111 protein-coding genes, 2 tRNA genes, 1 pseudogene and 1 riboswitch (2 of these 115 cut by a window edge) are annotated in these 109,898 nt (G+C 66.1%); of the genes and pseudogenes, 54 read left to right on the top strand and 60 right to left on the bottom strand.

What is annotated here, in order from left to right:
• Positions 1-1,115, top strand: the 3' portion of a protein-coding gene (locus tag ACXAD2_RS13540; protein ID WP_475170921.1) for a methyl-accepting chemotaxis protein. The gene continues 769 nt to the left of window position 1, outside the view; only the last 1,115 of its 1,884 coding nucleotides appear in the window; its start codon lies off the left edge, out of view; its stop codon occupies positions 1,113-1,115.
• A 149-nt stretch (positions 1,116-1,264) separates the two neighbouring features.
• Here the strand turns inward: ACXAD2_RS13540 and aroC are convergent, their stop codons facing one another.
• The gene (gene aroC / locus ACXAD2_RS13535) at positions 1,265-2,365 is read right to left on the bottom strand and encodes a chorismate synthase (RefSeq protein ID WP_475170919.1); all 1,101 of its coding nucleotides are present in this window, start codon (positions 2,363-2,365) and stop codon (positions 1,265-1,267) included.
• A gap of 179 nt (positions 2,366-2,544) precedes the next feature.
• Positions 2,545-2,654, top strand: a riboswitch (TPP riboswitch).
• A gap of 51 nt (positions 2,655-2,705) precedes the next feature.
• Between aroC and ACXAD2_RS13530 the strand changes: the two genes are divergently transcribed.
• From ACXAD2_RS13530 to ACXAD2_RS13520, 3 genes are read left to right on the top strand one after another with little or no spacing between them, the layout of a single operon-like run.
• Positions 2,706-3,686, top strand: a complete 981-nt coding sequence (locus ACXAD2_RS13530) for a thiamine ABC transporter substrate-binding protein (protein WP_475170917.1) — start codon at positions 2,706-2,708, stop codon at positions 3,684-3,686.
• Positions 3,662-5,191 (top strand): thiamine/thiamine pyrophosphate ABC transporter permease ThiP, encoded by a 1,530-nt coding sequence (locus ACXAD2_RS13525; RefSeq protein ID WP_475170914.1) that lies wholly within the window; start codon positions 3,662-3,664, stop codon positions 5,189-5,191. Before ACXAD2_RS13530 ends, ACXAD2_RS13525 begins: the two co-directional genes overlap by 25 nt.
• Complete coding sequence (locus ACXAD2_RS13520; RefSeq protein ID WP_475170913.1) at positions 5,178-5,876, top strand: thiamine ABC transporter ATP-binding protein; 699 nt, start codon at positions 5,178-5,180, stop codon at positions 5,874-5,876. Before ACXAD2_RS13525 ends, ACXAD2_RS13520 begins: the two co-directional genes overlap by 14 nt.
• 80 nt (positions 5,877-5,956) lie before the next feature.
• Here ACXAD2_RS13520 and ACXAD2_RS13515 read toward each other — a convergent pair whose 3' ends face one another.
• The 3 genes from ACXAD2_RS13515 to petA are packed head-to-tail and all read right to left on the bottom strand — an operon-like array spanning position 5,957 to position 8,696.
• Entirely contained in the window at positions 5,957-6,745 is a 789-nt protein-coding gene (locus ACXAD2_RS13515) for a cytochrome c1 (RefSeq protein ID WP_475170910.1), read from the bottom strand.
• 19 nt (positions 6,746-6,764) lie between these two features.
• Entirely contained in the window at positions 6,765-8,108 is a 1,344-nt protein-coding gene (gene petB, locus ACXAD2_RS13510) for a cytochrome b (protein ID WP_475170908.1), read from the bottom strand.
• A 12-nt stretch (positions 8,109-8,120) separates the two neighbouring features.
• Entirely contained in the window at positions 8,121-8,696 is a 576-nt protein-coding gene (gene petA, locus ACXAD2_RS13505; protein ID WP_224906442.1) for a ubiquinol-cytochrome c reductase iron-sulfur subunit, read from the bottom strand.
• Between the two features lie 227 nt (positions 8,697-8,923).
• Here petA and ACXAD2_RS13500 point away from each other — a divergent pair, with 227 nt between their 5' ends.
• Positions 8,924-9,586: an outer membrane protein gene (locus ACXAD2_RS13500; protein WP_475170903.1), complete on the top strand. Its 663-nt coding sequence runs from the start codon at positions 8,924-8,926 to the stop codon at positions 9,584-9,586.
• 88 nt (positions 9,587-9,674) lie between these two features.
• Here the strand turns inward: ACXAD2_RS13500 and ACXAD2_RS13495 are convergent, their stop codons facing one another.
• The 6 genes from ACXAD2_RS13495 to ACXAD2_RS13470 form a co-directional block, all read right to left on the bottom strand.
• Entirely contained in the window at positions 9,675-9,968 is a 294-nt protein-coding gene (locus tag ACXAD2_RS13495; RefSeq protein WP_164184636.1) for an alkylphosphonate utilization protein, read from the bottom strand.
• Positions 9,969-9,992: 24 nt separating this feature from the next.
• Positions 9,993-10,763 (bottom strand): CDP-diacylglycerol--serine O-phosphatidyltransferase, encoded by a 771-nt coding sequence (gene pssA, locus ACXAD2_RS13490; protein ID WP_224906440.1) that lies wholly within the window; start codon positions 10,761-10,763, stop codon positions 9,993-9,995.
• Positions 10,756-11,430, bottom strand: coding sequence for a phosphatidylserine decarboxylase (locus ACXAD2_RS13485; protein ID WP_475170900.1), 675 nt, complete (start codon positions 11,428-11,430; stop codon positions 10,756-10,758). Before ACXAD2_RS13485 ends, pssA begins: the two co-directional genes overlap by 8 nt.
• A 131-nt stretch (positions 11,431-11,561) precedes the next feature.
• Positions 11,562-12,176 (bottom strand): glutathione S-transferase, encoded by a 615-nt coding sequence (locus ACXAD2_RS13480; protein ID WP_475170897.1) that lies wholly within the window; start codon positions 12,174-12,176, stop codon positions 11,562-11,564.
• Positions 12,177-12,375: 199 nt separating this feature from the next.
• Entirely contained in the window at positions 12,376-14,022 is a 1,647-nt protein-coding gene (gene groL, locus ACXAD2_RS13475; RefSeq protein WP_066102441.1) for a chaperonin GroEL, read from the bottom strand.
• Between the two features lie 69 nt (positions 14,023-14,091).
• Complete coding sequence (locus ACXAD2_RS13470; protein ID WP_066102444.1) at positions 14,092-14,385, bottom strand: co-chaperone GroES; 294 nt, start codon at positions 14,383-14,385, stop codon at positions 14,092-14,094.
• Between the two features lie 299 nt (positions 14,386-14,684).
• Here ACXAD2_RS13470 and ACXAD2_RS13465 point away from each other — a divergent pair, with 299 nt between their 5' ends.
• A complete protein-coding gene (locus ACXAD2_RS13465) occupies positions 14,685-15,650 on the top strand; it encodes a DMT family transporter (RefSeq protein ID WP_475170893.1) in 966 nt (321 codons plus the stop codon).
• A 22-nt stretch (positions 15,651-15,672) separates the two neighbouring features.
• Here ACXAD2_RS13465 and ACXAD2_RS13460 read toward each other — a convergent pair whose 3' ends face one another.
• The gene (locus ACXAD2_RS13460) at positions 15,673-16,350 is read right to left on the bottom strand and encodes a DUF2161 domain-containing phosphodiesterase (protein ID WP_475170889.1); all 678 of its coding nucleotides are present in this window, start codon (positions 16,348-16,350) and stop codon (positions 15,673-15,675) included.
• 88 nt (positions 16,351-16,438) lie between these two features.
• Between ACXAD2_RS13460 and ACXAD2_RS13455 the strand changes: the two genes are divergently transcribed.
• Positions 16,439-17,428, top strand: coding sequence for a TraB/GumN family protein (locus ACXAD2_RS13455; RefSeq protein WP_475170887.1), 990 nt, complete (start codon positions 16,439-16,441; stop codon positions 17,426-17,428).
• Here the strand turns inward: ACXAD2_RS13455 and ACXAD2_RS13450 are convergent.
• The 8 genes from ACXAD2_RS13450 to ACXAD2_RS13415 all read right to left on the bottom strand — a co-directional run bounded on the left by ACXAD2_RS13450 (position 17,425) and on the right by ACXAD2_RS13415 (position 25,995).
• Positions 17,425-19,446 (bottom strand): M3 family metallopeptidase, encoded by a 2,022-nt coding sequence (locus ACXAD2_RS13450; RefSeq protein WP_475170885.1) that lies wholly within the window; start codon positions 19,444-19,446, stop codon positions 17,425-17,427. The genes ACXAD2_RS13455 and ACXAD2_RS13450 overlap by 4 nt on opposite strands.
• A gap of 174 nt (positions 19,447-19,620) precedes the next feature.
• The gene (locus ACXAD2_RS13445) at positions 19,621-20,406 is read right to left on the bottom strand and encodes an amino acid ABC transporter permease (protein WP_475170882.1); all 786 of its coding nucleotides are present in this window, start codon (positions 20,404-20,406) and stop codon (positions 19,621-19,623) included.
• A gap of 16 nt (positions 20,407-20,422) precedes the next feature.
• Positions 20,423-21,241: a transporter substrate-binding domain-containing protein gene (locus tag ACXAD2_RS13440; protein WP_475170880.1), complete on the bottom strand. Its 819-nt coding sequence runs from the start codon at positions 21,239-21,241 to the stop codon at positions 20,423-20,425.
• Positions 21,242-21,328: 87 nt separating this feature from the next.
• Positions 21,329-22,384 carry a HesA/MoeB/ThiF family protein gene (locus tag ACXAD2_RS13435; RefSeq protein ID WP_475170876.1) on the bottom strand — a complete coding sequence of 352 codons (1,056 nt, stop codon included), beginning with the start codon at positions 22,382-22,384 and terminating at the stop codon, positions 21,329-21,331.
• A complete protein-coding gene (gene dut / locus ACXAD2_RS13430) occupies positions 22,384-22,821 on the bottom strand; it encodes a dUTP diphosphatase (RefSeq protein ID WP_203595459.1) in 438 nt (145 codons plus the stop codon). Before dut ends, ACXAD2_RS13435 begins: the two co-directional genes overlap by 1 nt.
• Before the next feature lie 140 nt (positions 22,822-22,961).
• A complete protein-coding gene (gene coaBC / locus ACXAD2_RS13425; RefSeq protein WP_475170870.1) occupies positions 22,962-24,158 on the bottom strand; it encodes a bifunctional phosphopantothenoylcysteine decarboxylase/phosphopantothenate--cysteine ligase CoaBC in 1,197 nt (398 codons plus the stop codon).
• Positions 24,159-24,268: 110 nt separating this feature from the next.
• Positions 24,269-25,117: a ChaN family lipoprotein gene (locus ACXAD2_RS13420; RefSeq protein WP_475170864.1), complete on the bottom strand. Its 849-nt coding sequence runs from the start codon at positions 25,115-25,117 to the stop codon at positions 24,269-24,271.
• The gene (locus ACXAD2_RS13415; RefSeq protein WP_066102465.1) at positions 25,114-25,995 is read right to left on the bottom strand and encodes an RNA polymerase factor sigma-32; all 882 of its coding nucleotides are present in this window, start codon (positions 25,993-25,995) and stop codon (positions 25,114-25,116) included. Before ACXAD2_RS13415 ends, ACXAD2_RS13420 begins: the two co-directional genes overlap by 4 nt.
• Positions 25,996-26,445: 450 nt before the next feature.
• Between ACXAD2_RS13415 and ACXAD2_RS13410 the strand changes: the two genes are divergently transcribed.
• Positions 26,446-27,960 carry a YifB family Mg chelatase-like AAA ATPase gene (locus ACXAD2_RS13410; protein ID WP_475170860.1) on the top strand — a complete coding sequence of 505 codons (1,515 nt, stop codon included), beginning with the start codon at positions 26,446-26,448 and terminating at the stop codon, positions 27,958-27,960.
• Here ACXAD2_RS13410 and ACXAD2_RS13405 read toward each other — a convergent pair.
• From ACXAD2_RS13405 to rsmI, 4 genes are all read right to left on the bottom strand, one after another.
• Entirely contained in the window at positions 27,930-28,829 is a 900-nt protein-coding gene (locus tag ACXAD2_RS13405; RefSeq protein WP_475170858.1) for an alpha/beta hydrolase fold domain-containing protein, read from the bottom strand. The two genes, ACXAD2_RS13410 and ACXAD2_RS13405, sit on opposite strands and share 31 nt — an antisense overlap.
• A gap of 55 nt (positions 28,830-28,884) precedes the next feature.
• Positions 28,885-29,820 (bottom strand): glutathione synthase, encoded by a 936-nt coding sequence (gene gshB / locus ACXAD2_RS13400; protein ID WP_066102474.1) that lies wholly within the window; start codon positions 29,818-29,820, stop codon positions 28,885-28,887.
• Between the two features lie 160 nt (positions 29,821-29,980).
• Positions 29,981-30,430, bottom strand: coding sequence for a YraN family protein (locus ACXAD2_RS13395; RefSeq protein WP_475170850.1), 450 nt, complete (start codon positions 30,428-30,430; stop codon positions 29,981-29,983).
• A gap of 88 nt (positions 30,431-30,518) precedes the next feature.
• On the bottom strand, positions 30,519-31,382 hold the full coding sequence (rsmI, locus tag ACXAD2_RS13390; RefSeq protein WP_475170846.1) for a 16S rRNA (cytidine(1402)-2'-O)-methyltransferase: 864 nt from the start codon (positions 31,380-31,382) through the stop codon (positions 30,519-30,521).
• A 90-nt stretch (positions 31,383-31,472) separates the two neighbouring features.
• Between rsmI and ACXAD2_RS13385 the strand changes: the two genes are divergently transcribed.
• Together ACXAD2_RS13385 and ACXAD2_RS13380 are read left to right on the top strand one after the other, a co-directional pair.
• Positions 31,473-32,663: a penicillin-binding protein activator gene (locus ACXAD2_RS13385; RefSeq protein ID WP_475170843.1), complete on the top strand. Its 1,191-nt coding sequence runs from the start codon at positions 31,473-31,475 to the stop codon at positions 32,661-32,663.
• Positions 32,623-35,445, top strand: a complete 2,823-nt coding sequence (locus tag ACXAD2_RS13380; protein WP_475170840.1) for a [protein-PII] uridylyltransferase — start codon at positions 32,623-32,625, stop codon at positions 35,443-35,445. The genes ACXAD2_RS13385 and ACXAD2_RS13380 overlap by 41 nt, the downstream gene beginning before the upstream one ends.
• Before the next feature lie 272 nt (positions 35,446-35,717).
• Here ACXAD2_RS13380 and ACXAD2_RS13375 read toward each other — a convergent pair whose 3' ends face one another.
• Both ACXAD2_RS13375 and ACXAD2_RS13370 read right to left on the bottom strand, forming a co-directional pair.
• On the bottom strand, positions 35,718-35,924 hold the full coding sequence (locus ACXAD2_RS13375; protein WP_475170832.1) for a cold-shock protein: 207 nt from the start codon (positions 35,922-35,924) through the stop codon (positions 35,718-35,720).
• Positions 35,925-36,003: 79 nt separating this feature from the next.
• Positions 36,004-36,138: a hypothetical protein gene (locus ACXAD2_RS13370; RefSeq protein ID WP_475170828.1), complete on the bottom strand. Its 135-nt coding sequence runs from the start codon at positions 36,136-36,138 to the stop codon at positions 36,004-36,006.
• Between the two features lie 315 nt (positions 36,139-36,453).
• Here ACXAD2_RS13370 and ACXAD2_RS13365 point away from each other — a divergent pair, with 315 nt between their 5' ends.
• On the top strand, positions 36,454-37,758 hold the full coding sequence (locus ACXAD2_RS13365; protein ID WP_475170826.1) for a DEAD/DEAH box helicase: 1,305 nt from the start codon (positions 36,454-36,456) through the stop codon (positions 37,756-37,758).
• Between the two features lie 98 nt (positions 37,759-37,856).
• Here ACXAD2_RS13365 and ACXAD2_RS13360 read toward each other — a convergent pair whose 3' ends face one another.
• Positions 37,857-39,728, bottom strand: coding sequence for an amidohydrolase (locus ACXAD2_RS13360; protein WP_475170823.1), 1,872 nt, complete (start codon positions 39,726-39,728; stop codon positions 37,857-37,859).
• Between the two features lie 135 nt (positions 39,729-39,863).
• On the bottom strand, positions 39,864-41,297 hold the full coding sequence (locus tag ACXAD2_RS13355; RefSeq protein WP_475170821.1) for a TrkH family potassium uptake protein: 1,434 nt from the start codon (positions 41,295-41,297) through the stop codon (positions 39,864-39,866).
• 257 nt (positions 41,298-41,554) lie between these two features.
• Here ACXAD2_RS13355 and murJ point away from each other — a divergent pair, with 257 nt between their 5' ends.
• Positions 41,555-43,099, top strand: coding sequence for a murein biosynthesis integral membrane protein MurJ (murJ, locus tag ACXAD2_RS13350; protein WP_475170818.1), 1,545 nt, complete (start codon positions 41,555-41,557; stop codon positions 43,097-43,099).
• 3 nt (positions 43,100-43,102) lie between these two features.
• The gene (locus tag ACXAD2_RS13345; RefSeq protein WP_475170816.1) at positions 43,103-44,593 is read left to right on the top strand and encodes a phospholipase D family protein; all 1,491 of its coding nucleotides are present in this window, start codon (positions 43,103-43,105) and stop codon (positions 44,591-44,593) included.
• Here the strand turns inward: ACXAD2_RS13345 and ACXAD2_RS13340 are convergent, their stop codons facing one another.
• Positions 44,594-45,280 (bottom strand): rhomboid family intramembrane serine protease, encoded by a 687-nt coding sequence (locus tag ACXAD2_RS13340; RefSeq protein ID WP_066102505.1) that lies wholly within the window; start codon positions 45,278-45,280, stop codon positions 44,594-44,596.
• A gap of 75 nt (positions 45,281-45,355) precedes the next feature.
• On the opposite strand from ACXAD2_RS13340, the gene trpS reads away from it, so the two are divergent.
• Positions 45,356-46,396: a tryptophan--tRNA ligase gene (gene trpS / locus ACXAD2_RS13335; protein WP_475170811.1), complete on the top strand. Its 1,041-nt coding sequence runs from the start codon at positions 45,356-45,358 to the stop codon at positions 46,394-46,396.
• A gap of 148 nt (positions 46,397-46,544) precedes the next feature.
• Entirely contained in the window at positions 46,545-47,456 is a 912-nt protein-coding gene (locus ACXAD2_RS13330) for a homocysteine S-methyltransferase family protein (protein ID WP_475170809.1), read from the top strand.
• On the opposite strand, the gene ACXAD2_RS13325 is transcribed toward ACXAD2_RS13330, so the two are convergent.
• The 4 genes from ACXAD2_RS13325 to ruvC all read right to left on the bottom strand — a co-directional run bounded on the left by ACXAD2_RS13325 (position 47,448) and on the right by ruvC (position 50,384).
• The gene (locus ACXAD2_RS13325; protein ID WP_475170807.1) at positions 47,448-48,071 is read right to left on the bottom strand and encodes a hypothetical protein; all 624 of its coding nucleotides are present in this window, start codon (positions 48,069-48,071) and stop codon (positions 47,448-47,450) included. The two genes, ACXAD2_RS13330 and ACXAD2_RS13325, sit on opposite strands and share 9 nt — an antisense overlap.
• A gap of 115 nt (positions 48,072-48,186) precedes the next feature.
• Positions 48,187-49,221: a Holliday junction branch migration DNA helicase RuvB gene (gene ruvB / locus ACXAD2_RS13320; RefSeq protein WP_164183459.1), complete on the bottom strand. Its 1,035-nt coding sequence runs from the start codon at positions 49,219-49,221 to the stop codon at positions 48,187-48,189.
• Between the two features lie 3 nt (positions 49,222-49,224).
• On the bottom strand, positions 49,225-49,899 hold the full coding sequence (gene ruvA, locus ACXAD2_RS13315) for a Holliday junction branch migration protein RuvA (RefSeq protein WP_475170803.1): 675 nt from the start codon (positions 49,897-49,899) through the stop codon (positions 49,225-49,227).
• Positions 49,896-50,384, bottom strand: a complete 489-nt coding sequence (ruvC, locus tag ACXAD2_RS13310) for a crossover junction endodeoxyribonuclease RuvC (RefSeq protein ID WP_066102525.1) — start codon at positions 50,382-50,384, stop codon at positions 49,896-49,898. Before ruvC ends, ruvA begins: the two co-directional genes overlap by 4 nt.
• Before the next feature lie 331 nt (positions 50,385-50,715).
• Here ruvC and ACXAD2_RS13305 point away from each other — a divergent pair, with 331 nt between their 5' ends.
• The gene (locus tag ACXAD2_RS13305; protein WP_066102528.1) at positions 50,716-50,979 is read left to right on the top strand and encodes a DUF1127 domain-containing protein; all 264 of its coding nucleotides are present in this window, start codon (positions 50,716-50,718) and stop codon (positions 50,977-50,979) included.
• A gap of 110 nt (positions 50,980-51,089) precedes the next feature.
• Here the strand turns inward: ACXAD2_RS13305 and ACXAD2_RS13300 are convergent, their stop codons facing one another.
• From ACXAD2_RS13300 to ACXAD2_RS13285, 4 genes are all read right to left on the bottom strand, one after another.
• Entirely contained in the window at positions 51,090-51,434 is a 345-nt protein-coding gene (locus ACXAD2_RS13300; protein WP_475170799.1) for a hypothetical protein, read from the bottom strand.
• A gap of 97 nt (positions 51,435-51,531) precedes the next feature.
• On the bottom strand, positions 51,532-52,407 hold the full coding sequence (locus ACXAD2_RS13295) for a 50S ribosomal protein L11 methyltransferase (protein ID WP_475170797.1): 876 nt from the start codon (positions 52,405-52,407) through the stop codon (positions 51,532-51,534).
• 94 nt (positions 52,408-52,501) lie between these two features.
• On the bottom strand, positions 52,502-53,737 hold the full coding sequence (locus tag ACXAD2_RS13290) for an MFS transporter (RefSeq protein WP_224906390.1): 1,236 nt from the start codon (positions 53,735-53,737) through the stop codon (positions 52,502-52,504).
• A gap of 54 nt (positions 53,738-53,791) precedes the next feature.
• Positions 53,792-54,217 carry a cupin domain-containing protein gene (locus tag ACXAD2_RS13285; protein ID WP_475170792.1) on the bottom strand — a complete coding sequence of 142 codons (426 nt, stop codon included), beginning with the start codon at positions 54,215-54,217 and terminating at the stop codon, positions 53,792-53,794.
• A gap of 184 nt (positions 54,218-54,401) precedes the next feature.
• Between ACXAD2_RS13285 and ACXAD2_RS13280 the strand changes: the two genes are divergently transcribed.
• Positions 54,402-55,463 (top strand): YeeE/YedE family protein, encoded by a 1,062-nt coding sequence (locus ACXAD2_RS13280; protein ID WP_475170788.1) that lies wholly within the window; start codon positions 54,402-54,404, stop codon positions 55,461-55,463.
• An 8-nt stretch (positions 55,464-55,471) separates the two neighbouring features.
• Here the strand turns inward: ACXAD2_RS13280 and hemF are convergent, their stop codons facing one another.
• Genes hemF through clpS form a run of 4 tightly spaced genes read right to left on the bottom strand, consistent with a single transcriptional unit; the run spans position 55,472 to position 58,554 of the window.
• A complete protein-coding gene (hemF, locus tag ACXAD2_RS13275) occupies positions 55,472-56,362 on the bottom strand; it encodes an oxygen-dependent coproporphyrinogen oxidase (RefSeq protein WP_475170786.1) in 891 nt (296 codons plus the stop codon).
• Between the two features lie 19 nt (positions 56,363-56,381).
• Positions 56,382-57,185 carry an SDR family NAD(P)-dependent oxidoreductase gene (locus ACXAD2_RS13270; protein ID WP_475170782.1) on the bottom strand — a complete coding sequence of 268 codons (804 nt, stop codon included), beginning with the start codon at positions 57,183-57,185 and terminating at the stop codon, positions 56,382-56,384.
• A 37-nt stretch (positions 57,186-57,222) separates the two neighbouring features.
• Positions 57,223-58,203 carry a class I SAM-dependent methyltransferase gene (locus ACXAD2_RS13265; protein WP_475170777.1) on the bottom strand — a complete coding sequence of 327 codons (981 nt, stop codon included), beginning with the start codon at positions 58,201-58,203 and terminating at the stop codon, positions 57,223-57,225.
• Between the two features lie 24 nt (positions 58,204-58,227).
• Positions 58,228-58,554, bottom strand: a complete 327-nt coding sequence (gene clpS / locus ACXAD2_RS13260; protein WP_193789514.1) for an ATP-dependent Clp protease adapter ClpS — start codon at positions 58,552-58,554, stop codon at positions 58,228-58,230.
• A gap of 141 nt (positions 58,555-58,695) precedes the next feature.
• Between clpS and ACXAD2_RS13255 the strand changes: the two genes are divergently transcribed.
• Together ACXAD2_RS13255 and ACXAD2_RS13250 are read left to right on the top strand one after the other, a co-directional pair.
• On the top strand, positions 58,696-59,394 hold the full coding sequence (locus ACXAD2_RS13255; protein ID WP_475170771.1) for an HAD family hydrolase: 699 nt from the start codon (positions 58,696-58,698) through the stop codon (positions 59,392-59,394).
• A 221-nt stretch (positions 59,395-59,615) separates the two neighbouring features.
• Positions 59,616-61,175, top strand: a complete 1,560-nt coding sequence (locus ACXAD2_RS13250) for a D-alanyl-D-alanine carboxypeptidase family protein (protein ID WP_475170767.1) — start codon at positions 59,616-59,618, stop codon at positions 61,173-61,175.
• 210 nt (positions 61,176-61,385) lie between these two features.
• On the opposite strand, the gene rpsU is transcribed toward ACXAD2_RS13250, so the two are convergent.
• A complete protein-coding gene (rpsU, locus tag ACXAD2_RS13245; RefSeq protein WP_007818122.1) occupies positions 61,386-61,592 on the bottom strand; it encodes a 30S ribosomal protein S21 in 207 nt (68 codons plus the stop codon).
• Between the two features lie 116 nt (positions 61,593-61,708).
• On the opposite strand from rpsU, the gene ACXAD2_RS13240 reads away from it, so the two are divergent.
• Both ACXAD2_RS13240 and ACXAD2_RS13235 read left to right on the top strand, forming a co-directional pair.
• Entirely contained in the window at positions 61,709-62,392 is a 684-nt protein-coding gene (locus ACXAD2_RS13240; RefSeq protein WP_066102561.1) for a COQ9 family protein, read from the top strand.
• A gap of 41 nt (positions 62,393-62,433) precedes the next feature.
• On the top strand, positions 62,434-63,417 hold the full coding sequence (locus ACXAD2_RS13235) for an NAD(P)H-quinone oxidoreductase (RefSeq protein WP_475170757.1): 984 nt from the start codon (positions 62,434-62,436) through the stop codon (positions 63,415-63,417).
• 268 nt (positions 63,418-63,685) lie between these two features.
• Here ACXAD2_RS13235 and ACXAD2_RS13230 read toward each other — a convergent pair whose 3' ends face one another.
• Positions 63,686-64,552, bottom strand: coding sequence for a DUF2189 domain-containing protein (locus ACXAD2_RS13230; protein ID WP_475170753.1), 867 nt, complete (start codon positions 64,550-64,552; stop codon positions 63,686-63,688).
• Positions 64,553-64,770: 218 nt separating this feature from the next.
• Here ACXAD2_RS13230 and ACXAD2_RS13225 point away from each other — a divergent pair, with 218 nt between their 5' ends.
• Entirely contained in the window at positions 64,771-65,757 is a 987-nt protein-coding gene (locus ACXAD2_RS13225; RefSeq protein WP_475170747.1) for a quinone oxidoreductase family protein, read from the top strand.
• 123 nt (positions 65,758-65,880) lie between these two features.
• On the opposite strand, the gene ACXAD2_RS13220 is transcribed toward ACXAD2_RS13225, so the two are convergent.
• Positions 65,881-66,309, bottom strand: coding sequence for an FKBP-type peptidyl-prolyl cis-trans isomerase (locus ACXAD2_RS13220; RefSeq protein WP_066102574.1), 429 nt, complete (start codon positions 66,307-66,309; stop codon positions 65,881-65,883).
• 224 nt (positions 66,310-66,533) lie between these two features.
• Here ACXAD2_RS13220 and ACXAD2_RS13215 point away from each other — a divergent pair, with 224 nt between their 5' ends.
• Positions 66,534-67,250, top strand: a complete 717-nt coding sequence (locus ACXAD2_RS13215; protein WP_475170742.1) for a haloacid dehalogenase type II — start codon at positions 66,534-66,536, stop codon at positions 67,248-67,250.
• Positions 67,250-68,077 (top strand): alpha/beta fold hydrolase, encoded by an 828-nt coding sequence (locus ACXAD2_RS13210; protein ID WP_475170737.1) that lies wholly within the window; start codon positions 67,250-67,252, stop codon positions 68,075-68,077. Before ACXAD2_RS13215 ends, ACXAD2_RS13210 begins: the two co-directional genes overlap by 1 nt.
• Before the next feature lie 12 nt (positions 68,078-68,089).
• Here ACXAD2_RS13210 and truB read toward each other — a convergent pair whose 3' ends face one another.
• Positions 68,090-68,995 carry a tRNA pseudouridine(55) synthase TruB gene (truB, locus tag ACXAD2_RS13205; RefSeq protein ID WP_475170732.1) on the bottom strand — a complete coding sequence of 302 codons (906 nt, stop codon included), beginning with the start codon at positions 68,993-68,995 and terminating at the stop codon, positions 68,090-68,092.
• A 231-nt stretch (positions 68,996-69,226) separates the two neighbouring features.
• On the opposite strand from truB, the gene pcaD reads away from it, so the two are divergent.
• From pcaD to ACXAD2_RS13185, 4 genes and pseudogenes are all read left to right on the top strand, one after another.
• A complete protein-coding gene (pcaD, locus tag ACXAD2_RS13200) occupies positions 69,227-70,027 on the top strand; it encodes a 3-oxoadipate enol-lactonase (RefSeq protein WP_475170726.1) in 801 nt (266 codons plus the stop codon).
• Positions 70,027-70,746 (top strand): alpha/beta fold hydrolase, encoded by a 720-nt coding sequence (locus ACXAD2_RS13195; protein WP_475170719.1) that lies wholly within the window; start codon positions 70,027-70,029, stop codon positions 70,744-70,746. Before pcaD ends, ACXAD2_RS13195 begins: the two co-directional genes overlap by 1 nt.
• Before the next feature lie 3 nt (positions 70,747-70,749).
• On the top strand, positions 70,750-71,580 hold the full coding sequence (locus tag ACXAD2_RS13190) for a lyase family protein (protein WP_475170713.1): 831 nt from the start codon (positions 70,750-70,752) through the stop codon (positions 71,578-71,580).
• Between the two features lie 194 nt (positions 71,581-71,774).
• Positions 71,775-72,066, top strand: a pseudogene (locus ACXAD2_RS13185) (metalloregulator ArsR/SmtB family transcription factor).
• Positions 72,067-72,088: 22 nt separating this feature from the next.
• On the opposite strand, the gene ACXAD2_RS13180 reads toward ACXAD2_RS13185, so the two are convergent.
• From ACXAD2_RS13180 to ACXAD2_RS13170, 3 genes are all read right to left on the bottom strand, one after another.
• Entirely contained in the window at positions 72,089-73,984 is a 1,896-nt protein-coding gene (locus tag ACXAD2_RS13180; RefSeq protein ID WP_475170710.1) for an acyl-CoA synthetase, read from the bottom strand.
• 147 nt (positions 73,985-74,131) lie between these two features.
• On the bottom strand, positions 74,132-75,931 hold the full coding sequence (locus ACXAD2_RS13175) for an ABC transporter transmembrane domain-containing protein (protein ID WP_475170706.1): 1,800 nt from the start codon (positions 75,929-75,931) through the stop codon (positions 74,132-74,134).
• Positions 75,932-76,057: 126 nt separating this feature from the next.
• Positions 76,058-76,131: transfer RNA gene (locus ACXAD2_RS13170), tRNA-Gly, on the bottom strand.
• Positions 76,132-76,271: 140 nt separating this feature from the next.
• On the opposite strand from ACXAD2_RS13170, the gene ACXAD2_RS13165 reads away from it, so the two are divergent.
• Positions 76,272-76,676 carry a DUF2177 family protein gene (locus ACXAD2_RS13165; RefSeq protein ID WP_066102599.1) on the top strand — a complete coding sequence of 135 codons (405 nt, stop codon included), beginning with the start codon at positions 76,272-76,274 and terminating at the stop codon, positions 76,674-76,676.
• A gap of 38 nt (positions 76,677-76,714) precedes the next feature.
• Here the strand turns inward: ACXAD2_RS13165 and ACXAD2_RS13160 are convergent, their stop codons facing one another.
• The 3 genes from ACXAD2_RS13160 to ACXAD2_RS13150 are packed head-to-tail and all read right to left on the bottom strand — an operon-like array spanning position 76,715 to position 78,891.
• Positions 76,715-77,452: an SDR family NAD(P)-dependent oxidoreductase gene (locus ACXAD2_RS13160; protein WP_475170702.1), complete on the bottom strand. Its 738-nt coding sequence runs from the start codon at positions 77,450-77,452 to the stop codon at positions 76,715-76,717.
• Between the two features lie 12 nt (positions 77,453-77,464).
• Positions 77,465-78,100, bottom strand: a complete 636-nt coding sequence (locus ACXAD2_RS13155) for a ChrR family anti-sigma-E factor (protein WP_475170699.1) — start codon at positions 78,098-78,100, stop codon at positions 77,465-77,467.
• Positions 78,097-78,891, bottom strand: coding sequence for a sigma-70 family RNA polymerase sigma factor (locus ACXAD2_RS13150; RefSeq protein ID WP_475170696.1), 795 nt, complete (start codon positions 78,889-78,891; stop codon positions 78,097-78,099). Before ACXAD2_RS13150 ends, ACXAD2_RS13155 begins: the two co-directional genes overlap by 4 nt.
• 90 nt (positions 78,892-78,981) lie before the next feature.
• Here ACXAD2_RS13150 and ACXAD2_RS13145 point away from each other — a divergent pair, with 90 nt between their 5' ends.
• From ACXAD2_RS13145 to ACXAD2_RS13130, 4 genes are all read left to right on the top strand, one after another.
• Entirely contained in the window at positions 78,982-80,274 is a 1,293-nt protein-coding gene (locus tag ACXAD2_RS13145; RefSeq protein WP_475170694.1) for an NAD(P)/FAD-dependent oxidoreductase, read from the top strand.
• Positions 80,271-81,047: a DUF1365 domain-containing protein gene (locus ACXAD2_RS13140; RefSeq protein WP_475170693.1), complete on the top strand. Its 777-nt coding sequence runs from the start codon at positions 80,271-80,273 to the stop codon at positions 81,045-81,047. The genes ACXAD2_RS13145 and ACXAD2_RS13140 overlap by 4 nt, the downstream gene beginning before the upstream one ends.
• A complete protein-coding gene (locus ACXAD2_RS13135) occupies positions 81,044-82,219 on the top strand; it encodes a class I SAM-dependent methyltransferase (RefSeq protein WP_475170690.1) in 1,176 nt (391 codons plus the stop codon). Before ACXAD2_RS13140 ends, ACXAD2_RS13135 begins: the two co-directional genes overlap by 4 nt.
• Positions 82,220-82,366: 147 nt before the next feature.
• Complete coding sequence (locus ACXAD2_RS13130) at positions 82,367-82,717, top strand: cupredoxin domain-containing protein (protein WP_475170687.1); 351 nt, start codon at positions 82,367-82,369, stop codon at positions 82,715-82,717.
• An 18-nt stretch (positions 82,718-82,735) separates the two neighbouring features.
• Here ACXAD2_RS13130 and ACXAD2_RS13125 read toward each other — a convergent pair whose 3' ends face one another.
• From ACXAD2_RS13125 to ACXAD2_RS13115, 3 genes are read right to left on the bottom strand one after another with little or no spacing between them, the layout of a single operon-like run.
• Positions 82,736-83,395: an SOS response-associated peptidase gene (locus tag ACXAD2_RS13125; RefSeq protein WP_475170685.1), complete on the bottom strand. Its 660-nt coding sequence runs from the start codon at positions 83,393-83,395 to the stop codon at positions 82,736-82,738.
• 40 nt (positions 83,396-83,435) lie between these two features.
• Positions 83,436-83,981 (bottom strand): rRNA large subunit pseudouridine synthase E, encoded by a 546-nt coding sequence (locus ACXAD2_RS13120; RefSeq protein WP_475170682.1) that lies wholly within the window; start codon positions 83,979-83,981, stop codon positions 83,436-83,438.
• Positions 83,981-84,436: a nucleoside deaminase gene (locus ACXAD2_RS13115; protein WP_475170678.1), complete on the bottom strand. Its 456-nt coding sequence runs from the start codon at positions 84,434-84,436 to the stop codon at positions 83,981-83,983. Before ACXAD2_RS13115 ends, ACXAD2_RS13120 begins: the two co-directional genes overlap by 1 nt.
• 342 nt (positions 84,437-84,778) lie before the next feature.
• Between ACXAD2_RS13115 and ACXAD2_RS13110 the strand changes: the two genes are divergently transcribed.
• From ACXAD2_RS13110 to ACXAD2_RS13080, 7 genes are all read left to right on the top strand, one after another.
• The gene (locus tag ACXAD2_RS13110; RefSeq protein ID WP_475170673.1) at positions 84,779-85,717 is read left to right on the top strand and encodes a pseudouridine synthase; all 939 of its coding nucleotides are present in this window, start codon (positions 84,779-84,781) and stop codon (positions 85,715-85,717) included.
• A 132-nt stretch (positions 85,718-85,849) separates the two neighbouring features.
• Complete coding sequence (locus ACXAD2_RS13105) at positions 85,850-86,044, top strand: hypothetical protein (protein ID WP_066102622.1); 195 nt, start codon at positions 85,850-85,852, stop codon at positions 86,042-86,044.
• A gap of 88 nt (positions 86,045-86,132) precedes the next feature.
• Positions 86,133-86,966, top strand: coding sequence for a hypothetical protein (locus tag ACXAD2_RS13100; RefSeq protein ID WP_066102625.1), 834 nt, complete (start codon positions 86,133-86,135; stop codon positions 86,964-86,966).
• Between the two features lie 233 nt (positions 86,967-87,199).
• A complete protein-coding gene (locus tag ACXAD2_RS13095; protein ID WP_475170667.1) occupies positions 87,200-88,099 on the top strand; it encodes a 5-bromo-4-chloroindolyl phosphate hydrolysis family protein in 900 nt (299 codons plus the stop codon).
• Between the two features lie 23 nt (positions 88,100-88,122).
• Complete coding sequence (locus tag ACXAD2_RS13090) at positions 88,123-89,325, top strand: toxic anion resistance protein (protein WP_475170663.1); 1,203 nt, start codon at positions 88,123-88,125, stop codon at positions 89,323-89,325.
• Between the two features lie 4 nt (positions 89,326-89,329).
• Positions 89,330-90,307 carry a DUF2927 domain-containing protein gene (locus ACXAD2_RS13085; RefSeq protein WP_224906343.1) on the top strand — a complete coding sequence of 326 codons (978 nt, stop codon included), beginning with the start codon at positions 89,330-89,332 and terminating at the stop codon, positions 90,305-90,307.
• Positions 90,308-90,337: 30 nt separating this feature from the next.
• Positions 90,338-91,459 (top strand): SPFH domain-containing protein, encoded by a 1,122-nt coding sequence (locus ACXAD2_RS13080; RefSeq protein WP_475170655.1) that lies wholly within the window; start codon positions 90,338-90,340, stop codon positions 91,457-91,459.
• Here ACXAD2_RS13080 and ACXAD2_RS13075 read toward each other — a convergent pair.
• Positions 91,425-92,048: a hypothetical protein gene (locus ACXAD2_RS13075; protein ID WP_475170650.1), complete on the bottom strand. Its 624-nt coding sequence runs from the start codon at positions 92,046-92,048 to the stop codon at positions 91,425-91,427. The genes ACXAD2_RS13080 and ACXAD2_RS13075 overlap by 35 nt on opposite strands.
• A gap of 200 nt (positions 92,049-92,248) precedes the next feature.
• Between ACXAD2_RS13075 and ACXAD2_RS13070 the strand changes: the two genes are divergently transcribed.
• The 3 genes from ACXAD2_RS13070 to dtd all read left to right on the top strand — a co-directional run bounded on the left by ACXAD2_RS13070 (position 92,249) and on the right by dtd (position 94,789).
• Positions 92,249-93,367, top strand: coding sequence for a TFIIB-type zinc ribbon-containing protein (locus ACXAD2_RS13070; protein ID WP_475170646.1), 1,119 nt, complete (start codon positions 92,249-92,251; stop codon positions 93,365-93,367).
• 70 nt (positions 93,368-93,437) lie between these two features.
• The gene (locus ACXAD2_RS13065) at positions 93,438-94,349 is read left to right on the top strand and encodes a carbohydrate kinase family protein (protein ID WP_475170641.1); all 912 of its coding nucleotides are present in this window, start codon (positions 93,438-93,440) and stop codon (positions 94,347-94,349) included.
• A complete protein-coding gene (gene dtd / locus ACXAD2_RS13060; RefSeq protein WP_475170637.1) occupies positions 94,346-94,789 on the top strand; it encodes a D-aminoacyl-tRNA deacylase in 444 nt (147 codons plus the stop codon). Before ACXAD2_RS13065 ends, dtd begins: the two co-directional genes overlap by 4 nt.
• A 9-nt stretch (positions 94,790-94,798) precedes the next feature.
• On the opposite strand, the gene ACXAD2_RS13055 is transcribed toward dtd, so the two are convergent.
• From ACXAD2_RS13055 to ACXAD2_RS13030, 6 genes are all read right to left on the bottom strand, one after another.
• The gene (locus tag ACXAD2_RS13055; protein ID WP_475170630.1) at positions 94,799-96,091 is read right to left on the bottom strand and encodes a hypothetical protein; all 1,293 of its coding nucleotides are present in this window, start codon (positions 96,089-96,091) and stop codon (positions 94,799-94,801) included.
• A gap of 420 nt (positions 96,092-96,511) precedes the next feature.
• Positions 96,512-97,060, bottom strand: a complete 549-nt coding sequence (locus tag ACXAD2_RS13050) for an NUDIX hydrolase (RefSeq protein WP_475174865.1) — start codon at positions 97,058-97,060, stop codon at positions 96,512-96,514.
• Between the two features lie 100 nt (positions 97,061-97,160).
• Positions 97,161-97,237: transfer RNA gene (locus tag ACXAD2_RS13045), tRNA-Arg, on the bottom strand.
• A 66-nt stretch (positions 97,238-97,303) separates the two neighbouring features.
• Positions 97,304-98,686 carry a sensor histidine kinase gene (locus ACXAD2_RS13040; protein ID WP_164184414.1) on the bottom strand — a complete coding sequence of 461 codons (1,383 nt, stop codon included), beginning with the start codon at positions 98,684-98,686 and terminating at the stop codon, positions 97,304-97,306.
• 29 nt (positions 98,687-98,715) lie between these two features.
• Positions 98,716-100,134: a dihydrolipoyl dehydrogenase family protein gene (locus tag ACXAD2_RS13035; protein ID WP_475170627.1), complete on the bottom strand. Its 1,419-nt coding sequence runs from the start codon at positions 100,132-100,134 to the stop codon at positions 98,716-98,718.
• 5 nt (positions 100,135-100,139) lie between these two features.
• Entirely contained in the window at positions 100,140-100,880 is a 741-nt protein-coding gene (locus ACXAD2_RS13030; protein ID WP_475170622.1) for a TVP38/TMEM64 family protein, read from the bottom strand.
• A 350-nt stretch (positions 100,881-101,230) separates the two neighbouring features.
• Between ACXAD2_RS13030 and rpmH the strand changes: the two genes are divergently transcribed.
• The 11 genes from rpmH to ACXAD2_RS12975 form a co-directional block, all read left to right on the top strand.
• Positions 101,231-101,365 (top strand): 50S ribosomal protein L34, encoded by a 135-nt coding sequence (gene rpmH, locus ACXAD2_RS13025; protein WP_066102660.1) that lies wholly within the window; start codon positions 101,231-101,233, stop codon positions 101,363-101,365.
• A gap of 121 nt (positions 101,366-101,486) precedes the next feature.
• Positions 101,487-101,900 (top strand): ribonuclease P protein component, encoded by a 414-nt coding sequence (gene rnpA / locus ACXAD2_RS13020; protein WP_475170617.1) that lies wholly within the window; start codon positions 101,487-101,489, stop codon positions 101,898-101,900.
• Positions 101,897-102,118, top strand: coding sequence for a membrane protein insertion efficiency factor YidD (gene yidD, locus ACXAD2_RS13015; RefSeq protein WP_066102662.1), 222 nt, complete (start codon positions 101,897-101,899; stop codon positions 102,116-102,118). Before rnpA ends, yidD begins: the two co-directional genes overlap by 4 nt.
• A gap of 8 nt (positions 102,119-102,126) precedes the next feature.
• Positions 102,127-103,017 carry a tRNA 2-thiocytidine(32) synthetase TtcA gene (ttcA, locus tag ACXAD2_RS13010; protein ID WP_066102664.1) on the top strand — a complete coding sequence of 297 codons (891 nt, stop codon included), beginning with the start codon at positions 102,127-102,129 and terminating at the stop codon, positions 103,015-103,017.
• A 61-nt stretch (positions 103,018-103,078) separates the two neighbouring features.
• Positions 103,079-104,626, top strand: a complete 1,548-nt coding sequence (locus ACXAD2_RS13005) for a putative bifunctional diguanylate cyclase/phosphodiesterase (protein WP_475170605.1) — start codon at positions 103,079-103,081, stop codon at positions 104,624-104,626.
• 223 nt (positions 104,627-104,849) lie between these two features.
• On the top strand, positions 104,850-106,679 hold the full coding sequence (yidC, locus tag ACXAD2_RS13000) for a membrane protein insertase YidC (protein WP_475170600.1): 1,830 nt from the start codon (positions 104,850-104,852) through the stop codon (positions 106,677-106,679).
• A 66-nt stretch (positions 106,680-106,745) separates the two neighbouring features.
• Complete coding sequence (locus ACXAD2_RS12995) at positions 106,746-107,420, top strand: MOSC domain-containing protein (RefSeq protein WP_475170598.1); 675 nt, start codon at positions 106,746-106,748, stop codon at positions 107,418-107,420.
• On the top strand, positions 107,417-108,073 hold the full coding sequence (gene yihA / locus ACXAD2_RS12990; RefSeq protein WP_164184421.1) for a ribosome biogenesis GTP-binding protein YihA/YsxC: 657 nt from the start codon (positions 107,417-107,419) through the stop codon (positions 108,071-108,073). Before ACXAD2_RS12995 ends, yihA begins: the two co-directional genes overlap by 4 nt.
• Positions 108,074-108,155: 82 nt before the next feature.
• Entirely contained in the window at positions 108,156-109,049 is an 894-nt protein-coding gene (argB, locus tag ACXAD2_RS12985; RefSeq protein WP_066102678.1) for an acetylglutamate kinase, read from the top strand.
• A complete protein-coding gene (locus ACXAD2_RS12980) occupies positions 109,046-109,726 on the top strand; it encodes a ferredoxin (RefSeq protein ID WP_475170589.1) in 681 nt (226 codons plus the stop codon). Before argB ends, ACXAD2_RS12980 begins: the two co-directional genes overlap by 4 nt.
• Positions 109,723-109,898 carry the start of a SixA phosphatase family protein gene (locus tag ACXAD2_RS12975; protein WP_475170585.1) on the top strand. It continues 313 nt past the right edge of the window, so 176 of the gene's 489 nt are visible here — the first part of the coding sequence; the start codon lies at positions 109,723-109,725; its stop codon lies off the right edge, out of view. The genes ACXAD2_RS12980 and ACXAD2_RS12975 overlap by 4 nt, the downstream gene beginning before the upstream one ends.

Raw genomic sequence — 109,898 nt, 5'->3', positions numbered from 1 at the left:
GCCTGCAGCAGGCCGAAGCCGACCGTGCCGAGGAACAGGCCGCCAACGACCAGAGGCTCGCGCTTTTCAGCGCCCTTGGTGACGCCATGGGCGGGCTGACCCGCGGCGAGACGGACCATAGGCTCGACGCGACCGACTGGCGTCTCTTGGGCGACAGCGCCGTGCGCCTGTGCGAGAATTTCAATGCGCTTGCACAGGGCATCAGCAGCCTTGTCGCCTCGCTGCGCGCCTCCACCGACACGGTCCAGCGCAACTCTCAGGAACTCTCTTCCATGTCGCGGGAAATGTCCCGTCGATCCGAGGTACAGGCCGCCACGCTCGAGGAGTCCGCCGCCGCACTAGAGCAGCTCTCGTCCAGCGTACGCGCCGCCGCAGAGCGTGCCGAAGATGCCGACCGCCGCGTGGGCGAAGGACGCCGCCGCGCCGAGGAAGGCGGCGCCGTAATGGAAAAGGCGCTGACGGCCATGGGCTCCATCGCCGCCTCTTCCGACCAGATCACCCAGATCATCGGTGTGATCGACGACATCGCCTTCCAGACCAATCTTCTGGCGCTCAACGCGGGCGTCGAAGCGGCCCGTGCCGGAGAGTCGGGCAAAGGCTTCTCGGTCGTCGCCTCAGAGGTCCGCTCTCTGGCACAGCGCGCCTCGGAGTTGGCGAGAGAGATCAAAGCGCTGGTGTCCAACAGCTCGCAGCAGGTGAAGGATGGCGGGCAATTGGTGGAACAGACGGGCACCGCGCTCTCGGACATCGTGCGCAATGTCAGCGAGGTTTCTGATCTGGTCGCCGAGATTGCCACCGCCGCCAAGGAGCAAGCGGCAGGACTTCAGGAAATCAACGTGGGCGTGGCCGAACTGGACAAGGTCACGCAACAGAACGCCGCGATGGTCGGCGAGACCAGCACCGCAAGCGACCAACTCAGCAGCGAAGCGGAACGCCTCTCCACGCAGCTCAATCGCTTTATGGGCGTCGAAGCTGCGGAAACTCAAGATGTCACACCAGTGGCCGCGCCCATCGAAAGCTTCGAGCCTGCGCCGCCTTCGGTTCCGGCTGCCCAATCCCAGCCCGCGCCGAAGCGCGCCGTCGCGGGCGATGACGTAAGCTGGGAAGAGTTCTAACGCGGGGGCTTCTTGCGCGTCTCCGCGGCCCGGGCTGAGCAGCTCTGACGCCCCCGTCCCTCAACTGCGTGGCCCGCCTGACACCACAGGCAAAAGCGACTGCGCCAGAGGCAGTGGCAGTGGCAGAGGCGGAGGCGGAGGCGCCCAGATCAGCCGATCTGACCGCGATTGGTGCCGATCTGACCACGGTGCAGCAAGAGGTGATCAAGGATGACACAGGCCATCATCGCCTCGCCTACCGGCACCGCGCGAATGCCGACGCAGGGATCGTGGCGGCCCTTGGTGACGATGTCGGTTTCCTCGCCGTCCACCGTCAGCGTCTTGCGCGGCGTCAGGATCGAAGACGTCGGCTTCACCGCGAAACGCACCACCACGTCCTGGCCGGTGGAAATCCCGCCCAGCACGCCGCCCGCGTGGTTCGAACTGTATACCGGCCCATCCGGCCCCATGGTGATCTCGTCGGCATTGGCAGAGCCGGTCAGCGCCGCCGCAGCCATGCCTTCGCCGATTTCCACACCCTTCACCGCGTTGATCGACATCATCGCCGCCGCCAGATCAGTGTCGAGCTTGCCGTAAATCGGCGCGCCCAGCCCCGCGGGGACGCCGCGCGCGACCACCTCGATCACCGCGCCGACGCTGTCGCCGGACTTGCGCAGGCCGTCGAGATAATCCGCCCAGCCCTCGGCGGTTTCGGCATCGGGGCACCAGAACGGGTTGCGGGCGATCTCGTCCCAGTCAAAGCGCGAGCGGTCGATCGCCTGCGGGCCCATCTGCACCATGTAGCCAGTGATCGACACGCTCGGCGCCAGCTCGGCCAGCGCCGCCCGCGCCAGACCGCCCGCAGCCACCCGCGCCGCCGTCTCGCGCGCCGAAGAACGCCCGCCGCCGCGGTAATCGCGGATGCCGTACTTCTGGTGATAGGTGATGTCGGCGTGCCCGGGGCGGAACTTGGCCGCGATCTCGGAGTAATCCTTGGACCGCTGGTCGGTGTTCTCGATCATCAGCTGCACCGGCGTGCCCGTGGTCTGCCCTTCGAAGACGCCGGAGAGGATTTTCACCGCGTCGGGCTCGCGCCGCTGGGTGGTGTATTTGTTCTGGCCCGGCTTGCGCAGGTCCATCCAGTGCTGAAGCGCGGCCTCGTCGATCTTCACACCCGGCGGGCAGCCATCCACCGTCGCGCCAAGCGCCGGGCCATGGCTTTCGCCCCATGTGGTCACACGGAAGAGATGGCCGAAAGTGTTGAGGCTCATGGGGATGTCTCCTGTGTCGGGCCGCGGGGTCTGCTCGCCAAGCCTGTTAGGCCAGCGCGGCCCCTGTCTCAAGGAATTTCCGCAACAAACAGCGACACGGGACGACACCGGACGACACTGGACGACGCGGGGCACCGCGCGCAATTCCCTTGTCAGAGGCCCCGCCCCCGGCTAGGTCTTGCGCTACCTCGGGGTGCCGCGCGATCCGCGCCGGCTGAGATGCGACCCACGCGAACCCGTTGAACCTGACCCGGTTAACACCGGCGGAGGGAAGGTCACGGCCCAAGGCCCCGCGCGCCCCGGCCCATCTTGCCCTCTCGCCGCAAATTTGGAGGATGCCATGAAGGCCATCAGTTTTGCAGCGGGATGTCTCTTTGCCAGCACGGCGCTGGCGCAAGAGCCCGTTCTGACCGTCTACGCAGGCGATTACGTCGTCTCGGAATGGGGCCCCGGCCCAAAGATCGAAGAGATGTTCGAAGCGCGCTGCGGCTGCGATCTGCAGTTCAAACCCGGCGACCTGCTGCCGCGTCTGCTGCTCGAAGGTGATCAGACCGAGGCCGATGTGGTCTTTGGCCTCAACACCGATGTGACCAAGAAGGCCCGCGAAAGCGGCCTCTTCGCGCCGCATGGCGTGGACCTCTCGCCGCTCACCCTGCCGATCGACTGGACCGACGACACCTTCCTTCCCTACAACTACGGCGAGACGGCCTTCATCTACGACACCACCCGCCTGTCCGAGCCGCCCACCAGCTTTGCCGAGCTGCTCGACGCGCCGGATGATCTGAAGATCGTCATTCAGGACCCGCGCAGTTCGATCTCGGGCCTCGCGATGGCGCTCTGGGCCCAAGCGGTGTTTGGCGATGGGGCCGAGGACGCATGGCGCAAGCTGGCGCCGAAGATCCTCACCGTCACCAAGGGCTGGTCGGAAAGCTACGGCCTTTTCACCGATGGCGAGGCCGACATGGTGCTGAGCTACACCACCTCGCCCGCCTATCACATCATCGCCGAGGACGATCACACCAAGAAGGCGCTGATCTTCCCCGAGGGCAATTATTTCATGGTCGAACTGGCCGCAAAGGTCGCCACCACCGATCAGCCGGAGCTGGCGCAGGACTTCATGGATTTCATCCTGACGCCCGAGTTCCAGCAGATGATCGCGACCGGCAACTGGTCCTTCCCCGCCGCCCTGCCGCATGAGGACTGGCCCGAAGGGTTCAAGGAGCTCGAACTGCCAAGCAAGGTGCTGTTCTACTCCGAGGACGAGGCCGCCGCGCTGCGGGATGAGGCGATCGAGGCATGGCGTCGCGGCCTCTCGCAATAATCGCGGCGCTTGCCGCGGGCGGGCTGGTGCTGGCACTGGTGCTGGGCCCGGTCGCGGCGGTGCTGGCGCGGGCTGGTGGCTGGGGCAGCCTTGGCCCCGGCGACTGGCAGGCGTTGCGCTTCACACTCTGGCAGGCCTGTCTTTCGGCACTGTTCTCGGTCGCGCTGGCGATCCCGGTTGCCCGCGCGCTGGCACGACGGCGCTTTCCGGGGCGCGGGCTGCTGATCTCGCTTCTGGGTGCGCCGTTCATCCTGCCGACGATCGTGGCGGTGCTGGGGCTGCTGGCGGTCTTCGGCCAGAACGGCATGGTCAACGCGGCGCTGCGGGCGGTCGGACTGCCCGGCTTCAGCATCTACGGCCTGCATGGCGTTGTGCTGGCGCATGTGTTCTTCAACCTGCCGTTGGCGACCCGGCTGCTGCTGCAGGGCTGGCTGGCGATCCCCGCCGAACGCTTTCGCCTCGCCGCCTCGCTGGGGCTCTCGCCATGGGCGATGCTGCGCACCCTCGAGGCGCCCATGGTGCTGCGCATCGCGCCCGGGGCCTTCGCGGTGATCTTCGTGATCTGCCTGTCGAGCTTTGCGGTGGCGCTGACGCTGGGCGGCGGCCCGCGCGCCACCACCGTCGAGCTGGCGATCTATCAGGCGGTGCGCTTTGATTTCGACCTCGGCCGCGCGGCGCTGCTCTCGGTGATCCAGCTGGCGCTGGCACTGGCGGCGGGGCTGGTGGCGCTGCGGCTTGGCACCGGCGGCGGCTTTGGTGCGGGACTCGACAGGATGGTGACCCGCTGGGACGGGCGTGCGGGGCTCTCCCGGGCGGCGGACATCGCGTGGATCGCCCTCGCCGCGCTCTTCCTGCTGACGCCGCTCGGCATGGTGGTGGCGCGCGGCCTGCCCGGGCTGCTGCAACTGGGCGCCAGCAGCTGGGAGGCAGCGTGGAATTCACTGACCGTGGCGCTGGCCTCGACGCTCCTGTGCCTGCTCTGGGCGCTGCCGCTATCCACTCGCTGGGGCGAGTGGCTGGGGCTCGTGGGCATCGCCGTCTCGCCGCTGGTGCTGGGCACCGGCCTCTTCCTGATCGTCCGCCCCTTCGCCAACCCGCTGTCGCTGGCACTGCCCGTCACCACCTTGGTGAACGCGCTGGTCGCCCTGCCCTTCGCGCTGCGCATCCTGCGGCCAGAAGCCGAAGCTGTGCGTACCGACTACGCACGGCTGGCGCAGGCGCTGGGGCTGACCCCGCTCGCGTGGCTGCGCCTTGTGCTGCTGCCGCGGCTCCGCCGACCGCTGGGCTTTGCCGCCGGGCTCACCGCCGCGCTGTCGATCGGCGATCTCGGCGTCATCGCCCTGTTCGCCGATCCCGACCGCGCGACGCTGCCGCTGCAGGTCTACCGACTAATGGGCTCTTACCAGATGCAAGCGGCAGCGGGCGCGGCGCTGTTGCTGCTGCTTTTCAGCTTCGGGGCCTTCTGGCTCTGCGACCGGGGAGGCCGCGCCAATGCTGACACTTGAGGCCCTGCGCTACACCGAGGGCGACTACAACCTTTCGGCCGACCTGTCGCTGCCGCCCGCACGGCGCGTGGCAATCATCGGCCCCTCGGGCGCGGGCAAGTCGACGCTGCTTGACCTGATTGCCGGGTTCCTCGCGCCCAAGGCGGGCCGCCTGCTCTGGCAGGGCCAGGACATCACCGCCTCGCCGCCCGACAAGCGCCCCGTGGCCATGCTCTTTCAAGAGAACAACCTCTTCCCGCACCTGAGCCTCGCGCGCAATCTGGGGCTGGCGCTGCGCCCCGGCGGCGGGCGGCTGACCGCAGACGAGCGCCGCAAGGTCGACGAAGCGCTGGAGCGCGTCGGCCTCGGCGGGCTCGCGGCGCGCAAGCCCGGCGCGCTGTCAGGCGGGCAGCAGAGCCGTGCCGCGCTGGCGCGCGTGCTGCTTCAGGCGCGGCCGATCCTCGCGCTGGACGAGCCCTTCGCCGCGCTCGGGCCCGCGCTGAAGGCGCAGATGCTGGATCTGGTGCAGGAGGTGGCGGGCGAGCTGGGCGCGCTGGTGCTGCTGGTCAGCCACGACCCGCAGGACGCCCGCCGCTTCGCCGAAGAGACGGTGTTCGTGGCGGATGGCGTGGCGCATCCTCCGGTGCAAACGGACGAATTGTTCGACGCCCCGCCAGAGGCGCTGCGGGCCTATCTCGGGCTTTAGCGCAGCGCGAGCCGAGCGAGTGCCCCAAAGCAAAAGGCCCCGCCAGCCAGCGGAGCCTTTCCATTCACATCAAGCGAAGATCACTCCGCCTTGTGCTTGAGCGGGCGCCAGATGCGCTTGTTGGTCAGATAGAGCAGCACCGACAGCAGCGTCAGGAAGATCACCCCGGCAAAGCCCGCCTGCTTGCGCGCCATCATCTTCGGCTCGGCGGTCCACATCAGGAAGGCCGCAACGTCCTGCGCCTCGTGATGCAGCTCGTTCGAGTGACCATCGGCAAACTCCACATCCTCGCCCACCAACGGCGGGGCCATGGCGATCCAGCCGGTCGAGAAGGCGGTGTTCTCGTAGAAGGTGGTGCCGGCCTCGACCTTCTCCTCGCCGGTGTAGCCGGTGAGCAGCGAGGCGATGTATTCGGCGCCGCCCATGCCGTTGAAGAGCTGCGACAGGCCGGTGCCGTACGGGCCGTGGAAGCCTGCACGCGCCTTGGCCATCAGCGACAGGTCGGGGGCGCCGACGCCATCGTTGACCGGGAAGTGGTCGGTGGGAATTGCCGGACGGTAGTCGTCCAGCTCTTCGTCGAACACTTCGAAGTTCTGCGCCGCATAGGCACGCACCTGATCTTCGGGCAGGCCGGGGCCACCCTCGTCGCCCAGAGTGCGCAGCGGCACGTAGCGCAGGCCGTGACAGGCCGAGCAGACCTCTGTGTAGACCTGCAGACCGCGCTGCAGCTGGGCCTGATCATAGGCGCCGAAGGGACCTTCGAAGGAGAACGAGAAGTCCTCGACGTGTCCACCCTCACCGGCAGCAAAGGCGCTGCCGGATGCCAGACCTAGGGCCGTGACGGCGGAAAGGGCAAGTTTCTTGAACATGACTCTTGGGTCCTTTCTCTTACTCGGCCGGGGCGGACGAAGTCGCGCCCTTGTCCGAGGACTTGCCGTAATGCGCCTCGAAGTCTTCCTCGATGGTCGCGGGCTGCGGCAGCGGCTTCTCGATCACGCCCAGAAGCGGCAGGATCACGAAGAAATAGCCGAACCAATAAGCCGCCCCGATCAGCGAGAAGCTGGCGTAGGGCTCTTCCGCGGGCATGGCGCCAAGCCACATCAGCGCGATGAAGTCGATCACCAGCAGCCAGAACCACCACTTAAACTGCGGGCGGTACTTGCCCGAGCGCACCGAGGAGGTGTCGAGCCAGGGGGCCAGCGCCATCGCGATGATCGCACCGAACATCGCCAGCACGCCGAAGAACTTCGCATCGACGATACCGCCGGTGATGAAGGAGGCGATCTGAACGACCCAGACTTCCGAGGTGAAGGCACGCAGGATCGCGTAGAACGGCAGGAAGTACCATTCCGGCACGATGTGCGCGGGCGTCGCCAGCGGGTTGGCCTCGATGTAGTTGTCGGGGTGGCCAAGGTAGTTCGGCATGAAGCCGACGATGGCGAAGAACACGGCAAGGATCACCGCCAGAGCGAAGAGGTCCTTGATCACGTAATACGGCCAGAACGGCACGGTGTCCTTCTCGGCATCCGCCTTCGAGGTGCGGCGAACCTCAACACCCGTGGGGTTGTTGTTGCCGGTGGTGTGGAAGGCCCAGATGTGCACCGCCACCAGCGCCGCGATGACGAAGGGCAGCAGGTAGTGCAGCGAGAAGAAGCGGTTCAGCGTGGCGTTGTCGACCGCCGGTCCACCCAGAAGCCAAGTCTGGATCGCCTCGCCGATGAAGGGGATCGCGCCGAACAGGCCGGTGATCACCGTCGCGCCCCAGAAGGACATCTGTCCCCACGGCAGCACGTAGCCCATGAAGGCGGTGCCCATCATCGCGAGGTAGATCAGCATGCCGATGATCCAGGTGATCTCGCGCGGGGCCTTGTACGAGCCGTAGTAGAGCCCGCGGAAGATATGCGCATAGACCGCCACAAAGAACAGCGACGCGCCGTTCATGTGCAGGTAGCGCAGCATGTAGCCGCCGTTCACGTCGCGCATGATATGCTCGATCGACGCGAAGGCCATGTCCACATGCGGCGTGTAATGCATCACCAGCACGATGCCGGTGATGATCTGCAGCGCCAGACAGAAGGTCAGGATGATCCCCCAGATCCACATCCAGTTCAAATTCTTGGGTGTGGGGATCATGATGGTGTCGTAAAGCAGACCGACGATGGGCAGGCGCTTGTGCACCCAGCGTTCGCCGCCGGTCTTCGGTTCGTAGTGATCGTGCGGAATTCCAGACATGAGCGCCTCCCCTTAGCCCAGCAGGATCGTGGTTTCTTCCACGAAGGAAGCCACGGGAACGTGAAGGTTCTGCGGCGCCGGGCCCTTGCGAATGCGTCCGGCCGTGTCGTAGTGCGAACCATGGCAGGGGCAGAACCAGCCTCCGACGCCGCCCGCAGTATACTCGCCCGCATTGCCCAGAGGCACACATCCCAGATGCGTACACACGCCCATCATGACCAGCCACTCCCCTGCCTCGTCAAGGGTGCGGTTCTCGTCAGTGGCGTCTGCACCGGCGGCGATATTCTCGTTCCTGGCTTCGGCATCGACGAGTTGGTCCATGGTGACCGAGCGGGCTTCCTCAATTTCCGCTTCGGTCCGGCGCCGGATGAACACCGGTTTGCCGAGCCATTTGACCGTAAGCTGACTGCCGGACTCCACCCCGGACACGTCAACACGGATGGTGCTCAACGCACGGACGTCCGCCGACGGGTTCATCTGGTTGACCAGCGGCCAGACGGCCGCGCCAGTGGCGACTACGCCGGCACCGCCGGTGGCATAGAAGAGAAAATCTCTTCTGGTGCCTTCGTGATCTTCTGCTTGTGACACGGGGTCTTCTCCATTCCTCAGAGGCCGGTTTCGCGGCCGGCCGACACGCAGATAAGGCCGCGCAAGAACGCAGCATTTCCATAGGCTGTATTATCGGCCCGCCCATCGTCCGTAAAGCAAACATAACAGTCACATCCATCAGAGTGCCGATGTGTCGCGGTTGAAACCCTGCCACAGCGGAAGATATTAGCCAGTTAAGAGATGTTCCCCAAAATGGAGGCAAGGCCATGAAAGCCCTGATTCTGCCCACCACGCTGCTTGGTCTCGGCCTCGCCGCACCCGCCTTCGCGCAAGACTTCGAAGCCTCGGTCTATACCGGCTGGCAAACCGCGCCGCACAGCCGCATCACCGGCGAGTATCCCGGCACCGGTGCCGATTTCGACGAGCTGATCGGCTGGGAAGGCAAATCCTTCGAGATGCCCCCCTACTGGGGTCTGCGCGGCACTTGGTGGCAAAACGACACCTTTGGCTGGGCGCTCGAATTCACCCACGCCAAGGTCTATGCCAATGAGGACGACCGCGACGATGCCGGCTTCTCGACGCTGGAGTTCACCGACGGCATCAACATCCTGACCGTCAACGCGATGCGCCGCTGGCCCGAGCAGTGGGGCAAGCTGACCCCCTTCGCCGGTGCAGGTCTTGGTGTTGCGGTGCCGCACGTCGAAGTGGCCACCACCGGTGGCACGGATGATACCTTCGAGTATCAGTACACCGGCCCCGCCGCGCGCCTGCTTGCTGGCGTGAGCTATCCGATCAACGACACATGGTCGGTCTACGGCGAGTATCAGTTCACCTACTCGTGGAACGAGGCCGATCTCGACGAGGGCGGCACGCTGAAGACCGACATCAAGACCAATGCGCTGAACGTCGGCCTGTCGATGAAGTTCTGATCGGCGCCATGCCATCGCGGAAACGACAAAGCGCTCCCCTCGGGGAGCGCTTTTGCTTTGGGGTGGCACCGGGGCCGGAAGAGCCGCATTAGCGCTTCTTCACGAACTCGGTGCGCAGGACCAGACCCTTGATCGTGTCGTGGCGACAGTCGATCTCTTCGGGATTTTCGGTGAGCCGGATCGAACGGATCACCGTGCCCTGCTTCAGCGTCTGCCCCGCGCCCTTCACCTTCAAGTCCTTGACCAGCACCACCTGATCGCCATCGGCCAGCAGGTTGCCCGCGGCGTCACGCACCTCGACCACCGCAGCCGCAGCCACCTCGGAGGCGGGCTTCCACTCGCCGCTGGCCTCGTCATAGACCCACTCTTCGTCTGTGGCCATCTTGGCCTCCCTGCTCAGTCCCGCTCAGTCGGGCGCGCTGCCGCGCATACGTTTCTTCGGAAGCATGATCACCACCGCCACCAGATAGGCCGCACAGAAGAGCGCGAGAGTGATCCATGCGTAGGTCAGCACCGCGGCGCCGACAAATGCCACACCGACCAGCACGTATTTGACGTTCTGGCGCGAGATGCGCGTGGTCTTGAACGACCACGTGGGCACGCGGCTGATCATCGCCAGCCCGGCCAGCACCAGCCAGCCCGCCAGCACCAGATCGGGGAACATCGGCCCGGCACCGAGCCCGAAGCTCAGATACATCGGCAGCATCGCCAGAAGCGCCCCCGCCGGAGAGGGCACGCCGGTGAAATAAGCGTTGTCGTGATCCTTGTCCTCGGACTTGCGCATCACGTTGAACCGCGCAAGGCGCACCACCGCGCAAACCGCAAACACCAGCACCGCGATCCAGCCGAAGCTGCGGCTGTCTTCCAGCGCCCAAGTGTACAGCAGCATCCCCGGCGCCACGCCGAAGTTGAGGAAATCGGCGAGGCTGTCGAGTTCGGCGCCCATGCCGCTCTCCGACTTCAGCGCCCGCGCCAAACGTCCGTCCAGCCCGTCGAGCACCGCCGCCAGTAGGATCAGCTGCACCGCCAGTTCGTAAGACCCCTGCAGACCGAAGCGGATCGCGGTGAGACCGGCGCAGATGGCCACCACGGTCAGCACGTTCGGCAGCAGTTGGATCAGCGTCACCTTCTCGGCGGCGCGGACCTTCGGATCCTCTGTCGGCTTCTGATCATTCATTCAGGGGCTCCCCAAGGTCGGCAATGACGCTCTCGCCCGCGATCATGGTCTGGCCGATGGCAACCTGCGGCTCCACCCCCTCGGGCAGATAGACGTCCAGACGCGAGCCGAAGCGAATAAGACCAAACCGATCGCCACGGTTCAGCCGGTCGCCTTCCTTCACCCACCACATGATACGCCGCGCCACAAGCCCGGCGATCTGCACCACGGCGATCTCGCGCCCGTCTTCAAGGCGGATGCGCAGCGCATTGCGCTCGTTGTCCACCGAGGCTTTGTCGAGCGAGGCGTTGAGGAACTTGCCGGGGCGATAAGCCACCGAGACGATCTCGCCCGTCGCCGGGGTGCGGTTCACATGGCAGTTGAACACCGACATGAAGACCGACACGCGGGTCAGCGGCACGTCGGGCATGCCCAGCTCGGCCGGCGGCACGGCGGGCTCGATCAGCGACACCACGCCATCGGCGGGCGAGACCAGCAGGCCGGGGCGCTGCGGCACCACGCGCTCGGGGTCGCGGAAGAAGTAATAGCACCAGACGGTGAGGCCGACGCCGATCCAGCCCAGCGGGTCCCAGATCAGGAAAAGCACCACGGTGATCGCGGCAAAGATGCCGACGAACTTGCGTCCCTCGGGGTGCATCGGTTTGATGAACGTGTCGCGCATCCGCATGGGGAGGCTCCCTCTTGGCTGGGATTTCGGGGGTGCAGGCAGCTAAGCGCAAGCGCGCCCGCGTGCAAGCCCTTTGGCAACCCAAGCCCTTTGGCAGCCACCGGGCGCACGGTCAGGCGAGGCTGGCGCGGTCAGGCCTCGGCGGCCATCGGGTCGGTCGCCTGCATGGCGGACCGCTGGGAAAACGCGTCATACCATTCGGCCAGCGCCTCGCGCCCGACGCGCCACTTGCGGGCGTCATGGCGGAAATCGAGATACCCCAGCGCGCAGGCGACCGAGATATGCCCCATGTCCACGCGCCCGGCGAGATGGCTCATCCAGCGCGTATTGAGCGCGTCGAGCGCGCGGCTCACCTTGCTCCACTGGCCTTCGATCCATTCCATCGACACCTGCTCACGCGGGCGGAAGCGTTCCTCGTAGATGATCAGCACGGCGGCATCCATGATCCCGTCGCCAGTGGCCTCAAGCGTCAGCGTGTCCCAGATGCGGCTTTCAGGATAAAGCCCGGCCTCGGCGCGGGCATCGAGAAAGCGGCAGATCACCCGGCTGTCGTAAAGCGTCGGCCCGTCGGCACGCACCAGAGCGGGGATCTTGCCCACCGGGTTGGCCGAGACCAGCGCGGGATCAGGCGTCAGCGGAGAGGCGGTGACCTGCACCATCTCGACATCCTCGTACTGGCCGGTTTCATGCAGCGTCACCAGCACCTTACGGACAAAGGGGGACGGTCCGGCCTGCAGCAGTTTCATCGCAGATCTCCTTGCGCGGTTCTCGACCCGGAGCCTAGCGCGCTGGCCGCGAAAGGAAAATGGCGAAGGCGGCGATGCGCCGAAATGCCCACCGCCCTTGGCCGAGACGCCCCATCGCCAAGGGCGCATCAAACGCAAAACGGGGAGCCGAAGCCCCCCGCCTGCTGCCCGAAGGCAGACGTCCAAATGGACCGGCAGATTACATCATGCCGCCCATGCCGCCCATGCCGCCCATGTCGGGCATGCCGCCGGCCGGCGCATCTTTTTGCGGCTTGTCCGCCACCATCGCTTCGGTGGTGATCAGCAGGCCAGCAACCGAAGCTGCATCTTCCAGTGCGGTACGCACGACCTTCGCGGGGTCGATCACGCCGAACGAGAACATGTCGCCATATTCGTCGGTCTGAGCGTTGTAGCCGAACTTCAGGTCTTCCGATTCACGCACTTTGCCTGCGACGACCGAGCCGTCGACACCGGCGTTCTCGGCGATCTGGCGCAGCGGAGCTTCCAGAGCCTTACGCACGATGGCGATACCGGCGTTCTGGTCGGAGTTCTCGCCAACCAGACCTTCGAGGGTCTTGGCGCCCTGCACCAGAGCGGTGCCGCCGCCGACGACGATGCCTTCCTGCACGGCTGCGCGGGTGGCGTTCAGAGCGTCGTCCACACGGTCCTTGCGCTCTTTCACTTCCACTTCGGTCATACCGCCGACGCGGATGACAGCAACACCGCCTGCCAGTTTGGCAACGCGTTCCTGCAGCTTCTCGCGGTCGTAGTCCGAGGTGGTTTCCTCGATCTGGGTGCGGATCTGAGCGACGCGCGCTTCGATCTCGGCTTTCTCACCGTGGCCGTCGACGATGGTGGTCTCGTCTTTGGTGATGTTCACGGTCTTGGCGGTGCCAAGCATGTCCATGGTCACCGACTCGAGCTTCATGCCGAGGTCTTCCGAGATCACCTGGCCGCCGGTCAGGATCGCGATGTCCTGCAGCATGGCCTTGCGACGGTCGCCGAAGCCCGGTGCTTTCACGGCTGCGATCTTCAGGCCGCCGCGCAGCTTGTTGACCACGAGGGTCGCCAGCGCTTCGCCTTCGACGTCTTCAGCAATGATCAGCAGCGGCTTCTGCGACTGGATCACCTGCTCGAGCAGCGGAACCAGCGGCTGCAGCGACGAGAGTTTCTTCTCGTGCAGCAGGATCATGCAGTCGTCGAGCTCCGCGATCATCTTGTCGGCGTTGGTCACGAAGTACGGCGACAGGTAGCCGCGGTCGAACTGCATGCCTTCAACGACGGTGGTCTCGGTCTCGAGGCCTTTGTTCTCTTCGACGGTGATGACACCCTCGTTGCCGACCTTCTGCATCGCGTCTGCGATCTGACGGCCGATTTCGGCTTCGCCGTTCGCCGAGATGGTGCCGACCTGAGCAACTTCGTTGCTGTCGTTGACCGGGCGTGCAGCTGCCTTGATGGCTTCGACGACTTTGGCGGTTGCCAGGTCGATGCCGCGCTTGAGGTCCATCGGGTTCATGCCAGCGGAGACGGCTTTGACGCCCTCTTTCACGATGGCCTGAGCCAGAACGGTCGCGGTGGTGGTGCCGTCACCGGCTTCGTCGTTGGTGCGGGAAGCGACTTCCTTCACCATCTGCGCGCCCATGTTCTCGAACTTGTCTTCCAGTTCGATTTCCTTGGCCACGGACACACCGTCTTTGGTGATGCGCGGTGCGCCGAACGACTTGTCGAGCACAACGTTGCGGCCTTTCGGGCCGAGGGTCACCTTCACCGCGTCGGCGAGGATGTTCACGCCTTTCAGCATGCGCGAGCGGGCGTCGGTATCGAACTTCACGTCCTTTGCAGACATCTGCGAGTTCTCCTAAATCTGTATTGAGGTCAGGCGTATCGGGCCCGCAGGCCCGGAGCGATCAGCGGATCAGGCCGCCTCGGTGATGCCGAGGATGTCCGATTCCTTCATGATCAGCAGCTCTTCGCCGTCGATCGACACTTCGGTGCCGGACCATTTGCCGAACAGCACGCGGTCGCCGGATTTCACGGCCATCGCGATGAGCTCGCCGGAATCCTTGCGGGCGCCTTCGCCGCAGGCAACGATCACGCCCTCAGCGGGCTTCTCTTTTGCGCTGTCGGGGATGATCAGACCGCCCTTGGTCTTTTCGTCGCTCTCAACGCGGCGAACCAGCACGCGGTCGTGAAGCGGTTTGAATGCCATCTTCGAGTCTCCATAGCTCAAAGGTTGTCCCTGTAGGCCCCCGCTGATAGCCAGACGGCGTCTGACCCGAGAGCCATTAGCACTCACCCTTGTGGAGTGCTAACGACGCATAGCTAGGCAGGCCCACGTTTTGAGTCAACACTCCCGTCCGAGAAAATTTCATGACACCCGGCAGAGCGTATCGACCCGCGCCCGAGACATGTGCACGGCCCGGCGCCCTCGCAAGGCAAGCCACGCAGGCCATGGCATATCTCCGCCGAATGTGGTGACCTGACTGAGATCACAGAATCGAGACCCACATGGCCATTCCCTACGCGCCGATCTCGGCGCCCTCCCCGCTGCAGCAGCCGCCGCACGACAATACCCGTGGCTTCCTGTTCATGGCGCTTGGCTTTTTCGGCTTCGGCATCACCGACATGCTGGCCAAATTGCTGACCGAACATCTGCCGCTGATGCAGGTGATCTGGTTCCGGCAGTCGGGCCTGTTCATCGGGGTCATGGTCCTGCTGATGATGCGCGGCAGCCATATCCTGCGCACGCCGCACCCGGTCCTGCAGATGCTCCGAGGCGTGATCGCTCTGAGCTCGGCCGCCTGTTTCATCATGTCGCTGCGGTTTGTCGGACTGGCCGATGCCACCGCGGTGACCTTCACCGCGCCGTTCATCGTCACCGTCTTCGGCGCGCTCCTGCTCAAAGAGCCGGTGGGGCCGCGCCGCTGGGCCGCGGTGATCACGGGCTTCATCGGGGTGCTGGTGGTGATCCGACCGGGCATGGGCGTCTTTCACCCGGCCATCGGCTTTGCCTTCATCGCGGCGCTCTTCTTTGCCGCCCGGCAGCTTCTGTCGCGTTACCTCAGCGGTGCGGACAGCATCGCCACGACGGTCAGCTACACCTCCCTCACCTCGTTCCTGCTGTGCTCGGTGCCGCTGGTCTTCATCTGGCAGACCCCGCCCAGCCTTGGCGTCTGGGCCATGTGCCTGATCATCGCCGCGACGGCGGGCCTTGGCGAGTTCCTGATCATCCGCGGGCTCGACGTCGGTCAGGCCGTGGTGATGGCCCCGGTGCAATACACGATGATCATCTGGAGCACGCTCTACGGCTTCCTCGTCTTCGCCGATCTGCCCGATCTTTGGACCTTCGTCGGCTGCGGGATCATCATCGCCTCGGGTCTCTACACGCTCTACCGAGAGCGCGTGCTGGCCAAGCGCGCGAAACGCGCCGCCGCCGCACAGGCAGAACTGCAAGCCACGCCAAGCGAGGCCTAAGCAGACGGCCCGAGGAGAGGCGTCACTCCGCCGCCTCGTCCTCCCAACTGCCCGCCCAATGCACCAGCCCCTCGCGTCCCGCGTCGGTCAGATCGTAGACCCCCACGCGCACGCGGGTGAACCAGCCATAGTGATTGTCGGCCATCAGCCGCGTCGCCACTTTGACCCCGGTCGCCGCCGCCACATCCCTGCCGCGGCTCTCGCCCGCCTCGATCAGGAACGCCGCACAGCGCAGCGCGTCCTGCCGGTAGCCGGTGACGATGCCATGCCGCGTGGCACCGCCGTCGTTGGGGTCGCCGGTGATCCGCCGGAACTCGCGCAGCAGCTTGGCCTGCCCTGCCTTGCTCTTGCGCGGCGCATAGGGGCCCGGATCGCAATGCACCTCGGCGCGCCCGTCCTTGACGGTGATGAACCCCAGCCCGAGCCGGCGGCACATGGCCAGATTGTCCTTCAGCGCCCGCCGCGCCGTGCGCCCGCCGGGTTTTGGCACCGCGATATAGACCAGATCGGACAGCCGCAGCCGCGCCAGCGCCTGATGAAAAAGGGCCAGCGTGATCTTCAGCTTCAGTTCGACGATCACCGGCGCTTCGTCACCGCGCACCGCCACGAGGTCGGCCGCGCCCACCTCGCCCTTCACCTCATAGCCCTGCCGGACCAAAAGCGCCTTTACCGGCGCATAGAGTTCACTTTCCCGCAACATGGCCGCCACCATCGCCCCGCCGCTTGCCGCTGGCAAGCCGCTGCCCTAGCCTGCCCCGGTTCCGCGTTCCCCGTGAGGTAGCCCCCGCATGTTCCGTCCGCTCATTGCCCTGCTCCTGATGCTCGCGCCCGCCGCGCTCCATGCCGCCTGCGAAGGCAGCGATCTGCGCGGCACGCTCACCGAGGCCGAACAGGCCGAGCGCAGCCGGATGCTGGCCGAGATCCCTTTCCCGGCGGGGAACCATTGGCGCGCCACGCGCGGCGATGAGGTGATCCATCTGATCGGCACCATGCATCTTGGCGATCAGCGTCTCGACGGGCCGGTGGAGCGCCTCGCGCCGCTGGTCGAGAGCGCCGGAACGCTGCTGCTGGAGATGACCCGCGCCGATGAGACCCAGCTGCAGCAGGCGCTGGCGGCAGATCCGGGGATGCTGACGCTCAAAGACAGCAGCCTGCCCGACCTTCTGCCCGAAGAGACATGGCAGGCGCTGGCCGAGGCGGCGCGCGACCGCGGCATCCCGGCGATCCTCGCCGCGAAATTCCAGCCTTGGTACCTGTCGATGATGCTCGCCACGCCGCCCTGTGCCATGGCGCAGCTGCAGGGCAAGACCGGGCTCGACAAGCGGCTCGAGGATCTGGCCGAGGGTGCGGGCGTGCCGACCCGCGCGCTCGAAAGCTATGACACGGTGTTCCGCCTGTTCAACGCCGAGCCGATCGAGGAACAGCTCGAAATGCTGCGCACCGGCATCCTCGACACGAAAACCGCCGAAGACCAGTTCGCCACCATGTTCGCCGCCTATTTCGAAGAGGCCCATGCCGACACGCTGGTGATCTCGCGGCTGATCGCCCGCCGGGCCCTGCCCGAGGCCCCCGCCGAGGTCGACAAGATGATGGATGAAACCGAGGCGCAGCTGCTGGTCGCCCGCAACCAGGCGTGGATCCCGGTGCTGCTGGAGGCTGCCGAGCAGAGCGAGGAGCCGGTGGTGGCCGCCTTCGGCGCCGCGCATCTGGGCGGCTCCGAAGGGGTTCTGAACCTGCTGGCGGATGAGGGGTTCACCCTCACCCGCGAGGCCTTCTAGGCCGCCAGCCCGCGCCCTTTGAGCAGCGCCTCGACCCCGGGCATGCGCCCGCGGAACGCCGTGTAAAGCTCTTCCGCCTCGACCGAGCCGCCCTTCGACAGGATGAACTCTTCGAGCTTCGCGGCGGTCTTGGGATCGAAGGCGCCGCCCGCTTCCTCGAAAGCGGCAAAAGCGTCGGCGTCCATCACCTCGGACCACATGTAGCTATAATAGCCCGAGGAATAGCCGTCGCCCGCGAAGACATGGGCGAAATGCGGCGTGGCATGGCGCATGGTGATCGCCGAGGGCATGCCGATGTTTTCCAGCACCTGCGCCTGTTTCGCCATGGGATCATCGGCGGCCTTGCCGGAATGGAACTCCAGATCGACCAGCGCCGAGGCGACATATTCCACCGTCTGGAAGCCCATGTCGAAGGTCGCCGCCGCCAGCACCTTGTCGAGCAGCGCCTTGGGCATCGCCTCTCCGGTCTCGGCATGGGTGGCAAACTCGGCCAGCACCTCCGGCACCTCCAGCCAGTGCTCGTAAAGCTGGCTCGGCAGTTCCACGAAGTCGCGCGCCACCGAGGTGCCCGAGACCGAGCCGAACTCCACATCCGACAGCATCTGGTGCAGCGCGTGGCCGAACTCGTGGAACAGCGTGCGCGCGTCATCGTAGGAGAGCAGCGCCGGCTTGCCCTTGGATGGCTTGGCGAAGTTGCAGACGTTGATCACGATGGGCGCTTTCGTGACCGGCCGCTTGGCTTGGCTTTGCATCGCCGAACACCACGCGCCCGACCGTTTCGAAGCGCGGGCGAAGTAATCCCCGATGAACACCGCCAGATGCTCGCCATTCCGCGTGACCTCCCACGCCCGGCAGTCGGGGTGGTAAAGCGGCTGATCCAGCGCGCGGAACTCCAGCCCGAACAGGCGGTTGGCGCAGGTGAAGGCCGCCTCGATCATCCGCTCCAGCTGCAGGTAGGGCTTCAGTTCCGCCTCATCGAGATCATGCAGCGCGCGGCGCCGCCTCTCGGCATAGTAGCGCCAGTCCCACGCCCGGAAATCATCGTTGATCCCATCCTCGCGCAGCATCTCTTCCATCTGCGCCTGATCGGCCATCGCCGCGGCGCGGGCGGGCTGCCAGACCTGCATCAAGAGTTCGCGCACCCGCTCGGGGCTGCCCGCCATCTCGGTCTCGAGCTTGTAGGAGGCGAAATCGGGATAGCCCAGCAGCGCCGCGCGCTCTTCGCGCAGTTTCAGCACCTCGGCGGCGATGCCACGGTTGTCGGTCGCCCCGCCGTTCTCGCCGCGCGAGGTCCAAGCCCGCCACGCTGTCTCGCGCAGGTCGCGCCGGGGCGAGAACTGCAGGAACGGCACGATGAGCGAGCGCGACAGCGTGATCACCGGCCCGTCATGCCCGCCCGCCTCGCCTGCCGACCGCGCGCCATCGACGACAAACTCGGGCAGCCCTTCGAGGTCTTCCTCGGTGAGCGGCATCACCCAGTCGGCCTCGTCCTTCAGCAGGTTCTGGGTGAACTCGGTGCCGAGCACCGCAAGCCGCGACTTCACCTCTTTCATCCGCTCCGCCTCGGCCCCGGTGAGTGCGGCCCCGGCGCGCACGAACCCGCGGTGGGTGAGCATCAGCACCCGCGCTTCCTCGTCCGTGAGCCCCAGCGTATCGCGCTGCGCCCAGAGGTCCCGCACCCGGCCAAACAGCGCCGCATTCGAGTAGATCGCCGAGCTATGCGCCGCCAACTTGGGCGAGAACTCCCGCTGCAGCGCCTGCCGCGCCGCGTTGCTGTCCGCGCCCGCCACCGAGAAGAACACCGACAGCACCTTGTCGAGCGCCTCGCCCGCGCCCTCCATCGCCTCGATGGTATTGGCAAAGCTGGGTGCCTCGGCATTGTCGGCGATCGCCTCGATCTCGGAAAGATGCGCCGCCAGTGCCTCGTCAAAGGCCGGGGCGAAATCCGCGTCGGAGATACGGTCGAAGGGGGCGAGGCCGAAGGGCGTGTGCCATTCGGCAAGCAACGGGTTGGTCATATGCAGACTCCTTTTGCAGCGAAGCTATGACCTTCGCCCGCCGCCTTCAATGGGGCTGGCGGATGCCTCCGGCGGGAGTATTTTCGGAAAGATGAAAACGGGGCACCGCGCGCGCCTTCGTCTAGATCAAAATATCCCCGCCGGAGGCTCCGGCACGTGTCACCGGCGCCGCGCTCAGGGCCGTTCGCGCAGCCGCGCCTCGAGGTGCCGCAGCAGCAGCGACAGGGAAATGGTCAGCGTCAGATAGATCAGCGCCACCACATTGTAGGTCTCGAAATAGCGAAAGTTGCCCGCCGCGGTGACTTTGCCCAGTTGCGTCACGTCCAGAACCCCCAGCACCGAGACCAGCGAGCTGTCCTTGACCATGGCGACAAAATCATTGCCCAGCGGCGGCAGGATGGTGCGGATCGCCTGCGGCAGCACGATCAGCCGGAACACCTGAAAGCGGCTCAGCCCGAGCGCCTCGGCGGCCTCGATCTGCCCTTCGTCCACCGACAGCAGCCCGGCGCGGAACACCTCGGCGATGAAGGCCGAATAGCCTATGGTCAGCGCAAGGATCGCCCGCCAGAGCAACGAGAAATCTCGCACCCGGATCGGCTCGATCCCGAGCTGCCCCGCCAGCCAGTTCCAGCCCGCCACCAACCCCGGCGCCAGCACGAAAGCAACGTAGAGCAGCAGCACGAGGATCGGGATGCCGCGCAGGATTTCCGTGTAGAACCGCGCGATCTGCCGCAGCACAAGGCTGCCCGAGAGCGACATCAGCGCTACGCCCATGCCGATCAGCGAGGCCAGCGCAAAGCCCACCAGCGTGACGAACAGGGTGATCTGCACGCCCTTCAGCAGCGTTTGCAGCACCTGCGCCTGCCCCTCGCTGGTCAGCACCGCGCCATAGGCCAGCATGCCCAGCACCCCGGTGGCCAGCAGCCACCAGGGAAAGTCTTTCTTCGCCTGCGGTTTCATGCAGCGCGGGCCGGGCTCATTCGCCCATCTTGTAGTCGAGGAACCATGTCTTGTTCAGCGCCTCCAGCGTGCCATCGGCGCGCATCGCCTCAATGGCCGCATTCACCGGCGCCACGAGGTCCGAGCCCTTGGGGAAGATGAAGCCGAAATCCTCGGTCCCGAGCTTCTCGCCGACGATCTTCAGCGCGCCCTCCGAGGGGGCCACATAGCCCTCACCCGCGGTGCCATCGGTCAGCACCAGATCGATATCGCCCACGCGCAGCGCCTGCACGCTGGCGCCGAAGGTTTCGAAAAGGGTGATGCGCGGGGTCTGCTCATCGCCATCAAGCACATCGTAGACGCCGACGTAGAAGGGCGTGGTGCCCGGCTGCGCGCCCATCAGCAGGTCTTCATTGGCAGCAAAGGAGGCGGCATCGTCAAAGCGATCCTCGTCGCCGCGCACCAGCATGACCATTTCCGAGCGCATGTAGGCTTCGGAGAAATCCACCATCTCGGCGCGGTCCTCGCGGATGGTGATGCCGGTCATGCCGATGTCGAACTGCCCCTCGCTCACCGCCGGGATCATCGCATCCCAAGAGATGTTCTCATATGCGACGCTCATGTTCAGCCGCGTGGCGATCTCGGCCATGGCGTCATATTCCCAGCCGATCGCTTCGCCGCTTTTGGGGTCGACGAATTGCAGCGGCGGATAGGCGTTCTCGGTGACCACCACCACCTCGCGGCCCTGAAGATCGGGCAGGTCCTGCGCCAGAAGCGGCGTGGCGGCAAGCAGCGCAGCGGCAAGCGCCGAGGCAAACGCAGGGGCAAGCGCAGGGACGGCATGGGTCTTAAGCATCGGGAAACCTCTCGGGAATTTGGTGTGGCGCCAGTATGGCGCGCGCCCTGCCCTTGGCAAGACCGGCGCGCCGCGCCCGCCGTGGGGTCAGCTGCCGCCGCCGCAGACCGGGCAATCGCTGCGCGGCTTCACGGCGATCTTGCGGGTCTCGCCCCAGAGCGCGTCATAGATCAGCATCTCGCCGCGCAGGGGCTGTCCGGCCCCGGCCAGCAGCTTCACCGTCTCTACCGCCATCATCGCGCCGATGACGCCCGGCAGCGGCCCCAGAACCCCGGCCTGCGCGCAGGAGGGCGCCAGCCCCGGCGCCGCGGCCACCGGAAAGACGCATTGATAACAGGGCGCGCCATGGGCCGGATCGAAGACCGAGATCTGCCCCTCCCATTGGCTGAGCGCGCCCGAGACCAGCGGCTTGCCCTGCGCCGCCGCCACGCGGTTCACCAAATAGCGCGTGTCCGTGTCGTCGGTGCCATCGAGGATCAGATCGTAGTCGGCAATGAGATCCTCGGCGATGCCGGGATCCATGCGGCGGTGATAGGGTTTCACCGTCACATGCGGGTTCTGCGCCTCCATCGCCGCCTGCGCGGAGAACACCTTGGGCATGCCGATGCGCGCGTCGGTGTGGATCACCTGCCGTTGCAGGTTGGCGTTCTCGACAAGATCATCGTCGATCACTCCGATCGTGCCCACACCCGCCGCCGCGAGATACTGCAGTGCCGGCGCCCCGAGCCCGCCGGCGCCGACCACCAGCACTTTGGCCTCGCGCAGTTTCTTCTGCCCCGGCCCGCCCAGTTCGCGCAGCACGATATGGCGGGCATAGCGCTCGAGCTCGGTGTCCGACATGCGACCGGGCTTGGCGGGCACCTCGGCGGCCCGCGCCGCCTCGCCCGCCTGCGCCCGCGCCTTCACCCGGCGCAGCACCAGCGCATAGACCAGTCCCAGCGCCACGAAACCGCCAAGGATCAGCCAGAGCGCCGGGCTGCCGCCAGTCAGCTGCCGCAGACCGTGGCCCTCGGGCAGGGCAACCTGGATCATCAACACGATCACATAGAGCAGCCCCAGCATGTAGAGCCGCGCCGTTTTGGAGGCGCCGAGCAGATACCCGAGCCCCCAGATCGCCGCGCCGATGCCCAGCACCAGCAGCATCAGCGCGTGCCTGTCGAGCCGAAGCCGCCCTCGCCGCGCACCGTCTCCGGCAGGCTTTCGACCAGCTCAAAAGCGCTCTGCACCACCGGGGCCACGATCATCTGCGCGATGCGCTCGCCATGGGCCACGGTAAAGCTCTCCTGCCCGGCGTTCATCACGATCACCCCAAGCGGGCCGCGATAGTCGCTGTCGATGGTGCCCGGCGTGTTCGGCAGGGTGATGCCATGCTTCAGCGCCAGACCCGAGCGCGGGCGGATCTGCACCTCAAAGCCCTCGGGGATCGCCATGCGCAGCCCCGTTGGAATGAGCGCGCGCGCGCCCGGTGCCAGCACGACCTCGCCCCGGTCGGGGAAATTCGCCCGCAGGTCCGCGCCCGCCGCCCCGGAGCTGGCATAGTGCGGCAGCCCCAGTTCCCGGTCCGCGCCCTCGTCCCACATCATCGCCACAGAAACCACGGCTCATCCTTTCCTTGTCGCGGCGCTGCCCGCTCCCGGGCCAGCACCTTCATTGTTCCCAAAATACGCAAATCTGCCGCCTCCGGCCCGCGCTCAGGCCCGCGCTCAGGCCAGTCTTCAGCTCAGCCCGCCAGCGCCCCGGCAATTCGCTCTGCCAGCCGCGCCGCCACCTCCCGCTTGCCCATGCGCGGCCAATCCTCGGCGCTATCTTCGGAAATCAGCACCACGGCGTTCTCGCTGCCGCCCATGATGCCGGTCGCCGGAGAGACGTCATTCGCGACGATCCAGTCACAGCCCTTGCGGGCGCGTTTGGCGGTGGCATTCGCGATCACGTCGTCGGTCTCGGCGGCGAAGCCCACCACCAGCCCGGGCCGTCCCTCGGTCATCTGCGAGACCTCGGCGAGGATGTCGGGGTTTTCGGCGAACTCCAGCGCGGGCAGTTTGCCCGCCTGTTTCTTGATCTTCGAGTTGGTCTCCGTCGCCATGCGCCAGTCGGCCACGGCGGCGGCAAAGATCGCGGCATCGGCGGGGAGCGCAGCCAGCACCGCCGCCCGCATTTCGCGCGCGGTCTCCACTTCGATCACTTCGACGCCCGCGGGGCGCGGCGCATCGGCGGGACCGGTGACAAAGACCACCTCGGCCCCGAGATCACGCAGCGCCTCGGCAATCGCCGTCCCCTGCGCGCCCGAGGAACGGTTGGCGATGTAGCGCACTGGGTCGATCGGCTCATGGGTGGGGCCGGAGGTGACCAGCACCCGGCGTCCCTTCAGCGGGCCATCCGACAGCGCCGCGTCAATCGCCGCGAGGATTTCCATCGGCTCGGCCAGCCGCCCCGGTCCGAACTCGCCGCAGGCCATGTCGCCATCATTGGGGCCGACCACGCGCGCCCCGTCGCCCTGCAGCAGCCCAAGATTGCGCTGCGTGGCGGGATGCTGCCACATGCGCACATTCATCGCGGGCGCGATCAGCACCGGCGTGTCGGTGGCCAGCAGCAGCGTCGAGGCAAGATCGCCGGCCATGCCCTGCGCCATCTTCGCCATAAGGTCCGCCGTCGCCGGAGAGACCACCACCAGATCGGCCACGCGGCTGAGCTGGATATGGCCCATCTCGGCTTCCTTGGTAAGGTCGAAGAGATCGCGGTGGACCTCCTCCCCCGCCAGCGCCGAGACCGAGAGCGGCGTGACGAACTCTTCCGCCGCCCGCGTCATCACCGGCGTCACCGAGGCGCCGCGCTCGCGCAGGCGCCGGATCAGTTCCAGCGACTTATAGGCCGCGATACCGCCGCCGATGATCAGAAGTATCCGCTTGCCGGAAAGCATGCTGCCGCGCCCCTCGCCCATCGGGGCCGCCTGCCCCGCTTTCGGCCCCAAGTGTTAGAGGCCGCGCCGGGAAAACTCAATCCGCCCGCGCCACCTCATCACAACGCGGCTCAGTTGCTCTGCGGCATCTGGAAGTCTTTGCAGGGATCGTCGCGCTCTGCCGGGGCCGCGTCCTCGACAAGATCGAAGCTGCCATCGGGCGCATGCGTGCCCTCGGCATCGCCAGAGGTTTCCCCCTGTCCAAGCGCAGCCACCGTGACCTCGCCCGCCGCGCGCTCCACCAGCGCCGGGGCACCCCAGTCGCGGCGCGCGTGACCATTGCCGGTGATCACCACCACCGGGCCGCCAAGGTCGGCATAGGCACTGAGCGCGGTCTCGGCCAGCCGCGCATCACGCAGACGCTGGATGTCGACCATCATCGGCAGCATCTCGATCGGCAGGGCGTCGCAATGGGCGGCCATCTGCATCTGCTGCCGTGCCGCCTGCTCGTCCCGCTCAAGCGGCTCGTCGAGCCCATAAAAGCCCGCACTCGGCCCGAACACCTCGGCCAGATCGCGCTCCCGCACCGCGCGCGCTTCCTCGCGCGGCAGTTCCGCGCCAAAGACCGCCGCCTCGGGCGCCGCCGCAAAGATCGGGTAGTACATGGAAAAATCCGGCCAGCCGCTGTCGTTCCACGCCAGAGCCGATTGCAGCGCCGCTTCGTCGCGCATCAAATCGGGCGTCACCTGCGCGGCCTGTTCCGCGGTCAGCATCTCGAACACCAGAGCCACCGCCTGGATCTCTGCAACCAGTTCGGCCTGACGCGCATGGTGGGCCGGGTTGTCGTGAATTTCACCCAGAAATACGACGTCCGCCCCGGTGAGGGCGGACAGGTCGCCCGTCCCGGGCGTCTCCTGCGCCAAGAGCGGCGCAGGCAATGAAAGGGCCAGTAAGGCCGGGAGGGTTAAGGCTCGCATCATGCGAGGAAGTGTTGCACCTCTTGCGATTGCCCTTCAAGCGACTTGCGCATCTTCGCGAAGGCCGCAGCCTCAAGCTGGCGCACCCGCTCTTTCGACAAACCCAGTTCCTGACCAAGGCTTTCCAGCGTCCGGCTCTCGTCACGCAGCTTGCGCTCGCGGACGATGAACCTTTCGCGATCATTCAGCGAAGTAAGCGCCGACACCAGCCATTCGCGCAGTTGCGCATTGTCGAGCTTGCCTTCGACGAGCATCGAGCTTTGCTCGCCCTCGTCTTCCAGCGTGTCGATCCACTCGCGGCCATCCTCATCGGTGCTTTGCGTGGCGTTGAGCGAGTAGTCAGACCCCGACAGGCGGCCTTCCATCATCTCGACGTCATGCAGCGGCACGCCGATCTCGGTGGCGATCATCTCGCGCAGCTTCACGCGATCCACCGCTTCGCCGCGCGCGGTCGCCTCGCGCTCGAGCCGGGCCTGAACGCGGCGCATGTTGAAGAACAGCGATTTTTGGGAAGAGGTGGAGCCGGTGCGCACCATCGACCAGTTGCGCATCACGTAGTCTTGGATCGAGGCCTTGATCCACCAGACCGCGTAAGTCGAGAAACGGACGCCGCGGTCGGGGTCAAACTTGTCGGCGGCTTTCATCAGGCCAAGGCCCGCTTCCTGAACCAGATCGTTCATCGGCGCGCCGTAGCGCTTGAATTTCGCCGCCATCGAGATCGCGAGCCGCATATAGGCGTTGATCAACCGGTGCAGGGCCTGCTCGTCGCGCTGGTCTCGCCAAGCATAGGCGAGCCGCAATTCCGTCTCGGCATCAAGCAGTTCCGCTTTCATAGCGCGACGCGAGAGAGTTTGGTCGTTAAAGCTGGTGTCCAATGCCATGAGAGGCCCCCGTTGGGTTCGGCCGGCGGCGCCAGCCTTCCGTTTCTCTTTGGTGTAGTAACGTCGCGTCCCGGCATTTGGTTTCCGAGAAAATTGCACGAGCGAAGATCCGCACCTCCGAACCACCGGATTCAGCGGGTCAGGGACGTCACACGGGGGCGCTGCGTCCTTTGGCCCCGCGATGACGCAAGGGCAAGAAGCAGCCCATCAAAGCATTGGAATCGCGCGCGAACCCCAAGGCTTCATAGGTATGGGCGGGGGCTGTTTCCTCCGCCGTTCCATTGCACTTAGCTGGGTCGCAGAAAAAATCACGGGGCGGGCGGGTTTCCACCGCCAAACCGGCGATCCTCCGCGCGGGAGCGCTCCAGAAGTGATCGTGCTTAACCAAACCTAAACATCTGATCCGACAAGCTCTCCGTATCAGCGAGCGGCCAGCGAGGGGGGGATGCCATGGCGGCCTGCGCCTATACCGTCGCCTTCGACGGGGTCGAGGCGCGCACCGTCGAGGTTCAATGCGCGGTCACCCCCGGCGTGCCGGGGTTTGCCATCGTCGGCCTGCCGGATAAGGCCGTGTCCGAGGCGCGCGAGCGGATCCGCGCGGCGCTGCAGGCGCTCGCCATCGCTCTGCCGTCCAAACGCATCACCGTGAACCTCTCGCCTGCCGATCTGCCGAAAGAGGGCTCGCATTTCGATCTGCCCATCGCGCTCGGTCTGCTCGCCGCGCTCGAGGTGATCCCTGCCGATGAGCTCGCCACCGCTGTCGCCCTCGGCGAGCTCAGCCTCGATGGCGCGCTGGTCGCCGTGCCGGGGGCGCTGCCCGCCGCCCTGACCGCCGCCGCAGAGCAACGCAGCCTGCTCTGCCCGGCAGCCTGCGGCCCCGAGGCTGCTTGGGTGGAGGCCTGCCGCGTGCTTGCCGCCGCCAGCCTCTCGGAAGCGATCCGCCATTTCACCGGCGCCGGTCCGCTGGAGCCCGCACGCCCCGGCGCTGCCGAAACCGCCGCCCCCGGCCCAGACCTGCGCGACGTCAGCGGGCAGGAGCGGGCCAAACGCGGGCTCGAAATCGCGGCCGCCGGGCGTCACCACCTGCTGTTCACCGGCCCGCCCGGTACTGGAAAATCCATGCTCGCGCGACGCCTGCCCGGCCTGATGCCGCCGCTCAGCGCCACCGAAGCGCTCGAGACCGCGATGATCCGCTCGCTGGCCGGGGAGCTTTCAGAGGGACGGCTTTCGATGGTGCGTCCGTTCCAGCAGCCGCATCACACCGCCTCGATGGCCGCGCTCACCGGCGGCGGACGTGGCGCGCGCCCCGGGCAAATCAGCCTTGCGCACAATGGGGTGCTGTTCATGGACGAGCTGCCCGAGTTCCCGCGCAACGTGCTCGACGGGCTGCGCCAGCCGCTCGAGACCGGCGAGATCACCGTCTCGCGCGCCAATGCCCATGTCACCTACCCCTGCCGCTTCCTGCTCGTCGCTGCGGCCAACCCGTGCAAATGCGGCCACGCCGGCGATCCGGCCCGGGCCTGCTCACGCGCGCCGCTCTGCTCCGAGGATTATCTCGGACGCATCTCCGGCCCGCTGATGGACCGCTTCGATCTTCGGCTCGAGGTGCCGCCGGTGACCATCGAAGAAATGGCCCTGCCGCCCGGCGGCGAGGACAGCGCCACGATCGCCGCGCGTGTCACCGCCGCCCGCGCCCGTCAGACCGCGCGCTATGCCGGGCACCCGAGGCTGCGCACCAATGCGGATGTCGACGGACGGCTGCTCGACGAGGTCGCCGCCCCCGACGCCGAGGGGCGCGCGCTGCTTTTGCGGGCCGCAGAGCGTTTCGGCCTGTCGATGCGCGGCTATCACCGGGTGCTGCGGGTGTCGCGCACCCTCGCCGACCTAGAAGGCACAGACGCGATCCGCCGCCCGCATGTGGCCGAGGCGTTGAGCTACCGGCTGGTCTCGCGCAGCACGCCCTGAACGAACGCTGCCGCGCGGCGCAGCGTGGCGCGCGCCTCGGGCAGCCAGCCGTCGAACACCGGCCATGCGTGCGGGGCGGCGGGATGGGTCTCGACCTCGACCGGCGCACCTTCCGCGCGCAGCCGGGCGGCCATGCGGCTGCCGTCGTCGGCAAGGATCTCCGCCTCCGACCAGCACAGACGCACCGGCGGGCAGCCGGGAAACGCGCCATAAAGCGGCGACATCCGCGGGTCCTGCCGCGCAGCGCCTCCTGCGACGATCTCGACCAGTTCCCCGATGCGCCGCGCCGGCAAGAAGGGATCGCGCGCCGCATTGCGCGTCAGGCTCGCGCCGGTCATCGCCAAATCGGTCCAGGGCGAAAAGACCACCGCCCCCGCCGGAGCGCTGCCTTGCGCGCAGAGATGCGCAAGCAGGCAAAGCGCCAGCCCGCCGCCCGCCGAATCTCCGGCCAGAGCGATCTGCCCCGGCCCATAGCCAAGCCGTTCCAGCCGCGTCCATGCGGCGCAGGCGGCCTCGAAGGCGGCGGGAAACGGCGCATGCTGGGCCAAAGGATATTCGGGCGCGCAGACCTCGACGCCGGAAAGTTTCGACAGCCGCGCCATCACCCCCTGATGGGTGCGCGGGCTGCCGGAGATATACCCGCCGCCATGTAAATAAAGGATCACCCGCCGAGGCGCGCAGGGCCCCGCGCTGATCCAATGCAGCCCGCCCGGACGTCGCAGGTGCAGCAGCAGCGGCGGTTGCCGCATCAGCCGCGAGGCATGAGCGGCGAGATCGTGCTCGGCCTGCTCGGGGCCCAGCGTCCTTGCCAACCGCCGCTTGGCGACCAGCCGCAATCCCAAATTGAGCGCCTCGAGTTGCAGGCTCATCTCGTAGCCTCCACCAAGACGCGCCGAATTGGCGGGCCGCCTTAGGCCGTTCCGATCAGCCGCATTTGGCCTCGATCGCCTCCCAGACCTTGGCGGCGACATTGATGCCGTCGAAGCGCTCAAGCTCTTGGATACCGGTGGGCGAGGTCACATTGATCTCGGTCAGCCAGTCTCCGATCACGTCGATCCCGACGAAGACCTGCCCCTTTTCCTTCAGCACCGGGCCGATGGTGGCGCAAATCTCGCGATCGCGCTCGGTCAGTTCGACCTTCTCGGGCCGGCCGCCCACATGCATGTTCGAGCGCACCTCGCCCGCCGCCGGAACGCGGTTGATCGCCCCCACCGGCTCGCCATCGACGAGGATGACCCGCTTGTCGCCCTTGCTCACAGCCGGAAGATATTTCTGCACGATGAGCGGCTCGCGCGAAAATCCGGTGAACAGCTCATGCAGCGAGCTGAGGTTGCGGTCGTTCTGATCGAGGCGGAACACCCCCGCGCCGCCGTTGCCGTAGAGCGGTTTGAGGATCACGTCGCCATGCCGCTCTTTGAAGGCCTTGATCGTCCCCAGATCACGCGCAATCGTGGTCGGCGGGGTCAGTTCGGGGAAGTTGAGCACCAGCAGCTTTTCGGGAAAGTTGCGCACCCAGAACGGATCATTGACCACCAGCGTCCCCGGCGCGAGACGGTCGAGCAGATGCGTGGTGGTGATGTAATGCATGTCGAACGGCGGGTCCTGCCGCAGCCAGACCACATCCACATCCGCCAGATCGACAGCCTCTTTCGGGCCCAGCACCGCCGGCTGCTCGGCAACGCGCTGCACCGTCATCCAATGGCCGCGCGCGGTGATCCTGCCTTCTTCGTAAGCAAGGTCATCCGGCCCGTAATAGAACAGCTCGTGCCCACGCGCCTGCGCCTCTTCGGCAAGGCGGAAAGTGCTGTCGGCATTGATGTTCACGGACCCGATCGGGTCCATCTGAAAGGCAATTTTCATGGCGGTCTCCGCGCGTGACTTTCGCCATACATGGCGCAGCCACGCCCGAGGCGCAATGCCAGCCCGGTCCGGCTTGGCCTCAACGCCCGCCCCATCGGCTGCCCAATGCTCTCAATCTCAACGACACCTCCGGCACGACAGAGACGCCGCAAGACGCTGCTCACGGCCCGATGGCATTTTCAATGACCCGCAGCATGCCATGCCGATTGAGCAAAGCCACATCGAAGCGCATATCGCTCAGCGCGCCGCGGGGCTGCGTGCCGACGAATTCCTCAGCAGCTTTTTGCAGGCGCCGGATTTGCGGCCAGCGCAGATGCTCGAGCGCCTGATCGAAACTCCAACTGGCCTTCACCTCGACAAAGACGAAACCCTCGCCATCGCCAAAGATCAGGTCGATCTCGCCGCTCCGGCCGCGCCAGCGCCGACGCAGCAGCGGATAGCCCCGGCGCTCGAAGTGACGCGCCACCTGATCCTCCGCCGCCAGACCCGCATGATAGCTGACCTCGCCGCGGGTGCGACGCCTGCGCGCCTCTGCAGGCGCAAGGCGGGCACCATCCGCCACAGCGCGCGCCGCGCGGGGCACCACCGGGGCGGCAAAGTCGAATTCCATCTGAGACGCATGCAGTGACATTCACACCCCGAATTTATCCTGCCGTACCCGACCGATTTCGCCCCGACACAGCCCTGCCAACCCGTCGCTATTCGGCATCCTTCGAAAGCGTCAAAGCAAGCTGGTAGACCGGTCGCCGCGCGATCCCATGTTTCTGCGCCACATGGTCCGCCGCATCCCGCACCGACATCTCGCCCAGCACCGCCTTCAGCTCTTCTTCTAGAACAGAGTCGCTAATTTTTTCCGAATCCCCCTTGCCGATCAGCACCACGATCTCGCCCTTCGGCGGAGTCTCGGCATAGGCCTCGGCAAGCTCCTCCAGCGTGCCCTCGCGCACCTCTTCGAACTTCTTGGTCAGTTCCCGGCAGACCGCCGCAGGCCGGCTGCCGCCAAGCGCCAGCGCCGCATCGGCGAGCATCGCCCCGAGCCGCTTGGGGGATTCGTAAAAGGCCAGCGTCGCCTTCTCCTGCTTCAGCGCCGCCAGCGCATTGCGGCGGGCGCCCTTGGCGTTGGGCAAAAAGCCCGCAAAGAGGAACCGGTCGGTGGGCAGTCCCGCGACGGTCAGCGCGGTGATCACCGCCGCGGCGCCCGGCGCCGCCGTCACCGCGATCCCCTCGGCCCGTGCCGCGCGCGCCAGATCGAAGCCCGGGTCCGAGATCATCGGCGTGCCCGCTTCGGAGGCATAGGCCAGCGATTTGCCCTCGGCCAGCATCGCCAGCAGCCGCGGCCGCATCTTGCCGCCATTGTGATCATGGTAGGCGAGGCAGGGGCGCTCGCCCAGCGGAATGCCGTGGATTTCCATCAACCGCTTGAGACTGCGCGTATCTTCCGCCGCGAGCACATCCGCGTCGCGCAGCGTGTCGAGCGCGCGCAGGGTGATGTCGCGGGCGTTTCCGATCGGCGTCGACACGAGGTATAAACCCGGCGCCAAACCGCTTCTTTCGGGATTCATCACTGGACCCGGTCCTTTGCTGCTCTATGATTGCCCTCAAATGCTCATGGTGAATTACGCCATGCGCGTCAACGAGGGAGCCAGCCACCAATGTTCGCCGTTTTCGCCCGCGCCCGCAAGGCGCTGCGCCCGATGACCGTGCTCGCGACTGCCGCGCTGCTCGGCGCCTGTGACGTCTCGACGATGACCGATCTGAGCTCCGCCAGCAGCGGCGGTCCCAGCATCAACCCCGGCGAGACGGTGCGCGTGGCGCTGCTGGTGCCGCAGTCCGATCCCGCCGCCGCCGCCGTGGCGCGCGATCTGGAAAACGCCGCCCGACTGGCCATCGCCGATCTTGGCGGCGCGCAGGTCGATCTGGCGGTCTATGACACCGCTGGCCTGCCCGCGCAGGCCGCGTCGCAGGCCCAGCGAGCGGTCGACGAAGGCGCACGCATCATCCTTGGCCCGCTGCGCGGCGAGACCGCCGTCGAGGCCTCCAAGGTGGTGGCCGACGAGGGCGTCAACGTGCTGTCCTTCTCCAACAACGCTTCCATCGCCGGCGGCAACCTCTTCATCCTCGGGCCGACCTTCACCAACACCGCCGACCGGCTGATGGGCTACGGCACCCGCCGCGGCATCAATTCGGTCGCCGTGCTCTATTCGCAGGATGTGCCGGGCGAGTTTGGCCGCACCGCCATCGGTCAGGCCGCCGCGCGCAATGGCGTTTCGGTGGTGGCAGAGCAGCCCTATCCGCTCAGCGTCGAAGGGGTGACCAACACCGCGCAGCAGATGGGCAACATCATCGGCAGCTCCGGCGCGCAATCGGTGTTCATCACCTCGGATGCGACCAATGCCGCCATGCCGCTGCTGCTGCAGATCATGCCCGAGTCCGGCGTGAACCCGGCCACCACCCAGTACATCGGCCTGACCCGCTGGGATGTGGCGCCGCAGCTCTACAGCTACCCCGGCGCCGAGGGGGCGTGGTTCGCCATGCCCGATCAGAACATGCAGCGCAATTTCAACGCCCGCTACCGCGCCGCCTATGGCGCCGAGCCGCACCCGCTCGCCGGTCTTGCCTTCGACGGCATCGCCGCGGTGGGCGCATTGGTGGAACAGGGCCGCAGTGACGCCCTCACCGGCCGCGCCCTCACCCAGTCCGCTGGTTTCCAAGGCACGGGCGGTGTATTCAGGCTGAAATCGGACGGCACCAACGAGCGTGGGCTCGCCGTCGCAACCATCCAGAACAGCCAGGTAACAATTCTTGACCCTGCCCCCTCCAGTTTCTCAGGCGCCGGTTTCTGAAACACACGATGATCTGACGGGTGGTCTGCCAGGCGATCTGCCAGACGATCTGATCGCCCCGGCCACCGAGATCTTCGACATCGCGGGCCTGCGGGCCCGGGTCTTCGCCGCTCTCCCCGAAGAGGGCGGCGAAGGCGCTGTCCGCTCCGCGGTGGTGAAACTCCTCTCCGCCGCCCGCGACGAGAGCCGCGCCACCATCGCCCGGCTGTTTGCCGAGCAGCCGCACAATGCCTTCCCCGTCACCCATGCCTACACATGGGTCACCGATGGCATGGTCCGCATCTGCTTTGACGTCGCCACGGAATATCTGCACCGCAACCCCAACCCCACCAAGGGCGAGCGGCTGTCGGTGCTGGCGGTGGGCGGCTATGGGCGCGGCGAGATGGCGCCCTTCTCGGACGTCGACCTGCTGTTCCTGACCCCGCATAAGATCACCCCCTGGGCCGAGAGCGTCATCGAGTCGATGCTCTACATGCTGTGGGATCTGAAGCTGAAGGTCGGCCATGCCTCGCGCACGGTGAAAGACTGCCTGCGGCTCGGCGGCGAGGATTTCACCATCCGCACCGCCATGCTCGAGCATCGCTATCTGACCGGCGAGAAGACCCTGGCGGACGAGCTGGAACAGCGCCTCTGGGACGATCTGTTCAAGGGCACCGAGCGCGCCTTCGTCGCCGCCAAGCTCGAAGAGCGCGACGCGCGGCACCGCAAGCAAGGTCTGCGCTATGTGGTCGAGCCCAACGTCAAAGAGGGCAAGGGCGGGCTGCGCGACCTGCAGTCGCTCTACTGGATCACCAAATACATCCACCACACCGACGACACCGAAGATCTGGTGCGGCTCGGCGTGTTCAGCCCCGAGGAATACCGCACCTTCTACAAGGCCGAAGAGTTCCTCTGGGCCACCCGGTGCCACATGCATCTCGCCTCGAACCGCGCGGTCGAGCAGTTGACCTTCGACATGCAGGTCGAAGTGGCCGAGCGCATGGGCTACACCGACCGTGGCGGACGCCGCGCGGTGGAATGGTTCATGCAGGATTACTTCCGCCACGCCACCTCGGTGGGCGACATCACCCGCATCTTCCTCACCTCGCTGGAGGCCGAGCAGCAAAAGGACGCGCCGCTGCTGCTGCGCATGTTCAAGCGCGGGCCCAATGTGAAGGACGGCTATGAGGTGGTGCACAACCGCCTCGCCATCGTCGATCCGGTCGCCTTCCTGTCGGACAAGATCAACATCCTGCGCTTTTTCGAGGAAGGGCTGCGCACCGGCCTCTTGCTGCATCCCGACGCCATGCGTCTGGTGAAGGCCAACCTGCATCTCATCGACGACGAGATGCGCAATGACCGCGAGGCGCAGCGCATCTTCATGGATCTGCTGCTCAAGCACGGCAATCCCGAGCGCTCGCTGCGGCGGATGAACGAGCTTGGCGTGCTCGCCGCCTTCATCCCCGAGTTCGAACCGATCGTGGCGATGATGCAGTTCAACATGTACCACAGCTACACGGTGGACGAGCACACCATCCAGTGCATCGGCAACCTGTCGCACATCGAGCATGGCGAGATGGTCGAGGATCTGCCGGTCTCGTCCGAGATCCTGCGCGAGGGGCTGAACCGCAAGGTGCTCTACACCGCGCTTCTGCTGCATGACATCGGCAAAGGCCGCGACGAGGATCACGCCGTGCTGGGCGCGCAGATCGCCCGCAAGGTCGCGCCGCGCCTCGGGCTCACCAAGCAGGAAAGCGCGACGGTAGAATGGCTGGTGCGCTATCACCTGCTGATGTCCGACATGGCGCAGAAACGCGACATCGCCGATCCGCGCACCGTGCGCGATTTCGCCAAGGCGGTGCAAACGCGCGAGCGGCTCGATCTGCTGACCGTGCTCACCGTCTGCGACATCCGCGGCGTCGGCCCGGACGTGTGGAACAACTGGAAGGCGGCACTGCTGCGCGCGCTCTACCGGCAGACCCGCCGCGGGCTCGAGGACGGCATGGAGGCGCTCAACCGCGAGAACCGCGGCGCCGAGGCCAAGAAGGCCCTGCGCGAGGCGCTCGCCACGTGGGAAGCCAAGGACCTGCGCACCGAGACCAGCCGCCACTACGAGGCGTACTGGCAGGGGCTGCATGTCACCGCGCATGAGGTCTTTGCCCGCATGCTGCAGGACATTCAGGATGACGAGATCAAGATCGACATCCACCCCGACGAGGACCGCGACGCCACCCGCGCCTGCTTTGCCCTGCAGGATCATCCGGGGATCTTCGCCCGGCTCGCCGGGGCGCTGTCGCTGGTCGGCGCCAACGTCGTGGACGCGCGCACCTTCACCTCCAAGGATGGCTACGCCACAGCCGCATTCTGGATTCAGGATGCCGACGGCACGCCCTACGACGAGGCCCGCCTGCCCCGCCTGCGCGAGATGATCCGCAAGACGCTGATGGGCGAGGTCAAACCGCGCGAGGCGATCGAATCCCGTGGCCCGCTGAAGAAACGCGAGCAGGCCTTCAAAGTGCCCACCTCGATCAGTTTCGACAACGAGGGCTCGGATATCTATACGATTATCGAGGTCGACACGCGCGACCGTCCGGGGCTGCTCTACGATCTGACGCGCACCCTGTCCGAAAGCCATGTCTACATCGTCTCGGCGGTCATCGCGACCTACGGCGAGCAGGTGGTCGACACCTTCTACGTGAAGGACATGTTCGGGCTGAAGTACTTCACCCCCTCCAAGCAGAAGATGCTCGAACGCAAGCTCCGCGCCGCCATTGCCGCAGGCGCCCAGCGCGCGGGGGTGTGAGCGGGGCGCGCCGGGCGAGCGCCTGCCCGTGGGATGGCGCTGCCAACCTGCGGCATGCGCGCTTTATCTTGGCCATCTCCGCAGGAGGCCCGAACGCTGTTTAGCGGTGACAAAGCGCCAGCCCGCCGGGACGGGCAGGCGCTCGCCCGGCGCGCTGCGCGCTTGTTCCGGGCAAATCCGGGCAAACAAGCCACCCCCAAAAGCAAAAGAGCGGACCCAAAGGCCCGCTCTTTCGAAACTCTTGGCAAGGCTAAAACCCTGCCTAAACCGGCTTACACCAGTTCCAGGTTCACCGCCAACTCGCGGCCGTCACGGCCTGCTTCGATGTCGAACGAAACTTTCTGGTTGTCGGCGAGGCTGGTGAGGCCCGAACGCTCAACAGCCGAGATGTGCACGAAAACGTCTTTCGAGCCGCCATCGGGTGCGATGAAGCCGAAGCCTTTGGTGGTGTTGAACCACTTGACGGTACCAGTTGCCATGGTTGTATTCCTCTATCTGTGTCGCCCACAAAGCGCAGCGACTTGGCGTCTCAACGTCGAATGCTGAGCCGTGGAGGAATCAGGAAACGAAATTCAGTAGCGCGCTGTAGATGCGCTGTTGCGGCGGAAATTGCAACGGCCAATATCGTGTCATGCATTCCGCGCGCCGTTCGTCGCCGATCTGCCGCGCATGACCCCTCGTCATCGCCAGCATTGACTTTCCCGCCGATTGGCCCCATTTAGCCCCTCGTGATCGCCGGTTCCTTACCGGCCGGGGCCCAAGGCTCCGTGCCTGCGATGCCAGTTTTCCCGCGTTGGGTGTCCTGACCTTCAGGGCCTGATGTCGCGAAGGGGCTCTCGCGATCGCCGCAGCGGGGCAATCCGGCCCCCGGTCCGATCGCAACCCCTCCCGTCGCAGCCCGACACGTTCTTTGCGCCTCTCGCCGCCTCCCTTTGTGCCAGAGACGCCTCCTCCTCTCATACCTCCATGGGACAGCGGCCCTCAGACGGCCCTCCCGAAAGGACATTCATGACATTCGACACGCTGGGGCTCCGCCCCGCCCTCCTCGCGCGCCTTGCCGATCAGAACCTGACGGACCCCACCCCGATCCAGCAGCGCGCCATCCCCGAGGCGATGGCTGGCCGCGACGTGATGGGCCTCGCCCAGACCGGCACCGGCAAGACCTTTGCCTTCGGCCTGCCCATCGCCGACGCGCTGCTTGGCACCAACAAGCGCTGCGCCCCGAAATCGGCGCAGGCGCTGATCCTTGCCCCGACCCGCGAACTGGCCGCGCAGATCCACGACACGCTGTCGTCGGTGCTGAAAGACGCGCACCTGCGCCTAACGCTGGTCGTCGGCGGCAACTCGATCAACGTGCAGTCGCGCAAGCTGGAAAAGGGCACGCATCTGCTCATCGCCACGCCGGGCCGTCTCATCGACCTGATGGACCGCGGCGCGCTGAAGCTCGACCAAGTCAGCCACTTCGTGCTCGACGAAGCCGACCAGATGCTCGACCTCGGCTTCATCCACGCGCTGCGCCGCATCGCCCGCGATCTGCCCAGCCAGCGCCAGACGCTGCTGTTCTCGGCCACTATGCCCAAGCAGATGAACGAGATCGCCAGTGCCTACCTCAACGATCCGGTGCGCATCGAGGTCGCCCCTCCGGGCAAGACCGCCGACAAGATCGAGCAATCGGTGATCTTCGTCGAAACCCCCAAGCGGATCGAGACCCTCACCGGGCTGCTCGATGATCACCGCGACGAGCTGGCGCTGGTCTTCTGCCGCACCAAGCACGGCGCCGAGAAACTCTCGCGCAAGCTCGACCAGGCCGGTTTCGCCGTCGGCGCGATCCACGGCAACAAGAGCCAGGGCCAGCGCAACCGCGCGCTCGACGCCTTCCGCAAGGGCGAGATGCGCGTGCTGGTGGCCACCGATGTGGCGGCCCGCGGCATCGACATCCCCGACGTGCGCCACGTCTACAACTTCGACCTGCCGAATGTGGCCGACAACTACGTGCACCGCATCGGCCGCACCGCGCGCGCCGGTCGTGATGGCCGCGCCGTCAGCTTCTGCGGCGTCGAAGAGATGGGCGATCTGCGCGGCATCGAAAAGCTGATCGGCCAGCAGATCACCACGCTCGGCGGCGAGCGCCCGGCAGAGCCCGCTGGCGGCCAGCGCCGTGGGCGCGGCGGCAATGGCGGCGGTCAGGGCCGTCCCGGTGGCGGCAAATCCGCGGGCAAGCCCGGCGGCGCACGCCGCTCGCGCGGGGGCCGCGGCCGTCGCAGTGGCGGTGGCGGCGGTGGCAACCGCGGCAGGGCGCATGCCTCGGCCTGATCTGGCCCACCTCTAGGAAACACGAAAAAAGGCGCGGAGACCCTCCGCGCCTTTTGCCTGTCAGGTGGAAGGGTGCACGCCCCCGCCTACACCCCCGCCTACATCGGCGCCACGAAGACCCCGAACAACCGCCGACAGTCTTCCGCCGCAAGCATGCAGGCCACCGGGCGCTCCACCCCAATCGCTTGGTTCATCGCGTGCAGCACCCGGTGCGCCAGAACCGGATCGCCAAGGAAAGGGCCGCGCAGCTCGGTCTTCTGCTCACCTTCTGCGGCCTCATAGACCACAGCGCCGTCCTTGATCGTCGCCAGCACGTCGATCTCGGCCAGCGTCTCGGGGTCCACCGCCATCGGGTCGTCCGACAGGATCACGAAATCCGCCCGCTTGCCCACTTCGATCGAGCCCTTGCTGTCCTCTTCGAAATGCTGCCACGCGGGCCAGATGGTCAGCGCCTTCAACGCCTCCATCACGCTCACCCGCTGCGACGGGCCAAGGATGTCGCCCGAGCGCGTGCGCCGCGTCACCGTGGCCGAGAGGATCCGCATGCTGTCGGGAAAGGCCACCGGCGCATCGTGATGCGAGCCGAACATCATCCCGCGCTGCCGCACCCAGCCGGTTGGCGAGATATTCTCGGCATTCACCGGCCCCACGGTATGATCGCGGTGCCAATCGCCCCAATAATAGGTGTGCATGGGAAAGAGCGAGGGGAAGATGCCCAGCTTCTGGATGCTGTCCACCTGATCCTCACGCAGGAACTGGCCGTGCACCAGCACCGGGCGGTTGGTCGGCGCCCCGTATTTCTCTTCCGCCGCGCCAATCGCCGCGATCAGCATGTCCGACGCGCCCTCACCGTTGGCATGGGTGAGGATCTGGTAGTCGTGGCCAAAGCACCAATCCACCGCGTCGTTCACCTGCGCCTCGGTGATCGCCGCATAGCCCTTGTAGCCCGGCGGGTAATCCCCGACCGGATCGTAATAGGGCCGGTCGCGCAGCGCGGTGAACCCCTGCGGCGAGCCGTCGATGGTCAGCTTGCAGCCGCCGACACGCACGTGGCCATCATACTCTTGCGACGCGTTGGCCTCGATGAAATCCCGCGCCTCCAGCACATCGGGAAAGGCCACCACGTCGATCGGCAGCTCTCCCGCCGCATCCACCGCTCGCAGCGCCTCGACATTGCCCGCGCTCGAGCGGCCCTCCTGCCCGGTGGTATAGCCAAAGCTGGCCCACATCTCGGCCCCGGCCTTGGCGAAGCTCTTGAACCCCTCCGGCCCCAGCTGCCCCAGCAGCGGCACCAACGTGCCAAAGAAGGCGTATTCCTCGAGCACGCCATTGGGCCGCCCATCCGCGCCGCGCCGGATCACCCCGCCCGGAGGGTTTTCCGATGCCTCGGTGATCCCGGCGATCTCGAGCGCCTTGGAGTTCGCCACGCCCAGATGGCCCGACTGATGGATGATCAGGATCGGCACCTCGGTGGACACCGCATCCAGATCGTCGCGCGTGGGATGGCGCAACTCGGCCAATTGCGCGTTGTCATAGCCAAAGCCGATGATCAGGTTCACCGCCGCCACCGCCTCGCGGTTTTTCTCGGTCCAGTCGCGCAGCCCTTGCTGCAGGCTGGCGATATCGGTCACATCGCCGTCGGGCGGCGCCAGCATATTGGCCGAAAGCGCCTGAATGCCGCCCAGCACCACATGCCCGTGGCTGTCGACAAACCCCGGCAGCATCGCCCGACCGCCCAGTTCGAACATCTGCGTGGCCTCGCCCTTCAGCGCCGAGACCTCCTCCATGCTGCCCACCGCGACGATCTTGCCATCCAGCACCGCCACCGCTTCGGCGCTTGGATTCGCATCGTCGATGGTCAGGATCGGGCCGCCGGAATAAATCGTATCGGCACTCTCCTGCGCCGCGCTAAGGCCCGGCACCAGCGCCGCGGCGAGCAAAAGCGCCGCGCTGCCAACTGTCGTCCGCATCAAAAATCCCTCCTGCAAATATCTCACGCCCGCACGCTAGGCCAAGACAACACCCTCACCTTGACGTGGCACAAGGCAAGGTAACACAGAGAGAATTTCTACCCTAAGGAGAATGCGGCGGCGGAGCCTAGCGGATCACCCCCGGCGCAGGTCACCCACTTCGCGCCAGAACAGCGGCGTCAGCAGCACATAGACGGTGATCATCTCCAGGCGCCCAAGGTACATGGCAAAGGCAAGGATCAGCTTCACCGGATCGCTCAGCGTGGCGAAATTCCCCGCCGGTCCGATGATCGGCCCCACGCCCGGCCCGACGTTGGCCAAAGCGGTCAGCGCGGCGCTGGCCGAGGTCGAGAAATCCAGCCCAAAGAAATCCAGCACGATGGTGAAACCGCCAAAGGTCAGCCCGTAGAACATCATAAAGACGATGACGCTTCGCATCGTGTCCTCGTCGACGCGCCTGCCCTCGTAGCGGATCGCCACAACCGCATGCGGCGCGCGGATCATCTGCATCTTGGCCCGCAGCGCCCGCACGAAGAGTAGCCAGCGCATCGCCTTGGCCCCGCCCGAGGTCGAACCGGTGCAGCCCCCCGCCGCGGTCAGCAAAAAGAAGGCGACGGCGGCAAACGGTCCCCAAAGCGTGTAATCGGTGGTGGCATAGCCAGTGGTGGTGACCACCGAGACCACGTTGAACGCCACTGCGGTGGCGGCCTCGAACGGCCCCCAGCCCTTGGCGATCACCAGCCAGAGGCTCAGCACCGCGATCACCACGACCAGCCCTTTGATCAGCCCCTCCACCTGCTCGCTGCGCAGCGCGCCGCGGTGCACCACACGCACATACCAGGCAAAGGGCAACGCCCCCAGCAGCATAAAGATCGTCCCCGTCCACTGCAGGAACGGGCTGGTGAAATGCCCGAAAGAGGCGTCATAGCCCGAATAGCCGCCGGTCGAGAGCGTGGTCATCGCATGGGTCAGCGCATCGAAAGGCCCCATGCCGCCCACGAGGTAGAGAAAGCCGCAGACCGCCATCAGCGCCAGATAGATGCCCAGCGTGGCCGAGGCGAAAGAGGCGGCGCTGCGCAACTCCTTCTCGCCCTTGTCCGAGCTTTCGGTGCGAAACAGCTGCATCCCGCCCACCTGCAGCATCGGCAACATGGCGATGCCGGTGACGATGAAGCCCACGCCGCCCACCGCCTGCAGCAGCGCCCGCCACAGGATGATGCCATGCGGCGTGTCATCTAGCCCGCTCATCACCGTCGAGCCGGTCGTGGTGATCCCCGACATCGCCTCGAACACCGCATCCACCGGCGACAGACCCCATTGCCACAGCGGCACCGCCCCGGCGACGGCGGCGGTCACCCAGACCGAAGAGGTCAGCAGGAAGGTGTGCAGCCGGTTCAGGTCGAGAAACTCCGACCATGTCGAGAGGCTCACACCGACGCCCACCATGCCGACCAGCGCCGCCGAGATGCCAAAGACGCCAGCGGTCTCGGGAAACAGGATCGCCACCACCCCCATCAGCGCCGCGAAGAAGACGCAGACCAGCCCGTTGATGAAATAGATGAAGCTCATGACGGCACTCTCTCGATTGGCCGGCGCGGCGCTGCCGCCGCGTTGACCCGAAAGCCATGTGTCGAAGTCGAGAAGAATTCAACTCGACTTTTCATTCGCGGACAATCCGCATCTCGGCTGTCGCGCCGCCCACCCCCTCGGCAAGCCCCCGCGTATGCATGGTTTGTGCATGGGATGTGCATGGATTGTGCCCCCTTCCTCGGGCGTCGCCGATGGTCTACCTCTGGCCCCTGCGAACATCTCGAAGGGCGCTCAAAATGAAACCCATCCGCCTGATCTCGGGCATCCTCACGGTCGGCTTCTGGACGCTGGCCAGCCGCGTCCTTGGCGTTGCGCGCGAGATTTTCATTCTCGCCTATATTGGCCCCGGCCCGGTGATGGATGCCTTTGTGGCCGCCTTCCGCCTGCCCAATATGTTCCGCCGCTTCTTTGCCGAAGGCGCGTTCAACGCCGCGTTTGTGCCAATCTTTTCAAAGAAATACGAGGGCGAGGAAGACCCGCTGAAGTTCGCCAGCCAAGCGATGAACGGCCTTGCTTTCGTGCTTTTGCTGCTCTCGGCGCTGGCGCTGATCTTCATGCCCGCGCTGGTCTGGGCCACCGCCGGAGGCTTCGCCGCCGACGCCCGGTTCGACATGACGGTCGGCTTTGGCCGTATCGTCTTTCCCTATATCTTCTTCATCTCGCTCGCCGCCCTCTTCTCGGGCGCCCTCAACGCCACCGGCCATTTCGCCGCCGCCGCCGCAGCCCCGGTCCTTCTGAACGTCTTCGTGATCCTTGCCATGCTCGCCGGTCAGTACCTGAATGGCGATATAATCCAATGGCTTGTCTGGACGATCCCGCTTGCTGGCGTGGCTCAGTTGGTGCTTGTCTGGGTGGCCGCAGAGCGCGCCGGGATCAAGCTGCGCCCCGGCCGCCCGCGCTGGAACGCCGACATGAAACGGCTGGTCCGCGTTGCCGTGCCCGCAGCCCTTGCGGGTGGGGTGATGCAGGTGAACCTTCTGGTCGGCCAGCAGGTCGCCTCGAACTTCGAAAAGGCCGTGGGCTGGCTCTATGCCGCCGACCGGCTCTACCAGCTTCCGCTGGGCGTGGTCGGCATCGCGGTCGGCATCGTGCTGCTGCCCGATCTCTCCAGACGCCTGAAAGCACAGGACGAATCCGGCGCGCGCCATGCATTTTCGCGGGCGGGAGAGCTGTCTCTGGCACTGACCGTGCCCGCCGCCGTGGCGCTGGTGGTGGCGCCTCTGCCCATCGTCGCGGTGCTGTTCCAGCGCGGCGCCACATCGATGGCCGACGCGCAGGCCATCGCCTTTGCCGTCGCCATCTACGGCCTCGGCCTGCCCGCCTTCGTGCTGCAAAAAGTGCTGCAGCCACTGTTCTTTGCCCGCGAAGACACGCGCACCCCCTTCCGCTACGCGCTGTGGTCAATGGCGGTGAACGCGGTCCTCGCCATCGGTCTCGCGCCGGTTCTGGGCTGGTACGCCCCCGCCATCGCCACCACCTGCGCGGCGTGGACAATGGTGGCGCAATTGGCGTGGGGCGGGCGCAAATTGGGCGACGTGGCGCGGTTCGACACACGCTTCCGCACCAGAATTCTGCGCATCTGTCTTGCCTCTGTCATCATGGGCGGTGTTCTTTGGGGAACCATGTTGGCGCTTGGGCCGTTCCTTGAACGAAGCTACTGGCGGAGCCTTGCCCTTGTTGGCCTGATCCTTGTCGGAATCCTCTCTTACGGGATTGCCGGGCAGGCGGTCGGGGCATTCCGTCTGTCCGAGTTCCGCACCGCTTTCCGCCGCAAGGGCTAGTACATGACGCTGACACCGCTGATCACCGCCGCCGAGGGTTTCCCCGCCCTCGAGCAGCTGTGCAATGACGCGCAAGAAGAGCTCGTGATGAGCTTTCGCATCCTCGATCCCCGCACCAAGTTACGCACCCCCGAACTCCGCGCCAAGGGTCTGGAAAACTGGGCCGATCTGCTGGCGGATGTGGCGCGGCGCGGCGTGAAACTGCGGATGATCATCTCCGATTTCGACCCGGTCTTCACCTCCACGCTGCACCGCAACGCATGGCGCTCCGCCAGCGCCTTTGCCGAGCGGCTGCAGGGCGAGGACGCGCAGATCCTCTGCGCGCCGCACGGGCAGAACGCCGGCTGGCTGTGGCGCATGGCCATGCGCGGCCCCATCGCGCGGCACATGGAGAAGCTGCGGCAGGAAGAGGAGGCCACCCTCACCCCCGTGCAGCGCACCGTGCTGAAGGGCGCGGTCGCCTTGCGTCCGGTGACCATCCACCAGAAATTCGCGGTGGCTGACGGCAAGGCCGCGGTGATCGGCGGGCTCGACATCAACGAGCGCCGTTTCGACACCCCCGAGCATGACCGCCCCGCCGACGAGACGTGGCACGACGTGTCGATGCGGGTGGATGATGCCGATTTCGCCGCCGCGCTGCGCCATCATTTCGGCGAATGCTGGAACGCCGCGCTGGATTGCGACACGCCCTGCCTGACCGGACGCACCGAGCGGTTCGACACCGCCAAGAAACCGCAAGCGCCCGCCGATCTGCGGGTGGTGCGCACATTCTCGGCGCCCTGCAGCGGGCCTGCCCGGCTCTCGCCCCGCGCCTCGATCATCGAGCACGAAAAGGCCGTGATCGGCATGATCGGAGAGGCGCAGCGCTATATCTACATCGAGACGCAGTTCCTGCGCCATCGCCCCGTGGCCGAAGCGCTGGCCAAAGCCGGTGAGCGCAGCGGTGAGCTGCAACTGGTGGTGCTGATGCCCTCCTTCCCCGACCGGGTGCTCTATGAGGGCAACGACGGCTGGGACACGCGCCACGGCCACGCCCTGCAGACCGAGGCGGTGGACCGCGTGTCGAAAGCCTTCGGAGACCGTGCCGCCTTTGTCTCGCCGGGGCAGCACAGCGAGTCGCCTGAGGATATTCCCGATCTGCTGGGATCCGGCCCGATCTACGTACACTCCAAGGTCACGCTGGTGGATGACCGCGTCGGCCTCGTGGGCTCGGCCAATCTCAATGGCCGGTCGCTGCGCTGGGACACCGAGGCCTCGGTGATGTTCCGCCGCTCGGACGCGGTGGAAGACCTCCAAAGGCGTCTGGCCTCGACGTGGCTGGGCGACCACCTCAACGGCCATGACCGGGTGAGCGCCCGCACGTGGCGGCAGGCGGCGCTCGCCAATGCCGCGCATCCGCCGCAGGACCGCGAGGGATTTGTGCTGCCCTACCCTCAGGCGGAGGGGCGCAAGTTCGCCAAATCCCTGCCGGTGCTGCCCGCCGATATGTTCTGATCAGCGGCGCTGCCGCAGGCGCTGGCGCAGCCGCGCCCAGCCACCGGGCACCAGAACCACGGTCAGCAGAAAGCCCGAGGCAAAGCCGCCAAGGTCGGCCACCCAATCAAGGCTGCCGCCGAACAGAAGGCCGAACAGCAACTGAATTCCCAGCAGGATGCCGATCAGCGAAAAGGCCCGCGCCTGCTGCGCGCCCAGTTGGCCAAGCCGCAGCCACAGCAGGTAGGTGAAGCCGCCAATCAACCCGTAGACCGGCGGGAACGCCCCGATCAGCGGCACCGGCGTGCTGACGAAACCATAGGCCAACGCGCCGCCAAGGCTCGACGCCGCAAGGATCGCCAGCGTGCGCCAGCTTCCCAGCGCCTCGCCGACCATCTTGCCAAGCGCCAGCAGCATGACAGCGGCAAACAGGGCATGGCTAAAGCTCGCATGCACGAAGGGATAGCTGAAGAAGCGGATCACATGCTGCGCCGGAAACTGCCCGGTCGACAGCATCCAGTGCCAGATCTCGCCCGAGAAGGCGAAGCGTTGCAGCGCATCAAGCCGCCAGCCCACGGCGCCGGGCCCGCCGACGAGACCGCGCGCGCCGAGCGAGAAGGCCGCCTCGACCCCCACGATGACCACGGCCAGCCCGACGATCACGGGCGGCAGCGAATTGAACGGCGAGACATTATGCTGGTGCGCCATGGTGGCCTCTTTCTTGACGGCATGTCGGGCCATGGGTAAGCCAGCCCAGACCGAATTTCCAGACGGAGGAAGCCCATGTCCGACGCGGGCGACATCAATTCCGCTTTCACGCCGCGTGTGTTTTCCGGCATTCAGCCCTCGGGTGGGCTGACGCTGGGCAATTACCTTGGTGCAATCAAGCGTTTCGTCGACATGCAGGACAGCGGGATCGAGACGATCTACTGCGTTGTCGACATGCATGCGATCACCGTCTGGCAGGATCCCGAGGCGCTGCGCAAGCAGACCCGCGAGCTGACCGCGGGCTATCTTGCCGCCGGGCTCGATCCCGACAAATCCATCCTCTTCAACCAAAGCCAGGTTCCCGGCCACGCCCAGCTGGGCTGGATCTTCAACTGCGTCGCGCGGCTTGGCTGGATGAACCGGATGACCCAGTTCAAGGACAAGGCTGGCAAGAACGCCGAGAAGGCCTCGCTGGGGCTTTACGCCTATCCCGCGCTGATGGCCGCCGACATCCTGCTCTACCACGCCACGCATGTGCCCGTGGGCGAGGACCAGAAACAGCACGTCGAGCTGACCCGTGACATCGCGGCGAAGTTCAACCACGACTACGGCACCGAGTTCTTCCCGATGACCGAGCCGGTGATCGAAGGCGCGGCCACCCGCGTCATGAGCCTGCGCGACGGGTCCAAGAAGATGTCGAAATCCGATCCCTCGGACGCCTCGCGCATCAATATGACCGATGACGCCGACGCCATCGCCAAGAAAATCCGCAAGGCCAAGACTGATCCCGACGGGCTTCCGTCGGAGGTGAAGGGCCTCGACGGCCGCCCCGAGGCGCGCAACCTCGTCAACATCTACGCCGCCCTCGCCGGGCAAAGCGTCGAAGAGGTGCTGACCATGGCCGGTGGCAAGCAGTTCTCGGAGTTCAAGCCGATGCTGGTGGATCTGGCGGTCGACAAGCTGGCGCCGATCTCCACCGAGATGGCCCGGCTGATGCAGGATCCGGCGCAGATCGACGCGATCCTCGCAGGCGGTGCCGAACGCGCCCGCAAGATCGCCGATCCGATCCTGCAGCAGACCTATGAGATCGTCGGCATGGTCGGCGCCAGGGCCTGATCCATCGCCCATCCCGACAATCAAAGGCCGCCCCCCGCAGGGCGGCCTTTTGCCTTTGCCGCCTCCCCTGGAACGCTCGCTGCGACAACCCATCCACCTCCATGCTACACTGCGGTCATCGCCCCGGGCTTTAGGGAGGACCAGCGCGATGACACTCACCCCCGACCGCACATGGATCGCCTGGACCGGGATGGAGACCGACCTGATCTTCAACCACGGCGTCGAGCTGCCGCATTTCGCCGCCTTTCCGATGATCGACGAGACCGAGGGCCGCGCCCGACTGCGCGGCTATGCCGAGGCGCTGATCGCCATCGGGCGTGAGACCGGCGCCGGGATGATCCTCGACACGCCCACTTGGATGGCCAACCCCGACCGCGCCGCACCGCTGGGCTATGCCCCCGAAGACCTCACACGTGTCACCCAAGAGGCGGTGGCACTCCTGCGCGAGATGGCCGCGCGTCATCTCGATGTGGCGACGCGCATCAGCGTGCAGATCGGCCCGCAGGGCGACGGTTATCAACCGGGCATGGCTGCAGCAGATGCCTCCGCCAGCTATCACGGGCCGCAAATCCGTGCCGCCGCCGAGGCCGGTGCCGACATGATCAGCGCCTACACGCTGGGTGCCGCCGGAGAGGCGATCGGCATCGCCAAAGCCGCCGCCGAGGCAGGCATCTCCGCGCTCATCGCCTTCACCGTGGAAACCGACGGACGCCTCGCCGATGGCACTTTGCTGTCAGAGGCCGTGCAGCGCCTCGCCGGCGCGACAGACCCAGAGGCGATCATGGTGAATTGCGCCCACCCCGGCCATATCGCCAATGCGTTTGACGGCGGCGAATGGGAGGCGCATCTGGCGGGCATCGTCGCCAATGCCTCGCGCCAGAGCCACGCGGAACTGGACGCCTGCGACACGCTCGACGACGGCGATCCCGAAGAGCTTGGCGCGCAGCTGGCCGAGTTGCAGCGCAGCCATCCCGGGCTGCGCGTTCTGGGCGGCTGCTGCGGCACCGACCTGCGCCACCTGCGCGAGATCGCGCGGCAGGTCTCGGGCGTCTCAGCCTAGGGCGATCCGCGCCGCCAGTCGCAGCGCGTGGCTGCTGTCCTGCGCCGCCACCGGCATCACCGGATCATAGGCGGCGCGGATCAGCGCGCCGATCTCCGGGCGCAGCACCACGCGCCCATCCTCGAGCCGCCCCAGCGGCGAGCGCGCGGCAAAGGCGCCATTGCCCCATGTCAGCATCACCTGCGCCACCTGCGCCAGCGCCAGATCCTCGGCCGGCTGCGCCGCCAGCGCGCCGTCCATGCACAGGAACACAAAGGCCGCCTTGATCGCGCCGCTCTCGTCAAAGCGAAACACCCGGTACTGGTTGGCCCCGCTCTGCTGCAAGCGTTCGACCATCTCGGGCAGCCCGTCGATCATCCGCCCAAGGTCCGGCAACTCCAGCAGCTCGGCCCAGTCGCGGAAGAAAAACACCATGACGTTGGCCCCAAGCTCGGGATCATGCTCGGCCATCTTATGGCCCGACATGGCGCAGACCGCCTCGAAGGCGCCCTTCACCACCGACAGCGTCGCATCCTCGACGCCGAACACGATCGGCACCAGCGGCCGCCCCCAGCGCGCGCAAAGATAGCTCCCGTCTTCGCGGGTAAACAGCGCTTCGACCTCCGCCGCGTCCATGGCTCGCCCCTTCTTCTCTTTGGCAAATACGCATAGCGCGGCGCCCGCCACGCGGCGCTCCACCTGCCACGCCGGGCGCGCCCGCGCAAGACACTCGCTTAAGTCAGGCCCGGGATCAGCCGTCGAAGAGCGTGCCCTGCCCCGGAACCTGTGGCCGCGGCACCGGCAGCCCGAGGTGATCCCACGCCCGCTGCGCCAGCATCCGCCCGCGCGGCGTGCGCTGGATCAGACCCTGCTGCAGCAGATAGGGCTCGATCACCTCTTCCAGCGCGTCGCGGCTTTCCGAAAGCGCCGCCGAGAGCGTCTCGATCCCCACCGGCCCGCCGGAATAATTCTCAGCCATCAGCGTCAGATACCGCCGGTCGGCGCCATCAAGGCCCAGCTGATCCACCCCAAGCCGCGTCAACGCCCCATCCGCCAGTTCGCGGGTCACGATGCCATTGCCCTCGACCACGGCGAAATCCACCACCCGGCGCAGCAGCCGCCCGGCGATCCGCGGCGTGCCGCGGGCGCGGCGGGCGATCTCGCGCGCGCCTTCGGGCTCGGCCCGCACACCCAGCTTGACCGCGTTGCGGCTGACGATCTCGTTCAGCTCGTCCTCGGTATAGAACTGCAGCCGGGTCGGGATGCCGAAACGGTCGCGCAGCGGCGTGGTCAGCAGACCAAGCCGCGTGGTCGCCCCAACCAGCGTGAAGGGCTGCAACTCGATCCGCACCGTGCGCGCCGCAGGCCCCTCGCCGATCACCAGGTCAAGCTCATAATCCTCCATCGCCGGGTAGAGCACCTCTTCCACCGCCGGGTTGAGGCGGTGAATTTCGTCGATGAACAGCACGTCCCGGGCCTCGAGATTGGTGAGGATCGCCGCCAGATCACCGGCCTTGGCCAGGACCGGGCCGGAGGTCATGCGAAAGCCCACCCCAAGCTCGCGCGCCATGATCTGCGCCAGCGTCGTCTTGCCAAGGCCCGGTGGCCCGTGAAACAGCGTGTGGTCCATCGACTCGCCGCGTGCCCGCGCCGACTGGATGAACACCCGCAGGTTGGCGCGCGCCTCGGCCTGACCGATGAAATCGCCCAGCATTTGCGGGCGCAGCGCACGGCCCTCGTCCTCGGGCAGCGGCTCGGGGCGCAGGGTGGGATCGCTGTCGACCATCGCTTACCCTTTCGGCGCCAGCAGCCGCAGCGCGGCGCGGATGAGCGCGGAGGTCTCCGCCTCCGGGTCCTCGCCCGCCGCCTGCGCCACCGCCGAGGCGGCCTCGCTCGGGCCATAGCCAAGGTTGCTCAGCGCAGAGAGCGCCTCGGATTGCGCCGAGGCATTGGGCCGTGCGGCAGGCGCCTTGCGCGGCGCGGCGGCGGCGGGGGACGACGCGGGATCATCCTCGATCACCACGTCATCGGCAGAGGCCACCTGCCCCGCGCCCATGGCCATGACCATCGGCGCCTTGTCCTTGAGTTCGTTGATCACCCGTTGCGCGGTTTTGGGGCCAATGCCCTTGGCCGCCTTGATCGCCGTCCAGTCGCCAAGCGCGATGGCGCGGCTCACGCCGTCCGGCCCCAGCGCGCCGAGGATCGCCAGCGAGGCCTTCGCCCCCACGCCCTGCACCGACATCAGCAGGCGGAACCATTCCTTTTCCACCAGCGTGGGAAAGCCATAGAGCTGCAGCAGATCTTCGCGCACCAAAAGGTCGGTATAGAGCGCCGCCGCCTCGCCCGGCGCCAGCGTCGCCAGCACCCTATCCGAGCAATAGACCACATAGCCCACGCCGCGCACGTCGATCAGCGCGTGATCATCGCCCTTGTAGTCCACCCGTCCGGCGATCCGTCCGATCATGCTTTCACCTTCATTCTCTGCGCGCCCTGATGATGCGCGTGGCAGATCGCGATGGCCAGCGCGTCCGCCGCGTCGGGACCGTGGATGACCACGCCCGGCAGCTGCATCTTCACCATGTGATCGACCTGTGTCTTATCCGCATGGCCGACGCCGACCACCGTTTTCTTTACCGTGTTGGGGGCGTATTCGCCGATCTCCAGCCCGAATTGCGCGGGCACCAGCATGGCGATGCCGCGCGCCTGACCGAGCTTGAGCGTGCCAGCGCCGTCGCGGTTCACGAAGGTCTGTTCCACCGCCGCGATCTCTGGCTGCCAGCGATGCAGAACATCGGTCAATTGCTCGTGCAGGGTGAGCAGACGCGCCGCCAATGTGCCCGGCCCCGAATCGCATGTGCCGTTAGCGACATGCCGCAAACGGCTCCCGTCGGCCTCGATCACCCCCCAGCCGAGGTGCCGAAGGCCCGGATCGATTCCGATGACCCGCATTCCATCACTGCCCGTTGTTGTTTTTCTACCACGCAGTTAGCACGAAACGCGAACATCCGCCAAGCCCTCGCCCCTGTGCATTTGCCCGCGCGCAGAGCAGTTGCGTCCGCCGCGCCACGGCAGAGGTCAAAAGACGACAGTTTGGCGTCGGAACACGCCGCAATCAGCCCAGAAAATAGGCTAATTTTCAGGTCTTTCGCTCAATTTGCTTGCTATGTGAAAACTGCAGCCCACCCATGCGTTTTTCACTGCTTGTGGCAGCTGCTTACCGGATCTATCTGGCGATTAGATTTCAGGCACTTTAAAAACTTCATGACAAGGACACTGACCTATGGCTGTCTATGACTACTCGCGCGACGCATCCGGCGCCGCTGGCCTCGCAGGCCGTATCGGCAACGTCTTCGTTTCCGGCTTCGCTCCCGTCGCCGACGAAACCCCGCGTTCGGCTGGCCTCTTCGCAACCCTCTTCGGCATCGTCGCCGAGTGGAACGACGCACGTCTGACCCGCAAGAGCCTCGAAGCTCTGACCGACCGTGAGCTTGACGATATCGGCCTGACCCGTGGCGACATCGCTGCCATCGCACGTCGCCGCTGATAACATGATTTATCAAGCGCAAAGGCCGCGGTCCTGAACGGGACGGCGGCCTTTCCTATGTGCAGGATATGCGCAAGCGGCCCCAAGGACCGCCACCTCTTGTCGGCGTTTTAGCCCAGCAGAGCCTGCAGCCCGATGCCGATCCACAGCGTGATCGGATCAACCCCCAGCACCCATGCTCCCAGCTTGTCGGCAAAGCTGCCGTCGGACAGATGCGCCAGATGCTCGGCGTAATTCTCCGAGCCGAGATTGGCGAGCATCACGCCTTTGAAAACCAGAAACCCAAGGATCGTCAGCAGCAGCCCGCGCAGACGCACCGGCGAAATGCGCCGGATCGGCCGGTGCTCGAACACCCCGTTGCGATTGATCTTGGTGACATAGCCCTGTGCCAGCTTCCGGTGCTTTTGCGCAACCGCACGCTGACGACGCTCGAAACTCTTGAGAGCGCTTTCCATACCGCGGAACCCCTCTAAACAAACAAATACGTGGCGTATTTGCTCTCAAAGCGAGGCAAAATTTAGGCTAAAAAGCGGCGATTACGCCGCTTTTCGTTCACGAAGGCTTGCGCAGGGTCAGGGTCACCCATTCGCCGATCTCGTCACGGCACACCAGATCGACGCCTGCAGCGGCATAGGCTGCAATCACTTCATCGGCCTGACGGATCAGGATGCCCGAGAGGATCGCACGCCCGCCCGGTGCCAGATGCGCCGACATATCGGGCGCCAGATCAATCAGCGGCTGCTTGAGGATATTGGCGAACACCAGATCATAGGGCGCGCGCGCGGCAAGCTCGGGGTGGCCGAAACCGGCGGCTTCGACGCAGATCACCTTGCCGGTCAGGTGGTTGGCGCGCACGTTGGCCTCGGCCACTTCCACCGCGACCTCGTCGATGTCCGACACGATCACCGGATTGGGCCAAATCCGCGCGGCGGCCATGCCCAGAACGGCGGTGCCGCAGCCGATATCGGCCACATTTTGGCCAACCATACCCTCGTTCGACAGCCGGTCGAGCGCGCGCAGGCAGCCCAGCGTGGTGCCGTGGTGGCCGGTGCCAAAGGCCATCGCAGCCTCGATCAGCAGCGGCTCGGCGCCTTCGGGGATTTTGTCCGCGTCATGCGAGCCGTAGACGAAGAAGCGCCCGGCCTCGACCGGGGTCAGCTCGCGGCGCACCTTGTCGACCCAATCCTGATCCGGCACTTCCGACACCACGAAGGGCGCGGCGCCATAGGCCGCCGACAGCAGCGCCAGTTCGACATCGCTCGGCGGTTCGAGGAAATAGCCGCCCACTTCCCATGTACCACTGCCGTCTTCGATCTCGAAAACGCCAACACCCGTGGGTTCGGGTTCAAGATCTTCGATGGCCTCGCCCAGGGCCTCGGCAGCGGTCTTGTCGCTCAGCTTGGTGAAGGCGGTCCAGGTCTTGGCCATGTGATGCTCTCCGTTCAGGGTTGGCCTGCCCGATAGCGCGTTTGCCGCTGCAGCGCCAGCCTTGCCGTGCAGGGTTGGCGGGCGCTTTGGCAGCTCACTCGGCGGGCTGCGGCGGCAGGCGCGGGGCAAAGATGGTCTCATAGCCCGGGCTGGGGTGGCGCGGGATCATCAGCGCCAGCGACAGCGACACAAGCGCCATCCCCGCCGCCAGCCCGAACACCGCGCCGGGCGAGATCATCCAAAGATATCCCAGCGCGAACGGCAGGAAGACCGCCGCGATGTGGTTGATGGTGAAGGCCACGGCGGCGGTGGGCGCGATGTCGCCGGGATCGGCGATCTTCTGGAAATAGGTCTTCAGCGCCAGCGCGAGAGCAAAGAAGATATGGTCGATCACATAAAGGACCGAGGCCAGCACCACGCCCCAGTGAAACCAGTAGAGCCCGCCATAGGCCAGAAACACCAGCACCAGCCCGGCGTATTCAAACAGCAGCACCCGCCGCTCGCCAAAGCGGTGCACCGCTTTGCCCAGCATCGGGGCGAGCGCCATATTGGCGCAAAGGTTGATCAGGTAAAGCGCCGTCACCTCATGCACGGCAAAGCCAAAGCGCTCGACCATCATGAACCCCGCGAAGACCACGAAGATCTGCCGCCGCGCGCCCGACATGAACTGCAGCGCGTAATAAAGCCAGTAGCGGCGGCGCAGGACGAAGGATTTGCGCTGCGGGTTCGGGCTTTCGAACTGCGGAAAGGCCAGCGCGCAGTAAAGGGTGATCACCAGCGTCAGCCCGCCCGAGACCATGTAGACGAAGTTGTACGAAAGATCGAAGGCTTCCCACGTCATGACGATGGCCACATAGGCGATCAGCGTCGCCCCCGAGGCCGCGGCCAGCAGCCAGCCCAGCATCTGCGGCGCGCGGTCCTTCGGCAGCCATTGCAGCTGCAGCGACTGGTTGACCGTCTCATAGTAGTGAAAGCCGATGGAACTCAGCAGCGTGACGATCAGCAGGCCGCCCATGCTGGGAAACCACGCCGTCACCGCCGTCGCCACGCCCAGCAGCGTCAGGGCCAGCAGCGCCAGAACCTGCTCGCGCATCAGCATCAGCACGAGGATCACCCCAATGGCGAGGAACCCCGGAATTTCGCGCACCGTGTGCAGCCAGCCGATGTCGGAGCCATCGAACTGCGCCGCCTCGATGACGAAATTGTTCAGCAGCGCCGACCAAGTGGCAAAGCTGAGCGGCATGGCAATCGCCATGAGGAAAAGCAGCGTCACCGGGCGCCGCCAGAGCGGCAACTCCCGGGCCTGCCCCAAGGGCACGATACGGGTCATAACCCTGCGATAAGCACTTTCCCGCAGCTTGGCGAGAGGCAACCGGCCCGCCCGTCAGCTTTCCGAGAAGCGGTACTCGACCTCCGAGAAGCGATCGCGCGGGAACACATAGAGAAAGCGCAGCCCCTCGGTCCCCGCCACGATGCCGTGCTCGGCATCCGCCGGGATGAAAAGCGCCACGTTCGGGCCGATCTCATGGGCGGTGCCGTCGATGGTGACGATGCCCGAGCCGCCAAGGCCGAAATACATCTCGGCCGGTCCATGACGATGGGGCTTCAGCGTGCCAAGCGCGCCGAACTCGGCGATGCCCATGACCATCCCCGCGGTGGCGGTGCGATCCGCGCAGAAGAGCGTGCGCCAGCGGACCGTCCCGAAGGCGGGATCCTCGCCACCCTCAAGCGGCGCGTGGTCGGCGTTGGCGACAACCGGAATGCCCGAGAGGGCCGCGGTGACGAGCATATCTTGCAGAACGGTGGTCATGTCGGACACTCCGCAAAGGGGCACATGCGCGACCCTCCGCCAAGCGCGCGCGGGCGTCGCGCCAGAAAGCGACCGTGATGTCGCAGTCAGACAGCGCGGTGATCAGGCGGCGCGCGGTGATCTGGATCAAGGCAATCACATTCCACGCATGCGATTTGATGGCACCCCGAAGAGGAGGACAGCCATGGAACTCGTCGCACTTGTCGATGCTATCGGCGAAGGCCCGACCGCCGCGTTCTTCGGCCTGATCACCGGCACGGTCTTTGGCATCGCCGCGCAGCGCTCGCGCTTCTGCCTGCGCGCGGCGGTGGTCGAATTTGCCCGCGGCAGCATGGGCGACAAGCTGAGCGTCTGGCTGCTGACCTTCTCGACCGCGCTGGTCTGGGTGCAGGGCGCGCAGCTTGTGGGCCTGTTCGACGCCGCCAATGCCCGCATGATGGCGGTGCCCGGAAGCTGGTCGGGCGCGATCATCGGCGGGCTGATGTTCGGCGCGGGCATGGTGCTGGCCAATGGCTGCTCGGGGCGGCTCTTGGTGCTCGCCGCGACCGGCAACCTGCGTTCGGTGATCTCGGGGCTGATCTTCGCGGTGGTGGCGCAGATGTCGCTCTCGGGGATCCTGTCGCCGTGGCGCGACCGGCTCGCCGCGCTCTGGATTACCGAGGGCGGGCGCAATATGGATCTGCTCTTGGCGCTGCATCTGCCGCGCGCCTCTGGGCTGATCCTCGGCCTCGCCATCGCGCTTCTGGCGCTGGAACTGGCGCGGCGCAACCGCATCGGCCTGCCGCGTCTGGTCTTTGCCTCCGGCGTCGGCTTTGCCGTGGCGCTGGGGTGGGTGCTGACCTTCGCGCTGTCGAATGTCGCCTTCGAGCCCGTGCAGGTGGAAAGCGCCACTTTCACCGGCCCCTCGGCGCATACGCTGATGGTCTTTCTCGAGCGTCCGGCAGTGGTGGATTTCGACGTCGGGCTGATCGCCGGGGTCTTTGCGGGCGCCTTGATCGCCGCCGCTTGGGGGCGGGAGTTGAAGCTTCAGGGCTTCGAAGGCCCCACCCCGCTGCGCAACGCGATGATCGGCGCCGCGCTGATGGGCTTTGGCGGGATGCTGGCGGGCGGCTGCGCCATCGGCGCGGGGGTCACCGGCGGCTCGATCTTCGCCGGGACCGCGTGGCTTGCGCTGTTTTGCATGTGGATCGGCGGCATGACCACCGAGATGCTGATGGGCGGGCGGCGCGCCAGCGCGCCCGCCTGAGGCTCAGCTCAGACCCATTTCGCCAGCGGCGGCAGGCTCATCAGCACCGCGTCGGGATCATGGCCGGTGGCGAGGCCGAACTTGGTGCCCCGGTCGTAAACGAGGTTGTATTCGGCATAGAGCCCGCGATGCACAAGCTGCGCGTCTTTTTCCGCCTCGCCGAAATCCATCCCCCGGCGCTTCTCCACCAGCGGCAGATAGGCGGGCAGGAACGCCCGGCCAATGTCTTGTGTGAGGGCGAAATCCGCCTCCCAGTCGCCAGTGTTGCGGTCGTCCATGAAGATGCCGCCGACGCCCCGCGCGCGCTTGCGGTGCGGGATGTAGAAATACTCGTCCGCCCAGGCCTTCAGCTCGGGGTAAAGCGTCTCGCCATGCGGAGCGAGGTGCTCTTTCTGGGTGGCGTGGAAATGTGCCGTGTCCTCGCCATACTCGAGGCAGGGGTTGAGATCCGAGCCGCCGCCGAACCACCACGCGCCGGGGGTCCAGAACATGCGGGTGTTCATATGCACCGCGGGCGCATGCGGGTTCTGCATATGCGCGACAAGGCTGATCCCCGAGGCCCAGAAGCGCGGGTCGGCCTCGATGCCGGGCACGCCGCGCGCCGCCATGGATTTCTGCGCCGCCTCGCCCAGCGTGCCGTAGACCGTCGAGACGTTGACCCCGACCTTCTCGAACACCCGGCCCCCGCGCATCACGCTCATCAGCCCGCCGCCCGCGTCGCTGCCATCATCGGCGGTGCGGGTGGTCGGCGTCACGGTGAAGCGGCCCGCCGTGTGATCCGAAAGCGGCCCCGAGGCATGGCTGTCCTCCAGCCCCTCGAAAGCGTCCACGATCTCGTCGCGCAGCGTGCGGAACCAATGCGAGGCGCGTGTTTTGCGCTCGTCGAACACGTCGGTCATGTCGTCCCCCCTGCCCAGCTCAGTGCATCGGCGCGCCGACCGGGTCGATCAGCGTACGGCCACCGTCGACCGTCATGATCTGGCCGGTCATAAAGCCCGAGGCCTCGGACGCAAGGAACTGCACCGCTTCGCAGACCTCGCCCGGCCCGGCGATGCGGCCTGCGGGCGTGTGCTTTTCGATCTCCTCGCGGTAGCCGGGATGCTCCTTGAGGATGTTCTTCAGGCTCGATGACATCAGCGAGCCGAAGGCCACCGAATTCACCCGGATGCGCTGTTCGGCCAGCGAGACCGCCATCGAGCGGGTCAGCTGATCGAGCGCGGCGACCGACACCGAATAGCCCAGCAGATGCGGGTTGGTGCGGCAGGCGGCGATCGACGAGATATTGACGATCGTCCCGGCGCAGCGCTCTTCCTCGTTGCCCTCGGCCTGCTTGACCATCCGCTTGGCGACGATCTGGCTCAGGCGCATGGCGGGCACGAGGTTCTGCCCCAGCATGGTCTCAAGCGATGCATCCTCGCAGTCGAGCACATTGGTGGGCAGGATCTGCCGCGCGCCGTTCACCAGAATATCCACCCGGTCATAGGCGTCGAGCGTCGCCGACAGCAGGTTGGCCAGCGTCAGCTTTTCGCGCAGATCACCGGCGAAGTACCGCATGGTGCTGTCTTCTTCGGACTTGCCGCATTCCTTGGCCAGACGGCCCTCGTCCATGTCGGCGAACATGACGTTGGCGCCGCGCGCCGCGAAGTGCCGCGCGATTGCGAGGCCCACGCCATTGGCGGCACCGGTGACGATGGCAGTCTTGCCTTCGATGGAAAAACTCATGGGAATCCCTTGGATGTTTGCGCCACGCTAGCCGCGATCAGCGCCCCGGGCGAGAGGCATGTAGGATCTTGAACCGCGCATCCCCAGCGATTTCGTCGGAATTGCGGAAGCGTTCAGCAAGGCGAGTCTCATAGGGCAGATGCCGGTTGGCCACCAGCCACAGCTGCCCCGAAGGTTTCAGCATCCGCGCCGCCGCGTCGATGAACGCCTGCCCCAGCGAGGGCTCGGCCTTGCGCCGGTTGGTGTGGAACGGCGGGTTCATCACCACCGCATCCAGCAGCGCGGGCGGCGTCCAGTTCAGCGCGTCGGCCCAGTGGAACTGCGCGCGCGGGTCGGTGACATTGCGACGCGCGCAATCGAGCGCGACCAGATCGGCCTCGACCAGATGCAGCGTGCCGCTCTTCTCGCGCGTGAGGATGCCATTCGCCAGACCACCCCAGCCCGCGCCCAGATCGGCGACATTGGTGCCCAGTTTCTGCGGCAGCGCGGCCAGCAGCGCCTCGCTCGCCGGGTCCGGCCCATCGGCCGAGAACACGCCCGGCGCCGTCCATTGGCCGCCGTCAAGCTGCGCCGGACCGCGCGCCCAATCGGCGAGCGCGTCGGTGGCGGCGAACCAGAAGCTCTTGCCATGCGCCTTGGAGACCTGACCGGTCACCTCGGTGCGCTTGCGGACAGCCTTCAGCGCGGTGTCGATGCCGTCGATCTTCTGGCCGTCGACAACCACCAGACCACCCTTGGCGGCGGCGCAGGCCTCGGCGATCCACGTCTCGGCGCGGTCGCGGGCGCGCGGCAGAAAGACGATGGCGGCAGCGAACTCTCCCTCGGGGGCGGTGGCGACATCCCAACCACGGCGCTCCCAAGCGGCGAAATCGGGGGCAGACCGCTGCACAACCGTGCAGCGCTCACGCGGCAGGGCGCTGGCGTCGAAATCGCCGGGCGCGCCGAGCAGCAGGATGCGCCCTTCGGAGGGCAGGTCGAGACCTCCCTCAAGCGCGAAACTCAATCGGGTATCAGACATGGTCGAGCCGCCGGATCGGGCGGATCACTCCTTTTCCATGGTGCATTGCAGCGGATGCTGGTGGCGCCGGGCGAAATCCATCACCTGACCCACTTTGGTCTCGGCGATCTCGTGGCTGAACACGCCAACGACGGCGACGCCCTTTTTATGGACGGTCAGCATCACTTCGAACGCCTGCGCGTGGGTCATGCCGAAGAACCGCTCGAGCACATGCACGACAAACTCCATCGGCGTGTAGTCGTCGTTCAGCAGCAGCACCTTATAGAGCGGCGGGCGTTTGGTTTTCGGCTTGGTTTCGAGCACGACATCAGCGCCGCCCTCACCATCGCGAGGGTCGTTCGGGTCGGTCATGCGGGTTTTATGGGCCGTGACGGATTGGATCATCTCAAGGACGCTTTTGCTTTGCGTGTGCTTTGCGGTTCCGGCTTTGAAGGGTCTATATAAATCCAAGCAGCCCCGGAGGAAAGACCCGCGGCCCCAAGAGGCGTCATTATGGACAGGAAACTGCAAACAATCGCATTCGATGCCGACGATACGCTCTGGCACAACGAACGCTTCTTCAATCTCACGCAGGAGCAATTCGCCGATCTTCTGGCCGATCACGTGGCGCGAGACCACCTCGACGCCCGGCTGCTGGAGGCCGAGAAGCGCAACATCGGCCACTATGGCTTTGGGGTGAAGGGCTTCGTTCTGTCGATGATCGAGACCGCGGTGGAAGTGACCGAGGGCCGCGTGCCCGGCACGGTCATCGGGCAAATCCTCGCGTACGGTCAGGACATGCTGGCCCATCCGATCGAGCTGCTGCCGCACGCGCAGGACGCGGTCGAGGCGCTGGCCCCCGATCACCACCTCGTGCTGATCACCAAGGGCGATCTGCTGCATCAGGAGCGCAAGCTGGCGCAATCGGGCTTGGGCGAGATGTTCGATCGGGTCGAGATCGTCTCGGACAAGCAGCCGCAGACCTACGCCCGCATCTTCGCCGCCTGCCCCGGCGGGCCGGAGGCCGCGATGATGGTGGGCAATTCGCTCAAATCCGACGTGAACCCGGCGATCCGCGCGGGCAGCTGGGGTGTCTTCGTGCCGCAGGACCTGGCGTGGAGCCTCGAGCATGATGACCGCCTCGACCACCCAAGATTTCGAGAGATTCCCCATTTGGGCGCGCTGGCACAATTGGTCGACGCGATTGGCTGAATAAGTTTGCACAATTTTGCCTTAATCGCCTCTCTAGCGGCCAACTGCCTGATAGAACGCAATATATGGGAAATCACATTCAGGAAAATTGCGGAAAATCAAGGCACTGCAGGCTTTATTTTTTAAGCATCCCGTGCTAGCGTTTCCCCAAACTAGAACAGTTGGCCACCGGAAAACCGGGGCGAGAGGCAGAAGAGGCGAGTATCGTGACGGGACGGCGCATGAAGCGACCGGGCCGAGCAGGCCTGTATATTTTTACACTCATCTGGCTCACCTTGGTGGCCCCGCTGGGCGCTTGGGCTGCACCCTACGCAGCGCTGGTGATGGATGCGAGATCAGGCGAAATCCTGTTTTCGGAGAACGCCGAAACCCGGCTACACCCCGCCTCGCTGACCAAGATGATGACGCTCTACATCGCCTTCGAGGCGGTGGAGCATGGCGAGATCAGCCTCGACACCGTGGTGACCATCTCGCGCAATGCCGCAGCAGAGCCGCCCTCGAAACTGGGCCTGCGCTCCGGGCAAAAGATCAAACTTCGCTACCTGATCCGCGCCGCCGCCGTGAAGTCGGCCAATGACGCCGCCACCGCCATCGGCGAGGCCATCGAAGGGTCGGAAGCCGCCTTCGCCCGCCGGATGAACCGCACGGCCAAGGCGCTGGGGATGACCCGCACCACCTACAAAAACGCCCATGGCCTGACCACCGAGGGCCATCTCTCCACCGCCCACGACATGGCGATCATGGGCCGGCACATCCTCTACGATTATCCCGAATATTATAACCTCTTCTCGCGCCGCACGACCGATGCCGGCATGCGCGAAGTGGCCAACACCAACCGCCGCTTCCTTGCCGCCTACCAAGGCGCCGACGGCATCAAGACCGGCTACACCCGCGCCGCGGGCTTCAACCTCGTCGCCTCCGCCGAGCGCGGACGCGAGCGGATCATTTCCGTGGTCTTCGGCGGCACCTCCACCGCCGCGCGCAACGCCAAAAGCGCCGAGCTTCTGAACCTCGGCTTCAAGCGCGCCAAGACCAACGTCGCGCTGCGCCGCCCGGCCAAGCCGGCCTATATGGGCCGTATCGGCAATGACATGATGGTGGCCGATGCCGACCCCAATGATTCGGGCCTGCGCGGCAAGTCGATCCGCGTCGCCGCCGCCGCCGTCCCCAAAAGCCTGCGTCCCAAGCTGCGTCCCGGTGTAAGCGGCACCGATGTCGCGCCGCTGGTGGCCGGGGTCGAGGATGACATCGCCAACGTGCTGGAAAGCGTACAAGTCGCCAAGGTCGAGCCGCCGGTGGCCGTCGCCCCCGAAAAGATCGACGTCGCGAAGGTCGACCAGCCCGCCGCCGAAACCGCTGCCGTCGAAGCCGCCATCGCCATCGCAGAGGGCGACACCGGCATTGCGCCCGACGCCTCGATCAAGCCGATGCGCCGCCCGCAGCAGATGCTTTTGGCCAGCGCCTCCGAGCCGGTGAGCCTTGAGACCGCCGCCATCGCAGAGCCCGACACGCAGGAGGTCGTCACCCGCGTGTCGACCTCGGGCGGGCGCCACTGGGGCATCAACGTGGGCCGCTATCCCAGCCGCTATGCCGCCGAGAAAATTCTGCTGAAAACCGCGCTGATGGAGACCGCCACGCTCGACGGCTCGCTGCGCAAGGTGGTCGACCGCTCCAGCGGCTTTGACGCCAACTTCATGGGGCTCTCGCGCGAGACCGCCGATCTTGCCTGCCGCCGTCTGCAGGCCCGGCAGGTCACCTGCTTCATGATCGGGCCGAGCTAAGGCGCCGCCACATCTCACGAACAAAAGAAAACCCCGGGACGTTCCCGGGGTTTCTTTTTGCGCGCCGCAAGGAGCCTCAAAGCCCCCTGCCCCGAAAGCCACATGCCAGAAACGACAAACCCCCGAAGGCCAGGCCCCGGGGGTCGTCAATTTCTTCTGTGTCGGAAGGTCAGCTGGCTGACCTCACGAGCAAGATCTCAAAGGCGAACCTTAGAGGAGACCTTCGCGCTGAGCCTTCTTGCGCGCCAGCTTGCGGGCGCGGCGGATGGCTTCGGCTTTCTCGCGAGCTTTCTTCTCGGACGGTTTCTCGAAATGCTGCCGGAGCTTCATTTCGCGGAAAACGCCTTCGCGCTGCAGCTTCTTCTTCAGGGCGCGGAGCGCCTGATCGACGTTGTTGTCGCGAACACTAACCTGCATGTGGTTTTCACCACCTTTCTAAGTTTGAGTTGCAAGGAAATTGCAGGAAGCCGGTCTATAGCAAGGCTTGCCAATCTTGTCTAAACTCCTACCCATTAAGTCAAAGGAGAGGCCCCATGAGTGAAGATATTGCCGGGCGCCTGCTTGATGCGGCGCTGAACCATGTCGCCTTCGACGGCTGGTCCGAGACGACCTTCCGCGCGGCGGCAAGCGATGCCGGGGTGGACCCGGTGGTGGCCCGCGGGCTCTACCCGCGCGGCGCGGTGGACATGGCGATCGCCTTCCACCGGCGCGGCGACGAGGCTATGTCCCAGCGCCTCAAGGAGATTGACCAATCCGAGATGCGCTTCCGCGACCGTGTCGCGCTCGCCGTGCGCACGCGGATCGAGGCGGTGGACGACCGCGAGGCGGTGCGCCGCGGCACCACGCTCTTTGCGCTGCCGATGTATGCCGCCGATGGTGCCAAGCTGATCTGGGGCACCTCCGATCGCATCTGGACGGAACTGGGCGACACCGACCGCGATTTCAACTGGTACACGAAACGCGCCACGCTGAGCGCGGTCTATTCCTCGACGGTGCTCTACTGGCTGGGCGATGATTCGCTCGACAATCACGCCACGTGGGAATTCCTCGACCGCCGGATCGAGGATGTGATGCGCTTCGAGAAGACCAAGGCCAAGGTCCGCGCCACCCCGGTGCTGGGCAAGGTCTTTGCCAGCTCGGAAAAGATGCTCGGCAAGGTCCGCCCGCCGCGCAACATCCGCAACGGCCTGCCCGGCGGCTGGACCGCGCCGCGCTAAGCGCCGCTCCCCCGCCGGACGACAGCAAGACAGGACAAGACATGACCGAGACAATGCGCGCCGTGGAGATCTCGCAGCCCGGCGGCCCCGAGGTGCTGCGCCTGACAGAGCGCCCCGTCCCCTCCCCTGCCCATGGGCAGGTGGTGATCCGCGTGGCCTATGCCGGGGTCAATCGCCCCGACGCGCTGCAACGCGCGGGCAGCTACGCGCCGCCCCCCGGCGCCTCGGACCTGCCCGGCCTCGAATGTTCCGGCGAGGTGGTGGCCACCGGCCCCGGCGTCAACTGGCCCGCCGTGGGTGATGAGGTCTGCGCCCTGTTGCCCGGCGGCGGCTACGCTGAATATGTCGCCACGCCCGCCGCGCATTGCCTGCCCGTCCCGGCGGGCATGGGGCTGCGCGAGGCGGCCTGCCTGCCCGAGACCTTCTTTACGGTCTGGAGCAATGTCTTCCAGCGCGGCGCGCTGCAGGCGGGCGAGCGCTTCCTTGTGCACGGCGGCTCCTCGGGCATCGGCACCACCGCGATCCAGCTTGCCAGCGCCTTCGGCGCGCGGGTCTTCGCCACCGCGGGCTCGGCCGACAAATGCGCCGCCTGCGAAAAGCTCGGGGCCGAGCGGGCGATCAACTATCGCGAAGAGGATTTCGTCGAGGTGCTGCGCAGCGAAGGTGGTGCCAATCTGATCCTCGACATGGTCGGCGGCGACTACATCACGCGCAGCGTCAAGGCGCTGGCTGATGAGGGCCGCCTTGTGCAGATCGCCTTCCTGCAAGGGCCCAAGGCCGAGCTGAACTTCGCGCAGGTGATGATGCGGCGGTTGACCATCACCGGCTCTACCCTGCGCCCGCAGAGCGATCTGGCCAAGGCGCGCATCGCGGACGCATTGCGCACCCATGTCTGGCCGCTTTTGGAGGCGGGCCGCGTCGCGCCGGTGATGGACTCCGATTTCCCGCTCGCGCAGGCCTGCGATGCCCACGCCCGCATGGAAGGCTCGACCCACATCGGCAAGATCGTCCTTAAGGTCGCCTGATCGAAGCAAGATCGCCTGATCCAAGCGCTACATACGCCGGGCGCGCGCCTGCCCGTCACGCCTCACGGCGTGCCACTATGATCGGCGCACCTTCGGTGCGACGGCTGGCGCAGCAACGAGTGAGGTCAACGCTTAGTCCCAGCCAAGCCCGGACTACCTTAGATCGTCTAGCAACGACCCAAAAGCGCCAGCCCGCCCGGACGGGCAGGCGCTCGCCCGGCGGCTTCGCCTTGATTCCGGGCGTGTCAGTGCTTCGCCCGGCCCCCGATCACGCCACCGCGCGGCGGTAGAAGTGCCAGCTGGCGTGGCCCAGCAGCGGCAGCACCACCATCAGCCCCAGCAGCAGCGGCAGCGAGCCCAGCACCAGCAGCACCGCGACCACCGCGCCCCAGCACAGCACCACGCGCGGGTTCTTCTGCAGCACATGCACCGAGGTCATCACCGCCACCGGCGCGCCCACGTGCCGGTGCAACAGCAACTGGAACGACACCACCGAGACCGCCAGCGCCACCAGCGCGAACACAAAGCCCACGCCGCAGCCCAGCACGATCATCCACCAGCCGCCCGCGGTGCTGAACACATCCGACAGGAAGGCCCCGAGGCTTTGGTGAACCGCGGGCCCCATGGTCGCCAGATGGATGAAATGCGCCACCAGCATCCACGCGCAAAAGAGCGCGATCAGATAGAGCCCCATCACCAGCATCGCGCCGAAGGCGGGCGAGCTGAGCACCGAGAAGGCGTCGCGCCACGTGGCCTCCAGCCCCATCTCGCGCTTGCGGCTCATTTCATAAAGCCCGACCGCCGCCATCGGCCCGATCAGCGCAAAGCCCGCCGCCATGGGAAACAGCAGCGGCAGCAGCGCTTGATGAAACGCCATGCCCATCAGCAAGAGCCCCATCACGGGGTAGATAAGCACGATGAACAGCACGTCGCTGCGGCAGGCCTTGAAGTCCTCCCACCCGGCGCGCAGCGAGTTGGAGATGTCCGACATCGCCATGGTCCGCACCCGGCGCGGCGTATGGGCATGATCCATGCCCAACTCCCGCGTCGAGGCGGAAACATGCGAGCCCGCCGCCGACAGCTGCTGCGCAGCCCAGCTGAGCGGGTTTCCGATTGTATGAGGTGTCTGTGCCATGAGCCTCCTCCCTTGGCGTCGCGCGGTGCGCCAATCACAGGTCCGGCCATGGCACGCGCCGAGGGCCGGACGGATCGGCCGCGCGTGTGTGGACCAAGACTAGCACGAAAAGGCCCCTCTGCGCATCACGAGCCTGCGACACCCGCAACAGCCCCCTCTTGCGCCCGCCTCGCCCCCGTCGCAGGGTCTGCCGCAAAGCCATCAAGGAGGAGACCCCGATGACCGCAACAGCCCGCACCGTCATCATCGAGGAAAACGGCGGCCCCGAAGCGCTGAAGCTGGCGGACTGGCCCATCGGCGAGCCCGGCCCCGGCCAGATCCTGATCCGCCACAAGGCCTGCGGCCTCAACTTCATCGACTGCTATCAGCGCTCTGGCCTCTACCCGCTGGACCTGCCGCATGCGCTCGGCATGGAAGCCTCGGGCGTGATCGAGGCGGTGGGCGAAGGCGTCACCCATCTCGCCCCCGGTGACCGCGCCGCCTATGCCGCCGCCCCTCCGGGCGCCTATACCGAGGCGCGGGTGATGTCGGCGGCGCAGGTCTGCAAGCTGCCCGACGAGATTTCCTTCGAAGAAGGCGCGGCGATGATGCTGAAGGGGCTGACGGTTCAGTATCTCTTCCACCGCACCACCCCGCTCAAGAAGGGCGACACGGTGCTCTTCCACGCCGCCGCCGGCGGGGTTGGCCTCATCGCCTGCCAATGGGCGAAATCCGAGGGCATCCGCCTGATCGGCACCGCCGGGTCGGACGCCAAATGCCAGCTGGCACTCGATCACGGCGCCGACGCCTGCATCAACTACAGCACCGAGGATTTCACCGCCCGCACCCGCGAGCTGACCGATGGCAAGGGCGTCGACGTGGTGATGGATTCCATCGGCGCCTCGACCTTCATGGGCTCGCTCGACTGCCTGAAGCCGCTCGGCATGATGATCTCCTTCGGCAATGCCTCGGGCCCGGTCGAGGCGTTCAACCTCGGCATCCTCGCGCAGAAGGGCTCGCTGAAAGTGACGCGCCCCACCCTCTTCGCGCATATCGCCGACCCCGCCGCCTGTCAGGAGATGGCGGCGATGCTGATGGGCAAGGTCTCGTCGGGCGCGGTGAAGATCCGCATCGACCAGCGCTTCCCGCTGGAGGACGTCGCCGAAGCGCATCGCGCGCTCGAGGCCCGCAAGACCACCGGTCAGACGATCCTGACGCTGGAGTGAAGGCGCCCACCCGCCCCGGCACCAAACAGCAAACACGGGGCAGCAGGCAAAAGAAAACGGCGCGGGTCACCCCGCGCCGCTCTCAATTCTACCGAAGCCGCAGCCCCGAGAGATCAAGCCTGATCAGGCAATCTCGACCAGCTCGATGGCGAAGGTCAGATCCTTGCCCGCCAGCGGGTGGTTGGCGTCGAGCGTGACCTCGGTCTCGGTCACTTCCGCCACGGTCACCTGCACCACCTGACCGGTGGGGGTCTGCACCTGCAGCGGGGTGCCCAGATCGAGCGGGATGTTGTCGGGGATCTCGGTGCGCGGCACGGTCTGGCGCGCCTCGGGCTGCATCGGGCCGTAGGCTTCATCCGAGGTGACCTCGACGGTCTTCTTCTCGCCGACGGTCATGCCGGGCATCGCCTTGTCGAGGCCGGGAATGATCTGGCCCGAGCCCACTTCGAACTCCAGCGGGTCACGGCCTGCGCTGGAATCAAAGGTGGTGCCGTCGTTGAGCGTGCCGGTGTAATGAATACGAACGGTGTCGCCGGTCTTGACCTGCGTCATGGGGTGTCTCCGATCTTTTGGGAAAGTTCTGTGGATGGGACGAGGCCGCCTGTCGCAGCGGGTGCTCGTTTGCTCTCCCCTCTAACCTAAGCATCCTGCCCCGGGATTGCAAAGAGGATGTCCAAACCGCCCGCAGCAGCCCCAAAGCGGCGGAAAATTCGCCCTTTCGACAGCTCCGCACCCATGCCACCCTGCGCCGGATTGCGAGGAGGAGCACGACACCCATGGCACCGGAAATGATGACTCAGGCAAAGATGACACCGGCAAAGATCACCACCTGCGTCTTCGACGCCTATGGCACGCTCTTCGATGTCGCAGGCGCCGCCCGCACCGCCGCCGAGGCGCCGGGACAGGACCGGCTCGCCGCGCTCTGGCCCGCGCTCTCTGCCGACTGGCGCCGCAAGCAGCTGGAATACAGCTGGCTGCGCGCGATCACCGGGGATCACTGTAGTTTCTGGCAGGTGACGCAGGATGGGCTCGACTGGGCGATGGCCCGTCATGGGCTCGAGGATCCCGAGCTGCGCGAAACCCTGCTCGGCCTCTACTGGCAGCTGCCCGCCTACCCCGAGGTGCCGCAGCTTCTGGCCAGCCTCAAGGCGCGCGGCCTCGGCTGCGCCATCCTCTCCAACGGCAGCCCCGACATGCTGGACGGGGCCGTCTCCAGCGCGGGCATCGCCCAGCATCTGGACGCCGTGCTCTCGGTCGAGGAGGTGGGCATCTTCAAACCCGCGCGCCCGGTCTACGACCTTATCGGCACACACTTTGGCACCGATCCCGCGCAGGTGCTCTTTGTCTCGTCCAACGGCTGGGACGCCGCCGGGGCCGCCGCCTACGGCTTTGTGACCGCATGGGTGAACCGCGCCGGCGAGCCGATGGATTGCCTTCCCGGCCGCCCGCACCATGTCCTGCCCGACCTCACCACAATCCCGGAGCTTCTGTGATGCCCGAATTCACCACCTCCGACGGTCTATCGATCCATTACACCGACGAGGGCCACGGCCTGCCGCTGCTCTGCCTCGCCGGGCTGACCCGCGACGGGCGCGACTTCGATTATCTCGCGCCGCATCTCGATCCCGCCAAAGTGCGGATGATCCGCATGGACTACCGTGGCCGGGGGCAGTCGGACTGGACCGATCACGCCAGCTACACCATCCCCATCGAGGGGCGCGACGCGGTGGAACTGCTCGATCACCTCGGGCTGAAGCAGGCGGCGATCCTCGGCACCTCGCGCGGCGGGCTCATCGCCATGCTGCTGGCCGCCATGGTGAAGGACCGGCTTTTGGGGATCGCGCTCAACGACATCGGCCCCGACATCGGCAGCGAAGGGCTGGCGGTGATCAAGGATTACATCGGCAGAAACCCCGGCTGGAAAAGCTACGACGAGGCCGCGGCGCAGATGGCGCAGGGCATGACCGCCTTCAAGGACGTGCCGCCGGGGCGCTGGATGGACGAGGTGCGCAAGTTCTACCGCGAGACGCCGGAAGGTCTGCAAATCCAGTATGACCCGCGCCTGCGCGACGCGGTGCTCGAGGCCGGGGCGCAGCCGGTGGCCGACCTCTGGCCGCTGTTCGACGCGCTGAAGGGCCTGCCGCTCTGCGCGCTGCGCGGCGATGGCTCGACGCTGCTGACGGCTGAGACCTTTGCGGAAATGAAGCGCCGCCGCCCCGACATGATCGCCGCCGAGATCCCCGGCCGTGGCCATGTGCCCTTTCTAGACGAGCCCGCATCGCTCAACGCGCTGACGCGCTGGCTGAAGATGCTGAGCTGAGGGTCAGCGGGCTCAGGTCAGGTTGAACACCCGGCTCGGATGCAGCTCGCCCGCCTTGAAGATGCCGACCGCGACCGGCTTGCCCTCGAAAGAGGCCCAGGCTTCGTCGCCGTAGTCGGCCTCGCCGGGGATCACCATGCCGGGGTTGCCGTTGCGCAGCTTTGCGGCGCCCTCGGGCGTGCAGCGCAGCTCGGGCAGATCAGCCAGCCCTACCTCGGTCGGCAGCAGCTTGGCATCGAGTTCGGGCGTCTTGGCCAGCGCGTCGATCTCTTCGACCGAAATGCCGTCCTTAGCCTCGAACGGGCCCGACCACTCGCGGCGCAGCCACAGCACATGGCCGAAGCATCCCAGCGCCTCGCCCAGATCGCGGGCGATCGAGCGCACGTAGCCGCCCTTGCCGCAGACCATCTCCAGCTCGACGTGATCCGCATCGGGGCGCGACAGCATGATCAGCAACTCCACCCAGAGCGGACGCGCGGAAAGCTCCATCTCCTCGCCGTCACGGGCACGCTTATAGGCGCGCTCGCCATCCACCTTCACCGCCGAGAACTGCGGCGGCACCTGCTGGATGTCGCCGACGAACTGGTGCAGCGCTTCCTTGATCTCCTCATCCGAGGGGCGCTCGGCGCTCTCGCGCAGGATCTCGCCCTCGGCGTCATCGGTGTTGGTCGCCTGCCCCAGACGCACGGTGAAGCGGTAGGCCTTCATCGCGTCGGTGATATAGGGCACGGTTTTCGTCGCCTCCCCCAGCGCCACGGCCAGAACGCCGGTCGCTTCGGGATCGAGCGTGCCCGCGTGCCCGGCCTTCTTCGCCGCCAGCGCCCAGCGCACTTTGTTGACCACCGAGGTGGACGTCATGCCGGCCGGTTTGTCGACGATCAGCCAACCGGAAATGTCCCGACCCTTTTTGCGTGCCATGTCTGCCCCCGAGTGGTCCTGAGTGATGCTGCGTGCTGCTGAGGCGCGCCTGCTAGCAGGGCGCGCGCCCCCGAGTCAATCTGGTGCCGCACCCTCGCCCATGCATGGCGCGCGTATGCATGGATTGTGCATGGGATGTGCATGCATTGTGCCCCCCTCTCCGGGCCGGTTCCCTTCCCTCCGGCGATGCCCTTCGATAGGGTCGCCGCGACCATCTGAAAGGGCCTTCACATGCAGATCGCAGACCTCGGCGACATCCGCCTGCACTACCGGATCGACGGCCCCGAGACCGGCGCGCCGCTGGTGCTGGCGAACGCCCTCGGCACCGATCTGCGGCTCTGGGATCCGCTGCTGCCGCATCTGCCCGAGGGCCTGCGCATCCTGCGTTATGACATGCGCGGACATGGCCTCTCGGACTGTCCAAAGCCGCCCTATTCCATGGGCGCTCTGGTCCGCGACGCCGAACGCCTGATGGAGCTAACCGGTTTCAAAGACGCGGTTTTTCTCGGCCTTTCGCTGGGCGGCATGGTCGCACAGGGGATCGCGGCAAAGCGCCATGATCTCGTGCGCGCGGCGGTCCTTTCGAACACCGCCGCCAAGATCGGCACCCGCCAGATCTGGCAAGCCCGCATCGCCGAGGTGGAAAAGCGCGGCGTCACGGCGGTGGCGGATTCCGTGCTGGACCGCTGGTTCACCCGCCGCTTCCGCGCCAGCCCCGCGTTCCGCCCGTGGCACAACATGCTGACCCGCACACCCGCCAAGGGCTATATGGGTTGCGCCGCCGCCATCGCGGGCACCGATTTCATCACCCCCACCTCCGGCCTCCGCCTCCCCGTGCTCGGCATCGCCGCCAGCGAGGACGGCTCCACCCCCGCCGATCTGGTGCGCGAGACGACCGACCTCATCCCCGGCTCGCAATTTGCGCTGATCCGCGGCGCCGGGCATCTGCCCTTTGTCGAGAAACCCGCGGAATATGCGAAGGTTCTCAGCGACTTCCTGAAATCCCAAGGCCACATCGGGGGGCGCATCTGATGGCACAGTTCCTGCTGATCCACGGCGCGTCGCATGGCGCATGGTGCTGGCGCGACGTGATCCCGGCGCTGGTGGAGCGGGGGCATGAGGCCCGCGCCATCGACCTTCCCGGCCACGGCGAAGACACCACTCCGCGCCAAGAGGTGACCCTGCAGAGCTATGTGGACGCGATCGCCGCAACTCTGCGCGAGATCGGCCAACCGACGATTGTCGTCGCCCATTCCATGTCCGGCGTTCCCGCCACGAAGGCCGCCGATCTGCTCCCCGAGCTTTTCGCCCGCCTCGTCTATCTCTGCGCCTTCCTGCCCGGAGATGGCGACAGCGTCACCAGCCTCAGCCGCGCGTGGCCGGACCAGCCGCTGAACGAGGCGATCCGTCGCGACGAAGGCGGCGTGACCTTCCACTTCGACCCCGCGATGATCCGCGAGAAATTCTACCACGACTGCCCCGAGGCCCTGGTGAAACGCGCGGCCCGCCATCTGACGCCGCAGCCGATCCTCACCCAGAAACAGCCCGTCACACTGACGGGCCGCGTCGAGCAGGTGCCGCGCAGCTACATCGTCTGCGCGCAGGACGTCGCGGTGCCGCCCGATCACCAGCGTTCCATGGCGTCGGTCTTGCCAAGAGAGGACGTCTACGACATGAGCAGCGCGCATTCGCCCTTCCTGTCCGACCCTGACGGCCTCGCCGCTCTTCTGGACCGTATCGCCCGGAGCTGACCCATGTCCGCCACGCCTTTCGACAGCACCCATCTGCACCGCCTCTTTCCAGCCGGAGAGCTTGCGAAACTCTTCTCCGACAGCGCCGAGATCCGCGCACTGATGATCGTCGCCGGGACGCTGGCGAAGGTGCAGGGCGAAGCCGGGCTGATCCCCGAGACCGCCGCCAAGGCAATCCATCGCGCGGCGCTCGAGCTGCAGATCGATCCCGGCGGGCTGGCACAGGCCACCGCCGCTTGTGGCAGCGTGGTGCCGCCGCTGCTCGGGGCCTTTGCCTCGCTGATGCAGGCCCCCGACTACGCGCAATATCTTGGACAGGGCGCACGCCCCGAGGACCTGCAGGATTGCGCGCTGGCGCTGCGTCTGCGGCAGGTTCTGGCGCAGTTCGAAACCAGCCTCGACGGGCTTGATGGCACGCAGGACCTACGGGCGGAACTCCCGGCGCTGCGGGACGCCCTGCTCTGCGTCAGCTTGAGTGGTGAGAACGCGGAAATTCTGCGGCCCGCGCTTGCCGAGGCGCTCAACCTCGGCGCGCAGGGCTGGGGCGCGGACCGGCGGCCTCTGCGTGACCTCGCGGACTGGGGCGCACGGCTCGTGCAGACGCTTGCGGCGGGCACCCCGGGCGATGCCCCGCTCGCAGCGCTCGCCATCCATGTCGGTGCACTCTCAACCGCGCTCGGTCAGCAAGCCCCGGAAAACGCACGACCTGCACCAGTGCAGCGCCATCTGGAAAGCCTGAGCCTGCCGCAACTCCTGCTGGCCTGCGGCGCGGCCATGCGGCGGGCACATGCGTTTGCCGAAACAGCTGGCAAAGCACCACCTTTGGGAGAGTAATCGCCGCGCAAAGCTTGCGAGACTTGGGCATTCGCAGTACGAGAAATCAACCCGCCAGACGGTTTTCCCGCTCAAGCTAGGTTCCGGCCCGCCGCACACTCGTTTTCTGCGGCGGTTGCCCTATATTCTCATTGTTATCTTAAAGAGGCCTAAGACAGGTGACCGAAGACACGCTCAGCCCCCCGCCCGAGGAAATGGCAGACAACGCGCGCAACGCCGCGGCTTTCCTCAAGACGCTGGCCCACGAGGGCCGACTTATGATCCTGTGCCACCTCGGTTCGGGAGAGCGCTCGGTGGGCGAACTCGAAATCTCTGCTCGGAATGCGTCAGGCCGCGGTGAGCCAGATGCTCGCGCGTCTGCGCGAGGAAGGGCTCGTGAACACGCGCCGCGAAGGCAAGACGATCTACTACAGCCTCGCCACCGAAGACACCGCGCGGGTGATCGGGCTGCTCTACGAGATTTTCTGCGCGAAAAGCGACTGCTGAACGCCGGGCGGAGCGCTTTGGTTCAGCCCTCCGCCTCTTCCTCCTGCCAATCCCACGGACGCGCGTAATGGCCAAGGCATTGCGTCACCGCCGCCTCATTTGCCCCATTGCGCTCTAGCCGCGCGACCAGACCGCGGCGGCGATCATCCTCGACATAGGCGACGCGCGCCGACACCCCGTCCCGCTCTAGCGCCGCGTCATAGACGCGGGTGATCGCCTGCTTTCGCAACTCGGGCTTGAACACCTTGCCGACCCCGGTCTTGGGCAGTTCGGGCAGGATTTCCAGATATTTGGGCCAAGCGGCACGCTCGTGGATGTGCACCCGCGCATGGGCCAGAAGGTCCTCTTCGGTGACCTCCGCCCCCGCCACCAGTTCCACATAGGCGCAGGGAAGCTCGCCCGCGTGATCATTCGGCTCGCCAATCGCGGCAGCCACCGCGACCGCGGGATGGCGCATCAGCGCGTCTTCGATCTCGGCGGGGTCGATATTGTGCCCGCCGCGGATGATGATGTCCTTGGCGCGCCCGGTGATCCAAAGATAGCCCTCTGCATCGAGCCGCCCCAAATCGCCGGTCCGCAGGTAAACGCCGTCGTGATAGAGGCCCTCGTTGCGCTCCGTTTCCGTGTAAGTCCCGCCCGGGATGACACCGGGGTTGGAGACGCAGATCTCGCCGATTTCGTCGACGCCACATTCGCGCGGCCCGGCGTCGGTCTGCTGCACGATCTTGACCTTCGTGTAGGGCAGCGCAAAGCCGACCGATCCGACCTTCTTCACCCCTTTCGGCGGATTCACCGAGACAAGACAGGTCGCTTCGGTCAGCCCGTAGCCTTCGCAGATCGTCACCCCCGCGGCGCTTTCAAAGCGCTTGAAGAGTTCCGGCGGCATCGGGGCCGACCCCGAGAAGGCGTATTCGACGGTCGAGATATCCGCGTCCACCTTGCGCTGCATCAGCGCAGAGACGGCGGTGGGCACGGTGATGATGAAGGTGATCTTCCAGCGCGCGCAAAGCTTCCAGAAATTGTCGAACACCCCCTCGCCGCGGTAGCCCGCAGGCGTCGGCAGCACCATATGCGCGCCCGAGGCGATCGCCGACATCACCACCACCTCAGAGGCGAAGACATGGAACAGCGGCAGCGGGCACATCACGTTGTCGGTCTCGCGGAACAGCAGGCGCGAGCCGAGCCAACCGTTGTAGAGCATCCCCGACAGCTTGTGCTGCGCGACCTTGGGCATGCCCGTGGTGCCGCCGGTGTGGAAATAGGCGCTGACCCGATCCCCTGTGGCCGGAACGAAGGTAAGCTCTGTCGACTGGCGCCGCATCTCCTCGTGAAAGCAGCGAATGTCGGCGTGATGGATGTTGAGCAGCTTGGGGCGCAGCAGCGGCACCAGCCAGCGCTTCGGCGCGGTGAGGTAGCGGTTGAGATCCACCTCGAGCACGGTGACCACCCGCGGCGCATGGCGGCAGGCCTCGGCCAGCTTCTGCGCGATATCGGTCTTGGGGAAGGATTTGAGCGTGACGACAACCCGCGCCCCGGTCTCGCGCAGGATCGCGGCGATCTGTTCAGGCTCAAGCAGCGGGTTGATTGGCGCGACGATCCCGGCAGTGGCCCCGCCCAGCAATGTCACCAGCGCCTCGGGGCAGTTGGGCAGCACCATGGCGACGACATCGGTCTCGCGGATGTCCAAGCTGCGAAAGAGGTTGGCCGCCTGATTGCTCCGCTCCAGCAGTTGCGACCATGTGAGGGTCGTCGCCGGGTCTTTGGGACCGGACTGCAGCTGGAAACTCATCGCCGGACGGTCCGCAAAACGCTCTGCGGTCTGCGCGAGGCAGGCGTGCAGCGTTTCCGGCAGGGTCCGCTCGGACCACGGTTTCTCGGCCTCGATCGCATCGCGATCGGCTGGCGTGACGAATTGCATCACCATTACCCTCCTCCCCTCGCGGTGCCGGCGCGAAACGCCGGAACACCAGTTTCAAGCGTGGGAAGAATTTCCCCTTCCCGCAAGGGCTGCGCCCATAGCACGGCTCCCCCAAGTGGCATAGCCCGCAGTAACGCCTCGGCAAGATTACTCGGCGGCAACCCCGTCGGTGAACTGCAGCCGCGCCAGCCGCGCATAAAGCCCGCCCTCGGCCACCAGCGCATCATGCGCGCCCTGCGCGACGATCCGGCCTTGATCCATGACGACGATCCGGTCGGCCTTCTTCACCGTGGACAGCCTGTGCGCGACAATGATGGTGGTGCGCCCATCGGCCAGCGTATCCACCGCCTGCTGCACGGCCCGCTCGCTTTCGGCATCCAGCGCAGAGGTCGCCTCGTCGAGCAGCAGCACCGGCGCGTCGCGCAGGATGGCGCGCGCGATGGCCACGCGCTGCTTCTGCCCACCGGAAAGCATCACGCCGCGCTCGCCCAGCCACGTGTCATAGCCGTCGGGAAGCCCCGTTAGGAAATCATGCGCCGCAGCGGCACGGGCCGCCGCCTCGACCTCGGCATCCGAGGCATCGGGACGCCCGAAGCGGATGTTGTCGCGCGCCGAGGCGGCGAAGATCACCGGGTCTTGCGGCACCAGCGCGATATGCTGGCGGAAGGCATTGCGGCTCATCGCGTCCACCGGCACACCGTCGAGCAGCACACGCCCGCCATCGGGATCGTAGAACCGCTGGATCAATTGCACGATGGTGGTCTTGCCAGCGCCCGAGGGACCGACGAGCGCCACCGTCTCACCCGGTTTGATGGCCAGATCGATGCCGTCGAGCGCCTTGATGCCGGGACGCGCCGGATAGGTGAAATCGACGCTGTCAAAGGTGATCTCTCCGCGCACGGTCGAGGGCACGGGCAGAGGCTGTGCCGGCTCGTTCACCGTATCCTCGGCCTGCAGAAGCTCCACCAACCGCTCTGTCGCGCCGGCGGCGCGCTGCAACTCGCCGAAAATCTCGGACAGCGCCGCCACGGCACCGGCGACCATCACCGAGTAGATGACAAATTGCACCAGTGCCCCGGCGCTCATCTGCCCGGCGCGCACATCGATGGCCCCGGCCCAGAGCACGCCGACGACCCCGGTGAACACCAAAAAGATCACGATCGCGGTCATCAAAGAACGGGTCCAGACACGGCGGCGGGCGGCGTCAAAGCTCTTTTCGGTGACCTCGGCGAAAGCCTCGCGGCTGATGGCTTCGTGGGTGTAGCTCTGCACCGTCTGCACCGCCGACAGCGCCTCGGCGGCATTCCCCGACGACGCGGCGATCCAGTCCTGGTTCTCGCGGCTGAGTTTGCGCAGGCGGCGGCCGAGCGTGAGGATCGGCACGATCACCACCGGCACGATCAGCAGCACCATCCCGGTGAGCTTGGCCGAAGTGAACAGCATCAGCGTCAGCCCGCCCGCAAAGAGCAGCAGGTTGCGCAGGGCGATCGACACCGACGAACCGATCACCGACAAGATCAGCGTGGTGTCGGTGGTAATCCGGCTGAGCACCTCACCGGTCATGACCTTTTCGTAGAAGGCGGGCGAGAGGCTGATGACGCGGGCAAAGACAGCCTTGCGGATATCGGCCACCACGCGCTCTCCCAGCCGCGTGACCAGCCCGTAACGCAGCGCGGTGCCAATCGCCAAAAGCGCGGCGATCCCGAGCGCCGCCATGAAGTAGCGGTCCAGCAGCGCGCCATCCTCGACGCCGAAATTGTCGACCACGCGGCGCACGGCCAGCGGCAGCGTCAGCGATACGGTGGCGGTGGCGATCAGCGCAAGGATCGCGGCGATCATCAGCCCCCGATAGGGCTGCATGAACGGCCACAGGGCGGCCAGAGAGCCGAGTTTACGGGATTTCTCACGATCGTCCTGCACGGTGGCAGCCGGGTTTCCGTGGGCCATGGCCCCTCCTTTGTCTGCAGCACGGTATTGGGCCTGCAGGCGCCCCCCGTCAAGCGACGCGCGCGACGCAAAGACACGACGACAGCCGAAAGACGGGCCGATACATTCAATTTCCGGGGGAGGGGATGGAGCGGGCGGCGGGAATCGAACCCGCGTCATTAGCTTGGAAGGCTAAGGTCTTACCACTACACAACGCCCGCGTAGTGGGCGGAGAGATATTGCAACCGATCGGCCCGGTCAACCGCCCCCGCGCGGCTTTTGCAGGATGCCGCCACGTTTTGTGGTGATCCGTTCCGGGTGCCGCCGCGTATCAAAGGGATACAGCGCAAAAGGACCCCACATGCAGACGCTCATCCTCTACGCCGTGACCGCGGCCGTGTTCCTCGGGCTCGACATGCTCGGGCTGCGTTACCTGATCCGCCCGGTGTTCGAGCGTCACGTCGGCCACCTTCTGGCAGAGCCGTTGCGCCTTGGCCCGGCTGCGGGCTTCTATCTTGCCTATGTCGTCGGTGTGCTGTTCTTCGTCTCGCTGCCCGCTCTGCGCGACGGGGCACCGCTGCAAGCACTCTGGACCGGCGCGCTGCTCGGGCTCATGTGCTACGGCACCTATGAGATGACCAATTTCGCCACGCTTGCCGACTGGAGCTGGGAGCAGGTGATCGCCGACTGCCTCTGGGGTGGCGTGCTGACCGGCGTCTCGGCTTGGATCGGCGTCGCGGTGATCTCGGCGGTCTTCGGGAAATAAACTGAAGCCCTCCCGTTGGGGGGAGAACCGGGAGGGCTTCAGCCCGCGAGGCGTTCCGTGAGTTGCAGCGCCAGCGGATAGGGCAGGACACGCAAAAGCTTCAGCACATAGGTAAACCGCTTCGGGAAATGGATCTCGAAGCCACGCCCTGCCATGCCCTTTGCGATGTCGCGCGCAGCCTCTTCGGGCTCGATCATCGCGGGCATGTTGAAATCGTTCTTGTCGGTGAGACGGGTGCGCACGAAGCCGGGGCAGACAAGCCGAACGTCAATCGCCGGGGCCAGTTCGATCCTCAGCGTCTCGGCAAGGTTGATGATCGCGGCCTTCGTCGCAGAATAGGCCTGTCCCTTCGGCAGCCCCACATAGCCCGCGACCGAGCCAAAGAGCACCAGTTGCCCGCCCTCTTTGAGCACTTTCGGCGCGCTCTGCGCCACCAGCAGCGTGCCGGTCACATTGACCTGCACCAGCTTGGCGGTCTTCTCGCGGTCCAGATCGACGACCCGCGCCGGATCGTAGAGCGCGGCGGTGCAGACCATCGCGTCAAGGCTCTGGCCCAGTTGCGCCACGGCAGCGTCCAGCGTGTCGGGCTCGGCAAGGTCGAGCGGCAGCGCCTCGGCGCCGCTGCACTCCTCCGCCAGCTTGCGCAGTGCATCCTCGTCGCGGGCAGAAAGCACCAGCTGTGCCCCCTGCCCGGCAAGCTCATGCGCCAGCGCCGCGCCGATGCCGGAGCTGGCGCCGATGATCCAGATGCGTTTGCCGTCGAAGGAGTTGGACATGCTCATCCCTACCTAGATACGGAACAGCGGCTGCAGCAGCCGTGGGATCATCGCGTGGAACCGCAGCGGCGCGTCGGTCGCGGCAAGGCAGATGCAAGGCGCCTCGTCCCCGGCCATCGGCTGGTGGTCCACATCGTCCTGCGCCACCTCGACATCGCCAACGGCAAAACGGCCCTCGCTGTCCGAAAAGCTGCCCTGCAGCACCAGCGTCAGTTCCAGCCCGTGGTGGCCGTGCTCGGGAACGGCGCGGCCGCGCGGGATGTAAAGCAGGCGCAGCGAGCCCTCCTCGTCGGCGCTGAGGATCTGCTGGCGGATGCCCCCGCCCAGCATCTTCCAACGCGGCGGCTGCCCTTTAAGCGCCTCCATGACGGGGGCGGGAAAGATACCGGACCCGCGCTGCGGCGGTGTCGGCGTCGGCGTCGCGTCAAGCGCGGCAAAAAGACGGGCGCGGGCGTCGCTCGACACATCGGCGGGCGCGAGCCCGTCAAGCAGAGCGCCGCCCACGGCGGCTTCGGCTTCGACAATGCTGCGGCAGTCATCGCACAGCGAGATATGCGCCGCGATCACCACCGCGAAAGGCTGCGGCAGCGTCCCGGCGGCATAGGCGCGAAGCATCTCCTCGGGGATATGATGGGTGATCTTGCTCATTGCGGTCTCAGGTCAGTGAGGTCACGCCGCAGGCGGTCGAGCCCGAGGCGGATACGTGATTTGATCGTCCCCAGCGGCAGGCCGGTGATCCGGCTGATCTCGCTGTGGGGCAGCTCTTCCATATATGCATGACGCAGCGCCTCGGTTTGCTCGGGACTGAGCTTCTCCAGCGCGTCGCGCAACTGTTGCGATTCCTGTTCAAGCGCGAGGATCTGCGGCGCGTCGGGCTCGCCGCTCTCGGGCTCCTGCATCAGTTCGGGCTCGGGCAGCGGTTTGCGGCGGTAGAGGTCGATCTGGCGATTGCGGGCGATGCGATAAATCCACGCCGACGCTTCGGCGCGGTGCGGATCGAATTGCGCGGCCTTGTTCCAGACCGACAGCATTACGTCCTGCACCACATCCTCGGCGCTGCCATCCCGCAATCCGCCCCGCATCAACATCGCTTTGAGCCGGGGCGCGAAGAAATCGAACAGCCGCCCGAACGCCTCGCGATCACGCTGATCGCGCACAGCCAACAGCCAGCGCGTCTGTTCGGAGGTCTCGGTAGGCGTCACACGGGTCTCCTTTTTGGGCGTGCCGCTCACCGCAACAGACACGACGCCATCGGCATCGAAGGCATCGGACAGGTCATGCGATATGAGGCGGCCATCAAGAGACATGTAGGGGTTACGCTGCGGGATGCGACCCGGATCACCGCCGGTCTGAATTTTTTCACGAATTTTTCGACCCAAGGCGATGCAACCGCCCGAATGCCGGCGCGCACGGTGGCGACCACTTCTTGGCGCGCACAAAAAATTCCCCTCGCCTCAAGTCTTTGGTGATCCATTTCAAAGACCCGTGCGTAACATATTCAAGTTTACCTAAGTCCGCGGGAGGTTTGCGTGGCCCTTGACCTGTCTTTTGGAGTTCCCCAGCGCGTTGCCGTGATCGGCGGTGGCATCTCGGGCCTCGCCACAGCATGGCTTTTGTCGCAGCGCTGCCGCGTGACGCTTTATGAGGCCGCGCCGCGCCTTGGCGGCCATGCCCGCACGGTGACGGCAGGGCTCTACGGTGATCAGCCGGTGGATACGGGCTTTATCGTCTTCAACTACGCCAACTACCCTCATCTCACCGCGCTCTTTCGCGATCTCGACGTGCCGGTAGAGCGCAGTGACATGAGCTTTGGCGTTTCGCTGGATGGTGGGCGGCTGGAATATGCGCTGCGCTCAGGCAATGCGCTATTTGGCCAGCGCAGCAATATCGCACGCCCCGGCTTTTACGCGATGATCCGCGACATCCTGCACTTCAACCGCCACGCCGAGGCCAAGGCCGAGAGCCATCCGCATCTGTCGATCGCCGGGCTGGTCGAGGCGCTGGGGCTGGGGACCGCTTTCCGTGACCGCTATCTCTATCCGATCTGCGGCGCGATCTGGTCCACGCCCTCGGCCAAGATCGGGGATTTTCCGGCGCAGGCGCTGATGCGCTTTCTGCGCAACCACGCGCTGCTCTCTGCCGGAAACCAGCATCAGTGGTGGACGGTCTCAGGCGGCTCGCGCAGCTATGTCGAGCGGCTGACCGCGGCGCTCGAGGCGCGGCAGGTCTCGCTGCGGTCCGGCACCCCGGTGTTGAAGGTCGAGCGGGACGAGAAACACGCCACAGTCATGACTGAAGGCCATGCCCCCGAGCAGTACGATCAGGTCGTCTTTGCCTGTCACGCCGACATGGCGCTGTCGCTGCTCGCCGAGCCAAGCAGTTCCGAGCAACGCGCGCTGGGGGCGGTGAAGTTTCAGGACAACCATGCGGTGCTGCACCGCGACACTCGCCTGATGCCGCAGCGCCGTCGGTGCTGGAGTTCGTGGGTGTTCCGGACCGAGCCGGGCACCCCGCCCGATGAGCCCGTCGGCGTGACCTATTGGATGAACCGGCTGCAGAACATTCCCGACAGCGATCCGATGTTCGTCACGCTCAATCCGCAGCGCGATATTCCCGACGAGTTGGTCTACGACCGCAACACCTTCCGCCACCCGGTGTTCGACACCGCCGCGCTGGACGCGCAGAGCCGCATCGCCGCGCTGCAGGGCAAGAACCGAAGCTGGTACGCGGGCGCGTGGCTGCGCAACGGGTTCCACGAGGATGGCTTTGCCAGCGCGGTGCGCATCGCCCGGCAGATGCTGCCCGCGCCGGTGGCCGCATGAGCGAAAGCCTATCAGACAGATTGGGCGCGGGCGAGATGCTGCATCTTCCGGCCCGCGTGACCCACGCGCGGCGCGGCGGCATCCGCCATGCCTTCGTGTATCGCGTGGACTATCTGCTGCTTGATCCCGATGCGGTGCGCCCCCCGCGCCTGTTCTCGCGCAACCGCTTCAACCTCTTTTCGCTTTATGATCGCGACCATGGCGGCCCGCGCGAGGATGGCACCGGTGCCGCATGGGCGCGGCGCGTCTTTGCTTCGGCGGGGCTCGAAGGCGTGCGCGTGGCACTGCTGATGCAGCCGCGCTTTCTGGGCTATTGGTTCAACCCGGTCTCCTTTTGGCTGGCCCTGCGCGGCGACCGGCTGCTGGCGGTGATCGCCGAGGTGAGCAACACCTTCGGTCAGCGCCACAGCTACCTGTGCCATCACGCCGCCTTTGCCCCGATCTCTCCCGAGGATGAGCTGACCGCCACCAAGGTCTTTCACGTCTCACCGTTTCAGGATGTGCGCGGCAGCTATCACTTCCGCTTTTCGATCACCGGGGCCGCCGCCGCGATCGGCATCCGCCAGATCGACGGCAAGGAAGGCCTCAAGGCCACAATGTCCGGTGACTTCTCGCCCGCCGGATCGGCCCGCCTGCTGCGCAGCGCGCTGCGCCGCCCGGGTGGCGCGATGCGGGTGATTATGCTCATCTACTGGAATGCACTACGTTTAAAATTGAAGGGAGCCGAATACCGCAAGCTCCCCGCACCGCCCGATCACGAGGTCAGCCGATGAACCTGCCCATCTCCGCGATGATGAAACGCCGCTTTCTGTCCACGCTCGAACAGATCGAGCACGGCCGCCTCACGCTGCTGACGCCCGAGGGCGAGCGGCATCATTTCGGCACCACCGGGCCCGAGGCGGATCTGCATATCCTCGACTGGTCCGTGCTGCCTGCGCTTGCCGCACGCGGCGAGGTCGCCATGGGCGAGAGCTATATCGCCGGTCTCTGGCACAGCAGTTCGCCCGAACGGCTGCTGCGGCTGGCGCTGGACAATCTCGATGCCTTCGAACGCTATGTGACGCCCGGCCCCCTCGCGCGGCTCAAGTTCCGGATGATCGACCGGGTGCTGCGCGCCAACAGCCTCAAAGGCTCGTCGCGCAACATTCAGGCGCACTACGACGTGGGCAACGAGTTCTATCAACTCTGGCTCGATCCGGGGATGACCTACTCTTCCGCGCTGTTCGCCGAGGGCGAAGGCGACACCGCACTGCCCGAGGCACAGGACCGCAAGTACGACCGCATCCTCTCGCGGCTGAGCGACAGCCCCTCGGTGCTGGAGATCGGCTGCGGCTGGGGCGGCTTTGCCGAACGCGCCGCGCAGCAGGGGCGCAAGGTCACCGGCATCACGCTCTCGCCCAGCCAGAAGGGCTATGCCGATGCGCGGCTCGACGGGCGCGCCGACATCCGGCTGCAGGATTACCGGGCGGTACAGGGGCGCTACGCCAACATCGTCTCGATCGAGATGATCGAAGCGGTGGGCGAAAAATACTGGCCGGTGTATTTCGCCGCGCTGAAGGACCGTCTGGCCGAGGGCGGCCGCGCGGTGCTGCAGGCGATCACCGTGCAGGACGCCGAGTTCTCGCTCTACCGCAAGCGCACCGATTTCATCCGGCAGCACACGTTCCCCGGTGGCATGCTGCCGTGCAACGCGGTGCTGAACCGCGAGGCCGCCAAAGCCGGTCTGGAGTTGCGCGAGAATTTCGCCTTTGGCCAGCACTACGCCCGCACCTGCCGGATCTGGCGCGACAACCTTCTGCGTCAGCGCAAGCGGATCGAAGGGCTGGGCTATGGCGAGAGCTTCCTGCGCAGCTGGCAGTTCTATCTGGATGCCTGCGCGGCCACCTTCTCGACCGGGCGCACTGATGTGGTGCAGGTCGAATTGCGTCACGCGGGCGAGGCCTGACCCGCGCGGCGCGCCGGAATTTTCCCTGCGGGGGCCGTATTTTCGCCTCACTCCCTAACTAGCGATGACTCAACCGGCAGGGCCCCGCCCTGCCGTGATTGATGAATGTCACTGTCGCGAGTCGCGCCCTAGTCACGGAGCCTGAAGATGTTGTCCAAGATCGGAGCCTCCCTCCTTCTCCTCGCCGGAGCCGCAGCGCCGCTTGCAGCCGCCGAGCAAGAAGTGCTGATGACGGGGCTGAGCTACTTCCCCGAGGAAATCTATGTCTCGGTTGGCGACGTGGTTCATTTCGTCAACGCCTCCGAGGTGCCCATGTCGGCCACCGCCAGCGATGCCAGCTGGGACACCGGCGTTCTGCAGCCGGGCGAGGCCTATGCGCTGGAAGTGACCGATGGAATGCAGGGCGCGTTTGGCGATGTCTACACCGCCGACAATACCGCCGCGGGCGTCATCGACTATGTGAATCCGGCCCCGCTGGAGCTGGAAAACAACTACTGATCCTGCGCGCGACCGGGCTCAGATCGGCTCGATCAGTTCTGGCCCCTCGGCGCGGTTCGAATTCACCCTGGGATCGACGCGGTACATCCGCAGCGCGCCTTCGGGCGCCGCCTGCATCAGCGTCGCGGCGCCGTGCCCGTCCTCTCCCAGCCACAGGCCCCAGTCCTTTTTCGACAGGATCACCGGCATCCGGTGGTGCACCTTGGACATTTCATCGCTCGCGGCAGTTGTGACGATGGCGCAGGTGCGGAAGGCCTGACCCTCCCCTTCCCAGTCCTGCCAGATCCCGGCGAAGGCCAGCAGGTCATCCTCGGCCGGAGTGATGTACCACGGCAGGCGGCGGCCATCCTCGGTCTTGGTCCATTCATAGAAACCGCTGGCTGGCACGATGCAGCGCCGCGCACGGCAAGCAGCACGGAAAGCGGGTTTCTCGGCAATCGTCTCGGCCCGCGCGTTGATCAGCAGCGGCCCGTCGTTTGGTGCCTTGTACCAATGCGGCAGAAAGCCCCAGCGCATCGCCCCAAGCAGCCGCGTCCCGCCGTCCGAGCGCACCACATGCACGTCGTTGGTCGGGCAGACGTTGAAATTCGGGACATGCGGCAAATCATTGCCGGGCATGGCCTCGAAGATCTTGGCCATGGCATCATCGGGAAGGGTGACTGCAAAACGTCCGCACATGGCGCCCAGAGTAGCGCGCCGGGCGGCGCGCGCCAGTGCTTCAGACGTCGCGCCATTCGCCGGGGGGAATATCGTCGAGCGTCCATGTGCCGATCGCCCAGCGTACCAGCCGCAGGCAGGGCAATCCCACATGCGCCGTCATCCGCCGCACCTGCCGGTTGCGCCCCTCGGTGATCTTGATCTCGAGCCAGCTGTCGGGCACCGATTTGCGAAACCGCACCGGCGGATTGCGCGGCCAGAGGTCGGGCTCGGGGATGCGGTGCACCTGCGCCGGTCGGGTCATCCCGTCCTTCAGCTCCACCCCTTTGCGCAACTGCGCAATCTGTTCATCGCTCGGCGCGCCTTCGACCTGCACGAGGTAGGTCTTGGGCTGCTTGAACTTCGGATGCGAGATCCGCGCCTGAAGTCGCCCGTCGTCGGTCAGCACCATGAGCCCCTCACTGTCGCGGTCGAGGCGGCCTGCGGGATAGACGCCGGGCACTTTCACATAGCTCGACAGCGTCTCGCGCGGGCTGCCCTCGGTGCCCTTGTCGGTGAATTGCGACAGCACGCCATAGGGTTTGTTGAGCAAGATCACGCGGGCCATCAGCCATCCCTCCGGGCAGCGAAGAAGTCTTTCAGCAGCGCTTCTGCCTCGGGCGCGGCGAGCCCGTCGTAGACCTCGGGCACATGGTGGCATTGCGGATGCGCATAGACCCGCGCGCCCTGCGCCACGCCGCCGGACTTAGGGTCGGATGCGCCATAGTAAAGCCGCCGGATCCGCGCGAAGGAGATCGCCGCGGCGCACATCGGGCACGGCTCCAGCGTCACGTAGAGATCATGCTCGGTCAGCCGCTCGGACCCGAGCGCGGCGCACCCGGCGCGCAGCACGAGGATCTCGGCATGGGCGGTGGGATCGTTCAACTCGCGCGTGCGGTTGCCCGCCGTGGCCACGACCTCGCCTTTGGGCGAGACCAGCACGGCACCCACCGGCACCTCACCCCGGGCGGCGGCGGCCCGCGCCTCGGCAAGCGCCAAATCCATATGACTGCGAAAACTCATGAGCGCCGGAGTAGCGCGAAGCGCGGCGCTTGGCGAGTTGGCTTCCCCCGGCGCGGGGGATGCAGTATGCGAGGATTCATGAGCAAACCCCCGTCGCGCCCCGCCAAACCCTCCGGCCCCAAGTCCCGTCCCAGCACGGGCGCGAAGGCTGGCCCGAAAACTGGCCCTAAATCTGGCCCGAAGTCGGACTTCAAGTCCGGTCCCAAAGCTGGGGCGAAACCCGGCTACAAAGCCGGGCCGAAGGGGGATATTGACGGCAGCGCGCGCGGCGGAAAACCGGGCGCAAAGCCCTTCGGCAAACCGAGCGGGAAACCCGGCGGCAAACCGAAGGGCCGTGGCATCGTGCAAGACGAGGCAAGCTATGGCGGTGGCCCCAAGGCGGGCCCCAAATCTGGGGCGAAATCTGGCACCAGACCGCCCCCGCGCCGCGGCACCAAGGCAAGCGCCAAATCGGGCCCGGCCAGCAAGCCTGCGCATGTCCCCGCAGCGCCGGCGGTGAGCGAGGATGGCCGCATCGCCAAGGTGCTGGCCCGCGCGGGCGTTGCCAGCCGCCGCGAGGCCGAGAAGATGATCGAAGAAGGCCGCGTCTCGGTGAACGGCAAGGTGCTGGAAAGCCCCGCGCTGAACGTCACCGCCAAGGACCGGATCACCGTCGATGGCGTGCCGCTTGCCCCGCCCGAAGCCGCGCGTCTGTGGCTCTATCACAAGCCTGTCGGGCTGGTGACCACCACCAATGACGAGAAGGGCCGCGAGACGATCTTTGACAAGCTGCCCGAGGATCTGCCCCGGGTGATGAGCATCGGGCGTCTCGACCTCAACTCCGAGGGCCTGCTGCTGCTGACCAATGACGGCGGCATCAAGCGCCAGCTCGAACTGCCCTCGACCGGCTGGCTGCGCAAATACCGCGTGCGGGTGAACGGCGCGCCGACCGAGGACATGCTGAAGCCGCTGCGCGCCGGCATCGTGGTGGACGGTCAGGCGTTCCAGCCCATGCAGGTGACACTCGACCGGCAGCAGGGCGCCAACGCATGGCTGACCGTTGGTCTGCGTGAAGGCAAGAACCGCGAGATCCGCCGCGCCATGGCCGACATCGGGCTGACGGTGAACCGGCTGATCCGCGTCTCTTACGGGCCGTTCCAACTGGGTGAGCTGAAAACCGGCGAGGTGCAGGAACTGCGCCCCAAGGTGATCCGTGATCAGCTTGGCCTTGAAGGCGCCAAGACCGAAAAAGCCGTGCCGACTCGGACCCGGCGCAAGGGACCGCCGAAAAGCAGGCAATAGGGCACCCAGCGGGCGGCTTCGCCAAAAAGCCGCCCATATCGCCTTAAGCCGCCGTTAACGCTGGACTAAATTTCACGTCTTGGGCCGGAATGCGCCCTCATTTCGCCCGCTTTCGGCGGCAGATTAGGTGGCATGAGCACACTACTCGCCATCATGATCCTTGCCGCCACCACGTTTCTCTTACTTGGGAACCTCCGGGGGGTGGCAGCGGACACCTATCAGGCGCTGGCCGGAGCCACCGCCCGGACCCGTGACCGTGGACTGCTGATCCCGAGGCTGGCCTTCGCCGCCCTGTGGCTGCTGATCTTCGTGCTCGGATATTTCTGACCCCGCGACGCAGCCGCCAGACGGCAGACCAAGGACCCCTCCCCTCACGCAGCCTCGCCCGGCCTTGAACGGACCACGGAACATCCTCATGGCAAGACCCTCACGCAAACGCAGACAAAGCGCATCCTCCGGGCCGCTGGATTCCGGCTTGGGCGTGCTGATGCTTGCCGCGTTCCCGCTGCTCATGCTGCTGTTCCAAGGGCGTCCGGAAACCACCTTCACCGGACTGCTGATGCTGGTCATCTTCGCGCTGGCGGTCTGGCTGATCCACCGCGGCACGAAGATCGCCCGCGCCTTCGAGGCGGCAGAGACGGCCAAGGCACCGCGCCTGCCGCGCAAGATGCTCGGCTCGGCGCTGCTTGGCCTGCTGGTGGTGATTCTCGCGGGCCATCACTTCGTCTCGCTGCCGGTGCCGCTGGGCCTTGGCGTGCTGGGCTTCGGGCTGGGTGTCGCGGCCTTCGGCAGAGATCCGCTCACCAGCAAACAGGCCGCGGTCGAAGAGGACATGCCGCATCTACGCACGCAGGAGACGCTGGACCGTATCGACGCCGCCATCGGGCTCGCCGTCGCGGATGTGGCGGCGCTTAACGATGCCGAGCTCAGCCGCCGGGCCGAAGCCCTGCGCAGCGGCGTCATGGGACTGATGCAGGCGATTTCACAGGACCCGCTGGCCGCACGACGCCTGCGCAAGCCCGTGGCCCGCTTTCTTGAGCTTCTGAGCAAGGAAAACGCGCGCCTGATCGAAGCATGGGGCACCAAGGACCGGATGAAGGCGCGCCGCCGCTATCTGGCGCGGCTCACCTCGCTGGGCGAGGCCTTCGAAGAGCGTCTGCGCAAGGCCGGAACCGAGCAGGGCCGCGATGCCTATGATGTCGAGGCAGACCTCCTCTGGAACCGCATGGTCGACAAGAACGCGGCCTGAAACGCCAATGTGATGGCCACGTTGTGCCGCTTGGCACGACTTCTCCCCAAACAAGAGCCGACCCAAGGGAACTCCCCCCTAGCAAGTGACCATCTAAGCGCATAAGTTCTTGGTGAACCGAGAGAGCTTGCGGGGGGCACCATGACCGACAAGGGCTTACGCAAGGTGGCCTATGTGCTGCTGATCGTGCTTCTTTTCGGAGTTACTTCCGGCTGGCTGGGAGGGCTCTGACCTTGGCACAACGCTACGGCGGCAAGTACAGCCCCGACGGATCTTCCGACGATGCCGGCACCACCGACGAACGGCCTCTCTATCACGGAGCGAAGGTCGATCCGGTGGGCGCACGCTCGAATGTGCTCTTCGCCCCCCCGATCGTGCTGGCCGCGACTTCGCTGAACGATGGCGCTGCGGGGCTGGCTCTGGGCCTTGTCGGCGCGGGCGTCCTTCTGCTTGGCGCGTGGCTGCTGCGCGATGGCCTGCGGGCGCAGGCCGCCTATGACGAGCGCAAGATCGCCCGCCGCCCGTCGATCCCGAGAAAGCTTTTCGCCGCAGCCTGCGCGGGCGTCGGGATCGGCCTCGCGGCTTTCAAATCCGATCCGGGCCTTGTGGCGCCGGTGCTCTATGGGCTGTCCGCCGCCGCGCTTCACGTGGGCGCCTTTGGGCTCGACCCGATGAAGCACAAGGGCATGGAAGGCATCGACACGTTCCAGCAGGACCGTGTCGCCAAGGTGGTGGACGAGGCAGAGGCCTATCTCAACGCCATGGAAGATGCGGTGCGCCGCGCGGGCGACCGGCAGGTCGAGGCGCGCGTGCAACGCTTTCACGCCAAGGCCAAGGACCTCATCCGCACCGTCGAAGAGGACCCGCGCGACCTGACCGCCGCGCGCAAATATCTTGGCGTCTATCTGATGGGCGCGCGCGACGCGGCGGTGAAATTCGCCGACATCTACAGCCGCACGCAGGATCGCGGGGCCAAGTCCGATTTCATGATGTTGCTGACGGACCTCGAGGAGAGCTTCGGCCAGAAGAACCGCAAGCTGCTGCTCGACAATAATGCCGACCTCACGGTCGAGATCGACGTGCTGCGCGACCGCCTTCAGCGCGAAGGCGTGCGGCTCAAAGAGCCTGAATGAGAGACAGATACGGAGGAAGTCCGATGTCCGAGAACGTAAGAGCCAAAGCCCAGCAGGAACTGGCTATGGTGGAAGAGGTGAATGCTGTGATCCTGCCCGACCCCAAGCCCGCGGATGAGGTGGAGAGCTATGAGGCCGCCTCGCCCGAGGTGACCGAAGAGATCCGCGCCCGCATGGATGAGATCGACATGGGCGACACCCAGTCGATCGTGTCTTTCGGCTCGGCGGCTCAGGCCGAATTGCAGGAGATCAGTCAGGCGATGCTGGCGGACGTGCGCAACAAGGACGTCGGCCCCGCGGGCGACAGCCTGCGCAACATCGTCACCACGATCCGCGGCTTCTCGGTCTCGGAACTGGACGTGCGCCGCAAGCGCAGCTGGTGGGAAAAGCTGATCGGCAAGGCCGCGCCCTTCGCCAAGTTCACCGCCCGCTACGAGGAGGTGCAGGGCCAGATCGACGGCATCACCGACAATCTGCTGAAGCACGAGCACACGCTGCTCAAGGACATCAAATCGCTCGACCTGCTCTACGACAAGACGCTGACCTTCTATGACGAGCTGGCGCTCTACATCGCGGCGGGCCAGAAGAAGCTCGAGGATCTCGACGCCAACGACATCCCCGCGCGCGAAGCCGCCGTTGAGGCCGCCGCCGAGGATCAGAAGGTGATGAAGGCGCAGGAGCTGCGCGACCTGCGTGCCGCGCGGGACGATCTGGAACGCCGGGTGCACGATCTCAAGCTGACCCGGCAGGTGACCATGCAGTCGCTGCCCTCGATCCGGCTGGTGCAGGAAAACGACAAGAGCCTCGTCACCAAGATCAACTCGACGCTGGTCAACACCGTGCCGCTCTGGGAGACCCAGCTGGCGCAGGCGGTGACCATCCAGCGCTCGTCCGAGGCCGCCGCCGCCGTGCGCGACGCCAATGATCTGACCAACGAGCTGCTGACTTCCAACGCCAAGAACCTGCGCGACAGCAACGCCGCCATCCGCACCGAGATGGAGCGCGGCGTCTTCGACATCGAGTTGGTCAAACAGGCCAATGCCGATCTGATCGCCACGATCCAGGACAGCCTGCGCATCGCCGACGAAGGCAAGGCGCGCCGCGCCGCCGCCGAGAAGGACCTGCAGCAGATGGAAGCCGAGCTGCGCGACACGCTGGCCTCGGCCAAGGCGCGCTCGACCGGCACCGGCGACAACGCCGCCACTTCGGTTCCAGCAGGGTCGTGACCATATGCGGGGTTGGGGTAAAAGTGTACTGAGCATCTTGGTTTGCGCGGGCCTCGCGGCCTGCGATAGTTCTGCCCTGGCTCCGCGCAGCACCGAGGTGCTGCCGCAGTCGCGCCCCTCCGGGCTCAAGCCTCGCGAGGCTGAAACCCCGGGCGCGCCGCGGCAATCGCTGGCGAGCTACGATCTAGAGGTCTATTACGCGCGGGTGCAGGCCGACCTGCTGTCACAGGGTCTGCTCCGCACCGACGGCGGCGGGCCCGACACGCCGGTCACCGACACCATGCTGATGCGCAATTTCGAACGCATCGCTCTGGCCGAGGAATACGCCCGCGGCCAAGGGCTGAAACCCTCGCGCGGAGAGCTTGGCCGGGTGAAGAAATGGCTCAAGCCGGTGCGCGTCTCGGTCGAGTTCGGCGACCATGTTCCGGCGGAGCAGCAGGTCACCGACCGCAACCAGCTCAGCCAATACGTCAGCCGTCTTGGCCGGATCACCGGACATCCGATCTCGATGACCACCGGCAGTTCGAATTTCCACGTTCTGTTCATGTCCGAGGACGATAAGAAGACCATCGCCCCGCGCATCAAACAGCTGGTGCCCGACGTGAACCCCACGGCGCTGGCGGTGTTCAACGATCTGCCGCGTGAGATTCACTGCCTCGTCATCGCCTTTTCCGACGAGCCCGACGGCTATGCCTACGGTCAGGCCATCGCGGTGATCCGCTCCGAGCATCCGGATCTGCTGCGCCGCTCCTGCATCCACGAAGAAGTGGCGCAGGGGCTGGGGCTGGGCAACGACAGCCCGCAGGCCCGGCCTTCGATCTTCAATGACGACGACGAGTTCGCGCTTCTCACCTCGATGGACGAGATGCTGCTGAAAATCCTTTACGACCCCCAGCTCAAACCCGGCATGGATGCCGCCACCGCGCGGCCGATCGTGCAGGATCTTGCCGCGCAGATGACCGGCGGCAGCGGGCCAAGCTGAGCTGAGGACAGGCGACAACAGGAGATGATCATGGGAATTCTGGATTTCCTCTCGGGGCAGTTCATCGACGTCATCCACTGGACCGACGACACCCGCGACACGATGGTCTGGCGCTTCGAGCGCGAGGGCCATGAAATCAAATACGGCGCCAAGCTCACCGTGCGCGAGGGGCAGGCGGCGGTTTTCGTGCATGAGGGGCAACTGGCGGATGTGTTCACGCCGGGTCTTTACATGCTCGAGACCAACAACATGCCGATCATGACCTCGCTGCAGCACTGGGATCACGGCTTCCGCTCGCCCTTCAAGTCAGAGATTTATTTCGTCAACACCACCCGTTTCACCGGGCTGAAGTGGGGCACGAAAAACCCGATCATCTGCCGCGACCCCGAGTTCGGCCCGGTGCGCCTGCGCGCATATGGCACCTATTCGGTGCGCGTGTCGGACCCGGCGAAATTCCTCGTCGAGATCGTCGGCACCGATGGCGAGTTCACCAGCCACGAGATCAGCTTTCAGATCCGCAATATCATCGTGCAGGAGTTCTCGCGGCTGATCGCCTCTTCGGGCATTCCAGTGCTCGACATGGCGGCCAACACGCAAGAGCTGGGCAAGATGCTGGCCGAGGGTATTTCATCGACCATCGCCGAATACGGCCTGTCGCTGCCCGAGCTTTACATCGAGAACATCTCGCTGCCCGATGCGGTCGAAAAGGCGCTCGACAAGCGCACATCCATGGGCGTGGTGGGCGATCTTGATGCCTATACGCGCTTTCAGGCCGCCGAGGCGCTGGGGGCAGAGGGCTCTGCCGCCGGTCAGGCCATGGGCACCGGCTTTGGCGCGGGCATGGGCATGGCCATGGGCGGCGCCATGACCGGCGCGCAGGCGGGTCCGTGGGGCGCGCGCCCGCAGCAGACCGCCGCCGCAGCGCCGCCGCCTCCCCCGCCGCCGGTCGAGCATGTGTGGCACGTGGCCTCGGGCGGCCAGACCAGCGGCCCCTTCTCCAAGGCCCGGCTCGGACGCATGGCGACCGAGGGCGAGTTGACCCGCGACAGCTATGTCTGGACCCAAGGCCAGGACGGTTGGAAACGCGCCGAGGACGTGACCGAACTGGCGCAGCTCTTCACCGTTCTGCCGCCGCCGCCTCCGGGCGTCTGATCGCACGGGAGGCTACCGGGAAGGAGGCAGGCAGCACCGCCTCCGGCCCCGCTTGGCCCAGCAGCGCCGGGGCAAGGCAGGCATCGGCGGGAAATTTGACCGACGGGTCGGGCACCGCCGGGAAGGGTCGCGCGGGCGGCACCTGCGAGGCCACCAGCAGCCGACCGTCGAGGCAGAGGTCCTGCGCCGCATTGCCGATGTTGAAGCCGAAGCCGTCCTGACCGCAATCCGTGCCGAAGCCATCCATGTTCCACGCCTGCGGCATCAGGCTTTGCGGGCCGAAAACCTCGAAGGCGTTCTGCTGCGGCAGGAAGGTGAGCGACCATGTGGTGTCTTCGGTCTTCATACCGAGCGCCCAGCGGCCAATCGGCTCGCCCTCGTGGTAGCCCTCGACGACGAAGCACTCCACGTCTTCGCCAAAGACACGCTCGCGCTCTGCAAGCGCCGCGTCAATGGCCAGCGCGCCGCGCATCTCGTAGCCGTCGCCGCCCTGCCACTCGAACCGCCAAGACAGGTCGGCGGCCATGGCCGCACCGCTGAAGAGCGCAAGCCCGAGGACAGCCCCGGCGCATGTGTTCAGTCCTGTCATCATCGTCTCCGGCACCTCTGTCCCCGGCACCCTAGCCTTGGAGCCGCACGCGAGAAAAGCGCCTGTCGCGAAGTTGTGTGCGCACGCACCTTCGCCCGCAGCGCATCGGCGAAACGCATGCCCGAAAACCGGTTCCCTCTCCCGTCCCATCCGCCTAGGGTGGCGCTGCCGGAAATGGCGGATCTGGAGGCACTTCGGGCATGAACGAAACCCACCGATTTCCCTGCGAGCAATGCGGCGCCGACTACCGGTTCGATCCGTCGACGAGCGAATTGGTCTGCGATCATTGCGGCCACAGCCAGAAGGTCGAATTGACGGGACCATGGGAAAGCGACATCCGCGAGCTGGATTTCCGCGCCGCGATGGACAACCTGCTGCCGCTTCAGGAGATGGAGGACCTGCGGGTCACCCAATGCCCGAACTGCGGCGCCGAGGTCGAGTTCGATCCCGACACCCATGCCACCGAATGCCCGTTCTGCGCCACGCCGGTTGTCGCCGACACCGGCACCCACCGGCAGATCAAACCCAAGGGCGTGCTGCCTTTCGCGCTTGACGAGAGCGCCGCGCGCGGCGCGATGAACGACTGGCTGGGGCGGCTGTGGTTCGCGCCCAATGGCCTCAAGGAATATGCCCGCAAGGGCCGCAAGATGCAGGGCATCTATGTGCCCTACTGGACCTTCGACGCCCATACCCGCTCTGCCTACAGCGGCGCGCGCGGCACGGTCTATTACGAGACGCGCACCGTGATGCGCGACGGCAAGCGCCAGCAGGTGCAGGTCGCCAAGGTGCGCTGGACCCCGGTGCGCGGCCGCGTTGCGCGCTTCTTCGACGACGTGCTGGTGCTGGCCTCGAAGTCTCTGCCGAAGAAATTCACCGACGCGCTGGAGCCTTGGGATCTGAGCCGGCTCGAACCCTATCGGCCCGAGTTCCTCGCCGGGTTCCGCGCCGAGGGCTATCAGGTCGATCTCGACGCAGGGTTTGTCGAGGCGCGGCACATCATGGACCGGCAGATCACCCGCGACATCAAGTTCGACATCGGCGGCGACCAGCAGCGGATCACCTCGGTGGACACGCAGGTGTCGGACGTGACCTTCAAGCATGTGCTGCTGCCGGTCTGGCTGGCGGCCTACAAGTTCCGGGGCCAGACCTACCGCTTCGTGGTCAACGGCACCACCGGGCGGGTGCAGGGAGAGCGCCCGTGGTCGGTGTGGAAAATCGCGCTGGCCGTGATCGTCGGGGCAATCGTGGCGGGATTTGTCGGCTACATGCTGTCGCAATCGCAGGGCGACGTCAGCTTCAGCCTGCCCACAGGCTATTGAGCGACGCCCCCTGGACGCGCTAGGTATAGCGCTAACAAGACCAAGAAGATCACCGACGAGGGAGTGAGAGATGATCCTGTGCTGCGGAGAATCGCTGATCGACATGCTGCCCAGAACCAGCACCGGCGGAGAGCCCGCCTTTGCGCCGGTGGCGGGCGGCGCGGTGTTCAACACCGCCATTGCGCTTGGCCGGCTTGGCGCGCCTGCGGGCTACTTCGGCGGCATCTCCACCGATCTTTTCGGAAGCATCCTCGCCGATGCGCTGACCGCCTCCAAGGTTGACCACAGCGCCTGTCCGCGCTCTGACCGGCCCACCACGCTGGCCTTCGTGACGCTGGTGGATGGACACGCGCGCTACGCCTTCTATGACGAGAACACCGCTGGGCGGATGCTGTCGGAGGCGGATCTTCCCGCGCTGGACGGCGACACCGAGGCGCTGTTCTTTGGCGGCATCAGCCTCGTCTCCGAGCCCTGCGCCGACACTTATGCCGCGCTCTGCGCGCAGGCGGGCGACCGGGTGGTGATGCTCGATCCCAATATCCGCCCCGGCTTCATCAAAGACGAAGCGCGCTACCGCGCCCGACTTGCCGCTATGCTCGCCCGCGCCGACATCGTGAAGATCTCCGACGAGGACATGGCATGGCTCGGCACCACGCCCGAGGCGCTGATCGAAGGCGGCAGCGCGCTGGTGCTGGAGACGCGGGGCGCCGAGGGGGTGCTTGCGGTCAGCGCCCAAGGGAGCCTCGAGGTGCCCGCCACGCGCGCCACGGTGGTCGATACGGTGGGCGCGGGCGATACGTTCAACGCGGGCCTTCTGGCCGGGCTGAGCCGCGACGGGCTGCTGCGCCGCGACGTCCTGCGCAGCACCCCGCTGGAGACGCTGCGCCCTGCGGTCGCGCTGGGTGCGCAGGCGGCAGCGGTGACGGTGAGCCGCGCCGGGGCCAATCCGCCATGGCTTTCGGAATTGGAGCCGCAGGCATGAGGGCACTGATCCAGCGCGTCTCGGAAGCGAGCGTCACGGTCGAAGGCGCGGTCATCGGCGAGATCGGTCCGGGCCTGCTGATCCTGATCTGCGCCATGCAGGGCGATACCGAGGCACAGACCGACAAGCTGGCGGCAAAGATCGCCAAGCTGCGCATTTTCCGCGACGAGGAAGGGCGGATGAACCGCTCGGTGCGCGATACGAATGGTGCGGCGCTGGTGGTCAGCCAGTTCACCCTCGCCGCCGACACGCGCAGCGGCAACCGCCCCGGCTTTTCCAGCGCGGCCGCCCCCGATGAAGGCGAGCGGCTTTACGAGTATTTCGCCGGGCGCATCGCCGCCGAGGGCATCGCCACCGCCACCGGTCGCTTTGGTGCCGACATGAAGGTGGCGCTGATCAACGACGGGCCGGTGACGATCTGGATGGACAGCGAGGGCTGAGCGGCGCGCTCAGAGGTCGCTGCCCGCCACAAGCGTGCCCTGCAGATAGGCAAGGTCCAGCTCGGTGCGCGCCAGCGCGAAGCGGCTGGTGATCTCGGCCTCCTGCGCATCCAGTGCCCGCTCCAGCGGCCCCAGAAGCTGCGCCGCATGGCCCCTGCCCGCGCGGTAGTCACGCAGCGCCAGCGCCGCCACTTCAGCCGCGGCGGATGCCTGCGCCGCCGCAGCCGCAGCCTCGGTCCGCAGCCGATCGCGATCCCGGGCAAGGCCGCCGATCTGCATCTCCGCTTCCGACCCTGCCGCCCGCTCCGGCCATTGAACCTGCAGCGACGGGGCACCCCAGTCACCGGCCTCGGCCCCCTCGCCTGCGTAGCCCGCCGCCTCTTCCAATGCATCCAGCTCCTCGGCAGAGCGGCGCAGCTGCAGCCCCTCCATATGGGAATGCGCCCCAAGGCGCTGCCGCGCCTCCTGCTCTGCGCGCGCGGCCTGCGCCTGCATCAGCGGCAGCGGCACGGCACCGACCATCTCACGCAAGCCGCCCGCGCCCACGACGCCGCCAAGCCGGCCATCTGCCATGGCGACCAGCTCGCGACGCGCGTCCGCCTCAGCCGCCCGGGCCTGCGCGAGACCGCGGCGCACGTCCGCCACCTCGGCGCGCAGTTGGGCAAGTTCAGAGGACACCAGTTCACCCGAGGCAACCGCCTGCGAGATCGGCCAATCCAGCCCCGCCAGATCGCGATAGCTGGCCTCATAAAGCGCGGCGCGCGCCCGCGCCTCCTCACCAGCCAGATGCTGGCCGAGCGCCTCATGCACGTGGACGTTGGCCTCTTCCGCCAGCGCCAGCGCCGCCGACTCGATCTGCGCCTGTGCAAGGTCGCGCTCGGCCAGCTTGCGCGAAGTGTCGAACCGCTCGGGCCGCGCCATGATGCGCGCGGACATGTCCCGCAGAGCCCCAAGCGACGCACCGCGCGCCAGTTCGGGCAGCCAGCTCAATTCCTCGGCCTCCCCGCGCAGCGGCGCAAGCCGCAGCTCTGCCTCGGCACCGAAAGCAGAGCCCTGCAGCACCGCCGCCGCAACCGCCGCATAGGGCGTACCGGGCACGAGCGCCGAGGGACGCTGCGCGAGCTGGGCCATCAAATCCGCCCCGTCGGGCTGCGCGCGCAGACCGAGCGCAGGCGCAGCGGCGGCGACACTGGCCGCGTAGGGCTGCGACGCCGGAGCGTCCGCACCATAGGTTTTCATACATGCGGGTAGGAGCGCGACAAGCGCGAGACCTCCGACCCAATGGAAAGACGATCGTGCCATCTTCCCCTCCCTCTCAACTCGAACACTCGCAAACCGGCCACGGCAACGTGCCGCACCACTTCGGGGACCGACGGAAAGTGAAATCACCTTCGAAAGACCCGGCGAACGAAAACCTCACCCGGCGCGGCACCCAAGGGGCGCACGCCATTGCTTCGTTCTGCCGATGATCACACCACTCTGCCTGTCACGGGCCACTCGTCCATATTTGGGACGGCGACCTCTTACCCTGCAGTCTGGCGTACCTTATTTTCGCCTTATTTCCCAGACGCCCAGCCAAGAGGTCTGGGAGATTGCGCAAACTTGAGAAAGCGGCGTTGCTGGAATGTCGCGCCGAGTGACGCCAAGGCGACACAGGACAGCGAGGGTAGCGCTCACATGAGAGTAAGTGTCCTCAGGCAGCCGAAGACGGCGCGAGTTGCTTCAGGTCAGCAAAGGGGCGATCACCGGATGCTTGCGCGGGGCGCGGCATAGGGTGAGCAGAAGATCGGCAAGTTCCGGTTCATCCACACGTTTCGCCGCGGCCTTGGGGCTGAACCACTTGCGCTTGCGTTCCTTGCGCTCTTTCCAGTCGCGCTTCAGCGTCTCGACGATCATCGGGTAGACCCGGACCCGACAACGCAGCGACGCGCCACAGTCCAGCCGTTTAGGGTAATGGTAATGGCCGATCAGGTCCTTCCCGACGAAGCCCTTCGCCCCGGCTTCCTCGAGCGCTTCGATCTCCGCCGCGGCCCAAGGCTTCTTGCCGTCCATCTCCCAGCCCTTGGGCATCACCCAGCGACCGGAATCGCGCGAGGTGACCATCAGAATCCGGAGATTGCCTTTCTTGTCCCATTGCAGGGGAAGTGCTGCGATTTGCTCACCACGTGAGGACATTAAGTCGGAAGCCTTTCGGGGAAACCCGTGCGTGTTATCCAAGAAAGGTAAAGCTTCTGTGACGTTCGGCAACGCGCGCGACACAAAATGCGTCATGCGAGCCAAGCAGATATGCGTTTGGAAAAACGGCCACCCTGAAAACACGAAGGCCACCGCAATGCGGTGGCCTTGGTGTTTGCCATTCCCTGGTGGGAAGTGGCGGACCGAGGAGGATTCGAACCCCCGACCCCTTGATTCGTAGTCAAGTACTCTATCCAGCTGAGCTATCGGTCCGTCTGCGGCGGGGTTTAGAGTTTGTGCGGAGGATACGCAAGAGAGATTTTCGAAAAACTTCCAAACTTACCCTAAGTCACCCGTAGGAAGGCGAATTTCGAAGCAGGTGCCATGCTCGTCAGAGCGCAGGAGCTGCAGTTTTCCGCCGTGATTCCGCACCAGCTCCGCAACGATGGCGAGACCGAGTCCCGCGCCGCCCTTGCGTGCTCCGCCCTGAAACGGCTGGAACAGGTGATCGCGCGCTTTTGGCGGCAGGCCGGGCCCCGTGTCGGTCACCTCGATCACCCAATCCTCGTCCTCGGCGCGGGCGGACACGGCAATCTCGCCCTCCTCGCCCGAGCCGGTGATCGCCTGACGGGCGTTGCGCACCAAATTCGCGATGGCGCGATAAATCTGCTCGGGATCGCCGCGCACCTGCATCGAGGCGGGGATATCCTCCGACAGGCTGACCTCATGGTCGCCGATCGCCAGGCGCTCGGCCTCGAGCACCTCGCTCACCAGTTCGGCGAGGTTGAAATGGGTCAGCAGCGGCGCGGGCTCCTCGGCTTTCCCAAAGGCCAGCGTGGTCTCGCACAGCGACACAGCGCGGGTGATCGAACTGACCAGCTTGGGCGCCATGCGCTTGACCGTGGGGTCTTCGGACATCTCGATGCGGTCGGTGAACAGCTGCGCCGAGCTGAGGATATTGCGCAGGTCGTGGCTGACACGCGCCACGGCCCCGCCAAGCTGCGCCAGCCGCTCTTTCTGACGCAGCGACTGCGAAAGCTGCGTCTCCAGAGATTTCAGCGCCTCCTCGGCTTCGCGAATCTCGCGCACTCCGGCAGTGGGCCTGATGATCCGGCGCGCATCCTCGGGGTCTTCGGCGTAGCGCTGCATGTGGCCGACCACGCCCTTGATCGGCTTCATCAGCAGCGCCCGCACCGCGAGGAACAGCAGCACCGCCGTGACGATGGACATCATCGCCGAGAACAGCAGCACGCGCAGGCCGAACTCGATCATCGCCGTGCGCAGCGGCGCGCTGTCCATGGTGACCTCGATCAGCTCGCCGCCATCGTCCTTGGGATAGCCCAGCACGCGGATCAACTGCGGCGTCGTATCGGCCAGCGTCACCAGCGCATCTTTCATCAGAATCAGCGGACCGGCCTCGCGCAGATCAAAGCTGGCATCGACAGACCCGGGCATCGGCGAGGACAGCGCCAGCTCGCGCCGCTCATCACGCTGCAACACCACGTTGTAGACCCCGGCGTTTTCCAGAAGCTCTGCCTCCAGTTCCGGCGCCAGCACGTCATCGGCCAGAAGCGCCAGAGAAGCGATCTGCGCGCGTTCTAGGTGGTCGTTGAGATAATCTTGCCGGAATCGCGCCACCGAGGGCACGAAGATCAGCACTTCGGCCAACATCACGAACACCGTCGTGAGCACTAGGAAGCGGCCGGAGAGCGAATTGAACATGGAGTGCAGTCTTTGGCCTTCTGGGGCGGTCAGGGAAGCAGGCGCTGAACTGTTCGTGTAACAGCCTTGACCGTGCGGTTTTCAAACAATCTGGGTGTGAAATAGGATCCGGCAACCCGTTTGTTAAGCTCCCCCATCGTCGGATAGGGCGCGACCATGCCTGCCAACTGACTGATTTTCACGCCTGACGAGAGCGCCAGAGCCCAAGTGGAGATCAGATCCCCCGCCTGCGCGGCGACAATACTGGCCCCCACCGGGCGGCCTTTGTGGACCATCACCTTGATCAGTCCGACCGTCTCGCGCTCAGCAATCGCACGGTCATTGTGCTGCATGGCCTCGCGCAGCACCTCCAGCTTGTCGCCGTAGCGCTGACGCGCCTCCACCTCTGTCAGCCCCACATGCGCCAGCTCCGGCTTTGTGTAGGTGGCGCGCGGAATATGGCTGGCGCTGGCCTTGGCTGGCAGGCCGAAAAGCGCCGAGCGGATGACGATGCCCGCGTGATAGCCCGCCACATGGGTGAACTGCAGGCCGCCCGCCGCGTCGCCAATGGCGTAAACCTTGCGATTGCTCGTCCGCAGGCCGGCATCCACCGCGATGCCGGTCTTGCTGGTCTCGATGCCCGCGACCTCCAGCCCAAGCCCGTCGGTATTCGCCCGGCGTCCCGCCGCCACCAGAAGATGCGAGCCGGTGAGTCGCTTGCCGCTCTGCAACATCAGCTCGATGGCGCCACCGTCGCGGCGCGCCTCGCTCACGGTCTCGCCTTCGAGAATCGTCACCCCCTCGCTGCGCATGTGGTCGAGCACGATGGCCGCCATCTCGGGATCTTCACGCCCCAGTGCCTTCGCCCCCTCGACCACAGTGACCTGCGCCCCGAGCCGCCGGAAGGCCTGCGCCATCTCCATGCCGATCGGACCACCACCGAGGATCAGCAGATGAGAAGGCAGCTCTTCGATGTCCCAGAGCGTCTCATTGGTGAGATAGGGCACATCCTCGAGCCCCTGCACCGGCGGCACGAAGGGCGAAGAGCCGGTGGCCAGCACAATGCGCCGCGCGCGGATGCGGTGAGCCCCCGCCTCGACCTCGCGCTCGGAGATAAACCGCGCGTGCGCACGGATGACCCGCACGCCCAGCCCCTCGAACCGCTCCTGCGAATCGGCGGGCGCGATCCGAGCGATGGTCTGCCGCAGGTGCGCGCGCACCCGCAGCCAGTCCACACGCGCCGGCTCCACATCCACCCCGAAGGCCGCCGCCTGCCACGGCGCATGCGCCTGCGCCGCCGCAGCGATCAGCGCCTTGGACGGAACGCACCCGTAGTTGAGGCAATCGCCCCCCATCTCGCCGCGCTCGACGAGCACCACCTTGGCCCCCATCTGCACGGCGCCCGCGGCCACCGAAAGCCCGCCGGACCCGGCACCGATGATCAGCAGGTCGGCCTTGATCTCTTCCATGGCACTCATACTCCCTTGCGCGCGCGCCATGCGCGCAGAACGATGGGCAAGGCCGCCAGCGCGGCGAGACCAAGCAGCGGCCCGATGACCTGCGGTGCCCACAACAGGCTGAGATCCGGCGTCTCGCCCCGGTCGAAGACCGAGCCCACGCCAACCCCGATCGAGGTGAAGACCAGCGCGCCGGGGATGATTCCCAATGCCGTGGTCCAAGCAAAATTGCCCAGCCCCACGCCCACCAGAGCGGGCAGAAGGTTGGCTACGAAAAAGGGCACCGCGGGCACCAGCCGCAGCAGCAGCAGCACGCTGATCTCATTTTCGCGCAGGGCATCGCGCAGGCGCCGGACGCGCCCCTCCGACGCGTCCAGTTTCGCCGCGAGCGTCTGCCCCAGCCCCGCCCGCGCCGCGACGAAGATGGCGATGGCGCCAAGGCTGGCGGCGATCACGTTCAAGGCCGTGCCCGCCCAGAGCCCGAAGAGGAACCCGCCGGTCACCGAGGCCACCGCCGCTCCGGGCAGTGAGAACGCCACGATGGTCACATAGGCGGCGACGAATCCCCCGGCCATCAGCAAATAGTTCTGATCCCGCAGCGCCAGCAGCGCCGCGCGATTCTCGGCCAAGGTCTCGAAACTGATGTAGTCACGCAGGGTCACCGCGCCGATGACCGCCACCAGAACGATGACCGCGAGCGGAAGGTGACGCCAAGGGCGCGCGGTTGAGCTGTCACGGGTCTGCTTCGGTTCTGTCATGTCCCTAGAATGGCGTTTAGAATCCCCCGCGCACAGCCCGATCACGCCGCCTTGATCGGCGGTGACGTCGGCGGCGGGCTTTCCCCTGCCCGCGCGCACCATGATACACACCCGAACGGGCCCGCGCAGGAAATGTTGCGACGCGCATAGGATAGAGGTTTGACACGCGGCCCGGTCATGCCTATAGCACGGGCCTCGAATGACCCGGCCCAGCGAATCCGCTTTGGGCCGTCTGTGATGTAAGCTCATGCTGTCAGCGACTGGCACCTCGGGCAAGCGCCGCAGGCAGCAATGAGACCATTATGTGAGACAGGCCTCGACAGAGGCCCGACCAGACGGAGAAGAGCGCGATGAAACGCACCTTTCAGCCTTCGAACCTCGTTCGCAAGCGCCGCCACGGCTTCCGGGCCCGGATGGCGACCAAAGCCGGCCGCGCGATCCTGAACGCGCGCCGCGGCCGCGGCCGCAAGAAGCTCAGCGCCTGAGCCGAGCGCTCTGCCCATGGCGGAGCGGAAGCACAAGACACCGGCCAAGGCCGCTTCGGGACAGACCGAAGCGGCCTTTGCGCTTGGCGTCCGTGCAGATGGTTCAGACGCGGCCCCAGACATGAGCAGTCCTGCCAAGGACAGCGACACGCCCAAGCTCGAGGTCCTGCGCAAGCGCAGCGATTTCCTCGCGGCGGCGCGCGCGCGACGCCAGCCGGTGTCGTCCTTCCTGTTGCAGGCACGTTATCGCGATGACGGCACCCCCGGCATCCGCGTTGGGTTCACCTGCTCGAAAAAAGTCGGCAATGCCGTCGCCCGCAACCGCGCCAAGCGCCGGCTGCGCGAGATCGCACGGCTGAACCTGCCGCAGCTGGGCAAGCCCGGTTGGGACTACGTGTTGATCGGACGCGCGGGCGCCACTGCCGAGCGCGATTTTGCGGCGCTGCAGGACGATCTGGGCTACGCGCTGCGCCGTATCCACGACGCCTCTGGCCCCAGGTCCCCTCGCAAGCCGCGCCAAAAGAGCGAGGCATGAGCCCGCTCGCCCATATCGCCGCCCTGCCCGTGCGCGCCTACCGGCTGGTGTTTTCGCCTTGGGTTGGCCATGGCTGCCGCTTTCAGCCGACCTGCTCGGCCTACGCCATGGAAGCCCTCGAAAAGCACGGCGCGTTCAAGGGCTCTTATCTGGCGATTCGCCGCATTCTGCGCTGCCACCCGCTGGGCGGGTCCGGCATCGACAACGTACCCGACTGAGGCCGCCCATGTTCGACGATGACGCCGACGACATCCACCCGCTGTTCTACGGCGCTCCGAAGAGCACCGAGTTCAAGAAGCTGCGCAAGCGCATCGTGCAGAACACCCGCGAGGCGGTGGAACACTACGGCATGATCGAGCGGCGCGAGGACGGCACCATGCCCAAATGGCTGGTCTGTCTCTCGGGCGGCAAGGACAGCTATACGCTGCTGGCGGTGCTGCACGAGTTGAAATGGCGCGGCCTGCTGCCGGTCGAGATCCTCGCCTGCAACCTCGATCAGGGCCAGCCGGGCTTTCCGGCGACGGTGCTGCCCGAGTTTCTCGAGAAGATGCAGGTGCCGCACCGGATCGAGTACCAGGACACCTACTCGGTGGTGATGGACAAGGTCCCGCAGGGCCGCACCTATTGCGCGCTCTGCTCGCGTCTGCGCCGTGGCAACCTCTACCGGATCGCGCGTGAGGAAGGCTGCTCGGCGGTCGTGCTGGGCCATCACCGCGACGACATCCTCGAGACCTTCTTCATGAACCTCTTCCACGGCGGGCGCCTCGCGACCATGCCGCCGAAGCTGGTCAACGAAGAGGGCGACCTCTTTGTCTACCGCCCGCTGGCACATGTGGCCGAGGTCGATTGCGAGAAATTCGCCAAGGCGATGAACTACCCGATCATTCCCTGCGACCTTTGCGGCTCGCAGGACGGGCTGCAGCGCCAGCAGGTGAAGCAGATCCTCGACGGTTGGGAAAAGAACTCGCCCGGTCGCCGTCAGGTGATGTTCAAGGCGCTGACCAACATTCGCCCGTCGCACATGATGGACCCCAAGCTCTTCGACTTCGCCGGGCTGATGCGCGACATGAACAAGCGCGCGCCCGATGCAGACGACGGAATTCCCGACCTGCGTTAAGCGAAGCCTTACTCTCTTGCGCTAGGCCTGTCCCCGTCTCTGAAGATGCAGGGGGCGGGCCATGCCGCCGGATATCACTCATAAGATCGCCTATCTCCGCAGCGCACTACAGCGCTGGTCGCTTGGGCCGCATATGCTGGCGTTCATCCCGGCGCTTTCGCTGGCGGGCTACTGGCTGGGCGGAGAATTGGCGCTTCTCGGTGTCGCGCTGACCCTGCCGCTGGTCTACGGGCTGGTCTGCAGCACGGAAGCGGCGCAGCGACACCCGGCACGGCGACGTCTCGGGCAGGACCTCGTCAGCATGGCCGCCGCGCAGGATTTCGCCCTGCACAGTTTTGAGCAGGCGCGCGCCGCCGAGATGCACACCGCCTGTCTGCTGTTCGAGGCGGAAGGGATTGAGACGATCTCGCGCCGCATGGGTGAGGATGTGGCCGAAACCCTGCGCGTGCTCCTGCTGCGGCGCCTGCGTCAGGCGCTGCGCCCCGAAGACACCGCCATGCGGATCGGCGATTCCCGGTTCATGGTGCTGATCGCCCCCGGCCTGCGGCTGGATCTCGAGGCGCTGATCGCCCTTTCCGACCGCCTCCAGCGCATCCTCGAAGAACCGGCTGTGACTGACAGCGGGCTGCATTATCTCTCTGTGGCCATAGGGTTTTGCGGCTCGGCTCGGCTGCGCCCGGGCGCCGATGGCGCGGATATGCTCGACTGTGCGCAGGCCGCGCTGCGCGAGGCTTCGGACAATGCGCCCTCGGCAATCCGCGCGTGGAGCGAAGGCATGCGCTCGGAACGGCGCGCCCGCACCGAACTGCTGACCGAGGTCGAGGCGGCGCTTGCGAAAGGGCAGATACAGCCTTGGTATCAGCCGCAATTGTGCACCTCGACCGGTGAGATCAGCGGCGTCGAAGCGCTGGTGCGCTGGATACACCCGCAGCGGGGCATCATCCCCCCGGCCCAGTTCCTAGAGGCTCTGCACGAGTTGGGGCGTATGGATCAACTTACCGAAACCGTGCTTCACCACGGGCTGACGGCCCTCAGGGAGTGGGACGCTCAAGGGGTGTCGATCCCTCGCCTCAGCATCAACTTTTCGGATGTGGAATTGCGCAACCCGCGTCTTGTCGACCGGCTGAAATGGGATCTCGACCGGTTCGGCCTGCCGCCAACACGGCTGGGAATCGAGGTGCTCGAAACCGTGATCGCCGAAAGCCCCGAGGGCATTATCCCCCGCAACATCATGGAGCTTTCGCGGCTTGGCTGCCGGATCGATCTCGACGATTTCGGCACTGGCCACGCCTCCATCGCCACCTTGCGCCGCCTCACGGTGCATCGGCTCAAGATCGACCGCAGCTTCGTGGCGCGGGTTGACCGCAGCGAAGACCAGCGCCGGATGATGGCCGCCGTGCTGGGCCTCGCGGACCGTCTGGGTCTCGAGACCGTGGCAGAGGGCGTGGAAAGCAGCGGCGAACACGCGCTTCTGGCCCAGCTTGGCTGCGATCATGCGCAGGGCTTTGGCATCGCGCGGCCCATGCCCGCCGCGCAACTGGCCGATTGGGCGATGGCGCATACAAAACGTATCGCCGCGGCGCAAAAGCTGGGGCGCGGCCCGGCCTGAGCGCTCTCCAGCAGCCCGGCGCCCATCATAAAAACCGCCACTTGACCCCCGCAGCCCCCGGCGGCGCTTTGCCCCGAGCGGACAGGATGCCCCGGATAACGCCACGCTCCATCACTGGAATAGGTCACAAAGCCCCTTGCAGGGTATGAATCAGCTTGACCTTTGGGGGTCTGCCCTGTTGAACCCGGCTTTGACTTTCCAAGGACAGGTGGCAGTCTCTCGCATGGACAATCAGAACAAGAATTTGCTCATCGCAACGGCGCTGAGCTTCGTCGTGATCCTCGTCTGGTTCCTGCTCTTCCCCCCGCCGGAAGCGCCGGTCGACGAGACCGCCCAAACCACCGAGCAGACCGTCGAGTCCGCCGAGGGCGTGAGCACCCCCGCCGCAAACGGCAGCGCGCAGACCGCGCCCGCCGCTGGCAGCTCGGCTCCGGCGGAAGCGACCGTCGACACCGCGCGCGTCGACATCGACTCCCCGGCCTTTGTCGGCTCGATCGCCCTCACCGGCGGCCGCATCGACGATCTGAGCCTGCGCAACTACCACGAAACCAATGACGAGAGCTCGCCGGTGGTGAAGCTGCTCGAACCCGTGGGCAGCGCCAACCCCTATTACGCCGTTTACGGCTGGGCGCCCGGCAACGGGCTGCAGTCTGGCGACGTGCCCGGCCCGAACACCGAGTGGACCGTCGAAGACGGCGAGACGCTCGGCGCGGACAGCCCGGTCACCCTGCGCTGGGACAGCCCCTCGGGCCTGATCTTCCGCCGCACCTTCGCGGTGGATGAACAGTTCATGTTCGACGTCACCCAGTCGGTCGAGAACCCCACCGACGCCGAGGTGGCCGCCGCGCCCTACGGCATTCTCGCCCGTCATGGTGAGCCCTCGGATCTCAAGAATTTCTTCGTGCTGCACGAAGGCGCCATTGCGATGACCGACGGCACGCTCGACGAGAACAAATACAAGAAAATCCGCGACTTTGATCCCACCGCAGACGCGAGCACCCTCGCAGAGACCTATCAGGTCTCGGAGAACGGCTGGATCGGGTTCACCGAGCACTATTGGGAAACCGTGCTGATCCCCGACAATGGCACCAGCTACCGTCAGGCGATCAAATACAACGAAGCGCGTGACATCTATCAGGCCGAAGTGGTCATGCCGACGCAGACCATCGCGCCGGGCGCCACCGCCGAGGTCTCGACCCGCATGTTCTCGGGCGCCAAGGTCTGGGAGATCATCAACGAGTATCAGGATCAGGGCGTCGACCGTTTCGTCGACAGCATCGACTGGGGCTGGTTCTTCTTCCTGACCAAGCCGATCTTCTGGCTGCTGCACCACATCCACCAGCTGATCGGCAACATGGGTCTGTCGATCATCGGCCTGACCATCCTGCTGAAAGCGATCCTCTTCCCGCTGGCGTATAAATCCTACGTCTCGATGGCGAAGATGAAGGAACTGCAGCCGCAGATGGAAGAGATGAAGAAGAAGGCGGGCGACGACCGTCAGAAGCTTCAGCAAGAGATGATGGCGCTCTACAAGCGCGAGAAGGTCAACCCGGCCTCGGGCTGCCTGCCGATCCTGCTGCAGATCCCGATCTTCTTCTCGCTCTATAAGGTGATTTTCGTCGCGTTCGAACTGCGGCACGCGCCCTTCTTTGGCCCGTTCCAAGACCTTTCGGCGCCCGATCCCACCTCGCTCTTCAACCTGTTCGGCCTGCTGCCCTGGGCCGCCCCCGAGCCGGGCAGCACGCTGGCGATGATCTTCATCGGTATTCTGCCGATCCTGCTGGGCATCTCGATGTTCCTGCAGCAGAAGCTGAACCCGGCGCCCACCGACCCGGCGCAGAAGATGATCTTTGCGTGGATGCCGTGGGTGTTCATGTTCATGCTCGGCGGCTTCGCCTCGGGTCTGGTGCTCTACTGGATCACCAACAACACGATCACCTTCACCCAGCAGTACATCATCATGCGTAGCCATGGGGCGAAGCCTGACGTGTTCGGCAACATCAAATCCGGCTTCAAGCGCAAGCCCAAGGACGCGAAGTCGGACGGAAAATGAGCGCGAGCGTCACCCAGATTCTGGCGCCACCCGATCAAGGCCCATGGCCGCGAGGCGCTGGATCGGGTGACGCTCATCGCTCACCACTGCCTGCCCTTCGACAGGGCTTGGGCGGTGGCGCATGAGAACTCTGCTGTCGACGGGTCCGAATGGGCCCGTTGCGGCAGTTTCAGCCGGGGCGCCAAGGCGCCCCAGCTCATGGCCATCAGCGCCGAGCTGAACGAGGCGGCGGGCACCATCACCCTGCACCACCCGGACCGCCCCGATCTGACCATCAATCCCGACCGCGACGGCGATGCCTTCCTAACTTGGGTGCGCCCGCTGATGCCCGAAGACCGGGCACAATCGGCGCGGCTGGTTCGAGCGCAGGCGCGTGGCATGACCGACGCCCCCTTTCCGTCGATCACCCTGTGCAACATGGCTTCGCACCGCGCGGTCGAAGCGCAGATGGGTCAGCCGCTGTCGATCCACCGCTGGCGCGGCAACATCTGGCTGGACGGGCTGGCGCCGTGGCAGGAGTTCGGCTGGATTGGCCGACAGGTGAAGGTCGGCTCTGCGATCTTCACCGTGCGCGAACGCACCGGCCGCTGCGCCGCCACCACCGCAAACCCCGAGACAGGCCAGCGCGATGCGGATACGCTAGGCGCGCTGCGGCACTGGGGGCATACGGATTTCTCGGTGCAGGCCGAAGTGACGACAGGCGGCGAGATCGCCCTGGACGACGAGGTAACTCTGCTGTGACGACCCCCCTTCCCTTTCCCATCGCCGAAGACCCCGATGACGCCACCCGCGAGGCGGCGCGCAAGGCCTTTGCCGGTGACGTGCAATTCCTCAAGGGCGTGGTCGCCATGGACGGGCTGCCGCCCGACGACCGCCCCGAGGTCTGTTTTGCCGGGCGTTCCAACGTCGGCAAGTCGAGCCTGATCAACGCCCTCACCGGCCGCAAGGGCATTGCCCGCGCGTCGAACACGCCGGGCCGGACGCAGGAGATCAACTTCTTCACGCTGAACGAGAGCCATTATCTCGTCGACCTTCCGGGCTATGGCTTTGCCAATGCCCCCGTTGCGGTGGTCGAGAAATGGCAGCGGCTGCTGAAGCAGTATCTTTCTGGCCGTGTGTCGCTGCGCCGCGCCTTCGTGCTGATTGATGCGCGCCACGGGGTGAAAGCGGTGGACGAAGAGATCATGGATCTGCTCGACAAATCCGCCGTGACCTTTCAGGCCGTGCTGACCAAGACCGACAAGCTCAAGGCCAAGGACCTCGACAAGATCCTGAGCCAAGTGCGCGAGAAATTGTCGAAACACCCCGCCGCCTACCCCGAAATCGTGCTTACCAGCTCTGAAAAGGGCGAAGGGATTCCGACGCTTCGCGCGATCATCCACGGACTTTCCTGAGATTCCCCTTCGCAAATCCTGACGCAGGGTCTAGTTCTCTGCGGGACGAGAGACGTTTCCCGCATCGAGGATGCACCACAAGATGAAGAAGCAGACGATGAACCGAGACTGGATCACCACCGCCCGCACCCTCAACGAAGCCCTGCCGTACCTGCAGCGCTATACGGGCGCGATCGTGGTGGTGAAGTTCGGCGGCAACGCGATGGGCGACACCGACGCCATGGCAGAGTTCGCCCGGGACATCGTGCTGATGCGTCAGGTCGGGGTGAACCCGGTGGTGGTGCACGGCGGCGGCCCGATGATCAACGACATGCTGGCCAAGCTGAACATCAAATCCGAGTTCAAGCGCGGCAAGCGGGTCACCGATCAGGCCACCGTCGAAGTGGTCGAGATGGTGCTCACCGGCCTCGTGAACAAGCGCATCGTGCAGGCGATCATGGATGAGGGCGGCCGTGCCGTCGGCCTTTCGGGCAAGGACGATGATCTCATCGTCTGCGAGGCGGATGATCCCGAACTGGGCTTTGTTGGCCGTCCGGTGGAGTGCAACGTGCAGGTGCTGCACGATCTCTTCAAGGCCGGGATCATTCCCGTTGTCGCGCCCGTCGCCACCGGCATGGATTATCTCGAGACCTTCAACGTCAACGGCGACACCGCCGCCGGCGCGCTCGCCGGGGCGCTTAAGGCCGATCGCCTGCTGCTGCTGACCGATGTGTCGGGCGTGAAGAACAAGGCGGGCGAGGTGGTCACGCAGATGACCCCCGAGGATGTCCGCGCAATGACCGAGGACGGCACCATCGCCGGCGGCATGATCCCCAAGACCGAGACCGCGCTGAAAGCGGTCGAGGAAGGCGTACGCGCGGTGGTCATCCTCGACGGGCGCGTGCCCAACGCCTGCCTGCTGGAGCTTTTCACCGAGCATGGCGCAGGCTCGCTGATCCGCCGCGCCGATCTGGAACCGGTGCGCCCACGCGAGTGACCCTCGCAAGGATCGCCGAGGCAGCGCGGGCCGAGGGGCTGGCGCTGCGCGGCGCGTTCCATCCGTCACAGGACCACGGCGCGCCGGATGGCTGCGGCACGCTCCTTTTGCTGGGGCCTGACGAGCCGCGCTTTTGGCTGATCTTCTCGGGCTCCCCCGAATACCGTGACCGTATTCCCGACCCGATGGACCGCTGGTCCAAGCGGGTCATCGGCGCATTGGCGCAGAGGTTTGGCGGGGCGGCGGTCTTTCCCTCCGATGGGCCGCCCTACCCGTCGTTCCTGAACTGGGCTAAGGCCAGCGGCTCCGCCTTCACCGCGCCGCCGGGCATGCTCGTCCACAGCGAGGCGGGGCTGCTGATCAGCTACCGCGGGGCCATCGCCCTGCCCGAACGCCTCGCCCTGCCTCCTGCCCCCTCAGAAAGCCCCTGTGCGCCCTGCGCGAGACCCTGTGTCGGGGCTTGCCCTGTTGGTGCCCTTGGCGACGGCACGCCCTATGACGTGCCCGCCTGCCAAGCCCATCTGCGCAGCGACGCGGGGGCCGACTGCCGCAACCACGGCTGCCGCGTGCGCCGCGCCTGCCCGCTGTCCGCGACCCTGCAACGCCAGCCCGAACAGGCGGCTTTCCACATGGCGAGCTTCATGGGAAACTGGCATGAGGCGGAGGGACCATCATGAAACGGCTCATTCTCATGCGGCATGCCAAGTCCGACTGGTCGGTGGGCACGCCGGATCACGCGCGCCCGCTCAACGACCGTGGACGACGCAGTGCCGAAGCGCTTGGCGACTGGCTGCGCGCCGAAGACATCCTTCCCGATCAGGTGCTTTGTTCATCGGCGGCGCGCACACG

Source organism: Salipiger sp. ABN3_019 (assembly GCF_056158605.1).
The sequence above is the reverse complement of the archived record's forward strand: the minus strand, read 5'-3'. Positions and strand labels throughout refer to the sequence as shown.

Bases quoted from the DNA above. Each gene is read 5' to 3' on its own strand.
- aroC (WP_475170919.1), bottom strand. From the start codon at position 2,365: ATGAGCCTCAACACTTTCGGCCATCTCTTCCGTGTGACCACATGGGGC.
- ACXAD2_RS13530 (WP_475170917.1), top strand. From the start codon at position 2,706: ATGAAGGCCATCAGTTTTGCAGCGGGATGTCTCTTTGCCAGCACGGCG.
- ACXAD2_RS13525 (WP_475170914.1), top strand. From the start codon at position 3,662: ATGGCGTCGCGGCCTCTCGCAATAATCGCGGCGCTTGCCGCGGGCGGG.
- ACXAD2_RS13520 (WP_475170913.1), top strand. From the start codon at position 5,178: ATGCTGACACTTGAGGCCCTGCGCTACACCGAGGGCGACTACAACCTT.
- ACXAD2_RS13515 (WP_475170910.1), bottom strand. From the start codon at position 6,745: ATGTTCAAGAAACTTGCCCTTTCCGCCGTCACGGCCCTAGGTCTGGCA.
- petB (WP_475170908.1), bottom strand. From the start codon at position 8,108: ATGTCTGGAATTCCGCACGATCACTACGAACCGAAGACCGGCGGCGAA.
- ACXAD2_RS13500 (WP_475170903.1), top strand. From the start codon at position 8,924: ATGAAAGCCCTGATTCTGCCCACCACGCTGCTTGGTCTCGGCCTCGCC.
- ACXAD2_RS13495 (WP_164184636.1), bottom strand. From the start codon at position 9,968: ATGGCCACAGACGAAGAGTGGGTCTATGACGAGGCCAGCGGCGAGTGG.
- pssA (WP_224906440.1), bottom strand. From the start codon at position 10,763: ATGAATGATCAGAAGCCGACAGAGGATCCGAAGGTCCGCGCCGCCGAG.
- ACXAD2_RS13485 (WP_475170900.1), bottom strand. From the start codon at position 11,430: ATGCGGATGCGCGACACGTTCATCAAACCGATGCACCCCGAGGGACGC.
- ACXAD2_RS13480 (WP_475170897.1), bottom strand. From the start codon at position 12,176: ATGAAACTGCTGCAGGCCGGACCGTCCCCCTTTGTCCGTAAGGTGCTG.
- groL (WP_066102441.1), bottom strand. From the start codon at position 14,022: ATGTCTGCAAAGGACGTGAAGTTCGATACCGACGCCCGCTCGCGCATG.
- ACXAD2_RS13470 (WP_066102444.1), bottom strand. From the start codon at position 14,385: ATGGCATTCAAACCGCTTCACGACCGCGTGCTGGTTCGCCGCGTTGAG.
- ACXAD2_RS13465 (WP_475170893.1), top strand. From the start codon at position 14,685: ATGGCCATTCCCTACGCGCCGATCTCGGCGCCCTCCCCGCTGCAGCAG.
- ACXAD2_RS13460 (WP_475170889.1), bottom strand. From the start codon at position 16,350: ATGTTGCGGGAAAGTGAACTCTATGCGCCGGTAAAGGCGCTTTTGGTC.
- ACXAD2_RS13455 (WP_475170887.1), top strand. From the start codon at position 16,439: ATGTTCCGTCCGCTCATTGCCCTGCTCCTGATGCTCGCGCCCGCCGCG.
- ACXAD2_RS13450 (WP_475170885.1), bottom strand. From the start codon at position 19,446: ATGACCAACCCGTTGCTTGCCGAATGGCACACGCCCTTCGGCCTCGCC.
- ACXAD2_RS13445 (WP_475170882.1), bottom strand. From the start codon at position 20,406: ATGAAACCGCAGGCGAAGAAAGACTTTCCCTGGTGGCTGCTGGCCACC.
- ACXAD2_RS13440 (WP_475170880.1), bottom strand. From the start codon at position 21,241: ATGCTTAAGACCCATGCCGTCCCTGCGCTTGCCCCTGCGTTTGCCTCG.
- ACXAD2_RS13435 (WP_475170876.1), bottom strand. From the start codon at position 22,384: ATGCTGCTGGTGCTGGGCATCGGCGCGGCGATCTGGGGGCTCGGGTAT.
- dut (WP_203595459.1), bottom strand. From the start codon at position 22,821: ATGTGGGACGAGGGCGCGGACCGGGAACTGGGGCTGCCGCACTATGCC.
- coaBC (WP_475170870.1), bottom strand. From the start codon at position 24,158: ATGCTTTCCGGCAAGCGGATACTTCTGATCATCGGCGGCGGTATCGCG.
- ACXAD2_RS13420 (WP_475170864.1), bottom strand. From the start codon at position 25,117: ATGATGCGAGCCTTAACCCTCCCGGCCTTACTGGCCCTTTCATTGCCT.
- ACXAD2_RS13415 (WP_066102465.1), bottom strand. From the start codon at position 25,995: ATGGCATTGGACACCAGCTTTAACGACCAAACTCTCTCGCGTCGCGCT.
- ACXAD2_RS13410 (WP_475170860.1), top strand. From the start codon at position 26,446: ATGGCGGCCTGCGCCTATACCGTCGCCTTCGACGGGGTCGAGGCGCGC.
- ACXAD2_RS13405 (WP_475170858.1), bottom strand. From the start codon at position 28,829: ATGAGCCTGCAACTCGAGGCGCTCAATTTGGGATTGCGGCTGGTCGCC.
- gshB (WP_066102474.1), bottom strand. From the start codon at position 29,820: ATGAAAATTGCCTTTCAGATGGACCCGATCGGGTCCGTGAACATCAAT.
- ACXAD2_RS13395 (WP_475170850.1), bottom strand. From the start codon at position 30,430: ATGGAATTCGACTTTGCCGCCCCGGTGGTGCCCCGCGCGGCGCGCGCT.
- rsmI (WP_475170846.1), bottom strand. From the start codon at position 31,382: ATGAATCCCGAAAGAAGCGGTTTGGCGCCGGGTTTATACCTCGTGTCG.
- ACXAD2_RS13385 (WP_475170843.1), top strand. From the start codon at position 31,473: ATGTTCGCCGTTTTCGCCCGCGCCCGCAAGGCGCTGCGCCCGATGACC.
- ACXAD2_RS13375 (WP_475170832.1), bottom strand. From the start codon at position 35,924: ATGGCAACTGGTACCGTCAAGTGGTTCAACACCACCAAAGGCTTCGGC.
- ACXAD2_RS13370 (WP_475170828.1), bottom strand. From the start codon at position 36,138: ATGCTGGCGATGACGAGGGGTCATGCGCGGCAGATCGGCGACGAACGG.
- ACXAD2_RS13365 (WP_475170826.1), top strand. From the start codon at position 36,454: ATGACATTCGACACGCTGGGGCTCCGCCCCGCCCTCCTCGCGCGCCTT.
- ACXAD2_RS13360 (WP_475170823.1), bottom strand. From the start codon at position 39,728: ATGCGGACGACAGTTGGCAGCGCGGCGCTTTTGCTCGCCGCGGCGCTG.
- ACXAD2_RS13355 (WP_475170821.1), bottom strand. From the start codon at position 41,297: ATGAGCTTCATCTATTTCATCAACGGGCTGGTCTGCGTCTTCTTCGCG.
- murJ (WP_475170818.1), top strand. From the start codon at position 41,555: ATGAAACCCATCCGCCTGATCTCGGGCATCCTCACGGTCGGCTTCTGG.
- ACXAD2_RS13345 (WP_475170816.1), top strand. From the start codon at position 43,103: ATGACGCTGACACCGCTGATCACCGCCGCCGAGGGTTTCCCCGCCCTC.
- ACXAD2_RS13340 (WP_066102505.1), bottom strand. From the start codon at position 45,280: ATGGCGCACCAGCATAATGTCTCGCCGTTCAATTCGCTGCCGCCCGTG.
- trpS (WP_475170811.1), top strand. From the start codon at position 45,356: ATGTCCGACGCGGGCGACATCAATTCCGCTTTCACGCCGCGTGTGTTT.
- ACXAD2_RS13330 (WP_475170809.1), top strand. From the start codon at position 46,545: ATGACACTCACCCCCGACCGCACATGGATCGCCTGGACCGGGATGGAG.
- ACXAD2_RS13325 (WP_475170807.1), bottom strand. From the start codon at position 48,071: ATGGACGCGGCGGAGGTCGAAGCGCTGTTTACCCGCGAAGACGGGAGC.
- ruvB (WP_164183459.1), bottom strand. From the start codon at position 49,221: ATGGTCGACAGCGATCCCACCCTGCGCCCCGAGCCGCTGCCCGAGGAC.
- ruvA (WP_475170803.1), bottom strand. From the start codon at position 49,899: ATGATCGGACGGATCGCCGGACGGGTGGACTACAAGGGCGATGATCAC.
- ruvC (WP_066102525.1), bottom strand. From the start codon at position 50,384: ATGCGGGTCATCGGAATCGATCCGGGCCTTCGGCACCTCGGCTGGGGG.
- ACXAD2_RS13305 (WP_066102528.1), top strand. From the start codon at position 50,716: ATGGCTGTCTATGACTACTCGCGCGACGCATCCGGCGCCGCTGGCCTC.
- ACXAD2_RS13300 (WP_475170799.1), bottom strand. From the start codon at position 51,434: ATGGAAAGCGCTCTCAAGAGTTTCGAGCGTCGTCAGCGTGCGGTTGCG.
- ACXAD2_RS13295 (WP_475170797.1), bottom strand. From the start codon at position 52,407: ATGGCCAAGACCTGGACCGCCTTCACCAAGCTGAGCGACAAGACCGCT.
- ACXAD2_RS13290 (WP_224906390.1), bottom strand. From the start codon at position 53,737: ATGACCCGTATCGTGCCCTTGGGGCAGGCCCGGGAGTTGCCGCTCTGG.
- ACXAD2_RS13285 (WP_475170792.1), bottom strand. From the start codon at position 54,217: ATGACCACCGTTCTGCAAGATATGCTCGTCACCGCGGCCCTCTCGGGC.
- ACXAD2_RS13280 (WP_475170788.1), top strand. From the start codon at position 54,402: ATGGAACTCGTCGCACTTGTCGATGCTATCGGCGAAGGCCCGACCGCC.
- hemF (WP_475170786.1), bottom strand. From the start codon at position 56,362: ATGACCGACGTGTTCGACGAGCGCAAAACACGCGCCTCGCATTGGTTC.
- ACXAD2_RS13270 (WP_475170782.1), bottom strand. From the start codon at position 57,185: ATGAGTTTTTCCATCGAAGGCAAGACTGCCATCGTCACCGGTGCCGCC.
- ACXAD2_RS13265 (WP_475170777.1), bottom strand. From the start codon at position 58,203: ATGTCTGATACCCGATTGAGTTTCGCGCTTGAGGGAGGTCTCGACCTG.
- clpS (WP_193789514.1), bottom strand. From the start codon at position 58,554: ATGACCGACCCGAACGACCCTCGCGATGGTGAGGGCGGCGCTGATGTC.
- ACXAD2_RS13255 (WP_475170771.1), top strand. From the start codon at position 58,696: ATGGACAGGAAACTGCAAACAATCGCATTCGATGCCGACGATACGCTC.
- ACXAD2_RS13250 (WP_475170767.1), top strand. From the start codon at position 59,616: ATGAAGCGACCGGGCCGAGCAGGCCTGTATATTTTTACACTCATCTGG.
- rpsU (WP_007818122.1), bottom strand. From the start codon at position 61,592: ATGCAGGTTAGTGTTCGCGACAACAACGTCGATCAGGCGCTCCGCGCC.
- ACXAD2_RS13240 (WP_066102561.1), top strand. From the start codon at position 61,709: ATGAGTGAAGATATTGCCGGGCGCCTGCTTGATGCGGCGCTGAACCAT.
- ACXAD2_RS13235 (WP_475170757.1), top strand. From the start codon at position 62,434: ATGACCGAGACAATGCGCGCCGTGGAGATCTCGCAGCCCGGCGGCCCC.
- ACXAD2_RS13230 (WP_475170753.1), bottom strand. From the start codon at position 64,552: ATGGCACAGACACCTCATACAATCGGAAACCCGCTCAGCTGGGCTGCG.
- ACXAD2_RS13225 (WP_475170747.1), top strand. From the start codon at position 64,771: ATGACCGCAACAGCCCGCACCGTCATCATCGAGGAAAACGGCGGCCCC.
- ACXAD2_RS13220 (WP_066102574.1), bottom strand. From the start codon at position 66,309: ATGACGCAGGTCAAGACCGGCGACACCGTTCGTATTCATTACACCGGC.
- ACXAD2_RS13215 (WP_475170742.1), top strand. From the start codon at position 66,534: ATGGCACCGGAAATGATGACTCAGGCAAAGATGACACCGGCAAAGATC.
- ACXAD2_RS13210 (WP_475170737.1), top strand. From the start codon at position 67,250: ATGCCCGAATTCACCACCTCCGACGGTCTATCGATCCATTACACCGAC.
- truB (WP_475170732.1), bottom strand. From the start codon at position 68,995: ATGGCACGCAAAAAGGGTCGGGACATTTCCGGTTGGCTGATCGTCGAC.
- pcaD (WP_475170726.1), top strand. From the start codon at position 69,227: ATGCAGATCGCAGACCTCGGCGACATCCGCCTGCACTACCGGATCGAC.
- ACXAD2_RS13195 (WP_475170719.1), top strand. From the start codon at position 70,027: ATGGCACAGTTCCTGCTGATCCACGGCGCGTCGCATGGCGCATGGTGC.
- ACXAD2_RS13190 (WP_475170713.1), top strand. From the start codon at position 70,750: ATGTCCGCCACGCCTTTCGACAGCACCCATCTGCACCGCCTCTTTCCA.
- ACXAD2_RS13180 (WP_475170710.1), bottom strand. From the start codon at position 73,984: ATGCAATTCGTCACGCCAGCCGATCGCGATGCGATCGAGGCCGAGAAA.
- ACXAD2_RS13175 (WP_475170706.1), bottom strand. From the start codon at position 75,931: ATGGCCCACGGAAACCCGGCTGCCACCGTGCAGGACGATCGTGAGAAA.
- ACXAD2_RS13165 (WP_066102599.1), top strand. From the start codon at position 76,272: ATGCAGACGCTCATCCTCTACGCCGTGACCGCGGCCGTGTTCCTCGGG.
- ACXAD2_RS13160 (WP_475170702.1), bottom strand. From the start codon at position 77,452: ATGTCCAACTCCTTCGACGGCAAACGCATCTGGATCATCGGCGCCAGC.
- ACXAD2_RS13155 (WP_475170699.1), bottom strand. From the start codon at position 78,100: ATGAGCAAGATCACCCATCATATCCCCGAGGAGATGCTTCGCGCCTAT.
- ACXAD2_RS13140 (WP_475170693.1), top strand. From the start codon at position 80,271: ATGAGCGAAAGCCTATCAGACAGATTGGGCGCGGGCGAGATGCTGCAT.
- ACXAD2_RS13135 (WP_475170690.1), top strand. From the start codon at position 81,044: ATGAACCTGCCCATCTCCGCGATGATGAAACGCCGCTTTCTGTCCACG.
- ACXAD2_RS13130 (WP_475170687.1), top strand. From the start codon at position 82,367: ATGTTGTCCAAGATCGGAGCCTCCCTCCTTCTCCTCGCCGGAGCCGCA.
- ACXAD2_RS13125 (WP_475170685.1), bottom strand. From the start codon at position 83,395: ATGTGCGGACGTTTTGCAGTCACCCTTCCCGATGATGCCATGGCCAAG.
- ACXAD2_RS13120 (WP_475170682.1), bottom strand. From the start codon at position 83,981: ATGGCCCGCGTGATCTTGCTCAACAAACCCTATGGCGTGCTGTCGCAA.
- ACXAD2_RS13115 (WP_475170678.1), bottom strand. From the start codon at position 84,436: ATGAGTTTTCGCAGTCATATGGATTTGGCGCTTGCCGAGGCGCGGGCC.
- ACXAD2_RS13105 (WP_066102622.1), top strand. From the start codon at position 85,850: ATGAGCACACTACTCGCCATCATGATCCTTGCCGCCACCACGTTTCTC.
- ACXAD2_RS13100 (WP_066102625.1), top strand. From the start codon at position 86,133: ATGGCAAGACCCTCACGCAAACGCAGACAAAGCGCATCCTCCGGGCCG.
- ACXAD2_RS13090 (WP_475170663.1), top strand. From the start codon at position 88,123: ATGTCCGAGAACGTAAGAGCCAAAGCCCAGCAGGAACTGGCTATGGTG.
- ACXAD2_RS13085 (WP_224906343.1), top strand. From the start codon at position 89,330: ATGCGGGGTTGGGGTAAAAGTGTACTGAGCATCTTGGTTTGCGCGGGC.
- ACXAD2_RS13080 (WP_475170655.1), top strand. From the start codon at position 90,338: ATGGGAATTCTGGATTTCCTCTCGGGGCAGTTCATCGACGTCATCCAC.
- ACXAD2_RS13075 (WP_475170650.1), bottom strand. From the start codon at position 92,048: ATGACAGGACTGAACACATGCGCCGGGGCTGTCCTCGGGCTTGCGCTC.
- ACXAD2_RS13070 (WP_475170646.1), top strand. From the start codon at position 92,249: ATGAACGAAACCCACCGATTTCCCTGCGAGCAATGCGGCGCCGACTAC.
- ACXAD2_RS13065 (WP_475170641.1), top strand. From the start codon at position 93,438: ATGATCCTGTGCTGCGGAGAATCGCTGATCGACATGCTGCCCAGAACC.
- dtd (WP_475170637.1), top strand. From the start codon at position 94,346: ATGAGGGCACTGATCCAGCGCGTCTCGGAAGCGAGCGTCACGGTCGAA.
- ACXAD2_RS13055 (WP_475170630.1), bottom strand. From the start codon at position 96,091: ATGGCACGATCGTCTTTCCATTGGGTCGGAGGTCTCGCGCTTGTCGCG.
- ACXAD2_RS13050 (WP_475174865.1), bottom strand. From the start codon at position 97,060: ATGACGCATTTTGTGTCGCGCGCGTTGCCGAACGTCACAGAAGCTTTA.
- ACXAD2_RS13040 (WP_164184414.1), bottom strand. From the start codon at position 98,686: ATGTTCAATTCGCTCTCCGGCCGCTTCCTAGTGCTCACGACGGTGTTC.
- ACXAD2_RS13035 (WP_475170627.1), bottom strand. From the start codon at position 100,134: ATGGAAGAGATCAAGGCCGACCTGCTGATCATCGGTGCCGGGTCCGGC.
- ACXAD2_RS13030 (WP_475170622.1), bottom strand. From the start codon at position 100,880: ATGACAGAACCGAAGCAGACCCGTGACAGCTCAACCGCGCGCCCTTGG.
- rpmH (WP_066102660.1), top strand. From the start codon at position 101,231: ATGAAACGCACCTTTCAGCCTTCGAACCTCGTTCGCAAGCGCCGCCAC.
- rnpA (WP_475170617.1), top strand. From the start codon at position 101,487: ATGAGCAGTCCTGCCAAGGACAGCGACACGCCCAAGCTCGAGGTCCTG.
- yidD (WP_066102662.1), top strand. From the start codon at position 101,897: ATGAGCCCGCTCGCCCATATCGCCGCCCTGCCCGTGCGCGCCTACCGG.
- ttcA (WP_066102664.1), top strand. From the start codon at position 102,127: ATGTTCGACGATGACGCCGACGACATCCACCCGCTGTTCTACGGCGCT.
- ACXAD2_RS13005 (WP_475170605.1), top strand. From the start codon at position 103,079: ATGCCGCCGGATATCACTCATAAGATCGCCTATCTCCGCAGCGCACTA.
- yidC (WP_475170600.1), top strand. From the start codon at position 104,850: ATGGACAATCAGAACAAGAATTTGCTCATCGCAACGGCGCTGAGCTTC.
- argB (WP_066102678.1), top strand. From the start codon at position 108,156: ATGAAGAAGCAGACGATGAACCGAGACTGGATCACCACCGCCCGCACC.